Below are 115343 nucleotides of genomic sequence, written 5' to 3'. Positions count from 1 at the left end.
GACGCCATAGCCAAGGGTATGGATGCCAAAAGCGAGCTGGAGACGGCCCTCGTGTCCATCGACCCTCGTACAGGCTACATTAAAGCCATGGTGGGCGGCAAGAATTACCGCACCAATCAGATTAACCATGTACTGGCGACAACGCGCCAGCCAGGTTCGGCGTTTAAACCCATTATGTATCTGGCAGCTCTGGAATCCAAGCAGCTCACCAGTGCATCCATATTTAACAGTGAACCTACCCTGTTTCACTACGACAATGACCGTAAAACCTATAAACCCGGCAACTTTGGAGACAAGTATCTGGGTGAAATTGATCTAAGACAAGCGATCGCCGCTTCAGACAATATCTATGCGGTGAACACCATTATGCAGATCGGTCCTGTGCAAGTTGTGAGTATGGCGAAAAACCTCGGTATTACAAGCAACCTGAGCGCTGTACCTTCTCTTGCACTGGGAACGTCACCTGTTAGCCCGCTGGAGATGGCGTCGGCCTTTTCCGTCATTGCTGCCGGTGGACAACGGACGCCACCTGTTGCCATTCTACAAGTGACCGATGCCGCAGGACGTGTACTCTATGAATCGCCTCAGACAAAGGCTGAGACCGTTGTGGAACCTGCGGCAGCTTATGTACTGACACGTTTAATGGAGAGTGTCTTCGAAAATGGAGGAACGGGCAACCGGGTGTCTAAGGCGATCAAACGTCCGGTAGCGGGAAAAACGGGAACAACCAACACGGATGCCTGGCTCGTTGGATTCACACCGGAGCTGTCCACCGCGGTATGGGTTGGGTACGACCAAGGCAAAGCCATCTCAACTTCGGATGGCCGCCGGGCGGCTCCGATCTTTGCCCAGTTCACAGAGCAGGCACTTGCGAGTGTACCACCCAAAATTTTCACCGTGCCTGATCATGTCGTAAGTGTCTATATCGACCCGGAATCCGGCAAGCTGGCAGGCAACGGTTGTGAAGAGAAACGGCTGGAAGTTTTTATTGATGGTACTGAACCGACTGAGGTATGTCATGGCACGACGGATGATTCGGATTCTGGAGAAGATGAGAAGACCCGTCAGGTACAGAATCAGCAAGGCATACAGGAAGAGAAACATTCCTGGTGGGGAGATTTCAAACGTTGGTGGGTAGAATGACGCAAATGCGCGATGACTTAGTTGCGTCACCTTTAACCGCTGGTTATATTGGACATTTGAAATATTCACTTCGGATGAAAACTCATATTTATTCAGATCAATGAATACTGTTGATACACAAGCAAAAGACCCCCAGCCGAACTTTCCGGTCAAGGGGCCTTTTGCTTTTTTTGCTTTTATACTTTGTTGAAAATGATCTGCCTTAGGCGAGTGCTTCCTTCAATACATCTGGAGAAGCATTCCACCAGTCTTCGTTGTGTGAGATCAGCAGTGTCTTAAGTGCAGCTCGAGCTTCAGGTCCAAGCTCATCCAGCATGAAGCGACGCTTCAAGGCATAATCCATGCGATTCACATGTTCCGCCAGCAGTTTCCATCCACGTCTTGCTTCCGTATCAATCCACATCTCACATGCCGTTGCTCCACCATACAGTTGGCCTTCCTCCGTGCGATCGACAGCTACCCACACCAGCCATACCTGGCGTCCGTTGGGCACATCTTCACGATTGGTAGAGAACTTGATATTGCGTTCCACTTTGCTTTTCGCATGCATCGCACCGATATCGATTTTGGCTTCGCCATTATCAATAATGACCGGGGAAAGGTTATTCAGATCAATGGAGCCTGCACCGAAGCCTTTATGCTTGCTTTTTGCACTAACGATATTCAAGGCAATCTGTTTTTTGCCGTTTTGCTCGTTTTGGTCCATGTTTATAGCCTCCAAGGGTTGATACAAATATTTTAACTAATAATTGTCCCATTGCAAACATATACATGCTGTAGATGCTTGTCAACGGGAGGTATTTAACGATGATTCCACGACGCGCCAAGAGCTGGCTCACTGCATCCCTGGCCCTGTGTGTACTTGCCGGAGGGATATGGATCACTCTGGGTTATAATCGCTCAACTCATTCAGAATTGCCAGTACTCGCCCCCGAATCGGGCAAGCCCAAGGCAATAGCTCCAACCCCAGCACCTCCAGAAAGTGTACAGACCCCTACAGCCGAAGTGTACAGCAACCGTGTTGTGGAATATCACATGGATGTGAAGCTGGTCGAAGGAAACGTATTGGAAGGGACTCAGACGATCACCTGGACTCATCCAGGCAAAAAAACCGTCAGCGAGCTTTACTTTCATATGTACCCCAACGCCTTCTCTTCTGCTGACACCACCTTTATGAAGGAATCCGGTGGAAAGCTTCGGGGTGATGTTATGCCTACCAATGGTTATGGCTCCATGAACATTACCGAAATGAAAACGGAGGACGGGCTCTCTCTGCTGCACCGGATGCAGTATGTGCAACCAGATGACGGAAATATCAAGGACACCACCCTCATTAAAGTACGTTTACCCAAACCGGTCAAAGGCGGGGAAAGTATTACACTCCACACCCGATTCGAAGTGAATCTGCCAAAGATTTTTGCCCGGATGGGAACTGCTGATGATTTTGTCATGGCTGGTCAATGGTTTCCCAAATTAAGTGCCTATGAACCTGTGGGCAGGCGTGGACGAACAACGGAAGGCTGGAATCTGCACCAATACCATGGCAATTCAGAGTTTTACGCCGACTTCGGTATATATAGTGTGCGTATTCGGGTGCCTGAAACATACAAAGTTGCTGCTACCGGATTTCCGACGCAACAAGCCGTGGTGAAGAACGGAGAAAAGGTCTATCAATTCTATGCCGATGATGTGCATGATTTCGCCTGGGCAGCTTCACCGGATTTTGTCTACGCCGAGGAACCCTTCTCTGCACCCAATGTGCCTGGTGTACGAATCAAGTTATATTTGGACCCTGCTCATCAGGATCTGAAAGAACGTTATTTCTACGCCGCGAAGGCCGCACTAGCCAATTATAGCAAATGGTTTGGCCCATATCCTTACGCAACCTTATCCATCGTAGTTCCACCCAAAGCGGGGAACGGTGCTGGAGGTATGGAATACCCTACGCTAGTTACGGCCTTTGGAGCCGATGATACTACCCCAGGTTATGACCTGGAACGTACCGTAGTCCACGAGATCGGACACCAGTACTTCTACGGCATGGTTGCCAGCAACGAATTCGAGGAAGCCTGGCTGGATGAGGGGTTCACCTCTTATGCAGAAGACAAACTGATGGAGCAGGAATACGGATTGATTCCGAATCTGCCGGTACAATCGGGACTGGTTACGTCTCCGTCATCCTTAACACAAGAATCTTGGAAGTTTGATTCACAGAATGAGTATGCAGCCAATGTCTATACACGTGGCAAGCTTGTATTGCTTGGGATCGAACATCAAGTCGGGGCGAAAACGATGGAACGCATTCTCTCTACCTATGTGAAGAAGTACCGCTTCAAACATCCCACTTCGGCTGATTTTCAGAACGTTGTGGAACAAGTGACCCGCACTTCCTGGTCTGATTATTTTGATCAATATGTCTATGGTAACGGGATGGCTGACTTTGCTGTAGAGAAGATTCGTGTTACGCCCGTACAGAAAGACGGTCAAACATTGTACGAGTCATCCGTGACGATCGCAAAAAAAGGGAGTGATTACAACGCCGTTCCTGTTCGCATTGCTTTTGAAGACGGACATATCCTCACCAAGCAATGGAATGGCAAAGAAGATCGCATCACCTATAAATTAACTCACACATCCCCCGTATCCTGGGCCATGACCGATCCCCTGTACTCGATCGTGCTGGAGAACCGCCATATGAACAATTTCCTGAAATCCGGACTGGATGAGCGGACGAAGTCCCGCTGGAACATGAGTGTAACCAAACTAATAGAAGCCATATTCGGAGGTCTGTCATGGTGAGGTGGAAACGGTGAAAGCAAAAATACGTGAAGGCTGGTTTCTCGTCCGTCAGCATATGTTCATTGCCGCACTCTTATTTCTCTATCAGCTCATTTGGGGATATTTCTTCTATCGAATGGTACAATCGGCGGTCATCCCCCTACTCCTGCGCTATCCAGATTCTGATGCCGGGGAGCTGAGTACACTTTTGTTTAAAATGGAAAGTCAACTTAACCTGTCTACTCATCCGGAGGTTCATCGTTATCTGTGGATTCTAGGGGGCATGCTGCTGGTTCGCATGTTGATCAGCCCCCTCATTCAGGCAGGACTGCTCTACTCACTTCAGCACTTTAATTCTACAGAAGAGCGCATCCCCTTTGTCCGCGGAATCAAAAATCTGTGGAAACCGATGCTACTGCTCCACACCATACGTACTTTATTGATACTTCTGCCCGCCTACTGGCTCTTACCGAAGCTCTACTCGATTCTCATGGACGGATTTCATTCCCTTCAATTACTTTTGCCTGGTATACCTTATGTTGCTGCCTGGATTGTATATGGTTGGATCATCCACCATGCCATACTCTACATGCAGTTCGGTGTGTCGGCACCAGAAGGAGAAGGCGGGGCTCACGGTATTCTCAAAGCACTCTGGATTGCACTGCGTCATCTCATCGCTGTAATCGGCATTGCACTCCTGCTGGGCGGAGTACACCTGCTCGTCTTTGGGTCATTCACTTCAGCCTCATGGTTATTAACGGGACTTACCGGACTTATACTACAACAGACGTATCCACTTGCTAGATGTCTATTAAGTCTGTGGAAAATATGCAGCCATTTCCGATTATGGCAGTCCAAAATATCCAAAGGTGAGAGCAGATAGTTTAAAAATTGTTACCATCGTATGTTAAACTCACGGCCTAATATGTACTTATAAATAGGCAAACCTCAACCTTTCCCCGTCAAAGGTCGAGGTTTTTTTTGCTAAATTTGTTGCTAAACGTTGCCAAAGCCGTACTCCTCTGTTACAATAATCGCAGTGAGTTTTTAGTAACAACTTTGTAATCTTTACATTCATATTTGTAACTACTTAAAATTAAATCGTCATTTCTTGATTTCGCAGGTGCATAACTAGCATAGCCAAATTCCTGGCACCTGGGAAGCGGGGGAACCAGTTATGGGTGAATTGATCTTGCTACAGAGGGATCATAGGGGACCTTCAACCGAATCCTTAAGCTAACCTCGCAGGCGTTGGAAGGGGAATATCTCTTGTTCAAGAAGAAATTAACCGCAGCTGTACTTAGCATCACATTCGCTTTATCGCTTGGTGCAGGTAGCGCATTCGCAGATTCAAAGATGGACACAGTAATTGATTCAGCAATGGGAACTACATACAAAAGTGGGGGAACAACGCTTAACGGCTTTGACTGCTCCGGATTTACACGGTATGTATTCGACAAGTTGGGTATTGATTTGGCACGCCAATCCAGTTCCCAATTCGACATGGGCGATTCCGTATCACGCATGGAAATGAGAGCTGGCGATCTGGTGTTCTTTAATACAACAGGTAAAGGCGTATCACATGTAGGAATCTTTGTAGGGGATGGAAAGTTCGCACACTCCTCTTCTTCCAAAGGCGTTACGATCAGTGCATTGAGTGAAAGCTATTGGGCCAATCGTTATGTTGGCGCGAAACGGATTATGAGCACGGACGCATATGAATCACTGGCCCTTGACTAGGGACAAGCTGAGCAACATGATGCTGTAACCATTAACCATACTGGAACGAAGCAAGAAGCATAACAGAACCGCCGGATACATTCTCCGCAGGAATGTATCCGGCGGTTTTTTTGTGCTTCAATCCTTATGCATGTTGCAAGTTATACTCAGGGCATATCCTGCGACATCAACAGGTTCATTTTGCGTTCGTTCGTCCGTGCCCTTATGATGTTTTTACCCATCCCGTTATAATATAAACGGAATTACCGGAACTTTTGTTTCATTTTTTTTCTTGAGAAGGAAGACTTGCTAAATGAACATCTCTTTTGTAGAGTGGACAAAGAGTTCTGTTTCAAGGAAAGGAGCATGCAGGTGTATGAAGGAAACCCCTGTGACGTTTCACGTTGTACCCATGCGAGAAGAACATGCGGAGCTTATCTGCAGTTGGCAGTATGACCCGCCTTACAATATCTACAGCTGGCTCCCCTGGGACCAGATGAAAGCTCTGGAAGTGGAATTCGGAGATGCACAGCTGCGGCAGGAGCAATATGCGATCGTCCTGGATCAGAACGATCGTATATGTGGGTTTGCTCAATACTTCCCACTTGAAGGGGTAACCCGGATTGGCCTTGGCATGCATCCAGAGCTGTGTGGTCAGGGTCAAGGGACAGCTTTTGTCACTGCCATTGTACAGGAAGCCATTCGCCGAAATCCCACGAACGAGATTGATCTGGAAGTACTCACTTGGAATGCTCGTGCCATTCAAGTCTATCTGAAGAGTGGATTTGTCACCCAAGATACATACGAACGACAGACCCCAAGCGGCTTGAAGCCCTTTCACTGTATGGTTTATGAAGGGCCTCGCGGTTAGAATCCATTGCAAAACAACTAAATTTGCCCCTTGTTATGTGATTAGTTCAAAAAATTCCCACAAAATGCTATGATGTCAGTACAGGTTCCGTTATAATGATATGGATAGTTTCAGGTTAGATGATCTTTCATTCTGGAGGGGACATAAGGGATGCACAAATGGATCATGAGCGGAGTATTTTTTGCAGCATGCGCTTTAGCTATTGTTTTAATGTTTACGCTTCCAGGGAAAGAAGAAGTGGCTGAAGAAGCCAAGCCAACCATGCCGGAAGTAACATTGGATGCCGGACAGGCTGAAGCACTGGTCAAAGCCAATTGTATCTCCTGTCACGGGGATCAGCTTCAAGGTGGCGTAGGACCTGCTCTGGCCAATATCGGCAGCCAGGATGATCTGGAGAAGATCTATTCTACGATTGTCAAAGGTAAAGGTGGTATGCCTTCCTTCAAGGGCAAACTGCAGGATGAAGAGATTGCAAATATCGCCATGTGGCTGTCGGAGAAGAAATAATCTCTGCACGCACTACATAATGAAGAGGCCCTTAATCCCCTTTTGGGAGAATAAGAGCCTCTTTGTTATACCAATTATTAGGCATCTGCGGCATGCTCAGCCAGAAAGGCCTCAACTTCACGTGCGTACGGCATCCCGGACTGGGCGCCGAGCTTTGTCACGGATAACGCGGCCGCACCCATGGCAAAGCCTACGGCCGCGTCCAAAGTCTCACCGCGCGCGAGGGCTACTGCCAGCGCGCCGTTGAAGCAATCGCCAGCGCCGGTCGTATCGACGGCGCTTACGGCGTAGCCGGGCGCACGGCAAGCGCCGGCACGCCCTGCTTGTACGCGGCCGCCAGGCGCCGCCGCGTACACAGCCCCCTCGGGGCCGAGCGTCGTGACGACAGCGGCCCCGAGGGATGCGGCGAGCTCTGCGACCGCCGCATCCAGGTCTTCCGGCCGGAGATGATCCCGGCCGGTAAGCACGGCAAGCTCACTGCGGTTCGGCGTGACAACGTCGACGCACCGCAGGAGCTCCTGCGGCAGACCCGGCACCGCGGGAGCCGGGTTGAGCACCACCAGTGCGCTGCCTTCAGCCGCCAGTTGGGCGGCGCGGGTAACCGCTGGCAGCGGGATCTCCAGCTGAAGCAGCACCGCTGCGGCTGCAGTCAGGCTTTTTACCGTATCCGCCTCTTCCAGCATCTCAGGCACCACTTGCCCATTCGCACCAGGAATAACAATAATCCGGTTGTCTCCCCGAGAGAGCCAGATGGAAGCCGTCCCTGTAACCGTGTCTTCCAATATGCGAACCTGCGAGGCATCTGCACCACTTTTCGTCAGACTGTGCAGCAGACGTTCGCCAAAACCGTCCGATCCCACCGCACCAATCATCGTAGTCTGTCCACCCAGACGCGCAGCGGCAACAGCCTGGTTCGCCCCCTTGCCACCAGCGAGATAATGCAGCTCCTCACCGCTCACCGTCTCTCCCTCTTCCGGAATCGTGTCTGTCTTCACCACGAGATCCATATTGAGACTGCCTACGACAGCAATAAGAGGTTGTTTCTGATTATAGTCTGACATGTATGGTTCACTCACTTCTGGCCGCGCGATAATAACTGACCCGTTATTCCGACCTCATTTTGTCATAAGCTTCGTTATATTGCCCTGCTTCCTTGATATCTACAGATGTGATACCACCCGCATCCCATGACGTGAGACGCAGCGTAACCGTTGTATAATCAATCGTAATAAAAGGATGATGATTGAATGCTTCCGAGATCGCAGCGACCTCATCCACAAATGCAATCCCTTTCATGTAGTTGGAAAACACGAATTTACGTACAATCCACCGTCCCTCTTCCAGTTCCCAGCCTTCCAGCCTTCCCAGATGAGCTTCGACTTCCTCTTGCGAAAAAACCATGCGTTATCTTCCTCCCCATAGGATGGTACATTACAGACGTGAGTCCGTATAACCACCGACACCTTCGGCGCTATCAACAGCAACCTCAAAGGCCAGGCTCACCGCCATGCGGTTGGCCCATTTCACGACTAACATCTTACCACGGACAAGCTTCAAAATCCAATCAACTACATGGCATAGAACCCCTAACCATAAGGCTTTGAGGGCAATTCCAGTTCCATTCACACCCCTGAAAATGCATGTAAACACACTAAATTAAAGGTACAAACGTCAACTCTTCTTCCCCGATCAAAATATGAATGCGGTGCTGTTCCTTATCATGGATGACCACGCCACTTCCAACCGGAATAACAGACTCCTCGCCCAGCGCATAGAACAAATCCTCCGCCAACGCCTCATCCACTTCAAGTTGGTCAGATGCAGCCAGTCTCTCCCACTCTTCCGCGTCCATTTCAAAGAAAACATACCGATCCGGTATGCGTCCGATTGCCGTTGTCAGATCTGTCAAAATTCCTTCATAATCCCGTCCATGCTTTACGCCCATTGGCTTTTCACTCCTATTCGGCCCCTAAGGAGCGGATTTGATCTTATTATACCTGAAAATAGCCCTTAAAAAAAAAGGCCTTCTGGTCGATAAATACATATATGACCGTTTTAACTGTTTTAGCAACCGTAAGGAATGCCTAACATTGAACGGATTGCGGCCAAAAATTCGTCCGGAAGCCCGAATACAGCCGCTTGAAAGGATTCAATTTTATCTCATGGATGAGGTGTATGATGAACATTTCAACGATTATTGGACTAGTTTTTGGACTGGTCTCCCTTGTACTCGGTATGTTCCTGAAGGGTGCGCCCTTAATCAACCTGGTTAACAATCCGGCAGCTTACGTTATTATCTTTGTTGGTACAGCAGGAACTATCTTTATCGCATTTCCAATGTCTGAAGTTAAGAAAATCCCTAAGCTTTTCGGAATTATTTTCAAAAATCAAGTACTTATTGATCGAGTGTCTCTGATCGGCACGTTTATGGATTGGGCTTCCACTACCCGTCGTGAAGGTTTGCTTGCACTGGAATCAAAAGTAGAAGAGATTGACGATCAGTTCCTTCGTGGCGGTATGCGTATGATTATCGACGGCAACGATCAGGAATTTGTAAGTGATGTACTAATGGAAGATATTCATGCTACAGAGGAGCGCCACCGCGGCGGTGCCTTGATCTTCGCCCAGGCGGGGATGTACGCACCAACGCTCGGGGTTCTCGGGGCCGTTGTAGGTCTCATCGCAGCACTTGCCGATCTCAGTGACATGGAGAAACTCTCCCATGCGATTGCGGCAGCATTTATCGCAACACTCCTTGGTATATTTAGTGGTTACGTGTTATGGCACCCGATGTCTAACAAGCTGAAGCGGATGTCCAAGCAAGAAATGGAGATCAAGCTGATGATGGTTGAAGGATTGTTATCCATACAGTCTGGTGTATCCACCATTGCCATCAACCAAAAGTTATCCGTATTCCTGACACCTTCCGAACGTAAACAACTGGAAGAGAAGGAGGGATCATCAGGTGAAAAAGGCTAAAAAGCACGAACCACATGAAGAACATATAGACGAGAGCTGGTTGCTTCCATATTCTGACTTGATGACCTTGTTGCTTGCCCTGTTTATCACGTTGTTCTCCATGAGTTCACTCGATGCAGCCAAGTTCGAGCAGATGGCTTCCGCACTAAGCAGTGCATTGAATGGAGGCTCCGGTGTTCTGGATCATACGTCCATGAATCCGGATACGCCAGGTGCCGATCTGGGTAAGAACAAACAGGAACCTACAGAAATCACCAAGAAAACACCAGCTCAGATAACGGATGCACAGATGGCTCAAAAAGAGCAGGAAGATCTGGAGAAGCTCAAGAAACGACTTGACCAGTATATCTCGAAGAACGGACTTTCGGACCAACTGAACACCAAGCTGAATCAGTCTGAATTGAAGATCACCATCAGTGATAACGCCCTGTTCTCCTCAGGCCGAGCAGATGTAAAGCCTGAATCACGATCCTTGGCCAAAGCAATCTCAAGCATGCTGCAGGAGTTCCCTGAATATGAAGTGGTTGTATCCGGTCATACCGATAATATTCCCATTTCGAACAACCAATATAAGGATAACTGGGATTTGAGTGCAGATCGTGCGCTCAACTTCCTGAAAATCCTGTTGCTGAACTCGCAATTGGACCCTTCCAAATTCACACCAAGTGGTTATGGAGAGTATCACCCGATTGCCAGTAATGACACCAATACCGGACGGGCACAGAATCGCCGTGTAGAGGTATCTATCATTCGGAAGTATCAAAGTAACAATACAAATGTAAAAGCCGTTGGCGGAGGAAACTAGAGGCCTGCAGCGATTCATTAACCAAAGACCGTTCTCCAGGTACAAGGAGAACGGTCTTTTTGGTTTATATAAAGCTTATGCTTGGTTTATCTCTACATTTTTTCACACTATTTGCGAAGATTCACCTGTCGTCATTGACCTTATACCAAAAAGCCCTGCTCTCCTTTTCGGAAAGGAGGGCTTCAATCAGTTAATTAGTCAAAGTCGAATCAACTATTCCAGTGAATAGTCCAACAGACCGCCCAGCTCCGCTTTTTCAGCAGCAGTAAGCTCTCTCCAAGAACCTGTCGCCATTTCTCCAAGATGAATGTTCATGATCCGAATACGCTTCAACTTACGAACCTCGTAGCCAAAAGCACTACACATCCGCCGAATCTGACGGTTCTTTCCTTCAGTCAGGATGATACGGAATACTCGATCCGTCATCCGGGTCACGGTACAAGGCAGGGTCATTTCACCCAATATCTTCACCCCAGTGCTCATACCTCTAAGGAAACTCGGGGTTACAGATCGATCAACAGTAACGATATACTCTTTCTCATGCCGTCCTTCTGCTCTAAGAATCCGGTTAACGATATCACCATCATTGGTCATCAGGATCAAACCTTCCGAGTCCTTATCCAGACGTCCAATAGGGAAAATACGTTCATCGTGCCCGACAAAATCAACGATATTGCCCTGAATATGCTGCTCGGTTGTGCTTGTGATCCCGATTGGTTTATTCAGCGCGATATATACGTGTTTTCTCTTTTCCTTGATCGGTTTGCCATTAATTCGTACATCGTCGCCTTCTTCTGCCTGACTGCCCAGCTCAGCCTTAACTCCATTAATGGTTACCTGACCACTATCCACCAACTTGTCGGCTTCACGCCGGGAGCAATAACCTGTTTCACTAATAAATTTATTAATACGCAAAAGGTAATCTCACCTCATCTAGTTCTCTTCATCTGTAATTGGTTCATCCGTTACCTGATCTGCCTCAATAACCTCCGGTTGTTGCTCGGATGCAGGCAGTTCAATGATAACCGTTGTTCCCTTGTTCATGACGCTTTTAATATCCATCATGCCCTTATGTGATTGAATAATTCGCTGACTGACCATCAGACCAAGCCCTGTCCCAGACTCTTTATTCGTAAAGAAAGGCTCCCCAAGCTTGGGCATCATCTCTTCCGGGATACCAATGCCTTCATCCCTGATCTCAATTCTGACGCGTTTCGACTGCTCGTCATGCTTGAGCTTGATATGAATGCTTCCTCCATTTGGCATGGCCTCCATACCATTTTTCAGCAAATTGATGAATACCTGCTTCAACTGGTTCTCTTCACAGTGTACCATAGCCGAATCGGATGAGGCACGCAGTACAAATTCTACACCATGCAGATGTGCCTGACTATCCAGTAACGAGATGACATCGCCGAGAATAAAACGAATATCCCGATTCTGAAAATGAACCGCCTGCGGTTTGGCCAAAATCAGAAATTCACCAACAATAAGGTTGATGCGATCCAGCTCCGATAACATCAGATCCAGATGACGATGATTCAGCTTGTTGCTCTCTTGCTGTAACTGTAGGAACCCGCGCAACGTAGTCAGTGGATTACGAATCTCATGTGCCACACCTGCTGCAAGCTGGCCTACAGTTGTTAGCTTCTCAGAACGTCTGAGCAGCTCTTCCATCCGATTACGGCTTGTAATGTCCCTGGAGACACTAATGAGCGCGGTAATCTCTCCAGCCTCGTCTCGTACCGGAGCCGTACTGACACTGACCTCTACTCGGGTCCCGTCTTTCTTCATCCAGGTGGTTTCGTTGGACGTAATGGACATCCCCTCAACGAGTTGGGCATGCTGACGTTTCATTTCTTCTTCTGCCTCTGGCGGGATGATCTTCAGATTACGACCTTCCACCTCACGACTTCGAAAGCCATATAATTGTTCAAATGCGCGATTAACCCGCAGCACTTTTCCTTCAAGATCCGTAATGTGAATGGCATCCGCTGTCTGATTGATAATGGACTCCAGATGTTCTTTCACCGCCCGATTCTCTTCATACATTTGTTTCAGACGGCTCGTATAATGTCCCAAATTACGAATCATGGCATTAATACGATTGGCCAGTTGGCCTAGTTCATCCTTCCTCCGGACCTTCAGACGGAAATCAAAGTGTCCATCCGCTACATCATTCACTTTTCCCAATATGGATTGGATCGGACGTGTAATATACCCTGCGAGCAGATAACTGCCAAAGATTACGATCTCCAACAAAACCAACGATATGGAGGCATGGCTCACCAACTGCTCAGATACCATGGAGGATATTTGCTTATAGTCCATGACAATACTGATCACATAGGAAGACTGGTTAGGTGTGAAAATGGGAATAAAACTCTTCAGTACCTTCTGTTCGTGGGTTTCACTGACAAAAGATACATTTTGCCCTGTTCGAATGGCGCGCACCACAGCACGATGATCCTCATCCGTAGAACCATACTGGTATGTACCAAAACGAATCGGTCTGTTATTCAATTTGCTAAAGTTCGAATCTCTTCCGTCATCACCCATGTTCGGGCTGCCAAAAGTCAACGGATTGATGCCTGTAATCTCCAGAATGGAGGGATTGACCTCACGAATTTTATTTAAAATCTCATCCGGACTAGAGATTTTCACATAGTCATCAACTTCCGTATTATTATAGAAAGGATTGATTATGTAGTTTCTCTTTCCATCATGGTAGTAACCCCAGATATCAATATCCGAAGGACTGGATGTAGAATATTCGAATCCATCTGACCAGAAATGTTCCAACTTCTGCCCTTGGGGAATCGTCACCTGTTGTTTTTCAAACAACTGCTTAAAGGCCTGATACCAATAGGTCATGGATTTGGTGGACAGCCCAATTTCTCTCGGATCCGAAGAGCGGCTAACAACGATGTCATCATCCGTCTGCTCCATTAACGAAATATGCGAAACGCCGACCTTTTGGCTCAAGCGTACAAGTTCTTCATTTGTGATATTATTAATATCCGGGTCCAATTCTTCCGCTGCCATGACAGCAGCAAGCCACAGATTGTTTCCAATCTGCCGTTTTACATAATCCGAACTGTATTGATTCTGTTCGACAGCAATTGCAATCTGCTTTGCAGTGAGCACCATCTTGGTTTCACTGTCCTGCCTCAGATTCTCTTCTGTAGTATAATAACTCAGTGCGATATTCAACACTAAAATAACGAGCACTGAGCACGACATAATCATGGATAATTTCGTTTTAATAGACAAGTTTTTTTGTTCACCTCTCGGCTTGTACCCTCTGGCGATATATGGCAAAACCTATCTCCATCATAACGCTTGTATGTCTTTTTGAAAAGGATAATTGACCTGTGTCCAAAAGTTACCGAATGACTGAAAAGCTCGAAATTCGTTGTTTTTTGCATTTTCGAACTCTACAATGAAATTAATCACTATATTTATCCACATACCCACAGGCTTGTGGATAGTTTGTTTATAACTATGTGAGCAACTACACGGTTATCCACAATTCTATACACAACATGTTAACAACCCGAATACTTGTTCGCTGAATAAACGATTTTGGAAGGAGTTATATAGTAATGACTGAACATTTTCTCCAGACCGATCTTGCGCATTTATCTGAGGAAGCTCAGCATGAGCACTGGATGCGAGAGGCCATTGCTGAGGCTTACAAAGCCGAAGCTCTTGGGGAAGTTCCGATTGGAGCTGTAATCGTACAAAATAACCAAATCATTGGTCGAGGATACAATCTGCGTGAAACTACGCTGGATTCTACCGCCCATGCAGAGATGGTAGCTATTCGTCAGGCCAGCGAGACCATTGGAGCTTGGCGTTTGTTGGATTGTTCTCTGTACGTCACACTGGAACCTTGTCCGATGTGTGCAGGTGCAATTGTACAATCCAGGGTCCCCCGCGTTATCTATGGTACGGCTGATCCCAAGGCAGGCTGTGCAGGTACACTGATGAACCTGCTACAGGAGCCTCGTTTTAACCATCGCACCGAGGTGATTCCGGATATCCTTCAGCCTGAATGCTCCACCATGCTAACTCAATTTTTCAGAAGTCTGCGCCAAAAGTTAAAGTAGTCACCGACTACAAACATCCCAATTAGAAAGGAAGTGTGCTGTAATGGCACTAACACTCTATGATACAGCCAATGGCATAAGCCTTCGGTTGCTCACACCCCAGGATACACAGTCCTATCTGGACCTGATTCAGGTCACACGCGTCCCCTACCAGTCTGTAGAACCCGTGCGAGACGATGAATTCTATACACTGGATGCTCAGACTCGGCGGATTGAGGATCGGGTCAAGGCAGCAGAAGAAGGTACAGGATATCAATTTGGAATCTATACCATTAAAGACAGCCTGTTGATTGGACAAGTAAGTATCAACAATGTCGTATTAGGCGTTGCCAATTATGCAGATATGGGTTACTTTATCCATCCAGATTATCAGGGCGGCGGACGAATGACAGCAGCGGTTAAACTGGCCGTAGCTTATGGCTTCCGTGCGCTGAAGTTAAATCGGGTTCAGGCTGCAGTATTGCCCTCCAACAAAGGTTCACAGCGCGTACTGGAGAAGAACGGATTCCAGTTTGAAGGTACTGCTCGCAGATACCTCAAGATCAACGGCAAATATCAGGATCATCAGATCTATGCTGTACTTGCTGAAGACTTGGACGAACTTGCGAATTAATTGATTTAGAATTTCCACCACAAAGCTGTCTGTATTTCCAATTCAACAATATACAAATTTAATATTCCAAACCGCACTACCCTAGTTATGTAGGAGAGAGTGCGGTTTTATTTGTATGTATCACCAGCCACGATTTAAAATCAAAGATCAATTATTTTGCGAATCCCCCTCATACGCTGTGTAACAAAAAAACCGCCTGTATCCAAGCGGAAGGAAATTATCCCTCACTTGAATAACAAACGGTTTGATTTGAACTCGACGAGCTTAGTATCCGTACGAAGCGTTCATCAGTTCTTCGAACTCTTGCATAGTAATTACGTCATCGCCAGTAGGGATGTTGATTTTGAATGCTGCTTTTTCGTTAATCTTGGTGTACGTATTGGAACCGGTAAATGCCAATTTCACTTCGTCTTTTGTACCTTCTGGCTTGATCAGCACATCAGCGACCATCTTTTGATATACAGGGAAGTCGTTTTTGTCCAATGCGAAATCAATGTTGAATTGGTTGATTGTCAGAACATCTTTCAATTTATCCAAGTCTTTAGCCATTTCAGCCTGATCTGCTTCAGTGATCTTCAGATCTTCTTTAGCTTTGTCGATATCAGCCTGATCCATTTGCAGCATTTCACGATATTCCTCTTTGGACAGAATATCCAGTACTTTAGGCATAGCTTTTGTTACCAGTACAGTAACTGCTTCTTTAACATTGTCATTATTCACCGAGAATTGTACAACCTGCTTCGCATCTACGCCTTCAGGAAGTTGTGCATCTTTGGTGTCTAGATTTTTGAAGAATTTAGCTTGATCGTACTCGCTCAGCACTGCGTCCATGACTTCGTTGCTCAGCTTTTGCGTTTTGGCTGCGTCCATAGCATCCGGGTTCCATTCCGTACCCTCTTGCTCAGCCAGTTCTTTCAGATCAAGTTCCAGGAATTTGCCAACAACGTTCTCCGGAATTGGGAAGAACGGAATATTCGGCACTTTCACATAGAGTTTCTCAGCTGTCATCACCATTGGAATGGTAAAGGTCATACCCATATCGCCTTTAAGCTCGATGCCAAGAGTCATCTCTGTCTGCATTGGCTCACTTTGGTATACACCTGTTACATTCAACTGAGCATCCTTCAGCATGCTCATAAACTGAGTCATAGTAGGATCAGTTTGTGAAGCATCCCCAGGTTTATAGCTCAATTCATTAATTGTAAAGTTGGAACTCATTTCATACGAAGTCAATTTGGAAGCATTGGCCGCAGCCGTCTTCAATGCCTCTTTTGGCTCCTGCTTGCTGCTACATGCTGTCAATGCCATAGATACGGTCAACAGCAACGTAAGAAGAAGCGCCCCCATACGTTTAGTCATTTGTTTCTCTCCTCTCGTGATAACCCAAAAAAAAGTAATTCAATATCAATGATATACCATATCACCAGATACCGAAACCTAATTTGGGAAAAATGTGATCTTTCCTCTTTAAAATGGCTACAAAGACCTATGTCAGCTTTGGGAATATGCGTGTGCCTGTCTTTATATATGTATGAATACGCAAAAGCCCCCTGTTAGGTAACAAGGGACTTTTGCGTGAATCTGTTTCTTCTATTAACCTTGGGGGTTCAAATGATCCACATGATTTTGATTTTTTACTTTTTTGGAACCGGATAATGGCTCCTGCATGGAAGAGCGTTTGGATGAATGACGATGCTGTTCGGATGCTTGCGCTTCCGGTACGGGAATTGTTTTTGGTTTGCTCATATTATTGCCCCCTCATCATTGTTAGGAATGGGATGGGTCCCTGTCTTCCGTTTTGTCATGATTCAGTGCATCCTGATGACGGCGATCATTAATATCTTGCTGAATTTGCTGGGCATGATGACTGTTTACGGCAGGCTGCTCCAGATCATCGACTACATTTTGCAGGTTTTTGTCTACTCCCGCTTTGGCTTTAGTCAATTGAGTTCACTCCTTCAGAATCAGGCTATTGTCTCGTTTGGGATTGTAACGACTGGGCGCATTCATGAATGTGCCGTGTATAATCGTGAGCCAGTTCCTGAATCGGTTCTGTACGCTCATCTGTCGTTCGTCCATCCCGTTCCACATCAATCAGCTGTACGCTGACTTCACGCGAATCGACATATGCACATTTGAAATCAAAAGAGTACATCTCGTGCCCTGCTGTAGCAATGTGTATCCGAATCGCCTGATGATCGGCTTCATCGGCCATTACCTGAGCCTGGTCTCCAACATTCAGGACTTGAGGCAAACGTTCTTGCCAAGCCCCTACAAGCTCTGTCTGATCGATGTTTAACTCGCGGTTCATCTTACCACCTCCACTCCTATATAAAGTGCGGCGATGAAGATGTTTTTATACATATTAACCTTAATCAAAATATAACGTTGTACTGTGCAACGTATACATCGGTCACCAACCTGTATGCTCATTACGTTTAACAAACTCACAATGCAAAAAAGGACCGGAGCGAGATCGCTCGAGTCCTTGTTATAAGTGTAGTATGGCGGAGAGGGTGGGATTCGAACCCACGTGGAGTTGCCCCCTAACGGTTTTCAAGACCGCCCCGTTATGACCGCTTCGGTACCTCTCCAAGGGAATTAAGTTTTATAAACTTGCCACGAAAAGTATCATACCACATCTCGACATTATAATGCAACCTTTTTTATATCAAAATTGATAATCCCGTGTCAGACAACTGCCTCGGCTTTACACAACACTCCAATCCGCCATTCCAAAATGACGGATTGAATTTGTATTCCTCTTGATGAGGATGGTTAACTAACTCTTAAGAACGATGTGCAATCACACTGGCGCCGCCCATATAAGGACGCAATGCTTCAGGAATAACAACCGTACCATCTTCCTGTTGATAGTTCTCCAGGATAGCGGCTACCGTCCGTCCAACGGCCAATCCTGACCCGTTCAATGTGTGCACAAATTCCGGTTTAGCTTTTGGCTCTCTGCGGAAACGGATATTGGCACGACGTGCCTGGAAGTCCTCACAGTTGGAGCAAGAAGAAATCTCACGATAGGTATTACTCTCAGGCAACCATACTTCAATATCATACGTTTTAGCTGAAGTGAAGCCCATATCTGCCGTGCACAATGTCAGAACGCGATACGGTAAGCCCAACAATTGAAGCACACGCTCCGCATTTTGAGTCATTTGCTCCAACTCTTCATACGAAGTCTCTGGAGTAGAGAGCTTGAGCAGCTCTACTTTGTTGAATTGATGCTGACGAATCAAGCCGCGTGTATCCCGTCCAGCCGAACCGGCTTCAGAGCGGAAACAAGAGCTGTATGCCACAAAGTGCTTAGGCAATTGATCTACATTCAGAATCTCTTCGCGATGGTAGTTCGTTACCGGAACTTCAGCAGTAGGGATTAGATAATATTCAGTATCTTTCAACTTAAACAGATCTTCTTCGAACTTAGGCAGTTGACCTGTTCCAAACAAGCTGTCCCGATTCACGATGTATGGAGGCAGAATCTCTTCATATCCATGTTGATCGCTGTGCAGATCCATCATGAAGTTGATCAATGCACGTTCCAGACGCGCACCCAGACCTTTATAAAAGGTAAAACGGGAACCTGTTACTTTGGCAGCCGCTTCAAAATCAAGAATATCGAGATCCTGCGCAATTTCCCAGTGTGCTTTTGGTGCAAAAGTAAATGACTTCGGCTCTTCCCAACGACGAATCTCAACATTGTCGTCTTCAGAAGCTCCAATCGGTACACTTTCGTTAGGAATGTTCGGAATCGCCATTGTGAGATCATTGATCTTCACTTCCAGTTCCCGAACTTCTTCGTCCATGGCTTTGATTCGATCAGAGACTTCGCGCATCTCCACAATCAGATCATCAGCATTCTCACGATTCTTCTTCAGTCTAGCAACTTCCGCAGAGACCGTATTCCGACGGCTCTTCAGTGTTTCACTCTCTTGAAGCAATTCCCGACGCTTGGCATCCATCTCGGTAAATCCAGCGATAAGATCCAGCGATTTGCCACGTTTATTCAATGCTTCTTCTACACGCGCATACTCATTCCGCAATATTTTCACATCAAGCACGATATACCCCTCCTAAATAACCTCACAACGTGAAGCCTTATGTTAAAATCCATTCTCAAAACTCTACTGTATATACCTTACTATATACTTATCGGAACCTGTAACCCAAAAAACAACCTATATCCCCGGTGTTACCCTCCGCTGCGATTCCCGCTATGAAGCAGATACAGGCAACATCAGGCATCCGTTCAGATGCAACTGCCATCCAGCGGCCTTACACGGCTTCTGGGGAAGTGATCCGATGACCGGGAGATCATAGGTTGTACATCATGCATTATTTAGAGTCTACCGTGTGTTTGTAGGATCTGGCCATGTCTACAAAATAAGTATGCAGACGATAGTCATCCGTCAACTCCGGATGGTAGGAGCAAGCCAGCAAATGCCCCTGACGAGCGGTAACAATCTCATCCTTGTATGTGGAGAGAACTTCGACCTGGTCTCCGACACTCTCGATCAAGGGCGCCCGTATAAACACAGCCCTTACCGTTTCCTCAATGCCTTTGACTGGCAAATCCGTCTCAAAACTTTCTCTCTGCCGTCCAAATGCATTTCGGGATACAGTCATATCCATTAGCTCCAAATGAGCTTCCTCTTGCCCTGCAATGTGTTTAGCCATAACGATCAAGCCAGCACAGGTACCAAACACAGGTTTGCCTTCAGCAGCAAACGCGCGAATGGCATCCATAAACCCATACTTGCGCATCAGTTTACCGATCGTTGTGCTTTCCCCGCCAGGAAGGATAAGACCATCCAAGTCCTCCAATTGCTGAACCTGTTTGATAGCCACACCTTCTGCTCCAGCACGTTCAATACTTCGAATATGCTCTGTGACAGCTCCTTGAAGTGCTAAAACGCCGATCTTCATACGCTCATTCCCCTTCTCTTACCAGCCACGATCTTGCATATTGGTAAACGAACATTGTACTTTTTTACTTCATCATACGTGAATTCTAACTTGATATTTTACCGGAAAAATTGTAAATATACAATCCATCCGGTCGGAATAACTTGTATTTTGTCAATGATATGATCACATATACATCAAAATCATGATCATACTCTTTTCATGAAGTTTGCTAAGGGTTAGAACAGGTTTTTGATCCCGTCAAAGAGATCCACGAAGAAATCCTTCACGGCACGGAAGAACAAACGGAACCATCCGCCTTTTTCCGCCTCTTCCGCAGTGATCAAGTTCACTGTTTTTTCCTGTGGCTCAATTCCATCTGCTTTATACGTGTACGTTACTGTACCAACCTTTGTACCTGCCTTGATTGGTGCTACCAGCTTGTCAGCCTCAGTTACGTTGGCTTTGAACGTCACATCCAGGTTCTGAGTACCTTTAGGAACAACAAAACTTACGGCATTATCTGTTACGACAGGAACAGTTGTTTCTTTACCTTTTTTCAAAGGTACCGCTTCCCAGCCCGTCACTTTGGTCTTGCCTGCGACAGCCTGTTTTACTTCAAAGTTGTTAAATCCAAAGTCCAGTACCTTTTTGGTTTCTCTGAAACGTGCAGATTCCGAATCTGTGCCCATAACAACACTGATGAGACGCATACCGTTACGTTCAGCTGTACCTGTAAAGTTATTACCTGCGTTCGTGGTATGGCCTGTTTTCATTCCGTCCAGACCTTCATAGGCATAGCTTTTGAAGTTGGTTATATTTTTATTCGCTTCCAGCATCCAGTTGTAGTTGATAATTGGAGCTTTATCATTTGGACGGAACTTATAGGATTGAATGGTTGTGAAATCTTTGTAGTCTGGGTGATCCATGATGATATATCTGCAAAGAATCGCAGCATCCATTGCGGACATCACTGTTTCCTTGTCTTCAGCTGGACGGAAGTCGGCAGGCATATCTGCTCGGTCTAGACCGGAAGAGTTGATGAAGAACGTATCCTTCATGCCCATACGCTTCGCTTCATCATTCATCATTTTCACGAAAGCTTCTTCCGAACCGGCAACATGTTCAGCCAAAGCAACCGTAGCATCATTGGCAGATCCAACAGCCATAGCAATATAGAGATCCTTAACTGTGTGCTGGTCACCTTCTGCGAGGAAAATACGCGACCCGATACTTTGTGCAGCATTCTTTTTAACAGTTACAATATCGTCCCAGCCGAATTTACCTTGTTTGACTTGTTCGGCGACAATGTACTCTGTCATCATTTTGGTCATACTTGCAGGTGGCATCGCTTTATCCGCATCAACATTTAGTAGAATCTGTCCCGTTGAGGCTTCCATAAGCACTGCAGATCTAACTTCAAGCCCAAGTGAGTCTACCCCAGGCACCTGCACGGCTTTCTCCGTCTTTGTTGTTGTTGCTGCAGCAGTCAGAACCTGACCGGAGTTATCCGCAGCAGCCATGACCGGCATTACTGCAGACATGCAAAGCATGTTAATTAGCATTACCGAGGCTACGCTCTTTTTGAGCATTTGGCGTTTCTTTTTATTCATGTGTTTGGCTTTCAATGATGAATACTCCCTTCGATCCAAAGCATTGTGAATTGCTTCAGTGCAGCTTATGCTGCGATTTTCTTGTTCCCTAACCTGTGTGTTTGATGTATGAGATGTGTGCTATATGCGCTGTATCGAACGAGCAATATTATTGCCCCTAAAGTTCGTTATCGATTGTCACTTAGTCCGCATTTTGCAAATGCTTATGTAAAAGGACGTCCGCGCTTCTGTTTACCTGGCAGTCTTTTCTGGCACTGCATTTGCTTTTCAAAACCATATTCATAGATTCACGTCAAAAAACCGCCGCAACGCCTTAATCCACCCATGGATCGTCACCGCTTGTTCTATTCTATCACAGGGGTATCTGCAAAAAAAGACAGACCCGGTGAAAATCACCGAGCCTGTCCTGGAAATGATTAACTCTCTTCAGATTACAACGAGTAGTTAGGTGCTTCTTTGGTAATCTGTACATCATGGGGATGACTTTCGCGCAGTCCCGCACCTGTAATTCGGATAAAGCCTGTATCGTTACGAAGTTGCTCCAAGTTACTTGTACCACAGTATCCCATACCCGAACGCAGACCACCAATCAGTTGGTGGATCGTATCAGACAATGGTCCTTTGTAAGCGACACGACCTTCGATTCCTTCCGGAACCAGTTTCTTGTCATCATCTTGGAAGTAACGATCTTTACTACCTTGTTTCATTGCAGCCATTGAACCCATACCGCGGTATACTTTGTAGCTACGTCCTTGGAAGATTTCAGTTTCTCCCGGGCTCTCTGCTGTGCCGGCAAACAAACTTCCCAGCATCACCGCGTGTGCGCCTGCAGCCAGTGCCTTCGTAATTTCACCAGAATATTTGATTCCGCCATCCGCGATAATCGGAACTCCATATTCGCGTGCCACCGTTGCACAATCGTACACTGCAGTTACTTGAGGTACACCAATACCAGCGATAACACGTGTTGTACAAATCGAACCTGGACCAATACCCACTTTAACTACCGAAGCCCCTGCTTCGATCAGGTCACGAGTGGCTGCGCCAGTAGCGACGTTACCTGCAACGATGGTCAGGCTAGGGAAACGTTCACGAAGCTGACGTACAGCTTCAATGATATTGATATGGTGTCCGTGAGCCGAGTCTACCGTAATCAGGTCAACACCAGCTTGTACCAAAGCATCAGCACGTTCAAATGTATCTTTGGAAATACCAATCGCTGCACCAACCAACAGACGTCCTTGAGCGTCTTTGGCTGCATGAGGGAATTGAATGGCTTTCTCAATATCTTTAATCGTGATAAGACCTTTCAATGTGTTTGTCTCATCAACTAATGGAAGTTTTTCAATCTTGTGCTTCTGAAGGATACCCTCAGCTTCTTGCAGTGTAGTGCCTACAGGAGCGGTAACCAGATTCTCACGAGTCATGACCTCGCTAATTTTGATGCCGTAATCATGGATAAAACGCAAATCGCGGTTAGTCAAAATACCAACCAGCTTCTGATCTCCTTCAATAATAGGTACACCGGAGATCCGATATTTCGCCATTACTGCTTCCGCATCAGATACCAGATGATCTGCCGTCAGTGAGAATGGATTCGTAATTACGCCACTCTCCGAACGCTTAACACGATCTACTTCTTCTGCCTGTTGTTCAACCGACATATTTTTATGGATAATACCGATACCGCCTTCACGTGCAATGGCAATAGCCAATGTCGCTTCAGTTACCGTATCCATACCCGCACTAATCAAAGGAATATTTAGCTTTACATTATCGCTCAAACGAATAGATACATCTACTTCTTTAGGCAGTGTCTCGGATTTCCGTGGCACTAGCAATACATCATCAAAGGTGAGGCCTTCCTTACCAAATTTATCTTCCCACACGCAAGTGTTCCTCCTTATGTTTGCTCAGCTTTACGGTCCAAAACCCGAAGATTCCAGGCTGTATTTTACGCCGAAAATACGTTTTCTGAAAAATTTATTATTGCCATCTTAGCAAAGCGATATTTAGACTGTCAAGGAAAAGTACTTGGTTATATCAGGTGTATTGCCTGATGAACACAACTGTTTTTCCAGAGCGGACAAGTCTAGTTATTACACAAAAAAACGTCAATTCGTATCGAATAACGTTACATTTATACAACCTATTGTGCTGATAAATCAATACATCCAATCTGTATTTTAATCCCATACTGCATAATAAAACTATATAATAAAAACCACCACCGAATAACATCGGCAGTGGTTCTTTGCTTGGCGGCGTCCTACTCTCCCAGGACCCTGCGGTCCAAGTACCATCGGCGCTAGAGGGCTTAACGGTCGTGTTCGGGATGGGTACGTGTGGAACCCCTCCGCCATCGCCACCAAACGCGTAGCTTACATTTCAGAGTGTTGTTCTCTGAAAACTAGATTCGAAACGAAACACGCGAATTACAACTTGCTATTGGATAAGCCCTCGACCGATTAGTACTGGTCAGCTCCATGCATTGCTGCACTTCCACCCCCAGCCTATCTACCTCGTCGTCTTCAAGGGGTCTTACATACTGGGAAATCTCATCTTGAGGGGGGCTTCACGCTTAGATGCTTTCAGCGTTTATCCCGTCCGTACATAGCTACCCAGCGGTGCTCCTGGCGGAACAACTGGTACACCAGCGGTACGTCCATCCCGGTCCTCTCGTACTAAGGACAGCTCCTCTCAAATTTCCTACGCCCACGACAGATAGGGACCGAACTGTCTCACGACGTTCTGAACCCAGCTCGCGTACCGCTTTAATGGGCGAACAGCCCAACCCTTGGGACCTACTTCAGCCCCAGGATGCGATGAGCCGACATCGAGGTGCCAAACCTCCCCGTCGATGTGGACTCTTGGGGGAGATAAGCCTGTTATCCCCAGGGTAGCTTTTATCCGTTGAGCGATGGCCCTTCCATGCGGTACCACCGGATCACTAAGCCCGACTTTCGTCCCTGCTCGACTTGTAGGTCTCGCAGTCAAGCTCCCTTATGCCTTTGCACTCTTCGAATGATTTCCAACCATTCTGAGGGAACCTTTGGGCGCCTCCGTTACTCTTTAGGAGGCGACCGCCCCAGTCAAACTGCCCACCTGACACTGTCCCCGCACCGGATTACGGTACCAGGTTAGAACCTAGATACGATCAGGGTGGTATCCCAACGTTGCCTCCACGCAAGCTGGCGCTCACGTTTCAAAGGCTCCCACCTATCCTGTACAGATCGTACCCAAATTCAATATCAAGCTGCAGTAAAGCTCCATGGGGTCTTTCCGTCTTGTCGCGGGTAACCTGCATCTTCACAGGTATTAAAATTTCACCGGATCTCTCGTTGAGACAGCGCCCAAGTCGTTACGCCATTCGTGCGGGTCAGAATTTACCTGACAAGGAATTTCGCTACCTTAGGACCGTTATAGTTACGGCCGCCGTTTACTGGGGCTTCGGTTCACAGCTTCGGGATTACTCCCTAACCACTCCCCTTAACCTTCCAGCACCGGGCAGGCGTCAGCCCGTATACTTCGCCTTACGGCTTCGCACAGACCTGTGTTTTTGCTAAACAGTCGCTTGGGCCTTTTCACTGCGGCCCCCTCGTGCTATTCACACTACCGGGGCACCCCTTCTCCCGAAGTTACGGGGTCATTTTGCCGAGTTCCTTAACGAGAGTTCTTCCGCGCGCCTTAGAATACTCTTCTCGCCTACCTGTGTCGGTTTGCGGTACGGGCACCTTCACCTGGCTAGAGGCTTTTCTTGGCAGTGTGAGATCATGACCTTCGCTACTATAATTTTCGCTCCCCATCACAGCTCAGCCTTACAATGTGCGGATTTGCCTACACATCAGCCTTACTGCTTAGACGGACATCCATCAGTCCGCGTCACTACCCTACTGCGTCCCCCCATTGCTCATAACGGCTTACGGTGGTACAGGAATTTCGACCTGTTGTCCTTCGACTACGCCTTTCGGCCTCGCCTTAGGTCCCGACTTACCCTGAGCGGACGAGCCTTCCTCAGGAACCCTTAGGCTTTCGGCGGATCAGATTCTCACTGATCTTTTCGTTACTCATACCGGCATTCTCACTTGTATAATGTCCAGCGCTCCTTACGGTACACCTTCAACCCTTATACAACGCTCCCCTACCCCTGATGCAAAGCATCAAGCCATAGCTTCGGTGGTGTGTTTAGCCCCGTTACATTTTCGGCGCAGAGTCACTCGACCAGTGAGCTATTACGCACTCTTTCAATGGTGGCTGCTTCTAAGCCAACATCCTGGTTGTCTGTGCAACTCCACATCCTTTCCCACTTAACACACACTTGGGGACCTTAGCTGATGGTCTGGGCTGTTTCCCTTTTGACAATGGATCTTAGCACTCACTGTCTGACTCCCGGAAGTAAGTCTATGGCATTCGGAGTTTGACTGAGCTTGGTAACCCTTGCGGGCCCCGCACCCAATCAGTGCTCTACCTCCACGACTCTGTTTTCCGAGGCTAGCCCTAAAGCTATTTCGGGGAGAACCAGCTATCTCCGAGTTCGATTGGAATTTCTCCGCTACCCCCACCTCATCCCCGCATTTTTCAACATGCGTGGGTTCGGGCCTCCAGTGCGTGTTACCGCACCTTCACCCTGGACAGGGGTAGATCACCCGGTTTCGGGTCTACGTCCACGTACTCATTCGCCCTATTCAGACTCGCTTTCGCTGCGGCTCCGGCTCTTCACCTTAACCTTGCACGGGAACGTAACTCGCCGGTTCATTCTACAAAAGGCACGCCATCACCCCTAAAACGGGCTCTGACTTTTTGTAAGCACACGGTTTCAGGTTCTATTTCACTCCCCTTCCGGGGTGCTTTTCACCTTTCCCTCACGGTACTGCTTCACTATCGGTCGCTAGGAAGTATTTAGCCTTGGCAGATGGTCCTGCCGGATTCATACGGGGTTTCACGTGCCCCGCACTACTCGGGATCCGTCTCGGAGGGAACAGACTTTCAATTACAGGGCTTTTACCTTCTTTGGCGGGCCTTTCCAGACCTCTTCGCTTAACCGGTTCCTTTGTAACTCCATGTGAGACGTCCCACAACCCCAAAGAGCAAGCTCTCTGGTTTGGGCTTCTCCGCGTTCGCTCGCCGCTACTGACGGAATCACTATTGTTTTCTCTTCCTCAGGGTACTTAGATGTTTCAGTTCCCCTGGTATGCCTCTACATAACCTATGTATTCAGTTATGAGTAACTGGAAATTACCCCAGCTGGGTTTCCCCATTCGGACACCCCCGGATCAAAGCTTGCTTACAGCTCCCCGAGGCAGTTTCGTTGTTCGCCACGTCCTTCATCGGCTCCTAGCGCCTAGGCATCCTCCGTGTGCTCTTAGTAGCTTAACCAATTGCTCAATATGAGCAATAGCAATCTACCGTTTTTATTTAAACTTGTTTGCACAAGTTCAGCTAAAAAGGAATGTTCTAATTCGCGTTTGTTTCGTTTCGATATCTAGTTTTCAAAGAACAAGCTCCATGCAAAAGCAAGCTGTTTGAGAGTTTGAGCTCTCAAAACTGAGCAACGAGTGAGTGTTTTGCAGCTGAGCTGCATATTTGAATGTTTCCGTTGCAGGAAACGATTCTCCATAGAAAGGAGGTGATCCAGCCGCACCTTCCGATACGGCTACCTTGTTACGACTTCACCCCAATCATCTATCCCACCTTCGGCGGCTGGCTCCTTGCGGTTACCCCACCGACTTCGGGTGTTATAAACTCTCGTGGTGTGACGGGCGGTGTGTACAAGACCCGGGAACGTATTCACCGCGGCATGCTGATCCGCGATTACTAGCAATTCCGACTTCATGCAGGCGAGTTGCAGCCTGCAATCCGAACTGAGACCGGCTTTGTTGGGATTGGCTCCATCTCGCGATTTCGCAGCCCGTTGTACCGGCCATTGTAGTACGTGTGTAGCCCAGGTCATAAGGGGCATGATGATTTGACGTCATCCCCACCTTCCTCCGGTTTGTCACCGGCAGTCTATCTAGAGTGCCCACCCGAAGTGCTGGCAACTAAATATAAGGGTTGCGCTCGTTGCGGGACTTAACCCAACATCTCACGACACGAGCTGACGACAACCATGCACCACCTGTCTCCTCTGTCCCGAAGGAAAGGTACATCTCTGTACCGGTCAGAGGGATGTCAAGACCTGGTAAGGTTCTTCGCGTTGCTTCGAATTAAACCACATACTCCACTGCTTGTGCGGGTCCCCGTCAATTCCTTTGAGTTTCAGTCTTGCGACCGTACTCCCCAGGCGGAGTGCTTAATGTGTTAACTTCGGCACCAAGGGTATCGAAACCCCTAACACCTAGCACTCATCGTTTACGGCGTGGACTACCAGGGTATCTAATCCTGTTTGCTCCCCACGCTTTCGCGCCTCAGCGTCAGTTACAGCCCAGAGAGTCGCCTTCGCCACTGGTGTTCCTCCACATATCTACGCATTTCACCGCTACACGTGGAATTCCACTCTCCTCTTCTGCACTCAAGTCACCCAGTTTCCAGTGCGATCCGGGGTTGAGCCCCGGGATTAAACACCAGACTTAAATGACCGCCTGCGCGCGCTTTACGCCCAATAATTCCGGACAACGCTTGCCCCCTACGTATTACCGCGGCTGCTGGCACGTAGTTAGCCGGGGCTTTCTTCTCAGGTACCGTCACCTTGAGAGCAGTTACTCTCCCAAGCGTTCTTCCCTGGCAACAGAGCTTTACGATCCGAAAACCTTCATCACTCACGCGGCATTGCTCCGTCAGGCTTTCGCCCATTGCGGAAGATTCCCTACTGCTGCCTCCCGTAGGAGTCTGGGCCGTGTCTCAGTCCCAGTGTGGCCGATCACCCTCTCAGGTCGGCTACGCATCGTCGCCTTGGTGAGCCGTTACCCCACCAACTAGCTAATGCGCCGCAGGCCCATCCCCAAGTGACAGATTGCTCCGTCTTTCCAGTTTCCTTCAGGCGAAGGAAACAACTATTCGGTATTAGCTACCGTTTCCGGTAGTTGTCCCAAACTTGAGGGCAGGTTGCCTACGTGTTACTCACCCGTCCGCCGCTAACCATCAGAGAAGCAAGCTTCTCTTCAAGTCCGCTCGACTTGCATGTATTAGGCATGCCGCCAGCGTTCGTCCTGAGCCAGGATCAAACTCTCCAATAAAGTATTGAAAAGAGCGATAAGCTCATTTTGAATCTGACGAGATTAAAATCTCATTTGTGCTCCAGTCGATTCAAGCCAAGGCTTGTTTCGAACTTTTGCGTTCATTCTGCAAGCAGAATGTTTACTCACTCGTTGTTCAGTTTTCAAAGATCAAACTTGTTTCGCTACCGAATGTCGTTCTCTTCAGCAACTTTTATATCTTATCACATCCGAACCAACTTTGCAAGCTCTTTTTTTAAGTTTCTTTCGAAGCTTATTTCGTTTGCTTGCCGCACCGTGTAAACCGTGTTTTCTTGGCCGGAATTAGAATATACCATGTACAGATTTTGAATGCAAGTCTTTTTTTGAAACTATATTAACAATCGGTTTGATCTAATACAGACGTACATATGGTACTCTCCCAACTTAGCAAGTTCATACGCACGTCCATTTTCACTTTAATGTTTAACATTCCTAGCAGGAACCTTTCTTGGCCATAAACTGTAACTAAAGCTTATCAAAAAATCGATTCCGAGTATCATTCCCCACACTTTGATCAGATTATTGAAGACAGCTGTACGTTCAGCATCTCCAACCCACCATATCATGGCTAATAGAAAAGCACTGCCTATTGCCCAAGCCAATAGATGTCTAAACCATCCACTACGCTCACGACTCGCATGTTCTCTACCATATAACTTGTTGCTGCGAGGGTTCTCCCCACTCTTGAACCAATATAGGAAATATCGATCCGCCCAAGCGATCATCTGGTGACCATAAGCAATGCTTACTCCTATATACACCGCAGCTATACCATGAATTATACTTGCTGTAGCTCCTCGCTGTAGATCCATAACTGTAGCAACAAGCAATAACAGATCGATAATCGGCGTCGCCATTAACAAACCGATGCCTAACCGCTTCATGCCAAGGAGATACCTGACACTCAGACCCGTGAACACAAACACCCAAAAGGCAATCTCACAACCTATAATGATATAACCAATCATTTCAGCCTCTCCTTTTTTTGATACAAATGTATTAAATATAATTTAGCACGTATGTATTATAATAATCAATAGTGATATAATACACCTATGCCTAAAATTGTTGATCATGATAAACAGCGCGTGCTGGTAGCAGAGGCGGCTTGGCGTATTATACGAAAAGATGGCATGGAACAGGCCTCTGTTCGAAATATCGCTGAAGAAGCTGGAGTTTCGGTTGGCTCAATGCGTCACTACTTTTCTACTCAATCGGAACTACTACGATATGCCATGAATCTGGTATCCGAACGGGTATCCCATCGAGTCCAAAAAATGTCCTTTACCGGCTCTCCCATGGACAATATGAAATGCCTATTGCTCGAATTCTTACCAAACACAGAAGAAAAACTGGCCGAAATGGAGGTGTGGTACGCTTTTACTGCCAGATCCAACACCGATCCTACACTCAAAGAACTTGCTAATACCGTATATGATGAACTCAGACAAGCTGTAGGTTCTGTTATCAACTACCTGATAAAGCTCGACCTCTCCAGACCCGATCTGGACAAAGAACTGGAGATCGAGAGATTGTATGCACTGGTGGATGGCTTAGGCATACATACCGTGCTTAGACCGGATCAGATGAATGCCCAGCTCATGGACGATGTTCTCACCTTACATCTTGCTTCTTTGTGTCGTTAAACCAAAAAAACCGCAGCACATTCGTTGTGACTAAGGCCCGTTACGATAACAGGAGTTAGTTCTGAATGTCTGACGGTTTTTCTTTTTATCCGATAATGATCCGGCCTTCCGGATGACGATACAGTTTCTTCTCTTTGCGCGGACGAAGGGCATACGCGATGGTTAATGGCCCAATCCGACCTACAAACATGGTAAAGGTAATAATAATTTTTCCCCAATTGGTCAACTCATCAGTCACTCCCACGGAAAGACCCACGGTACCGATTGCGGATGCAGCTTCAAACATCAGTGAAAGGAATGGCGCATCCTCCGTCGTCAGCAGAAGCATTACCACGATCATGAATATGATCAGAGAAACCATAATAATGGTCAACGCCCTCATCAGCAGTTCCTTTGGAACACGCTGGCGGAAAAACACGATATCCTTATTTCCCCGAATCATGGCATACACTGCACCAATCATGATCAGGAATGTAGTTGTCTTGATCCCGCCCCCGGTCGATCCCGGGGAAGCCCCGATAAACATCAGCAGAATGAAGAAAAACTGGGTAGCCTGCCTCATCTCCGTGATATCGATTGTACTTGTTCCCGACGAACGTGTAGAGACAGATTGGAAGAAGGACGCATAGATCTTCTCGCTCCAGGTGAGTGAAGCCAGTGTATGTCCATTGGTGAATTCGAAAACAAACAACACAATCGCTCCTATACCGATCAGCGCTCCGGATACAGACAGCACCAGTTTGGACTGAAGAGATAGACGGCGGCGTTTGCGATACTCAAACAGATCATTTAATACAACAAAACCTAGTCCACCAGAGATAACGAGCACGGAAGCAGTCAGGTTGAATATCCAGTCTCCGGTGTAGTATTGAAAGCTATTGCCGAACAGATCAAATCCACCATTATTAAATAATGAAACAGAGTGGAATATTCCATAGTATACGGCCTGACCCAATGGCATCTCCGTTGCCCAGCGCAGCGCTAGTATGACAGCAGCCACTCCTTCAATGGTAAAGGAGAAAATCAACACCTTGCGGATAATGCGTACTATCCCTTCCATACTGTCTGCATTAATGGCTTCTTTGAGTAACAATCTGTCCTTGAGTGAGATTCGCTTGCCCAATACAAGCGCAAAGAGGGTAGCCATGGTCATGAAGCCGAGTCCACCAAGCTGCATTAATACCATAATGACGATCTGACCAAACAAATTAAAGGTCGTCCCTACATCCACAACGACAAGTCCAGTCACACATGCGGCAGAGGTTGATGTAAAAAGCGCGTCAATAAACGCCAAATGCTTACCGCTTTGGTTGGAGATTGGCAACATGAGAAGCACCGTTCCAATCGCAATAATAAGCAGAAAACCACCGACCAGAATTAACGGAGGAGATAAGAATTTGGCAAAGTGAAGCCTGAACTTCATGAAGGGCACCTCTTTTAACAAAAATACGAACAGGTTAATCTAACAAATTCAAGACGCGGTATTACCCTAATGGTGTGCTGTGAGCAAGGGCCTTCTGACAAACTTTATTTTTCGCGTCTATGTAAACCTAAAGAGGAACTTGCCCCAGCATCATACTGAACGGCAGGTTCCTCTTCTATTATGAACGTATCCTACGTTCCTTATTTAATCTTGCGTACGAGGACGCATGTGCGGGAAGAGCAGTACGTCACGAATCGACGGGGAATTGGTAAGCAGCATGATCAGACGATCAACCCCGATTCCCAATCCGCCTGTTGGTGGCATACCATATTCGAGCGCACGGATGAAGTCGTCATCCATCTCATGAGCTTCGTCGTTCCCATGTTCTTTCTCCAGCATCTGTGCTTCAAAGCGCTGACGCTGATCGATTGGATCATTCAGCTCTGTGAAGGCATTGGCATGCTCGCGTCCAACGATGAACAATTCGAAGCGATCCGTGAACCGCGGATCTACATCATTTTTCTTCGCCAGTGGTGAGATTTCAAGAGGATGTCCCATAATGAATGTCGGCTGAATCAACGTCTCTTCCACAAACTCTTCAAAGAACGCGTTCAGAATATGACCAAATGTCATATGTTTTTCAACCGGAACCTTATGTTCCTTCGCCAAGTTGTGTGCTTCCTCATCCGTCATGTGTACGGAGAAGTCTACGCCCACAACTTCCTTAACTGCATCCACCATCGTAACACGGCGCCACTGCGGTGTAAGATCTACTTCATAATCTCCATACTGGATCACTTGCGTACCCAGTACTTCCTGTGCAATATGAGCAACCAGGTTCTCTGTCAATTGCATAATATCTTTGTAGTCGGCATATGCCTCATACAATTCAATCATTGTGAACTCCGGATTGTGACGTGTGGACATACCTTCATTCCGATATACACGGCCGATCTCATATACCTTCTCCAGTCCGCCAACAATCAGACGTTTCAGGTGAAGTTCAATCGCGATTCGCATGTACAGTTCCATATCCAGCGCATTGTGATGCGTAATAAACGGACGTGCTGCAGCTCCTCCTGCGATCGTATGCAACGTAGGTGTTTCCACTTCCAGATATCCAAGGGAATCCAGGTAACGGCGCATCGATTGAATGATTTTGGAACGTGCGATAAAGGTTTGTTGTACATCCGGGCTCATAATCAGGTCAACATAACGCTGGCGGTAACGCAGCTCTACGTCGGTGAGACCATGGAATTTATCCGGAAGCGGATAGAGCGATTTGGACAGCACTTCAAGATCTTTCACTTTGACAGAAGTTTCACCTGTTTTGGTCTTAAAGATCACGCCTGTTACCCCAACGATATCGCCAAGGTCCAGCAGGCTAAATGCCGCATACTTGTCTTCAGGCACGCTATCCTGACGAACATAGATCTGGATTCTGCCGCTCAGGTCCTGAATATGTGCGAAGCTTGCTTTACCCATTCCCCGCTTCGCCATAATCCGTCCGGCAATACTGACTTCGATGTGCTTCTCTTCCAGCTCTTCCTTGGTCAGTTCTTCATACTTCTTCAGAATGGAGCCGGCTTCTTCGGTACGTACGTATTTTTGGCCAAAAGGGTCGATTCCCAATTTGCGGAGCTCGTCCAATTTGTCACGGCGAATTTGTAAAAGCTCGCTAAGTTCGGTTTCCTGATTCAAGACTTCATCCGTCATGATCTGTATTCATCTCCTTATTTACATTGCAGGCATCCCGTGAGGACACTCTTCCTCAAATGTTGAAAAAGCTTCCCTAGGGAAGCTTTTGTTTACCGTGCCCAACTGCTTCGTTACTATAGCTTTTTAATATCTACAATTTTATATTGAATTACGCCAGCAGGCACACTTACATCAACAACTGTACCATTTTTCTTGCCCAGGATCGCTTTACCAACAGGGCTTTCGTTTGAAATCTTGTTCTGAAGCGGGTTAGATTCAGCAGAACCTACAATTGTATATTCTGTGATATCACCGAATTCCAAATCTTCCACAGTAACTGTTGCACCTACACTCACGACATCGGTGTCAATCTCATCACTGTTAATAATGCGTGCGTTCCGAAGCATTTTCTCCAAAGTAATAATACGACCTTCAATGAAAGCCTGTTCGTTCTTGGCATCTTCGTATTCAGAGTTCTCACTGATATCTCCATACCCGATGGCTACCTTAATCCGTTCAGCCACTTCGCGGCGCTTCACTGATTTCAATGTTTCCAGTTCTTCTTCCAGCTTCTTAAGTCCCTCTGGTGTAAGGATAACTTCCTTGTCGCTCATCTCAACCGATTCTCCTGTCATGGGAATAATTTGGATTGTACGGCAACGGAATCAGTGCCAATTACATAGCTCCGCCCGCATACATCTTCAAAACTATATGAAGTTCTCCAGAGAAATAGAATATTCCTCCTGATGACTAGCCTTTAATTAACGCACATGGCGAATTTATACTGTGAAAGTATAGGGGAACGATCTCGAAAAGTCAATGTTACGTCCTCTATAGCTGTAAACGTTTTACAGTCTTAATTACGATGCACTTCCGGCGATTACCGGTTCTGACTCCAAATTGCCTTCGCTTTTCAGCTGACTCACAAAGTTCTCCAGAATCTGTACCATCTCATCACGCTTGGTACCTTCCATAATAACGTCCTTGATGCGAGCAGATCCTTTCAAGCCTTTCAGATACCAAGCCAGGTGTTTACGCATCTCGCGTACAGCAACCGTCTCATTCTTCAGTGCGATCAGGCGATCCATGTGCAGGATGGCAACACGGATCTTCTCTTCGCCATTCGGGTCAGGAAGCAATTCCCCCGTGCTTAAGTATTGAATGGTACGATACAGCATCCAGGGGTTACCCAGGGCAGCACGACCGATCATAACTCCGTCACAACCCGTTTCATCCAGCATACGGCGTGCATCCTCTGGTGTATGGACATCGCCATTGCCGATCACTGGAATAGAGACAGCCTCTTTTACATCTTTGATGTGTGACCAGTCAGCCGTGCCTGTATAGAGTTGCTCACGCGTACGGCCGTGTACACTTACCGCCTGTCCACCCGCACGTTCAACCGCGAGCGCATTCTCAACCGCGAAAATATGCTCGTTGTCCCAGCCGATACGCATCTTGACCGTCACCGGCTTCTCAACCGCGTCCACAACAGCGGATACCATCTCATAGATTTTGTTCGGATCAAGCAACCAACGTGCACCTGCATCACATTTCGTTACCTTTGGCACAGGGCATCCCATGTTAATGTCGATAATGTCTGCATTGGTTTCTTGGTCCACGATTTTGGCTGCTTCTACAAGGGAATCACGATCTCCCCCAAAAATCTGAAGGCTCAGCGGTTTCTCACGCTCATCTACAAACAACATCTCACGTGTACGCTGGTTGCCATGGACAATGGCTTTGCCACTCACCATCTCCGCGCATACGAGGCCTGTTCCGAATTCTTTTGCGATCAAACGAAAAGCCGGATTACATACGCCAGCCATCGGCGCAAGTACGACCTGGTTTTTCATTTCAATGCCACCAATGTTAAGCACGGTAGTCGTTCCACTCCTTTTTTATTTCTGTATATATCACGATATAAAGTTCGATCGGTGTCTTGGTTGTTGTAACATGACGAAACCGAAAGGGTTCTAGTTGCCCCGCAACTCCTCGATACTGATTGCCAGCACACCAGCAATTCGATCGAGCTCTTGCTGTGATACCTTACGGTTTCCCCGTTCAATGGTTCCCAGAATGGCCAGCGAGATGCCGGTCTCGGCCGCAAGTTCATGTTGTGTTAAACCTTTCAGCTTCCGGAATGCCCGGATTCGATTGGCCAATTGCATGTTTTCCAAAGCTGTATTCCATCCTTTCCATCCAGTACAGACAACGATGAGTGTACAAAGGTATACAAACCTGAAATCTCGCCCTCCGGTACGATATCCGACAGTGGGACCAGCACAAAAGCCCGTTCTCCCATACGAGGATGAGGCAATTGAAGTAATTCGGTATCTCGCGTCTCACCGTGCATCCAGAGCAGATCCAAATCAACGGTGCGCGGTCCCCAGCGAATATCACGAACACGTCCAAGTCGGTTCTCGATATCCAGTAATTCCGTGAGCAACTGCTCCGGTGTCAGCATCACCTGTACAGCGACTGCCATATTCAGAAACGCAGGCTGATCTACATATCCTACAGGCTCCGTCTCATATAGTGCAGAACAACGCAGAACGGATATATGAGGGTGTTCATCCAGCAAAGACAATGCTTCAAACAGCGTCTGTTCCCGGTCACCCAAATTGGCCCCTAAAGCAATATAAGCCTCTGAAGATTCAGAGGTCGAATGTGCAATCATGATCGGTTCTCACTTTCTTGTGCGGCGAAGCTCTACCGTTACGCCCTCAAAATGAATATCGAATGGCGGATGTGGCTTCGTCACCTTGACTGTCAATGCATTGATAATAGTATAAGTGTCTAGTAAAGAAGATGCAATATGTTCGCCCAAAGCTTCAATTAACTGGAATGATTTATTCTCTACAATCTGTTTTACCAGCTCATGGATATCTGCATAATTAATCGTTTTGGTCAGATCATCGTTACGTCCAGCCTCACCCAGGTCCATATCAATCTCCAGATCAATATAGTACCGCTGCCCCAGCTTCCGTTCTTCTGCAAAAACACCATGATATCCGTAATACTCCATACGATGCAATACCATTCTATCCATACGATCCGCCTGCCCTCTATATATATTGAAATAATTCTCTATTTTGAAGATATCTTTTTGCTTCGCCTTTGAAAAAACGCTGAGCTTTCACTAGTCGGGTCACTCGGACCCGCCAGCATTATTTCCTCCGTAGACCCGGAGAAGCATATAACATGGCATCACACATGTCTGCCGTCCGCCGAATCGGCTTCACATCATGAACCCGAACCATCTGGCAGCCTTGGGCAATGCCAAATGCAACGGTCGCAGCCGTTCCTTCCAGCGCATCATCCGCACCAACATCCAGGGTGTTCTGGATGAATCTTTTACGTGAGGTGGCTAGCAGAACGGGATATCCCATTTCATTGAGCAAACCGAGCGATGACATGAGCCTCAGATTTTCTCCGATATCCTTCACAAAACCAATACCCGGGTCCAGGATAATTTGCTCTGCTTTCACGCCGGCTCCCAGTGTAATTTGTATACTCTCCTGCAAATCGCTCATGACATCACTCAGATAATCAATGTAATTCCGATCCTGCCGATTATGCATCAAAATGATGGGACACCCTAGCTCTGCTACGGTGCGGGCCATATCTGGATCTGCCTTGGCACCCCACACATCATTAATGATATGGGCACCTGCCAGAATAGCCTGACGTGCAACATCGGCCTTATACGTGTCTACCGATATTGGAATATGCGGGGCTTGCTGATGCAATGCTTCAATAACGGGAATGATCCGGCTCAGCTCTTCATCGGCGTCCACGGCATCTGAACCTGGACGTGTGGACTCTCCGCCGATATCAATCAGGTCCGCCCCGTCCTCCATCATCTGTTTGGCATGGGCAACTGCCCGCTCCACGTTGGTGTAACGTCCGCCGTCCGAGAATGAGTCAGGCGTGACGTTAAGAATGCCCATAATCTGTGTTCTTGTACCCAGCTTCAATTCAGCTGGCCCCCATGCATAGTTCCGTTCATAGATGACAGGTGTAAGTGTCATGAAGTATACCCCGCTTTCTGCCGGTACATACCCAGAAGGACTGCTGTAACCGGGCCTATATGTCCGTTGCTGATTATTGTTTCGGCTCCCTCCTGATCGCGCAGAGTTGTAACCGGAACCAGTTCGGCAACCGAGCCTGTTAGAAATATTTCATCGGCTTGCAGGAGATCCTCCCAAGCCGCTAACGTTTCTATGCAGGGAATTCCTTGCTGCGTGGCGATCTCAAGTACCACAGCTCTCGTGATACCCGGCAGAATGCCGGTTGAGAGTGCTGGTGTGTAGAGTACATTTTCCCGTACCCAAAATATATTGCTGACGATCCCTTCCGCTATATGACCATCACGGGTTAATTGTAGCCCTTCTGCACCCTGCACATACTGCCCGTACCCGTTCAGCTCACGTTTCGCCAGAATGCTGTTCATGTAATGCAGTGACTTGAACCGCACTTCTCCTTCGGGTGTGTTGCGTGGCGTAGACAACCGTTGAAGCATTTTGCCGCACTCATATAAAGAGGGAGAAGGTTCAGGTAATGCTTTTGCCAGTATAATATGATTTGGCTTCGAATAGTCACCAGAAGGTAAGCCTAGCGGTGCTTCACCGGCTGATACCGTATAACGTACATACGCATCCTGAAGTCCGTTCGCATGCATCAGACGTTCAATCCAATCTGTCACCTCTGCCACGGTCGTTGTAAAAGGAATGCCAAGTTCCTTACACCCCGAAGACATTCGCTCCAAATGCCGTTCCAAAAGATATGGGACACCTTGATACGTCCGGAACGTCTCAAACAGTCCCAGTCCGTACAAAAAGCCGTGATCCGTTACAGGAACCACGGCCGCCGCCATATTGACCAACTCTCCGTTTATCGCGGCATATTGCATGTTAAACCTTCACTTGTTGGGACAAAAAGTTACGAAGCATCTGATGTCCGTGGTCTGTAATAATGGATTCCGGGTGGAACTGAACGCCTTCAATCGCATATTCTTTGTGGCGCAGACCCATAATCTCACCTTCAGCTGTCTCCGCTGTAATCTCAAGACAGTCAGGCAAGCTGCTGCGCTCGACAATCAGGGAGTGATAACGGGTAGCTGTAAATGGGGATGGCAATCCGGCAAATACCGATGTCCCATTGTGGTGCATCTCGGATGTTTTGCCGTGCATCATGCGCTCTGCACGAATGACATTGCCACCAAACGCTTGTCCAATGGACTGATGCCCCAGACAAACACCAAAGATCGGAATGCTTCCCTTGAAATGATCGATGACTGCCAGGCTAATGCCCGCTTCATTTGGTGTACAAGGACCCGGAGAGATCAGAATATGATCAGGTGCCAGTGCCTCTATGCCTGCCAGATCAATCTCATCGTTGCGGCGAACTTCCACCGTCTCACCCAGTTCACCCAGATATTGAACCAGGTTATACGTGAAGGAATCGTAATTATCGATAACCAGTATCATATGCCTGCTCCTCCTCATCTTCCGTCAATGCAAGTGACGGTTGCTTCGTTTTATTTTAGTTTAGTTTAATTTAATAGCTTCAGTTCGCTCCGCTTGTTCTTGTTCAACAGCTCTGCTTGCTTCCGCCTCTTCGCTGTAATTCACAGCTCTCATCATCGCTCTTGCTTTGTTGCGACATTCCTTATATTCCCGATATGGATCGGAATCAATGACAATCCCTGCCCCGGCCTGTACATAACCAATACCGTCCTTAATGGCAAGTGTACGAATGACGATGTTCAATTCCATATTTCCACTGTAATCCATCCACCCGATGGAACCCGTATAAGGCCCACGCCGCACAGGCTCAAGTTCCTCGATAATCTCCATGGTGCGGACTTTCGGCGCTCCGGTAATCGTTCCACCCGGGAATGTCGCAGCGATCACATCAAATACGGATAACCCTTCTGCCAGCCTGCCTTCCACTTGGGAAACGAGATGCATAACATGGGAATACTTCTCGATGGTCATCAATTCAGGCACATGAACCGAACCGTAGGCTGCAATCCGTCCGATATCATTACGTTCCAGATCAACGAGCATAATATGCTCTGCCCGTTCCTTCTCACTGCTGAGCAGTTCATCCGCCATAGCTTTATCTTCTGCTGCATCACGGCCCCTTCTTCGGGTCCCTGCAATGGGACGTGCACTGACTTTGCCATTCTCCACTTTGACCAGAAGCTCGGGAGATCCGCTTACCAATTGGAACTCCGGACTACGCAGCATACCCATATATGGTGATGGATTCACAAGCCGCAGCCATTCATAAATATGCTCAGCACTCGAATGAAGCCGCTTCTCCTGTCTCAAGGACAGATTCACCTGGAACACATCGCCCTGCCTGATATATTCCTGTACCGTACGCACAGCTTGTTCAAAGTCCTTCTGGGGAAAGGAGGTCTCCCATCCTTCCGATTCCCTTTCCGCATCTTCAGGCTGCGGTGTACGATTCACCTGCTTGTTGCGGCGTTCCAGTACCTGTTGTTGTTCCTCGGCCTGTGCAGCCCCCATAATATGAAGCCATCTTTGCTGCATCGCTGTCGCTCGTGCTTCGGCAGCTGAATATAGGCTACGGATATCAGTTTCGTTCCGGTCAGGCTCAATAGCCAGATGAACCATGCAGAAAAGCGCCTGCTGCTCATGGTCATACGCCCATATTTCTTCAAAGCGCATCCACCAATAATCCGGTAGAGCCGGGTTATCTTCTGCCAAGACTGGAAGCTTCTCCAATGATCTTGCTACATCATAGCTGAGATAACCTGCATATCCACCACCAAAGTCTGGAGCCCCATTAACCTTGGGTGCACTATATGGGGCAGTCCATCTCTTCAATACATCAAGCGGCTTGCCGCTGTCCGTCGAGGTGGTTCCTTGCGTCACATTATGAATAACCGCTTCTTGACCCTTACCGGAAATAACGGATACGGGGTCTAGTCCCAGAAATGTATATCTCCCGCCTTTGCCATTCTCCAGCACAATTGCGTATGGTGACGCCTGCTCCCAAGCTGCCTCCCACGATAACGGTAACCCGCCATGATACGGTCCCTCATCCGACTTCGTGATATAGGGCATCATGGTCCAGCCTTGTTCAGCCCACTCCATCCAGTCGGCGTATGTTGTCATCAGGTGTGTCATTGCGGTGTGCCGCCCTCCATCTGTCGCTAGTTCTATTGTCTGATAGTATACTAAAGCGCCGCCCCTTTTAAAAGCATTACGCCAAAAATCCTCCATACCCGTCATACGGGCAAGGAGGATTGGTTTGGTTATTTGTAGACTTAGCCTTCGAAGTTGTAAAGAGGTGTGCTGAGGTAACGTTCGCCGTTACTTGGCACGATTACGACAACGCGCTTGCCTTCACCCAACTGTTTCGCAACCTGAAGACCTGCACGGATCGCCGCACCGGAAGAAATACCGGACAGAATGCCCTCTTCCTTCGCTACCTGACGAGCCGTCTCGAATGCATCATCATTCTCAATGTGAATGATCTCATCATAGATTTCCTGATCCAGAATCTCAGGGATAAAGTTGGCACCAATCCCCTGGATCTTATGTGGTCCTGGTTTGCCGCCCGCCAGAATTGGCGAAGCTGCTGGCTCAACCGCAACAATTTTAATACCAGCGAAAGCTTCTTTCAGCACTTCGCCTGTACCTGTAATTGTTCCGCCTGTACCAATTCCCGCAACGAAAGCATCCAACGTACCACCCACAGATTGAATTGCTTCAACAATCTCAGGGCCAGTCGTTTCACGGTGGATCTTCACGTTGGCTTTATTTTTAAATTGCTCAGCCATGAAATAAGATGGATTTTCCTTGAGCAGTTCTTCGGCTTTTTTAACAGCACCATTCATACCTTCAGCTCCAGGTGTAAGCACAAGCTCGGCACCATACGCACGAAGCAAGTTACGACGCTCCAAGCTCATCGTCTCAGGCATTACAATAACGGACTTGTAGCCTTTGGCTGCAGCCACCATCGCGAGTCCAATTCCCGTGTTACCACTTGTTGCTTCGATAATGGTATCACCCGGTTTCAGCTTGCCTTCTTTTTCCGCTTCTTCCACAATGCTAATTGCGATACGGTCTTTCACGCTTGAACCTGGATTCTGGTACTCCAGCTTCACGAATACTTCAGCACTGCCTTCTGGTACGATACGGTTCAGACGAACAAGCGGAGTACCTCCGATGAGTTCTGTTACGTTATTAACTACTTTAGCCATATGAATGCCCTCCTTAGTGGATGAATAAAACTTGAGTCCTGTTAACCTATACTGTGCGGCCGGTAGCCTCTAGCTGTTATAGAAGAACTGCGGAAATCCTGTTGATCCTATCCCTTACTGCTAAGATTTCTAGACAGGGCGGAGGTTTCCGAAAGTTTCTTTGTTCATAAGTTAATCATTTATATCCGAGTAAACGAGTAGGTATTTATTATTTTCATCTTATCAACGTTAACCCTTATTGTCAATATGAGTACTCAAAAAAAATACTCTGCCTTTGGCCCTAAGACCGCAGACAGAGTATTTTTATCAAGATGCAGCAGTACGAGACAATCTTCTCCATTGAATTCAGGAGGCAGGAATCTCGGACAGGATTACGGCTTCATACTTGTTACGCAGCATTTGCTCTACCTGCGGCAACGGATCAGCCTGACTCAGAGCCAGTTGCATTCGAATCTCCTCACGGACCTCTTCGGCCGACTGCACCTGGCGTTCTTCTTTATCATTAAGTCTGATAATAACATAACCTTCTTCCACTCGAACCGGTCCGGCAATATCGCCTACATCCAGCCCGGCAGCAAGTTGAAGGATTTCTTCTGACTGGAATGGATCATTACGCTCAATCCATCCCAGCCTCCCACCAGCATCACGAGAGAAGCTGTCTGTCGATTGCTTGCGAGCAGCTTCTTCAAAGTCTTCCCCCTTCTCCAACGCATCCAGTAAGGAATCGGCTTCCTCTTCTTCCTTCACTACGATGATGGACAGGTCATATTTCTCGGGGGAAACGTAATCCTCACGGTGTTCAGTCCAGTAATGCTCAATATCTGCATCCTTGATCTGTATGCCAATCGTTGCGATTTTCTCAAGCAGCAGCCTGTAGCCGGCTTCCAATTCAAGTTCCTGTTTGGACAGACCCAACTGGGACTTCATTTCGTCATAATATGATTTCTCTGAATCGTACCCATCCATCGCGGCCGCTAGTTCTCTTGCAATCTCTTGGGGGGTGACGATCAGCTTGCGTTCAATAGCTTCGGCATATACTGCTTTGCGGTTTAACATCTGGAGTAATAACTCACTGCCGTAACGTCGTTTCAGCGCATCGGTCCACTCTTTGTCCGTGATAACTTCTCCGTTGATCGTGGCTACGGTGCTTCCTTCTTCCGTATTGGCATCATGGGATGCATCTGCCTCGTCTTTGCCCTGTCTGAGACCATGCATAGCCATCACTGTACCCATGACCAGCATGCCTAGCGTCAAGACAATTACAGCCGTCCACAACCCTTTTTCCTGTCTTGTCATTCCGCATCCCGTCCCCGCATAGATCAGTTCTTGGCTTGCTCTAGGATGGTCTCAAGTTGTTCTTTGTTAAAGTCATAGGCTTCATTACAGAATTGGCAGACCACTTCAGCTCGGCCCTCTTCTTCAATTAATTGCTCCATCTCCGTTTGGCCCAGGCTGATTAGTGTCTTCTCTACCCGCTCACGTGAACACTCACAGCTAAAATGAATATCCAATCCTTCCATCACTTGTACATCTGGCAACAATCGGCGAAGCAACTCTTCCAATTCAAGCCCCTGCTCCAGCAACGTGGTCACTGGCGGCAACGTACTAATGGCGTTTTCGATCGCCGTGATCTCTGGATCTGTCAATCCCGGCAACAGCTGCATAATGAATCCGCCTGCGACAATAACGGAATTATCCGTATCAACGAGCACACCAACGCCTACAGCAGAAGGTGTTTGCTCCGATTGAGCAAAGTAGTACGTAAAGTCTTCGCCCAGTTCTCCTGAAATAATAGGCACACTGCCACGATATGGTTCTTTCAGTCCCAGATCCTTCGTTATATTGATGAAGCCTTCCGTTCCAACCGCGCCTGCAACGTCCAGTTTTCCCACACTATTGCTTGGCAAATGTACATGCGGATTAGAAACATATCCTCGTACTTCGCCTTTGGCATTGGCATCAGCTACAATCTGTCCAATAGGGCCATCACCGTTGACTTGTACCGTTAACTTCTCTTCACCTTTGAGCATTGCACCCATAATGGCTGCTGTTGTAACCGTACGCCCCATGGCAGCTGTAGCCGTGGGAAACGTATCGTGTCTTCTGCGTAGTTCCTCAACCAGTTCCGTAGTCTGGATAGCAAAGGCTCTTACCTTTCCATTCATTGCTGTACCACGAATTAACCGGTCATGCTTGTTGTTGTTTTCCAAGTCATTCAGCCTCCTTTGGCGTATCGCCATAATAGTAGTAACACAGAAAAAACGGCACAACACTTAAGCTGTAATCTCAGCCCGCTGTATGCCGTCTCTATGCTCACCTTTCCCGGTTCCGCTCATATATAATACGCAGCCCTTCAAGCGTAAGCAGCGGATCAACTTCCTCTATACTACGGGTTTCTTCTGCGATAAGTGTAGCGAGACCACCCGTCGCGATAACTCGGGGCTTCGCTCCCATCTCCTCGCGAATACGTTCTACAATACCATCAACCTGGCCTGCATAGCCAAATATAATACCCGCTTGCATGGCATGAATAGTATTACGGCCAATGACCTTTTTAGGTTTCTCCAGCTCTATACGAGGCAACTTGGATGCCCGCTCATAGAGCGCTTCAGTGGCGATCTGAATGCCAGGTACAATAGCGCCCCCCAGGTAGTGGCCTTTCTCGTCAATACAGTCAAAGGTCGTTGCGGTACCAAAATCGACCACGACGAGAGGGCCGCCATACTTCTCAACGGCTGCCACTGCATTAACAATACGATCTGCACCCACTTCACGAGGGTTCTCATATCGCAGGTTCAAGCCAGTTTTGATACCAGGCCCGACAAGCAAAGCTTTTTTGCCTACATACTTCTCACACATCGCTTCGATTACATTCACCAGTGGCGGAACCACAGATGAGATGATGACACCTTCGATGTCACTTGCCCTGATGCCGGACATATGAAATAAATTATAAATCAATACGCCGTATTCATCCACTGTTGACTGACGTGATGTACTCAGACGAAAGTGGTGCAGCAATTCCCGGCCTTGATATACGCCGAGCACCATATTGCTGTTCCCCACGTCTACAACTAGAATCAAAGAGGTTCACCCCTCTTTCTTTTCATTTAAATCCAGACTAATATCCAGGCTCTCAAAGGAATAGGTTAACCTGCCAACCGAAATTACATCCACACCACTCTCTGCAATACCACGAATGGTCTGGAGGGACACGTTACCGGATGCTTCAACCTTCACATGAGGAGCCTGTTCACGAATAAGCTCAACTGCTTCACGCATCCGCTCTGGATGCATGTTATCCAGCATAATGATATCTGCCCCGGCTTGCAAGGCTTCTCTCACCTGCTCCAGATTTTCAGTCTCCACTTCAATCGTCATCGTATGTGGGATAACGGTTCGCGCACGCTGTACCGCCTCGGTGATTCCGCCTGCACCCTTGATGTGGTTATCCTTAATCATAACGGCATCGTACAGTCCAAATCGATGATTCGCTCCGCCACCCACGCGCACTGCATATTTCTCAAGTAATCGGTGGCCAGGCGTTGTCTTACGTGTATCCACAAGCCTGGTCTCAAGACCATCCAGCACATCCACGTAGGCACGCGTACGCGTAGCTATTCCGGACATACGTTGCAGCAAGTTAAGTGCCAGTCGTTCCCCCGTAAGCAGAGAATGTGTACTTCCCTCTACCTCGGCCAAAATCGTGCCATGGGTAACCTTGTCTCCGTCTGTTACCTTCGGTGTAAATACAAGATCAGGATCAACGACCTGAAATACAAGTTCAGCTACGGTCATGCCTGCAATAACACCATTGTCTTTGGCATGTATAATGGCCTTAGATTGGTTGCCTGCTGGGATCGTCACACTTGTTGTAACGTCACCTGCACCAACATCTTCACGAAGCCAGTTTTTGATTGATTCGATAAGCCCTTCATTATATCCATTCAGTATCATGACATCAATTCCTCCACAATCGCTTGTTCTCGCTGCTGCAGACTATGCTTCTGCCACACGATATCATCACGCGCCGGGAAATCCTCACGATAGTGAGCCCCCCGACTCTCCTCGCGGTGTAATGCTCCGCTGGTAACTAACCAGGCACAGGTCAGAAGGTTGGCATACTCCAGCTCTTCCTTATGGGTGAGAGTCTGATCAAAAAATTGCAATTCCTGTTGCAGCTTGTCCATGGCCTTCTGCAGATCCTCACCATTCCGGCGCAAGCCTACCTGACGAACCATCATTTTCTGTAGTCGTAAACGTCTTTCGGATACCGGCTTTTGCTCTTCCGTGATCTTATTGATCTTGTTATTCATCTCTACAGATGAAGGCGCAGCCCCTCTTACTTGTAATAAACCAAGCGGAGGAAGAGATTGAATACGATCAACAATTCTCCGCCCAAATACAATCGCTTCTGATAAAGAGTTACTTGCCAGGCGATTAGCTCCGTGCACTCCTGTAGAAGACACCTCACCACAAGCAAATAACCGGGAGATGCTGCTCTCTCCACTAAGATCCGTTTTCACTCCACCCATCATGTAATGGGCAGCAGGTGCAACGGGAATCCAGTCCGTTGTCATGTCCAATCCATAACGCATACAAGTCTCATATATGGTAGGGAACCGATGCTTGATCATCTCTGGTTGTTCATGCGTAATGTCCAAGTACACAAAGGTACTGTTGGTGGACTCCATCTCACTAACAATCGCTCGTGCCACGATATCGCGTGGGGCCAGTTCAAGCTGGGCATGATAACGATCCATAAAGCGCTCGCCCTTCACATTGCGCAAATATGCCCCTTCGCCGCGTACGGCTTCTGACACAAGGAAACGCGGGGCCCCCGGGTAACAAAGAGAGGTGGGGTGGAATTGGATAAATTCCATGTCACGAACAATAGCCCCAGCCCGATAGGCCATGGCTACACCATCGGCAGTAGCTACATCCGGATTCGTCGTGTATCGGTACAGTTGTCCTGCCCCACCAGAGCAGAGCACAGTGGCCTGTGCCTTCACGAACACTTGCGATCCGTCATCCTTCTGAACCAGAGCGCCAATGCATTCCCCTCGATCTGTAATCAGGTCAATAACAAAATGCTCATCCCATACTTCAATTCCGGGATGTTCATTCACTTCGACCGCAAGCGCACGTACAATCTCATATCCTGTTGCATCTCCGTTGGCATGCAAAATACGGCGGTGGCTATGCGCACCTTCCTGCGTCAACGCCAACTCGCCGTTCTCCAGATCAAATAAAGTACCCAAACGAATCAGTTCCTTCACTCCGTCCGGACCCTCATTCACCAATGCCTCTACCGCTTCGGAGCGGCATAAGCCCGCTCCTGCTACAAGTGTATCCTGCAAGTGGTAAGCAGGTGAATCATCCTCAGCAATAACCGCAGCGATGCCCCCCTGCGCATATCTGGTGTTACTTTCAAGTAATGACTTCTTCGTGATCATTAACACACGTTGTTGTTCACTTGCCTTAATGGCAGTAAACAAACCAGCAATCCCTGAGCCTATAACCAGTACATCCGTCTCTACCATGGGTAGCGCAGACAGATCAAAATCAACTAAATATTGCGGTATCATGTTATTCACCTGTCTTGGAGCAAGAGTAGCGCATCCTACTTTACCAACAACATGCGCTCTAGTGATTCTCTGGCTTTGTCGGCAACGGCCGGTGGCACGTAGATTTGCGGCTTCATCGTTTCCAGGCATTTCACCAGTTTCTTCAAGTTGTTCACCTTCATGTTGGGACATACGAGGAACTTGGTAGCAAAGTGGAACTGTTTATCCGGACTATCCAGACGAAGCTGATATCCTGTACCATCTTCGGTACCTACGATAAATTCCTTCGCTGCTGAATTTTTGCAATACTCCAGAATAGCTGTTGTGCTGCCTACAAAATCACCCATTTCTACAACCTCAGGGCGACACTCTGGATGGACAACAAACTCTGCATTTGGATGCTTGGCTCTCATCTCCACCACATCTTTGACTGTAAGCATATCGTGAGTGTTGCAATAACCTTCCCAGATAATCATTTTCTTGTCTGTATGCTGCTGCACATAATGTCCCAGGTTTTTATCCGGTACCCAGATAATTTCGTCGGAATCCACCGATTGAATAACCCGGACTGCGTTCGCCGATGTACAACAGATGTCAGTCTCTGCTTTGATCTCAGCCGAGGAATTGATATACGTAACCACCTTGGCATTAGGATGTTGTGCTTTCAATTTGCGTAGTCCATCCACATTCACCATATCTGCCATTGGGCAGCCCGCACGTTCGTCCGGGATAATAACTGTTTTATTTGGCGCAAGAATTTTAGCGCTTTCACCCATAAAATGAACACCACAGAAAACGATCACATCCGCATCTGTTTGTGCTGCCTTCTGGGCTAACAGAAACGAATCTCCACGGAAGTCGGCAACCTCCTGTACTTCGTCACGTTGATAATAATGGGCAAGAATAATGGCATTACGTTCCTTCTTCAACTCCATAAGCCGCGCACGCAGCTCGCGGTTCATCTCAGCCTTGCGCTCTAAAGCCAGAGCTTCCACCTGTGATCCTCTCCTTTATCGGGACAGCGTCATGCGCTGTTTCGTGGGCTAACCTAAGTCGTTATCTTCGCTTGAGAAACGAATCACAAGCGGTTTAACAACTAATTTACACAACGTTCACGACTCTGTCAATAAATGAAAAAGGCCCGGAACAGCGCTGTAACCACCTGTTTGCTAACTGGTTCGCCATCTAACTCCCGTTTATCTTTATCTATCCTCTTTTAAAATAATGGATAAAAAAAGAGAGCCCCAGGGGCTCTCTTGATTTCACCTGCTATCCTAGCCAGATGTATTATACATTAAGACGTTGGCTTTGTTCCGCCATCATCCGGGTTATTGTTATTACCCTTTTCCAGATTCGGAGCTTCGTTTGGAATATCTCCGGCTGGTGGCTCAGGCGTTTCATCTTTACCTTGAATACGGACACGCACATCACCGATGTTGTCGATGATTGGCTCTCCGCCTTCAGTTGGTGTGCCTTCACCATCATTGTCATTCTCTGCTTTTGGAGTCAAAGAACCTGTTTCGATCAATTGCTTGATCTGATCCATTTCCAAAGTCTCTACCTCAAGCAAAGTTTGAGCGATCAGGTGCATCTCTTTTGAATGTTTAACAAGCAAGTCTTTACACTTCTCATAACAGTCATTGATAAAGCGTTGCATTTCCTGATCAATCTCATAAGCAATGGAATCCGAGTAATTCTGTTCATGACCGATATCCCGACCAAGGAATACCTGTCCTTGTGAACTTCCGAATTGCATAGGTCCCAATTTCTCACTCATACCGTATTCCATAACCATGCTGCGAACAATACCTGTCGCTTGCTGGAAGTCACTGTATGCACCAGTACCAATTTCTCCGATGAACAATTCTTCAGCTACACGACCCCCGAGAAGTCCGGTTACTTTATCCAACAGTTCCTGCTTGGTAACCAGCATACGGTCTTCTTTTGGCAACATGATTACATATCCACCCGCACGTCCGCGCGGAATAATGGTCACTTTATGTACCATATCAGCATGTTCGAGGAAATATCCTACAATGGTATGACCTGCTTCGTGATAAGCAACGATTCGTTTCTCGCGATCACTGATGACACGGCTTTTCTTCTCCGTACCAACGATGACACGGTCAATCGCTTCGTCAACTTCCTTCATGGAAATATCTTTACGGTTACGACGCGCTGCAAGCAATGCCGCTTCGTTCAAGAGATTCTCCAAATCCGCACCAGAGAAACCTGTTGTACGCTTCGCGATAATATCCATTTTCACATCTTTGGTCAGTGGTTTATTACGGGAATGTACTTTCAGGACAGCTTCACGACCTCTTACATCAGGGCGGTCAACCGTAATTTGACGGTCAAAACGTCCTGGACGCAGCAAGGCAGGGTCCAAAATATCTGCACGGTTCGTTGCAGCTACGATGATAATACCTTCGTTAGCTCCGAAACCGTCCATTTCAACGAGCAACTGGTTGAGTGTTTGCTCACGCTCATCGTGACCACCACCAAGACCAGCACCACGCTGACGTCCTACAGCATCAATCTCATCGATAAAGATGATACATGGCGCATTTTTCTTCGCATTTTCAAACAAATCACGTACACGTGATGCACCGACACCGACAAACATCTCAACGAAGTCGGAACCTGAAATACTGAAGAATGGTACACCCGCTTCACCGGCTACGGCACGAGCGAGCAACGTTTTACCGGTACCTGGAGGACCTACGAGCAATACGCCCTTAGGAATCCGTGCACCTACTGCTGCGAATTTACGAGGGTCCTTGAGGAAGTCTACAACCTCAACAAGTTCCTGTTTCTCTTCGTCAGCACCCGCAACATCTTCAAATGTAACCCGCTTCTTCTCTTCATTGTAGAGACGAGCACGGCTTTTACCAAAGTTCATTACTTTACCGCCGCCGCCTTGAGCCTGATTAAACAGGAAGAAGAACAGCAGGAACATAATGATCAAAGGAATAAAGGAAGTCAGCAACGTCAACCAGATGCTGTCACCTTTCATTGGCTCCTGATGATATTGGAAATTGTTAGTTTCACTTGCAGCTACAAGCTCACTAATTGCCTCATCCGTAGGAGGAATATACGTTGAGAAATTTTCTGATTTGGCGCCATCAGGTGCCTTCTTGTATTGACCGGTCACGAGATACGTTTGACCGTTGAATTGAACCGTCAATTCAGAGACATTGTTGGCTTTGATCGCTGCACGCAACTGATCATATCTAGGATTATCGGTGGCTTCGCCGCCATTGCTGACGAACTGGACTATCCCCACCACAACTAAAAAAAGAATCAAATAAAAACCAGAATTCCGGATGAACCGATTCATCCCCTACCTCCTCTCGAGACACTTTAATTATTTTAACATAGCCCGACATGGCTTCTCAACAGAAGCCAAGAACAGCTCAAGGCTTGGGTCGGGCAGGATATTAGCTACTATAGACTTCCGGCTTCAAAATCCCGATATAGGGCAGGTTCCGGTACTTCTCCGCAAAATCCAAACCGTAACCAACGATGAACGCGTCAGGAATGTCAAAGCCTGTGTAATGAGCTTCCAACTCAACTTTACGACCTGAAGGCTTGTCGAACAGCGTAACCACACGCACCGACTCGGCACCGCGGTTTTCTAGCAGTTCAATCAGATAGCTGAGTGTAAGTCCGCTGTCGATAATATCTTCGACAATCAGAACTTCCCGTCCTTCAACGGATACATCCAGATCCTTAATGATTTTGACAACACCTGATGACTTGGTGGAAGCGCCGTAACTGGATACCGCCATAAAATCCATTTCAACAGGTACCGTTATGTTTTTAACCAAATCAGCCATAAATATAAACGCACCCTTGAGCACACAAATGACCAAAGGATTGCGATTTGCATATTCGGCACTTAGTGTTGCGCCTAATTCCTTGACTTTACTCTGAATTTCTTCTTCACTGATCAATACTTCCTGAATGTCGTTCTGCAACTGTGCGAACCTCCTAAGTTATACTATGAAAGCCTTACCTGAACCATAACCACTACCCCTGAATCGCTGAATCGCCTACAGTCATGTACAGGATTGCGGAAGTGCCCTCCCTGACAGGAGCCACATTGGACCGTCGAACACCCGGTAACCAGATGATATGACCTGCTCCATCACATACCACAGGAATACGTGGACGGACAGATGGGGGGATTTTCTCATCGATGAAAATATTTTTCACCTTTTTGCTTCCGTTTAATCCCATCACTTTCATGGTATCTCCAGGTAACCGTGAACGCACAACCAGCGGCATAAGCAGTTGATCCGCATCAAACGCGGCTTGATCCGCCGATTCCGGTACATGATAGTCCTCGGGACTCACCGTCATCAACCGAATATGCCGGTTAATTGGGGTGAGTGAAAGCTCATAAGTTCCACTCCATTGCGCAAGACGATACTCGTAAGATTGATCCTGTACGTCCGTCCGTATGCCAAAAGAAATCAGATTATACTCCCGAGTGCAGGCGAGTGTCTGTCCTATATCCAGGCTCCAGGTCGTCACATGGGTCTCCATGACCTTGCGTCGAATGGTTTCTATACGGGTAAAGTCGACAAAATCACTGTCCAAAGGCAGATAATTCAATATTAGTTTAATCAACCTTCGTTGTAAAGCGACATGTAACTTCAAGAAGGAAGGCACCTCAAAGGTTTGCCTTCCGCCGTTCACCTGCACTAGACACCTGTATGTGTCATATGCACTCTGCTCCATGAAATCGTCTTCATCACCCACAATTTCGGCAAGCCGATTCAATGACGGCGTGAGTTGTCCATTATACTGCCCCAAAAAAGGAAGCACATCCAAGCGAATGGCATTACGCCGATATTTACGCAGGGCGTTGCTCTCATCATTGAAATACATAAAACCCTGGGTATTACAAGCTTCTACAAGGTCTGTCTTGTTTATACGAAGGCATGGACGAATAAGTTCCACATTTTTTTCTCGTCTTTTAAACTTCATCCCTGAGAGTCCCGACAAGCCGGTTCCACGAAGCAAATGAAGCATGACCGTCTCCGCCTGATCATCCGCATGATGTGCCAAAGCGATGCTTGCCGCATTATATTTGGAAGCCACTTCGTGCAAAAAGGCATATCGCTTGTTGCGAGCTGCTTCCTGCGGTCCTTGACCCGTCAGCTCCATATATGAAGGTACATCGGCCTTGGTCCATTCAAATGTAATACCAAGCTGCTGTGCCAGTTCCATCATTTTCTCCGCTTCGTCATCAGATTCGGTCCGGAAACCATGATGTACATGGGCACAGATTAATTCAAGCGGGACATGCCGCATGCTGATCTCGTGCATGATATGCAAAAAAGCTACCGAGTCCGGCCCGCCCGATACTGCGACGACAATCCGATCCCCGGGAACCCATAACTGATGCTCTTCCGCTGCATCCAGCACGTTCTTCACCAGCATGTTCCAGCGTAAAGCCTCCATACCTGTTCCTCATTCCTTGCGTTATGTATATGCACTCTCACAGATCAAAAAAGTAGTGCATAGATGAGCACTCCAATAAGTAATATCACAGATACAGCAAATGCGTTCTTGAGCCAGCGCGGTGTTGTACTTTTGGAACGACGGCGGAGAGGCGTGGGGCGTGCCATCATTTCCTTCCACCCTTGTGCCGCATGACCTGCATCACGAAACTGACCTCGTAAAGCCTGATTCGTCCAATTGCGAAAAGGACCCAGTCGTTCACTGCGCTCCACCAGCGCTACGAGCTGATTCACACTTCGCAGTTGCGGTAATCCTTCGGCTGCCAGTGCCTTGAGCGCGTCTGCTTCAAGTACATGAATCAACAATAATGCAAATGCAAATACATCATAGGTACCATCTGCCGTACGGCTGCCTGCATTCCAGAAGCCCCGATCATACCATTCAGTGAACTGTTTGACGCTTCGACCAATAGACGTAACTCCGCCGTAGTCGATCAATTCCACCTGCCCATAGTCGGATACCAACACATTCTGAGGTTTGAGATCACCAAACACCCATCCCGCCTGATGCAATTGTGCCAGCTTCTGCAAGAGTCTAAGTCCCACCAGAAGTGTCCAGTCTGTCCCCTGACGCCGAATGAAGTGATGAAGTGCCTCACCTCTAACGTAACGCATCACATAAAAGGGAATATCCCGGCCACGAACGGCATAATCATCCACATCTTTAAGATAGGAAGGAATGCCGCTCTGCCGAAGGGCCTCATGATTACGCTGTAGTTGAAAAGATTTGAGCACATTGACTTCCGATTGCAGATCAACCGGATCAAATCCCATTTTTAGCGCGTAGTGTTTGCCATTTTCACCCCGTTGGACAAGAAAAACGATGCCATTAGCTCCTTTGCCCAGTAGCTTCCGAATCGTGTAACGACTGCGATTCCATTTCCCTGTAACCACTGTTCCTGGCGGGAAAGAGGCGTCAGACAACGTTGTCACCGAGCATCCCTTCTCTTTCAATGCGATAGTTCCCTTCTATTTCCTGCTGTTTCTCCAGTGTACCATAACGGTAAAAATCAATCACCTTCTGAATTGCAGGACCTGTCGGCGTTGCACCCTTCATCTGCAACCTTCCAAACAAGGACCGGACACGGCCCAGATCCGTTGTCCAGTCAATATCCATTACCGCATCTTCTCCACTGTGTCGTCCCGGAAAATGAAATACGGAAAGCTTGCTCTGACCTATACGCGCCTGCAAACTCAACATTAAATCACGAATGCCTTCTTCTACCGCAGCCAGTTTGGGCTTCATGCTGGCACTGACGTCTATTAGCAATATAACCTGTAAGGCTGTAGTTTCAGCCATATCATCCATCACTTCCACGACCCGGGCGCGTTGTGCAGGCTCCAGATCGGTTACCGTTTTGGGCTCCTTCTCTCCCAAAATTTGTGTTAACTCTCTATTAACCGCCTGCTGAATAGTCTGAACCACCGTTTTCCTTGTCATCATCTGCATGGTATGGGCAAGCTGCCGTGTACCTACAATTTGGCTGATTCCACCTCCGGCTCTGGCAATATCCTCAATCTCCCGACTACCCAACTCACCAATGGTTCCATAATCAATCACGCCAACCACATTTACCGTAATCCCCTCTTCCTGTGCTTCGGCCGCTGCCAGCACCGGACTTGGTCCTACATTGGAACAACCGTCGGTGATCAATAAGATTTGCTTCATCCGATATCCCTCCGTTATTCGTTACTCTCCAACTCTATGACTAGCATTGCCAGAATGAAGAGACTTCAAACAGAAGAATATGCAATTAGCTGACGGTCCGTGGACGCTCCATCCGGTTGATGCCAGGCACACGCAGTGTGGCCCATTCAGGGCGGAAATGCTCTACTTTTCCAACAACGACGGTCATATCATCCAAAATTTCATGCTGCTGATATCTTATGACACTTTCAAGCAGGCAATCGGCCAAATCTTGCGGGTCATCTGTATCAATCTCTTGAATGAGCCGTTTCATCCATAACTCTTTGTTCACAGCATACCCCGGTGCATCATAGATGCCATCTGTCATCATAATGAGGATATCACCCGGCTGAAGCTGTACCGTCACCAGATCCACTTCAATATCCTTAATAATACCGATTGGCAAATTGCTGGCTGAAACCTGAATAACCTCCTGTCCTCTTTTGATAAAACTTGGCGTTGAGCCAATTTTCATAAACGTTGTCTCTGCCGTATATTCATCAATCAGCGCCATATCTACTGTGGCATACATCTCTTCAGGGGAGCGCAGCATCAGAACGGAGTTCACAGATTTGATCGCCAGTTTCTCGTCCATGCCGGACTGTAGCAACTGTTCCAATATGTTCAGCGCCGCGCTGCTCTCCATCCGTGCCCGTTCTCCATTGCCCATTCCATCACTGAGCGCCACCGCGAATGTGCCGTTGCCTAACTCAACCGTACTGAAGCTGTCGCCTGACATCACATCTCCCCCTTTTGCGGCGGCAGCAACACCCGTGGTCACCTCGAAAGTTTTGGCCGAACCAAACGTGACGGTTGCCAGTCCCTGACGAGGATCGGTCATGGTCTCATGCAAGACGGCAATATGCTCGTCCAGTACATCCGAGATCAGCGGAGCTATCATTTTCCGGCACTCATCGAATCCACGTGTATATGCATGTACAATCTCAATCTCTACGTTGCCCGCTTCCAGATTGATGATCTCAATGGAGTGAATGGACAAGCCCAGTGACTCCAATGCGTCCCGAATCTGCTCCTCCTGCTGTACCATCTCCTCACTTTCCCGCTGAATTTCTTTGGCCAGGTCCTCCATGACCTGAGATACACCGGACAATTGCTCTGCAACCAGCTGCCGGCTATCGATAATTTGGCGCTTCCATTGCATGTTATGTTGATGCAGTCCATACTGGGCACGCATGACTTCAAGGACCTCTTCCGGTTTCGCACACACCCTGTTCCAGTCCACTGGAATCTGCTTGCCTGAGATCTCCGGGTTTCCCTCAATCGTACTCATCACGTCCGTCATATATTTGTAGGTTTGAATAAACTTCGCATCCCAGCATTGTGTACGCTTGAAGCAGCTGGCACATGTGCCCTCGGCAACCGCATTCATGAAATGGTCCATTCCACCTTCTTTCTGTACCTGCTCCCCTGCACCGGACATCTGATCAAAGCTGCGTGACAATTGACGGAATACCTGCGAGAACCGGGTTACCCGTTCTGCCGTGATATCCCGTATTCGTTTGGCATACTCATGCTGGGATTTCGTATGATCCTGCGTACCCGGTACATATTTGGATATGGCCGTCATCAGGCTTTTAGGTGTCAACATGAACAGTACGATAGCTGCACACGTCTCCCATAATGAGTTCATAACATCGCCCGGTCCGCCCAGATATATGGATAGAATGGACGAACCCAGCAGCATGCCCAGTGCAACCGCCGCACGTTTGCCCTCTCGAAGCATACCCGCCAGCATCCCGGCAAAAGCAAGCAGGCTCATCTGATACACCGCTGACATGTCAGCCAGACTCAGAATCAAGCCGGTAATGACCCCAACTGAGGCTCCGAGGGGGGCTCCGCCCACCAGCGCAAAGATTAATATGAGATAACGGGAGAGCATATGCTCGACGGATAAGGACTGAATGGTCCACCCTACGGCTCCCGTCATAACGGAAGCGAGCAATATGATCAGGCAGAGGATCTCCTCGTTCTTTAGGCTGAACTTTTTTTTGCGGTAAGTGAAGATTGGTATGGCTTGTATAAAAACAAGGGTGAGCACGAAACTTAATACCGAATCCATCGTGAGCATCAGCATGGCGTACCAGCTGAAGGATGGTCCGATCACAACCGCGAATAATTTCACCATAAATGTAGTCGTAAACACCATCGTTGGCGCATAAGATAATTCAGCACGATCATATGACTCCAGTCCACGGAAGAGCAGATAAAAGATGGCGATCTCCGATGCAACAATGAGGGGTACCGGAAACGGTGCAAATAGACTCCCTGCGAGTAGAGCGGCGCCTACCGGAATGATGTAATCCCTGCGCATGAAAGCAATTACGGCGAAGTATGCAATGGCAAAGGGAGATAACTCATTCAGGATCATTGCCTTTCCGAGCAAAAACCCCATAAACGTGAGCAGCAGTACCCATTTGCGGGAAGCAACCATTTGGACAGCCTTGCGGGAGCCAAGCCATTGTTTCAGACGTACCGACAGCTCCTCCCGAGCTTCCGTACCTCCTTTACCTGCTTTCATTCCCGGAAATTGAATGACATTCCACTTTTCCATCATCCTCAAGGCACCCCATTCGATTAATTTGAATTTTCGTGTTTCGTTCTCGATGGTTCTGATTATAGATAGATTAGAAGACGTAGTTTGTCAGAATAGGTGGGCAGGGTCCAAAAAGTTTACGACAAAAGAAACAAGCCTGGCGCGGTGGAGCGAAACCCCCGGCCTTATTGTGGTTTCATTCATTCTCCTACTTGATTCCGACAATCGGAATGTCTGATTTTGAACCGGAGATGGTTTGGTCTCGCCATCATTTGAGCAGGATAACTGTGGAATGCCACGGAAACCTGTCGGTAAAAAATGGTAGACGACAAATGTTCTTATGGTTCCATTTTGCCGTGCAGAAAAACTGGGGATATGGAGCTTCACCTTACAAAAAAAGCTATTCAACTACTTATCTGTGAAAGAAACGCAAAAAAACCGTTAGCCCATAGGCTAACGGTTTTACTTATATGTTTAGATCAGGTTGTGACAGATTACACACGCTTGGCTCCACGGCCTCCGCGTTTGCCTTCTGTGTTCTTCTTAAGCGAAGAGATCCGCTCTTCACTATCTTTCAGGAAGCGTGACATTTTATCCTCAAATGAAGGTTTGCCTGCTGCGGGCTTGAAAGAACGGCCTCCGCGGTCACCACGGTTAAATCCACCGCCGCCACCACCACGACCTTGGCCACCACTTGGGCCTCCGCCGCTGAATCGTTCGCGATCTCCTCCACTGCGTTCCGGTCTAGGAGCTCTCGGGGGTCTAGATTGGGTTTGTTGCTCAACCGGTTTGTCAACAGCTTGCTTAATGGAAAGTCCGATCTTGCCATCCTTGTCAACGTTGATAACCTTCACTGTAACGAGGTCATTCAGCTTCAGGTGGTCGTTGACATCTTTGACGTAATTGTCGGCGATTTCCGAGATGTGAACGAGACCCGTGACACCTCCTGACAGATCCACAAATGCTCCAAAATGCGTGATTCCTGTCACCTTGCCCTCTAACTTGGTGCCCACTTCAATTGCCATAGAATAAAATGATCCTCCCTTAAAAATATACAACCCGATTTTTTGAATGCCAAAATCAATGCTGCGCTAATGTAATTATACCTTATGCCGTAAACCAAGGTCAACTGAACACTACCCCATCAGAGAGCCTATTTTTTCCGGTTTAACGGCTTCAGACACACGGATAACAAACCTAGCTCGGTAATAGACCAAATTCCATCAGTTCCCTGACTCTTCAACCTGGATCGGCGTTTCCTCAGGAAGATAATATCCTTTTTTCCGTGCCAGCTGTCCTATGTATTCAGGGTCATTCAACCGGCTGACTTCGTACTTCAACTGTTCCAGCTTCTTCAACGTATCTTCCTTTGAAGCTTGCTGAGTGGCCAGATGAGAACTCTTGTCCGAAATTTGTGCAGTCTGCACAAGGAATGTATATCCTGCCCATATTACAAATACAATCATAAACGTCATCCAAAGCATGAGGCGCCTTTTTGCACCGGCAGATTTTCCTTGGTTAGTTGGAGCCTTTGATCTGCCCACAGGTGTTTTACCCATTACGGACCTCCTTAAAACCAGCGTTTCCACATCGCTGCAATTCTTGTACCCACACGGATCATGAAGCGTGGCGTTACCCAATGTTTCAGGAGCGGCCTAAACATCCAGCGGAACAACTTGCCGAAAGGTACCAAACACTGCAGCACCAGCCTGCCCAGGAATAATAGTATCGCAATTACAAAACCGAATAATACGCGAATTAACTTAAAAATTCCTTTAACCGGCATAACGATCAGGATGTTAAGGATATGTCCACACCAATGAATCAGCGTTCTTGCGAGTTTAATTAACATTACCACAAAACGCTGGGTTGTAACACTTAAAAGCCAAAAATAGAAGCAAACCCCTATAATCAGCCCCAAAAAGACATAAAACCGCAACTGTCCGTGGTTTCCGGCGTATAGCATCCGAAAAACGAACAGCGCGGAAGCAACCCAGTACAACAGATCGAGCGTGTGTATACTCCATCTCGGAAACCGCAGCTGTCCGGACAGTACCCGGTAACTGTCGTAGGCCATTCCCATCACGACCCCCGAGGTAAGCATCCACATCAATGTGATCCATTGAGTATCCGGACTCATCGGAACATCTTGCCAAACAGGCCTTTACCATTTTTGGACTGGGAACCGGGGTCCAGATATTGGAGCGAACTGACTGTGCCTTCAATGGATAACAGACCTTCCTCCAGGCTCAGGTTTTTGATATGTAAATTGTGCCCCCGGATGGTCAGATGCCCAAGTTCAGTCTGCAGCAAAAATTCCTCACTGTCGAAGCTCTCCACGTTGGAGACACCCGTCAGATCCAGCAGTTTCCGATTCTGCATGCTCAGATGATGCTGTTTGGCCTTACCGTGCTCAACCATGGCATGTACCCCTCCTTCTTACACCTAGCTTATGGGTGTGGAGGTTGGAATAGAACCAGCGTTGTTGAACAAATAACCCGGCATCCAGTAAAAAACAAAAACGCCCTTCCCTGTTACAGGAGGACGTTTCGATTCAACTTGCATTGAATGAATATTTAATACCAGATGTACTGTTACCAGTTCATCCCGTTATCCTTGGCGATCGGCTCTTCCTTCACCAAGGTGTAGAGGCTGCTCGCCTCATCCTTCTTGGTACTCTCAGCAATTCGTTCCACCCTCACGGTGACCAGTTTCTGACCGAACTGAACCGTCAGCTCATCGCCCACTTTGACAGCGGCGCTGGGCTTTGCTTCACGTCCGTTCACCAGAACACGTCCCTGTTCAGAGACGTCCTTGGCCACAGTACGGCGTTTGATTAGCCGGGAGACCTTCAGGAATTTATCAAGACGCATTATTTTACGGCTTCTTTAAGTTTGTTGCCTGCTTTGAATGCAGGAACAGTGGACTCAGGAATCACGATTTCATTCCCTGTTTGTGGGTTACGTCCGGTACGACCGGAACGTTTGCGGGTCTCAAAAGTGCCAAAGCCGATCAATTGTACTTTGTCTCCGCTGGCAAGTGCATCTGTAATTTCTCCCAAAAAGCCGTTCAATACGGACTCAACGTCTTTTTTAGTCAAACCACTTTTGGTTGAAATGTTGTTAATCAGATCTGTTTTGTTCATTTTTAAAAGCCTCCCAAATTGAAAAAAAAGTATCTGCGATTCCTGACAATACATCGATTGCCGCTGATTCGCGTTAGGTCACTACACATGTATTCTGGCTTGGTATCTGAAATCCTGCCTTGGTCCGCGACTTTTTTTAGCTTTTTGTCGATGGTCCGCAGGCAACAGTCTAAGACCAGTACCCGAAACCATTCGTCGCTAAACACCAACTCCAGTTTACACAGATGAACACATGTTCGTATTATCATAACACACTGCATAGCATGAATGGAATAAAGTTATCTGGCTTTTCCCAGAAAATTGAACCCTTTATAATCCTGCCTTCTTCGCATCCTGCCAGAATTGCTCCATCTCTTCTACATTGCTATCTGCTGGTGTTCTTCCCAGTTCACGCAAACGCTCCTCGATATACTGGAACCGCCCAACGAACTTCCGGTTGGTCGCAGCGAGTGCCTCTTCCGGGTCCGTATCGATGAATCTTGCAACGTTCGCGGCTGCGAATAATAAATCCCCCAGTTCAAGCTTCCGTTCTTCCGCAGACTGGCCTTGTTGCACCGCTTCTTTCAACTCCGCCAATTCTTCCTCGATCTTGGCAAACACACCTTCAACATCATCCCAGTCAAAGCCCACCTTGGCTGCTTTCTTCTGTAGCTTGTATCCCTTCATCAATGCAGGCAAGTCACGCGGTATACCATCCAGCACGGAAACTTTCTCCTGATCCTGGCCTTTGCGCTTCTTCTCCTCTGCTTTCATCTGTTCCCAGTTCTGAAGAGCTTCATTCGCATCTTCTGCTTGATTATCGCCAAACACATGTGGATGGCGGAAGATCAGCTTATCATTCAAACCTTCGATGACATCATACACATTAAATGTGCCCACTTCTTCTTCCATCTGGGAGTGCAATAAAATCTGCAGCAGCAGATCACCCAGCTCTTCTTTCATATGGTCGGGGTCATCCTCATCGATTGTCTCAATGACCTCATAGGTCTCTTCAATCAGGTTTTTGCGAATGGATTGATGCGTCTGCTCCTGATCCCACGGACAGCCACCCGGACTGCGAAGAATATTGACGATCTCATGCAAACGCGCAAAGGATCGACGACGCAAGGCATCATCGGTGTTCTTCGGTACATAGATTAGTGACAGATTGCCATACCCTTCGATCCGGTCCAGTTCGTGCAATGGAATCTTGTGAATGACCTCCTGGCCCTGTACACCCAACGCGTGACCAACAAATACCGGATAATCATCCGGGTAAACCTCCATCAGGCATAGCTTCACATCCGAAGCAGTGAACACATCGTAGACTTGTCCGATCAACGTATGTAACTGTGGTTGTACCAGTTCCGTGTTCAGGCTGCTGGCATCCAGAAGTTGAAACCCTTCGATTGGATCGAATCCAAGTCGTATAAAAGCTTCATCCAGGAAGCTCTCCCCGCCCATGACACGCAATGAGATACCCATCTGCGGACAACGCTCTTTGAGCAGGCGTACACTTGCTTCTGCCACCATGGGATGACCGGGTACGGCATACACAATCTCCGTTCCGGCCTCACCCTTGCGAGCGGCTTCTATCAGTTGATTCGCGATCTCATCATACACCTCGGGGAAGGAGGACTTCGCCTCATAGATGCCATCAAATGATGTCATCTCTAGTCCCTCTTGCTTCAGATCATTCAATACGGGATGATCCAGGGTGCGTACATACAGCGTAGCTGCATGTTTCATTTTTTTGATAATACCTACGGTCAGTTGGTCTGCATCTCCAGATCCAAGACCCACTACGGTTAAAGCTGCACTCATTACGTAAACCTCCATCCGGACTATCCTGTTGCAAGCTCACTGATTCATCGTGCCTGAACAGGACTAATTACACGTATTATACCAGAATCATTCGATATCCTATAATTGCATATTAGCTGTGCTGGGTATAGAAGCACCGTAAGCATGGAGCTAGCGCAGCACACGCAGTCTGCGCAGCAGCTTGGCAAGGCGAGGCCCCACCTTGGGCACAGCCGCCAGCTCCGCGGCGGTCAGTAGCCCTGTCCGGGCCGCCGCCAGCAAGAACACGGCCGAGCCTGCGGCAATGCCCAGCAGGCTCACGCCCATCGCGGCCAGCCGGCGGTCGGCCGCGATACCCATGCCGCCGAGTACCGCTTCGGCGGCACAGGCCGTGCCTACCGCCGCCAGACTCATGGCGGCAATCACCAGCGCCGGCTTCGCCAGGACGGCGCCAGGGGCAGGGCGCAGGGCGACAAGTCGCGCCAGCAGCGCCACATTCAGGCCAGCCGCCAGCATGTAGGCGACTGCGCCTGCCAGGGCCGCGCCGCTGATGCCCAGCGCCGGCACAAGCATAACGTTCAGCAGCGCCTTGACGCCTGCGGCGGCCAGCATGCTGAACGCGGGTGCGCGCACGGCGCCGAGGCCTTGCAGCAGCGCCGCCGCAATAATGCTGACGGTGCTGCCCGCAGCCGTCAGCGCCATGTACCGCAGTGCTTCGGTGCCTGCGGCATCTCCGTACAACATGCGGTTAATCGGCTCCGCCAGCACCGCGAGACCCGCGGATGCCGCCAGGCCGATCAACCAGAACCAGCGCAGCGCGAGGCCTGCTTGCTGCCGGACGGCTTCTGGCCCGCCCTTTAACCGGGCTTCCGCCATCGCCGGAATAAACAGCACAGATAGTGACGTGGCCAGCATCGTCACCAGTTGAACCAGCGGCAATCCACGGTTGTAGATGCCGAAGGAAACCATTGACTGGAGCTCATCCAGTCCTTCTCCCCGTAGAAGCCGTGGCACGGTGAAGGTATCCACCAGATTCATCAACGGCACGGCGAGTGACCCAAAACAGACGGGAATGGCATATATGAGCAGCGTCTTGATCCACTCACCATTGGATCGTGATTGTTCTGCCAGAGCGGGGTTAACAGCACTCACCGTTTTCTTCTGTGGCGTAACCGGCCTATGATCCTGATACTCTTGACGCTCCTGACGTTCTGATCCAACCTCTCCACCTTTACTGCTCCATTCCGAATCCAATTGCCCGGTTCGCCCTTCCTTGCCTTTCCGCCGATGACGGACCATGTACCCTAACATGGTAAGCAGCCCAACCATTCCGCCGGCAACGGAGCCCATCATGGCACCAGCGGCAATCGTCTCAAGCGAAGCGTCCCGTCTCATCAACCACAGAAGCAGAACAATCATGACGGTGACACGTATCGTCTGCTCCACCACTTGTGATACCGCTGTTGGAACCATCTGCTGTAATCCCTGAAAATATCCACGCAGCCCTGTCATCACCGGAACGAACAACAAAGCCCATGAAGCTGCACGAATCGATGGAACCACATGGTGATTGCCAATCATGTCAGCGATCAGCGGCGCACCTGCATACATCAAGAGCGCCATTATCATTCCAATTCCCCCGAGCAGTAGGGAAGATAGTCGAATAATTCTTCTGCTCTCGTCTGGTCTTCCGAGTGCGTTCTGTTCTGCTACGAATTTGGATACGGCCAGAGGCAGTCCTGCAGCAGCAAGCGTGATAATGAGCATATATAACGGATACACCGTATTGTAAATGCCAAATACACCGTCTCCCCCCAGATTCTGCAGCGGAATCTTCTGAAAAGCACCAATAATTTTAGAGATAATGGCAGCAAGCCCAAGTACAAATGCACCCTGTAGCAGCCTTGAGCCTGTAGACGGCTGTTTCATAAGTCCCTCCCGCGTAATCCTTTTAAGCATACCTTGCTATTATAACTGCCTGAAGGCACACAGACTAACCCTCCCCCATCACAATCTTCCGGATTAACTCGTTGTCCTTTAAAATGCAAAAACTCCCGTATGCCCAAGACAGGGCACCAGGAGTTGATCTGCGGTCTATTGTTCCATTTGCTTGCCAAGGAAACCAGCAGCCGTCTCAGACATCTTCACTTCCATCTGAGACATCTTAACTGATTCATCCTTATTGAACAGAATAACCGTTCCGATGGGGTCACCACCTGAAATAATCGGCGCAATAACAAAAGAGGATAACGTCTCGTCATGATCTTTGCTAAGCTCATAAGAACCATTGTTTGTTTCCAAAATGGTCTTTCTGTTTTCCATACATCCCTCTAACAGTTGACCAACCTGCTTGTCCAAATACTCTTTTTTCGAACCACCTGCCACCGTGATAATGGTATCCCGGTCAGAAATCATCGTTACATGTCCTGTACTCTCATACAGGGATTCTGCATATTCTTTGGCAAAATCACCAAGTTCGCCAATTGGCGAATATTTTTTAAGGATAACTTCTCCATCACGATCCACGAAAATTTCCAGTGGATCACCTTCACGAATACGTAACGTACGGCGGATTTCTTTTGGAATGACCACACGACCAAGGTCATCTATACGGCGGACAATACCAGTAGCTTTCATTTCACATGTTGCCCCACTTTCTCGAGAAGATTTTTCAACTACTGTTCCTTAATGGGTAGAGGAAAGTCCCAGAACGTTTAGTGTGATATCTTGACCATAGTATTCATCTGTTCCCATTTCCTTATACATGCTTCGGAGAATATAGTTGTGTAACTTTCGAAGAAGGCGACCATGTACCCATACGACTTGAATATATAAAAGAAGAAGCAAGAAGGAGGTCCTAAGTCCTCCCCTTGCTTCTCTGTATGGTTGTCCATATTTACGTAGTACAAGGCATTCATTCGGGCGAATTTAACCCTAAACGTATGCTAACACAGCAATTTTACCAACTTACTTGCTGCTTGTACCTTCATCTGTAGTTGCATCTTTGTCTGTTCCAGTCGTACCTTGGTCAGTCTTGGTATCCGTACCTGTGGAGTCATCCGTTTTTGGTTCGGTTGTTTTCTCTCCTTCAGTTCCTGTACCTGTTGTTCCTTCAGTCGTACCTTCAGTTGTGCCTTCTTCAGCTTTTTCTGTTTTTGGCAACTTCACTTCTTTTACGATTTTGTCCAACTCATTTTGCATGAACGTATCGATTTCAGCTGCAGCCAATTGGCTCTTCAGACTTTCTTTTTGTTCAGCCGTCAATTTGGCAAAGTCAGCTTCTGTACGAGCTTCCACTTTCATGACGTGGTAACCGTACTCTGTCTCTACTGGATCACTGATTTTGTTCAGTGGCAACGTTTTTGCAGCTTCCTTAAATGCCTCTACCCAGCTACCTACAGGTGTATTTTCATACAGTCCACCCTTTTCAGCAGAACCTGGATCTTCGGAATATTTTTTTGCAATTTCAGCAAAATCAGCTCCGCCATCCAACTTGGTTTTTACTTCTTTTGCAATTTTAAGTGCATCTTCTTTTTTACGCTCTTTTTGCGTTTTTGGATCTGTGAAGTTAATCAGCACGTGACGAACGGAAGCCGTTGTGAACTGATCTTTGTTTTTCTCAAACTCAGCCTTGATTGCATCGTCCGTAACGCCTGTTTCTTTATCTTTGATTACTGTCATGATCCGAGTCATGTAGTTTTTAATGTTATCGTCTGTCAGGTTCTGAGCTTTGAGCATTTCTGTCCATTGATCTGCCTGAACAGAAGCTTTCATTTTATCGAATTGCTCAGTTGCCGCTTTTGTACCGGCTGTTTTGGCATCTTCGCTTGCTTTGCCACTCAGATATTCATAAGCAACTTCCTGTTTCACCAGATACTCTTTGAAATCGTCCATATCCATCATTTGTGCATACTCCGGATAGAGGAATTTCATGACACGTTGCTCCATGTCGAATTCATTGGCTGTAATAGTACCACCATCATACGTAGCGACTACAGCACTTGTATCCGTCGATTCCGGTGTTTTTGCTTCTTCCTTCTTGCCACATGCAGCAAGCAGTGATAAGGATAGTACTGCGACCATGCTCACAGACAGTACTTTTCCTACTTTTTTATACTTTGGTAACATCCTTTAGTTCCCCCTTTGATTTAAAAGCAGTTTTCATGGACTCCAGAATTTTCTCTACCAGCTCCATCAGTTGCTTATCCCCAAGCCCCTTGCCTTTAGCGTGAATCAGCATATGGGGTCCTTGTTCAAATTGTACACGTCTTTCGAACTGATTTCCAATGTGCGCGATTTTCGAGAGTTCGAAGGCATGTTCACGCCCTTCATAGAACTTCACGGTAATGTCTTCACCACGTTGGGAAATGGACTCAATACCGTAGATTTTGCCGTATACTTTCATCCGCGCAACAGCCAGCAAGTTAATGACGGCTTCCGGAAGATCACCGAACCGGTCAACCAATTCGTCTTCCAACTCCATCGCATCGTCGAAGGATGCAATGACCGCCACTTTTTTGTAGATCTCAATCTTCTGAATACTGTCATAGATATAATCGGACGGCAAGTAGGCATCGATACTGAGATCCAGCGTTGTGTTCCACTGGTCGGTAGGTACCGGCTCCTCGCCAAGCATCGTAACTTTGCGTTTGTTGATCTCCTCCGCGAGCATCTGGGAATACAGATCAAACCCGACGGAAGCGATGAAACCATGCTGCTCCGCTCCTAGCAGATTTCCCGCACCACGAATCGACAAGTCACGCATGGCGATTTTGAATCCCGAACCCAGTTCGGTGAATTCTTTGATTGATTGCAGACGTTTCTCAGCAACTTCAGTAAGCACTTTATCCCGTTGGTACGTAAAATAGGCATACGCAATACGGTTGGAACGACCCACACGTCCGCGCAGCTGATACAGCTGGGAGAGTCCCATTTTATCCGCATCATGTACGATCAGTGTATTTACGTTCGGAATATCTACCCCGGTCTCGATGATACTTGTGCTCACAAGCACGTCATATTCACCATCCAGGAAGTCCAGAATCGTTTTCTCCAGCTCTGTTTCCGACATCTGACCATGTCCCACACCAACTTTGGCTTCAGGCACAAGCTCAGAAATTTCGGCAGCCATCTCCTGAATTCCCTGAACACGGTTGTAGAGGTAATACACTTGCCCACCACGGGCAAGCTCACGCTCAATCGCTTCACGAACAAGCGCTTGGCTGTGTTCAACCACATAGGTCTGCACCGGGAAACGATTCTCTGGTGGAGTCTCGATAACGGACAGATCACGCACACCCAGCATGGACATATGAAGCGTACGTGGAATCGGCGTTGCCGTCAGTGTCAGCACGTCCACATTGGTTTTCAGCTTCTTCAGTTTTTCCTTATGGGTTACACCGAAGCGCTGTTCTTCATCAACAATGAGCAGTCCCAGGTCCTTGAACACCAGATCCTGCGACAGCAATCGATGCGTCCCGATGACAATATCCACTGTGCCTGCCTTGATGCCTTTGGCTGTTTCATTCTGCTCTTTACGGGAGCGGAACCGGCTAAGCACATGAATGTTGAACGGATAACCGGAGAAGCGCTCACGGAACGTCTCAAAATGCTGCTGTGCCAAAATGGTTGTTGGCACGAGGACAGCCACCTGTTTGCCTTCAATAGCTGCTTTAAATGCAGCCCGAATAGCCACCTCGGTTTTGCCGTAACCAACATCCCCACACAATAAACGATCCATTGGACGGTTTTGTTCCATGTCCTTCTTGATTTCTTCGATCGCACGCACCTGATCACGTGTCTCATCATAAGGGAACATGTCCTCAAACTCTTGCTGCTCCGCAGAATCCTTGTCGAATCCAAACCCTTTGGAGGTCTGACGCTCTGCATACAGCTTAATCAGATCATCAGCAATATCCTGTACGGATGTGCGGACTTTATTTTTAACCCGTGTCCACTCATTGCCGCCCAGCTTGTATATTTTCGGTTCTTTTTCTTCGGAACCAACATATTTCTGAATCAGATCGATCTGCTCAATAGGTACAGACAGTTTGTCTCCACCCGCATAGAGAATATGCATGTAGTCCTTATGAATACCGCCAACCTCGAGGGTGCCAATTCCCAGGTACTTACCAATCCCGTGGTTCTGGTGAACGACATAATCGCCCACTTTTAGCTCGCTATAGGATTTGATCCGTTCAGCATTGTCTACATTCCGAATCGGTTTGCGTACTTTACGCTGTTTTTGCGAGAACATCTCGCCCTCGGTCACGACAGCCAAATGAATGGACGGCATTTCAAATCCCGTTTGCAAGTTACCAATCATCATCTCTGGCTCTGGAATATCATAGTCCATCAGTACCCGGCGCATCCGCTCGAGTCGCTCCTCACCGTTCGCCAGCATGAGCACTTGAACTCCGGCCTTCTGCCAGCGCTCCATCTCTGCCTTCAGAACATTCATCTGTCCATGGAAATCCTGCATGCCACGACTGATGAAGTTCAGAATGTTCTGTGGTTGGGTATGTGGAACCTGACGCAAAAAGATCGACATAAACAGCGTCTGGAATGAACGCTCATACAACAGTTCATCACCGTCGGCGGATAATGGAAGATCCGGAAGTGTTTTTCCGTTTTGCATCAGATGCAGATTCCACTCCGATTCATCACGGTCCAGCTGTTTGGATGTCTCCGATAGTCTGGCAGGTTCATCAAGGACCAGCAGGGTATCTTCTGGCATATAGTCGTAAATCGTTTTATTCTCCGGATAGAGCGGAGAGATATATTTATACATTTCGGAGAAATACACGTGCTCCCGCAAAAGCTCAATCTCCCGGTGAATTTCTTCACGAAGACGCAGCTTCGCCTGCCGGTCCGTCATTTTCTCCAGCTGTTGTTCGAGCAAAAGAGCAGCCGCATCGGCAGCCTTTTCCATCCGCTCACGATCTGCAATTAATTCCTTGCATGGCAAAACCGTAATCTCTTCAATCCGTTCAATTGAACGCTGATCGGCCGGGTCAAATGTCCGAATGGAATCGATTTCGTCATCAAATAACTCCACTCGATATGCGATCGATGAAGTAACCGGATAGAAATCGATGATACCTCCGCGTACACTCATCTCACCACGAGATTCTACGCGCTCCACACGCTCATATCCGAGCTTTACCATCTCCAGCAGGAAGGAGTCCAGTTGAAGTGTGTTGCCCTGTTTAATCAAAATTCGAGCATTGGCCATCACTTCCGGAAGCGGAACATAACGTCTTACCCCGGAAAAAGGAATAACAACAACGCCCCTGAATCCCTGGGCGCAGCGGACCAACACATCAATACGCTGACCCAATGTTTCCGGGCTGGAAACAGCAGCTTCCGCAGCGACAAGTTCGTTGGCAGGATAGATTAACACCTGATCAGGTGAAAGCGCTTCCTGTAAATCTTCTGCAATTTTTTGAGCTGAAAACATATTATGTGTTACTACGAGCAATGGTCGGTTCATTTCCTGATGCAGAGCAGCCAGCATAATCTGACGCGCCGAGCCGGATAGACCCGAAACCAATTGTTCCTTCATGCCGGACTTGATTCCGGCTGTAATGGACCCGAAGTCCGGATCTTTGGAAAAAGCCTGTATAAGTGCTTGTAACAAAAGGGGCACCTCTCTTATAACTTACTTGATTATCTCACGCATACGCGTAGCATCACTATTAAAATGGATACAAATTCCTTTTTGTCCTGTTTCATCATATCGGATTACTCGCAACATTGCCACATCTGTTGATGCGGCTGAGCCTAATTTCGAGATAGCCATGGCTTTCATGCAAACTGAAAAGAAGCCTCAGCAGGCTGCCAAGGCTATAAAAGGTGGAGCGTTATTACGCAACCGCCCTCAACTGTCATTCGATCCTGTACGGGCGATGTCTACTGAAGCGGACTCGCGAGCAGGCTAAGCTCCGGATTGTGCTCCAGGGCTTCCTTACAGTAATCACATGTAATCCGAACGGTAATGTCACCACCGGAATTATACGCTATTATATCCCTCCGCTCGTCGGGGGTCAAGAAATGAAAGCCAAGCTCCACTTCCGTTATCCGGGCAGAATCGATTCGTCCAATAAAGGTACGGCAATGCCTACATACGTAATTCACTGACATGTTTATGCCTCCTGAACATGGTTTATACATCCAGTATGTCCAGTATGGCTGAATCGAACCCGTCTTGTATGATCATTTTACCAGTATGTCTTACAAAATTAACCGTTAAACTTCGCCATTGTTTGTTCAAACGTATGAGTCAAGCTATGCTCCAGGGCATCACACGTTTGCTCAATGGTCTGATCAAGGGCTTCCTTTTCTTTCTTCATGAATGTCGACAGTACATAATCAACAATGGCATGTCCTGGTTCAGGCCGGGATATTCCCATGCGCACCCGGTTAAACTGCTGTGTACCGGTATGCTGAATAATGGACTTGATTCCATTATGTCCGCCTGCACTACCTTGGTAACGCAATCTGACTTTGCCAATCTCTGTATCCATGTCGTCGTACACAACAATCAGATCTTCAAGACTAACTTTATAAAAATCCATATATGCTCGAACCGATTCACCAGACAAGTTCATATAGGTCATTGGTTTGATCAGTACGGTTTTCACACCGCCAATATTACCTTCTCCAATCAGCGCCTTACATTTACTCTGTGTGATAGAGATATTATGACGATCAGCCAACCGATCCAGTGCCATAAAACCGATATTATGACGGGTTTTGGCATAGTTCGAGCCTGGATTTCCAAGTCCGACAATCCACTTCATCTTGTTCCCTCCTTCGGATTAGCCTGAGGTGAGGCATAGACTTCGAATCTTATATTTCATATAATATCAGGAAAGTAAAGATCGATTTACTGTAGTATTTACAGTTCATATTTTATCGACCCAGGAAGGTGAGCGGGTTTTGCGCGAAGACAATGGACAACTGACTCAACATAGCGATTTTATCTATCATCTCGAATATCACGTACCTGTACAGGTATACGACCGCGACACCCATATTGAGATTGGTCTAATCACACGTTTCGATAATCAATTCGTCGAAATTGCCGACACGCTTTTTCATCGGCGTCGTTTCCGATTTATCTCCCGCCCCGGGTATTAACCATATAAGATGAACGAACCATTTTACACTGGATCACTGCGCGTGCAGAAACATCTTCCGATCGCTGTTATCCCCAGATTTTTTTGATTCACTTTTCAAAGGGAAAATCCGGTGATAAAGGCGAACGCTTCACTTCTTCAGATCTTTTCTGCCCTCTCCGTTATTGTGTAAAGTAGTAGTTCAAATTATATGGACTGACCAGCGTCTGTTTCACTATTAATAAAAACGGCACGCCGACAGGGGTTACATTTTCCATTGAACCGGAAAACGTAACCCCTCTACTACTTTATGCAGACATCCTTATTCAATTTCAAACAGCTTGCTGATTGACAATTCCTCATGAACCCGGATAATCGCTTCTCCGAGCAAAGGCGCTACAGACAACACTTTGAGTTTGCTTGTCGGATTAGCATGCGTAATTGGAATGGTATCCGTTACGATAACTTCCTTCAATGGTGCATTCTCCAAACGTTCCATCGCAGGTCCGGACAATACCGGGTGAGTACAGCACGCGTATACTTCTTTTACGCCGCCTTCCATCAGAGCATTCGCTCCCAGTACAATCGTTCCCGCCGTGTCAATAATGTCATCGATCAGGATGGCTGTTTTACCCTCGATGTTACCGATAATGTTCATCACTTCGCTCACATTTGGCTCAGGACGACGTTTATCGATAATCGCCAGGGGTGCATTCAGGAAATCAGCCAATTTACGTGCACGCACTACGCCACCGTGGTCAGGCGACACGACAACTGGATTTTCGATCTGTTTCGACCGGAAATATTGAGCCAGAATTGGCACGCCGAGCAAATGGTCAACCGGAATGTCGAAGAATCCCTGAATTTGCATTGCATGCAAGTCCATCGCGATGACACGGGTTGCACCCGCTTTTTCAATAAGGTTAGCAACCAGTTTCGCTGTAATCGGGTCACGTGAACGTGCCTTGCGATCCTGTCTTGCATAGCCATAGTAAGGAATAACGACGTTAATCGTCTTGGCAGATGCCCGTTTGAGTGCATCAATCATAACGAGCATTTCCATCAGGTTATCATTAACCGGCAAGCAAGTGGACTGCACGATATAAACGTGACAACCCCGAACACTCTCGGAGAGTTTCACTTGAATCTCGCCATCACTAAAGCTGGTTGTATGAGATTCACCCATAGGGATCCCGATATAATCAGCAATTTGATGGGCAAGCTTGGGGTTAGAATTGCAAGTAAATATTTTTAATTTCGAATCAAAATAAGTCATAAAATAAAAACCCTCCGTGCTGGTTCATTGGAATCAATAAGCGTCTGCGACATGTCGGCACCTCCCCGATCTTCGGGAGGCAATCTTGTTATCAAAACCCCTTATTGGGGTTTGGCATTTTGTTTCTTGGCTTTGGCACGTCCGCGAATCTTCTCCGCATAACCAGGTTTATTCTCCTGACGTGGACGAGCAATAGCCAGATCATTCTCGGGAACGGAATGGGTAACGGTGGAGCCAGCAACCACATAAGCGCCTTTTCCTACCGTAATCGGTGCAATCAGATTGACGTTGCTGCCTACAAAAGCATCATCTTCAATCGTTGTCACAGCTTTATTATAACCATCATAATTGACAGTTATTGCCCCGCATCCAACATTTACGTTTTTCCCTACTTTGGCATCTCCGATATAGCTGAGATGAGATACTTTGGAACCTTCATCAATTGTAGCATTTTTCACTTCAACAAAGTCACCAATTTTTACGTTGCGACCCAGTTTAGTCCCTGGACGCAAATTAGCAAATGGACCTACCGTTGCATCAGAACCAACCTCGGCATTGGATACTACCGAATGTTTAATCGTAACTCCGTCCTGAATAATGCTGTCTTCCACATCTGCCTGAGGACCAATATGACATGCTTCACCGATGGAAGTTGTGCCTTTGAGAATCGTCCCCGGATACAAAACTGTATCTGATCCAATCGTAACATCCGCTCCGATATATGTCGATGACGGATCAATGATTGTAACACCGTTCAACATATGGCGTACGGCAAGACGTTCACGCATGAAGGCTTCGGCTTGCGAAAGTGCAAGTCGGTCATTAACCCCGATGGATTCTGCGATGTCATCCGACATGTAAGCTTCAACCACTTCTCCATCATTGCGGAAAATGCCAACTACGTCTGTGAGATAATACTCTCCCTGAGCGTTCTGGTTTGTCACTTTTTCCAAGGCAGCGAACAATTTTGCATTATCAAAACAGTATGTGCCTGTGTTAATCTCATTCACAGCATCTTCCTGCTCTGTGCAATCCTTTTGTTCCACAATCCGTTGTACAGATCCATCTTCTCCGCGAATGACGCGGCCATAACCTTTGGGATTGTCCAACTGAGCCGTAAGAACTGTGGCTGCTGCTCCGCTGCTCTCATGCAGCTTCATCAGACCTTCCAACGTCTCACTGGTCACAAGCGGTGTATCTCCACAGACCACAATTGTAGAACCTGTCTCGCCGCCAAGCAAAGATTTAACCTGCTTCACTGCATGACCTGTACCCAGTTGTTCTGCCTGGAGTGCATACTCTGCTCTGGAACCCAAAAATGACTGCACCGCTTCGGCACCATGACCGACTACAACTACACTGCGTTCAACGCCTGCGCTGAGTGCTGCATCCAGCACATGTCCAACCATAGGTTTACCGCATACGGGATGCAGTACTTTGTACAATTTTGATTTCATTCGTTTTCCTTGCCCTGCGGCAAGAACGATTGCCATTCGTTTCAAAATTAACGACCTCCTGTTCTGAAAATCCCATTGAAATGCATTGCTGATCTATATCCAATGAGTATCGTTCAGCCGGCTTCAAGCCGGTCCTGTTCATCGCCTGCTGTCTCTGTAATCACACGTAACAACGCGGACACCAACGAATCGTGACCTATATGTATACGCCGTGTACCTGCGAGCTTAACCGAATCCCGATGATTCCTAAGATGCCGCCCTGCCACCAAGCGCACGATGCGCTTTTTGTTCTCTGCTAATAAACTCAATACTGAATATATCTTATTCCGGTCAAAAAGAAAAGAGAGCCATAAGACATGGCTCTCTTTTCCTTCGAACCCCAATAATGTTCTCAGGCACCTTCTTCAATGACTTCTTCCTCAGTTGCCGCACGATCGTATTCAGTCAAAACTGCTGCCTGAATCTTCTCACGCGTACCGGAAGAGATCGGGTGGGCGATATCACGGAACTCTCCATCAGGAGTACGTTTGCTCGGCATAGCAACAAACATTCCGTTGTTACCATCAATGACACGAATGTCATGAACGACGAATTCGTTATCGATGGTAATGGATGCGATAGCCTTCATTCTCCCCTCCGAGTTAACACGGCGGAGTCTGACATCCGTAATTTGCATGTGTGTGTTCACCACCTTTTTCCATCAGAACTTGGTGTATAATTCCACACAGCATATACGAACTCCTTCTTTTTATAACCACAAAAATTTCCTAATTTCAGGAATTTTTTTATTTAATACACAATTCGACAACGTTAGTGCCAGGTCGATGGAAAAGACCTTTTAACGACATAACATTCGTCATCTTTCTACAGGTCAAAATAGTTACCAGGCTTGACGGAAATCTGTCTGCTCTTAGCATCAACCGCTGTCAGTTTCGCCAGAGATACGTAATCAGTTAACAGACGTTCTTCTGAATCTACAGAACCAGATTCCACCAGTACCCCTACCCCGGCAACAGTAGCATTAAACTCGGCCAAAAGATCGATCATTCCTTGCACCGTTCCCCCAGCCTTCATGAAGTCATCCACAATAAGTACTCTGGAATGCTCACGCATCGCCCGACGAGAGAGGGACATGGTATGCAGACTTTTATGGGACCCGGATACATAATTGATACTTACGGCCGATCCTTCTGTAGCCTGATGGTCCCTGCGTACGAGCACGACAGGCAGGTTGAGCTGGGCTCCAGTCGCATAAGCCAGTGGAATTCCTTTGGTTTCTACCGTCATAACCACATCAATATTCATATTGCCAAAGGCCGTTGCAAAGATCTTGCCGGCTTCATTCATCAATGCGGGCTGACCAAGCAAGTCTGACATGTACAGGTATTCTCCAGGCAAGATCCGATCAGGTTGCGCGAGCTGGGTCGAGAGCCGCTCCGCAAATGCCAGTGCCAGTTCTCGGGATACCTTCGGAATCCATCTTACTCCCCCGGCTGCTCCAGCCAGTGTATGCAGTTCTCCTGACCCACCTTCTTCGAACACTTCCTTGATAATCGCCAAATCTTCACTAATTGAAGACTTTGCGGCACCATAACGTTCGGCAAATGTGGTCAACGGAATAACCGTATGCGGTCTGGACAATAAGTATTGCGTCATTTCAACCAGCCTTGCGCTTCGTTTTAACTTCTTCACAGAGATCCATCCTCACGATCACGGAAACATCCAAATCCGAATAATTATTTAAAAATATACCACCTTTATACGTGTTTGTACATTATAAAAGCGAATTTTACGTCAACATACGTACAGCGTACACTTCTTTACAGAAACCACGCAGACCATTGTATACCCGGGCAACCTTCGATTCTTTGGAGACCAGCCCAAATACCGTTGGACCGCTACCGGACATTAACACGCCGTCTGCACCCAATCGAATCATGGCATCCTTCAGATGCTGAACTTCCGGATACAGTTTCAACGTTACATCTTCAAGTACATTGCCCATCTGGTTACATACTTCCGTAAATGATTGGCTGCGAATAGCCTGCTCCATTTTAGCCGCACTCGGATGACGAACAATCTTGTCACTGCGGAACCGTCCGTAGACATCGGCTGTAGACACATTGATCGGAGGCTTGGCCAGAATCACCCAGCATTGCGGCGGATTAGGAATGGGAGTTAACTTCTCACCACGGCCTGTAGCAAGTGCAGTCCCTCCTGTGATACAGAATGGAACATCCGACCCGAGTTCAGCTCCAAGCTCCTGCAGTTCGTGATCCGGTATATTCAACCGCCACAGACGGTTCAATCCACGCAGCGCTGCTGCTGCATCACTGCTGCCCCCGGCAAGTCCGGCTGCAACTGGAATCTTTTTATCCAGATGAATATGGACGCCCGTACGCACGTTATAGCGCTCCTTAATGAGTCTGGCTGCCTGGAAAGCCAGATTCTTCTCGTCCAGCGGAATATAACCCGCCTGACTGGAGATGAAAATAGTATCTCGCGGCAGCTCCGACATTTCCAGTCGATCAGCCAGATCGACCATGGTCATGATCATTTCAACTTCATGGAATCCATCGCTTCTTTTATGTAAAACGTCCAGCATCAAATTAATTTTAGCAGGCGCTTTTTCGTAAATTTTCAAGGCGTTCACCCGTCCTCACCTTTTCCCTAAGACAACTTAACATATTATATCAAAATGGGGCTGTCAAGTCATTTCTATTCCGCATCTAAGGGGAAAAAGCGGGGTTGTTCCTGACGGATTTCCCCGCTTTTCAGTCTGCTTGAACCGGATTAAGATTTGCGGGCAGCCTGCTCAGCAAGTTGAATGGCTCTTTTCACCATGTTTCCTGCATCCTTGGCTTTGATTCCACCCCAGCCTTCCTGTTGGACCGTATCATAGAAGCCAAGGTCTTTCGCAAGCTCATTCTTCAGATCCTCTGACATGACACTTCTTCTTCTGCGACTCATGAACCATCCTCCTCCAAAGTATCCTTCATAATGTGATGAGTTCGTTCACGTTTTGGACATCTTGCCATCAGGCCAAATTCAGTTTCCTGCATTGCTTAAGAAACTGTCCCTTCACCTGTCCATATAGTATGCCGCGACCGTTCCTCGCTCATTCCTGAGTATGTATGGGTTACGTTAAGGGCGAATTGGTGTTTAAAAAAACAAAAAAGCGATCCGCCTTGTGGGGCGAATCGCCTGTAAATCGATACTTACGTCTCCATATAGGAGCTATGCGTCTGGCTGCCCGGGTCATAAACCATGACTTCCACCGACTCCGTAAGTATATCCGCATAACTATAAGATACTCGCTTGAAGGTTTCTTGCTCCTCATCAAGCTTAACAATAAAAACAGAAGGGTACGTTTCTTCCAATACACCCGTACGCTCAATGGTCTTACGGCGGCCACCATTAGCCCGCAACATAATTTTCTGACCAATATGTGCATCGAGATTGCGTTTGATATCCAACAGCGTGTTTTTAGCCATTGTCGACGACCACCTCTTTTCTTGTCCATTATACCGGATTTTACAGTCATTGTCAAATCAAAACTAATTATTATATCAGCATCAAAAAGTTGTTGTCAATGAATTTTTTTGCAAACAAAAAAAGCCCCAAATTGGGACTTTAAATGGCCTACATCAGACTGCCGACGGGTTCACTTTTAGCGTAGATAAATCATTCAGCCCAGGCAGACCTACCCGGTAACTCCCCCGTGTCTCGACACCACCCACACCCTGGCTACCACTGATGGTATTGTGCAGAACATCACTCATATTGACCGTATCCCGCACAGAGGTGAAGGAGGCCTTGGCTGCCACATAGACCGGGTCAAGTGCATGAATGAGAATTCTGCCTGGAGAACTGGCAAAGTTCGCTCCAGCGCGCAGCAGTGCCTCAAAATGGGACTGACAGGCCCCTGCCACAATAGTGAGGGCGTCCAGATGGCGTTCATATTGTCTGGCCACCTGAATGGCCGACACAAAATTTTGCGAGTTCTTATAGCTACCAAGACTATATAAGTCATAGGGCTGACGTGTCTTTAGCACCCCATCATGACCCGTAATGACCACGATATCCGGACGTACTTTGGGTAATAAACGGTATAAGGTATCTGCCATTGCCGATTCATGGACATATTGTCCCTCTGCGGGCACACGAAGTTGCTCATAGAGATCCATACTTTTTTTCAAATAGTTCGGATCTCCATCCAGATGAAGCACCTTTCCAGGCATTTCAAAATAAGCCGGTTCCTGCTGAGCAGACCAATCTTGTACCAGACCTTCCCGATTCCGCTCAGCCTGTTCCATACGATTCTGCTGCAGACGGGACAGGGTCTGATGTGCTTTAATATGCGCCTGTCTGGTCTTGGCGCTTTGTGGTTCGTAGGGAACCTTTATCAAATCGTCCACCGGGGAATCGGCAATCAGCCGGAACTCAGTCCCTTTAATGACCGCAGCATCCAACTGGAGGCCTTCCACCCGAAAAGTCACATCGCCGCCGTATGACTTCCGAACGACCAAGTCTCCGATATTCATCAACGTAATCACCTCTACCCCATCGTATGGGCAGAGACCCGGTTTGGTTCATTCAAATTTTACAGCGCTGCACGTACCCCTGCTTCCCACATTACGGTGCTGAGTGTGGCATACTCTTGCAGACTCAACGTCTCTCCACGTCGGGACGGTTGAATGCCTGCCTGCTCCAGCAGAACGTCTGCCTGTTCCCGGTTCTCTTTTGTGAAGAAGCGTGCCTTCAGGTTGTTTGAGATTGTTTTTCTCCGCTGGGCAAAAGAAGCCTGTACCACTTCGAAGTAGTGTGCTTCATCCGGAATCTCCACTGGTGGTTGCTCACGCACTTTTAGCTTAATGACAGCTGATTCCACATTAGGTTGCGGAATGAAGACCGTAGGAGGCACAATGCACACAAGCTCCGGCATACTGTAGTACTGAACTGCGATGCTCAGACTGCCGTAGTCTTTTGATCCCGGTGCAGCAGCCATCCGTTCAGCCACTTCTTTTTGGATCATGACAACAATGCTGTCTACCGGCAGCTTCTCTTCCAGCAGTTTCATCATGATTGGAGTCGTTACATAATAAGGCAGGTTAGCCACAACACTGACTTTGTCCACGGATGCAAAATCCGTATTAAACAACTCAGCCAGATCAAGCTTCAACACATCCCCATGATGAACACGTACATTCGAATAAGGCTGCATCACTTCTCCCAAGATTGGGATCAAGCGCTGATCAATCTCTACGGCTGTGACAGGGCCGGCTACCCGAGCCAGTCGCTCCGTAAGGGCCCCAATACCCGGTCCGATCTCTAACGCCCCCTTGGACTCGTCCAAATCGGCTGCATTAACAATTTTGTTCAGTATATTTTGATCGATCAGAAAGTTCTGACCCAGACTTTTCTTAAATGAGAATCCGTGTCTTTGAATAATCTCTTTGGTTCGCTTGGGCGTTGCAATTTCTATCGTCTCTTCCATATCCTTCATATGCTCACAATCCTTCACGTTCAATTTGCGCTAATGCTGTAGAGAACTCTTCCCGTGTAATCTGAAATACACTGAGACGTTTGTGGAACTGCTTCCCGTTACAATAACCGATGCCCAGCAGATTGCCCATCTCCATGCGACGTGCAGCAGCCTGCGGATGCACAATAAGTCCTGCCGCAATCAGGTCCTCCCAATCGATCAGGCTCGGAGCACCTTCGTATGAAGTATGTACACGCGCCAGAGCATGACGGATCGCCTCAGGTGAGGCATTCTCCACCCCAATGTCACCTTTGCGTGTTGCATCGGCCTCCGGAATGAAGGCATGTTTACAGCCAGGGACCTTATTCGCAATAATTTTACGAATGCGTTCGCCAGCATGATCCGGATCTGTCAGTACAATGACTCCCCGTCTCTCCTGAGCAAGCGCAATCCGCTTCAGAATGCGTTGGTTGATGGCTGATCCACCTGTTTCTATTGTATCGGCTTCAACGGCCCGACGGATGGCTACCGTATCGTCACGGCCTTCCACCACAATGACTTCTTTTATCATGTTCCATTTCTTCCTTTCTAACGCAAAAAGAAGAGGAATATCCTCTTCTCTGCCAAACGGCGGGGGAGACTGAATTCAGACTCCTCCGCCGCATATTCCGCATGAATCATTCATGCAACTATTTTATAGCATTCCCATTTCAAAGTAAAACGATTTTAGTTCGCTTCCGGCTTCACCGGACCGATCACGTAGACCGTCTTGCCTTTCTTACGTCCAAAATTCAGGGCATGCTTCACACTGTCATAATATACATCAATTTTGTTGCCTTTAATGGCACCGCCTGTATCTTCCGCACGACGGAATCCCAGACCTTCGATATATACCCACCAGCCAATTGGAATGACTTTGGGATCAACCGCAATGGTGCGCCCTTCCGTTACACGAGTACCGGAAGCTGTTTTAGTACCAATGCCCGGCTCTTCGGAAGAGTAGGCAGTCATGGATACATTTTTAAGTACTTTGGAGTATTTAAAAGAAGTCCCGGATACGGTAATCACTTTGCTGCCCGAGGCAGATGTTTTCTTCGAGTTCGTTGTTGTAGCCTTTTTGGTTGTTGACGTTTGAGCCGATACGGTCTGAATCTCAGGTTCTTTCACGACCGGTTTTGCTTTGGTGCCGACAGCGATCACTTTATCTACACGATTATTCGCGACAGATTTGCCGACCATTTTTTTGGAGACCAATTCTCCATCCTGAAATACCTTTTCGATATGCTGCACAATTGTGCCTTCTTTGCCGTTCACAACGACACGGTTATCCCCTTTGTACAAGCTAGGGTCAGCCGTTTTAATGACTTTGTAAGCGATCGGTTGCTCTACATCCACTGTACGCTTTGTTACGCGCACTACACGGATCTTCATCTCCGCTTTGATCGCAGTGCCAAGCGCCGGATACACTTTATCATTACTCTCAACTTGAATACCTGATTTTTGAATTGCATCTTCTACCGATGAATCGGTTGTATACAGAGTCTTGGTGTCTCCGTCTGCCGTAATGTTAACTGGAACGGCCCGCTCAATAACGATTCGGTCTCCATCTGTAATCGCCCCATTCATGGACATGGATACCTTATCGTGAGGGCTGACTGTGATCGACTGCTCCTCCAGCATTTCCTGAAGCATTCCTGTACGAGTCTCTACCACCTGAGCCTTGCCATCAATAACCAGTGAAATTTGTTTCCCGGCCTGACCGTAAACGACTAACAAGATCATGATTGTAAGCGCAATTGAGAAAATCGCGATCAATGCCATTTGACGCATGTTCTCATGCTTCCACCGCAACGCGAAAGACTTACTGGATGATCGTGACTCATGGGTCTCTTCTGGTTGGAATGTGCCCACTTCTCCGTCCTCCTTCATAGCCTCGCCGTCTAAAGTAATGCATGATGTCTTTGACGTGACTATACCAAATTTTCTACAGAACACAGATCGGACCAACATAATCCGGTTCTGCACCATGAATCAATCTTCGCAACATGATGTCATCCTCCTGAATACCTACCGTATGATGACAATATTTCTTTTATTCAAAAACAAAAAAGCCAAAGAAAGAGTGTAAGAGGAACTCTTTCGTGGCTTCCGAATGATTTTGAATATCGGAAATTCATGCACGAGGTTGCCTCTCTTTTTCCGCTTGCGAGGTTAGCTGTCGGGTTCGGGCGAAAGAGAGCCGCCCTATCTTGGGTCACCCGCTCATGGCGGACGCCCTTGAATTCACCCCGAGACCCAAAGAAGAAATCAAATACGGCTTCGCAGTTCCCTTCGCTGCTTTTGGGTCAGCGAACGTTGCGCATCGGCCAAATACACCGATGTTTAAGCCCTATTGGTTCCCCCGCTCTCCGTTAACGGAGACTCAGCGAGACTGATTCATGAAAGTAATGTTGTTTCATCGGAAAGTGTCCCTTTGTTCATCCCCCGAACATCTGTCCAATTTTCCGCACAACAATTCACTGAAAAGATGATATCCTGTTTTGATGCATGTTGTAAAGCGTTGATCAAGTACGTTTTTCTGAATATTTGGTTAAAATATTGTAATATTCTTGATTTATTTGAATCAAAGGGCAAATTAACTCCGCTTACCTGCCTTTTTCACCTCATTTGCTCGTTTTTTTAACGAATTCCAAATCGTTCCATGGCATTTTTGGTTGTTATTGCAGCAATTTCCTCCACCGAAATGCCTTTAATTTCCGCAGCTGCCTCTGCAACCAGACGTACATGCGCTGTCTCATTTCGTTTCCCACGATAAGGGTGAGGTGTCAAATATGGAGCATCTGTTTCAATGAAAAACCGGTCCATAGGAACCTTCTCCAGTACCTCTTTGGGCTGCTTTGCATTTTTGAATGTGATCGGTCCTCCGAAGGAGAGATGGAAGCCCATATCGAGACAACTTTTCGCTGTTTCCCAGCTGCCCGAGAACGAGTGCATCACACCACCAACTTCACTCGCTTTCTCTTCACGCAAAATTCTTATGATATCCTCATGTGCATCCCGATTATGAATGACAATTGGCATGTTCACTTCACGAGCCAAAGCAATTTGTTGTCGTAATACGCGATGCTGTATTTCCTTCGGTGAAGTATCCCAGTGATAATCCAATCCAATCTCACCGATCGCAACCACTTTTTCATGCTTGCATAAAGATGCAATCCACTCCAAATCACCCTCCTGCATAGTGATCGCATCTACTGGATGCCACCCTACAGCTGCATAGATAAAGTCATATGTTTCAGCGAGTTTCATCGTAGTTGGAATCGTCTCCCGGTTAAAGCCAATGTTGATCATGCGACCAACTCCTGCATCCACAGCACGCTGAATCATGTCCTCGCGGTCCTCGTCGAATTGTGGTGCATCCAGATGTGTATGTGTGTCGAACAGCATCATGTTTGTATCTCCCTTCATGTCGAAATAACGACTATCTTCTTTTTCAAAATTCAATTTGTAAAATTCAATAATTCAATGACTCATACATAAAACATTTTGGGTATCTGTGTATTACATCATTACGTTTGTTTCTTCACAACTACAATATATAGAAGATATACGGATATTCTGATCTATATATTGCTGATTGTACCCATTCTACCTGCTTGCATTTACAAAATTATGTCGATCTACATATACTCCCCATTAAAGCAGATTACTGTATCATGAAAAATAGCTCTTTTAGAAAGTGTTTTGATATCGAAATTCTTCATCGGATTATACCCACACGATTACAAGAAATAGGGGCGTATATGTGACGGTAATTCGTGAATAATCGCATCCACCTTGTTTTGCGGGTAATACAAATGATGTTTCCCTCGGTGAAGCCCACTGATGGAACGGACAATGTCAGATACTTCTGACAACTCACGTAAATTGTCCTGTCGATCCAGAAGAAGAATCTGCTTATCTGTGGATTCATCCGGACGAAACACATCATACGGATTATCCGAAGGAAAATCAATTTCAAGATCATATTCGGGATCGAGACCAGCCTGTACAAAAGCTTCCCGAATCTCTTCCATCATTGTCAAGTCGACCTGTTCAAGCTCTACATACTTATATAACTTGCGATCCATAAAACGTTCGCATAACTCACTCAGAACAGTATCGTCCTCCTTGCGCCACTGCGTAAATGCCGTCTGAATTAATGCTTCATCCAACTGCAAATATTCATCTACGGATAATTCTCCTTCAAATAGTTGAGGGAGTGGATCAATCATGAAGCGGAATTGAAAACCATGCTGTATGAGTGTTTTCGCTCGCTTGAATATTTGCCGCAATATAATTTCAGAACTACGAGTCACCGGATGGAAGTAAATCTGCCAATACATCTGATACCGAGACATTAGGTAATCCTCCACAGCATGCATGCCTGACTCCTTGACTACAATCCGCCCATGATAAGGACGCAGCATCCGAAGGATACGATCAAGGTCAATCGTGCCGTAATTTACACCTGTAAAATAGGCATCCCTGAGCAAATAATCCATTCGGTCTGCATCAAGCGGACTGGTCACCAAGTTCACCACAATCGGCTTTTCATACGTTTTTTGAATGACAGACGCTACTTTGTCAGGAAAATCAGGAGCATACCGTCTTAAGATCGCCCCTACTTCGGTATCACCTGTAATAATGCGACAAGTCCAATCTTCGTGATTCATGTCAAAAGCTTCCTCAATGGAATGAGAGAATGGCCCATGCCCGAGATCATGAAGTAGAGCTGCACAAAGAGCTACAATCTTTTCTTCCTTCGGCCAATCCGAATAATGACTTCTTTCAAATTGAGAGATGATCTTGCGTGTGATCTCATAAACACCTAGTGAATGTGAGAACCGACTATGCTCTGCTCCGTGAAATGTAAGGTAAGAAGTACCCAGTTGACGAATCCGGCGTAAACGCTGAAATTCCGGGGTGTTAATTAACTGCCATATAACCGGATCTTGCACGTGGATATAATTATGTACCGGATCTTTGAATACTTTCTCTTCCGTTAAACGTTGTTCCATGTCGACTCACTCCTTTAATTTCTTTTATATTAACGCTTTGAACTCTACGATTCACCTAAGATTCGACACGTTATGACGAACTTTGTCGAATGAAGTAGTTTTGTCGTTTTCCAAATCGACAAAGCTGACATTGAGGTTTAAATGCGAAAAACAGCTTCCAATCCCTTACCACCAGTAACCTTGTGAAAAACAGCCTTAATTTTAAGCTAATTTTAAGGTTGACTGATTTGGGAATCGTTGGTATGATGAGTATCATAAAACATAAAATAATGTCGAATAATGACAATGATAGTTAGCTGAGAGGAGCACTGATTATAATGATGAAATCAACAGGTATTGTAAGAAAAGTGGACGAACTGGGACGGGTAGTTATTCCAATTGAATTGCGCCGTACGCTCGGTATTGGTGAAAAAGATGCTCTGGAAATCTATGTTGACGGCGAGCGCATCATGTTGAAAAAATATGAGCCTGCTTGTATCTTCTGTGGTAATGCAGAGAACGTTACTTACTTCAAAGGTAAAATTGTTTGTAACGAATGTATTTCCGAAATCCCTGCACCTGTGACAAAATAAGAAAAACCAGGTATACTGGACTTATCTAAATTGTTATTTCTAACCTTTTTAATATTCCTTAATGACCTTCCCGGTGTGAACCCCACCGCGGAAGGTATTTTTTTGCCTTGTTATGGGTTCCATTACCCAAAATAATTCTGTCACACGCGAACCGCGGAAGAGAACGATGAAATTTGTTTGGAATTTTTTTGAGCCACTCTGCTCTTTTTAATATTCCACTAAGGTTGGATATAAGCTTCTTTTCAAGTTATGTTCCCCACAACAGAAGATATTGGGTTAGATTACTGCTCGATTAATGCATTATATACATCACGCTTCGTCAGGCCGCGATCGGTAGCCGTTTTTTTCATTGCATCTTTGCGGTTATGTCCTTCACCCTCATAATGGCTGACATGATCGGCGAGTGACATGAGCTGCCACCATGCTTCGCGCTCAGCCTTACGCTCCTCTTCCTTAATGCCTTCTACCAGCAAACAGTACTCGCCAAGAGGCGGATGTTCTTCAAGCCAATCTATACATTCCTTCACAGTGCCCCTTGCGAATTCCTCATGACGCTTGGTTAGTTCACGAGCCAGGACAATCGAGCGATCACCCAGAATTTCTTCGAGGTGGACTAATGTTTTCCGAATACGGTGAGGCGATTCATAAAATAACAAAGTCCCGTTGGATTCGTCAAAAGCCTCCAGCACTTTTCGCATGTCCTTTTTCTCCCGCGGCAAAAAACCGCCGAATGTAAAACGCTCCGTCGGTAATCCGGACACGATCAGAGCAGACAACGCAGCGTTTGGTCCAGGGATGGGAATGACCGTTATTCCTGCCTCCAGTGCAAGCTGTACAAGGTCAGAACCAGGGTCCGAAATGGCTGGCAAACCAGCATCGCTGACAAGTGCCAAATTTTTTCCTTCTATTATATAGCGTATCAGTTCAGGTCCACTCGCCCCCTTATTATGCTCATGATAACTAAACAGCATCGAAGGTGTAATTTCAAAATGGGTCAGCAGTTTTCGGGTCTGGCGTGTATCTTCTGCTGCAATGATGTCACAACTCTGCAATGTCTTGATGGCTCGGAAGGTCATATCCTCCAGATTACCAATGGGTGTTCCAACCAGATATAGCTTGCCTGACCCTTCAGGTTGCTCCGCATAGCTTTTCTGAATATGCAAAGTCATCTAAAGCCCTCCTTTCGTAGTACGTTCAGCATGTTGCTGACCATAGTAAATATCCATAATCTCTTCGCAGTATTTCCCCTCTTCATTGTAGACAATGAGTGGAGGAAGCATCCTTACTTCTGGTTTACCATCTTTCATTCCTTCAATTAATACCATGTTGGCTTCCAGATGAGCACGGGGATGTACCATCCGAATCCGCTTTGGCTCCAGCTTATACTCGCGCATGAGCGAGATAATCTCTGCAAGTCGCTGCGGACGATGAACCATCGATACTTTTCCGCCATTACGTACAAGTCGACTGCAAGCCTGTATCACTTCTTCCAGGGTACATCCGATCTCATGACGTGCCATTGCCTGATGTGTGTTCATCTTGAGATCACTGCCGTTCAGGGGCATGTATGGAGGATTAACCGTTATTGCATCGTATACAGCATGTCCTGTTTCTTTTACCAGTTCTCGCAAATCACCTTCACGAACCATAATCGACTCATTCAATGCATTTAATTGCACACTGCGACGTGCCATATCAGCCAAACGTGGCTGAATCTCGATCCCTTCCAGACTAGCCTGCGTACGCGTTGTAAGCAGAATGGGAACCACCCCGTTACCCGTACACAAATCAAGTACACGACCCCGTTTAGGTACGGAAGCAAACCGGGCTAATAATACGGCATCCATCGAAAAACTAAACACTTCATCACTTTGAATGATTCTCAGATCATGAGAGAGCAGATCATCAATCCGCTCTGACTCATGTAACACAACTTCATTTGCTTTCATATGTTACGCTCATCCTCCGGTACTCTATATCTCATGTTTGTTTAGTTTAGGTTTATAACCTTGAAAAAAAACCGTAGGGGATCCCTACGGTCACTTCATTTATTCAAAAAAGACAGGCAGAACAGACAATCGCCTTCCGTCCGCAGATGTCCATAATAGACGTTGCAGATATGGAAGCCTTCGTGATACAACCGGGCCAGATTATCATACCCTTCACCCACAACATCTTCACCTGTAGCCGGACCTGCTGGTCTTGCTACGGGAGCGAGTGCTGAGGAGATCGGCAGATCTGCCGGAGCCTCACGTTTGAGCAGTTTGCGTAACTGCTCGTTCTCGATGGTAAGCCGCTGATTATCCTCAAGCAGCTCCTTCACAATCATTTTTAACTCTCCTAAATCACCGTGCAACTGACCCAGTTGGGTTTCCATTTCATGAATGTGCGTAAACAGATTTTTCTTTTCCAAGTTTCCACCCCGAAGCAACCTTTATGGTTTACTTGATAACGACGTCATCCAGCGGAAGTTCTTTGACTTTACTGATGTCGAACAGTTGAACATGGACTGTGCGGCTACCGGCATTAATTCCGACAACTTTTCCTTCACCCAATGAGGTGACGACCAATTTGCCTACAGCTGGCAGTTCTTCTCTCACACTTTCATAGTTATCATGCTCAAATTTCAGACAGCACATGAGTCTTCCGCACAACCCTGAAATTTTCGTCGGATTCAGTGACAGGCTCTGATCTTTAGCCATCTTGATTGATACCGGCTCAAAGTCTCCCAGCCAGGAAGAACAACACAACACACGGCCGCAAGGTCCGATTCCGCCAAGCATCTTCGCTTCATCACGTACACCAATCTGTCTCAGCTCGATTCGTGTCCGGAATATGCTTGCCAGATCCTTGACCAGCTCCCGGAAATCAACTCTTCCTTCAGCTGTAAAATAAAATATAATTTTATTGCGATCAAACGTAAATTCCACATCGACCAGCTTCATTTTGAGGCCATGGTCTTTGATTTTATTTAAACAAGTACCGAATGCTTCTTTGGCTGCACGCTTGTTCTCATCAACCACACGGGCATCTGTCTCGCCCGCAACGCGGATGACTTTCTTCAGCGGCAACACCACATCGGACTCGCCCACTTCCTTCTTACCTACAACAACCTTACCGTACTCAACCCCCCGCGCTGTCTCCACGATAACGCAGTTTTCTTTCTCAATGGGAAGGTCCAGGGGATCGAAGTAATAAATTTTGCCCGCTTTTTTGAAACGGACACCCACTACACTGTACAAAAAATTAACCCCCTTGTAAGCCAACCCCACTTCGTCTGAAGCCCCGTCTTCTTAGGGAACCGGCCGAAGTTATAACCGTTTGCATATGATTGGAGCTAACTCTGCCCTCTCCCAGTCTTATGCCAAACCGATCAAAAATTGCTCCAGACAAAGCTGGCCATTGACGTTGAAACGCAATTTTTTTCTGCATGCTGCGGCCATATCCATATAGGAGACCCACTGCTCTGTGCTGCGGGTATGTGCCAACTGAGATAACATGTCTAACTGATCTATAAAAACGATATGTTCATGCCTATCGTACTGAACATAAAGCATGTCCCTAAACCATAGATGGAACAAACTAAGCAACATGTCCAGATGTTCAGAGAGTCCGGTTTTAAAAAGCTTCTGCTGTGCAGAGATCAATGATGTACTTCCTCTACCCAGGGACTCCTTCCCTAATTGTAACATTACGTTTCTAATTTCTGCAAACCAATTCTGCTGGAGAATTTCTCTACATGCTTCCAATCCTGACGCTAAATGGACGGCAGAGCGAGCCAGATTGGCAGGGTGCCCTTCCTCGATCAGAGATTGCAGCATCTCTTCCGGATTCAGTGCGCTGAACGGCACCAATTGGGAGCGTGAGCGGATCGTTGGCAACATGGCCTGTCCATTATCTGTAATCAGGATGCCGACTGCTGGTACCTGCGGTTCCTCCAGAAATTTGAGCAAACTATTTGCTGCCTGAACCGTCATTTTCTCGGCTTGTTCTATAATATATACTTTGGGATGACCTGCCTCTGATCGATATGAAAAGATACGCTGCAGATCCCGGATTTGATCTATTTTAATGTTGTTTCCATCTGGTGCAAGCATGGTTAGATCCGGATGGTTACCATGATCCACCTTACGGCATTCAAGACACTGCCCACAAGCGTCATCTTCAAGCTCTGTACAGAATATTGCCTTGGCAAAGGTAATTGCCGTCTTCCGTTGCCCACTACCAGCTGGACCGCTAAACAAATACGCATGGCTTATTGCATGACGTCTCAAACTGCTTTGTAACATTTGCTTGGCCGCTTGTTGACCCATAATCTGTTGAAAGGACATACTTCCTCCTCAGAAGCTTAAATTAATAAGCATCCCCCGAATTTCGCCTACTTGTTGTAATAGAGAGATTTTTCCTTCTTCTGTATCCAGCAGTTCATCAGCCATGGATAACAGAGCGGAGTCGATTTCATCAATCAGCTTATAACGCTTGCCTCTGCCACGACGATCCCAACCCCTTGTCTCTTTCATGGATACACCGCGACGAACGGTCTCTTCCAGGAACCTTTTAACAAGTTGCTTATACGCCTTCAGTTCACGAATCGTCATGGAACGTGCCAGGCGATCGCCCTGAAGCTGGATTTCACTAAACCGGCGATTCAGTTCAGCTTGTGAGGCCCGTTCCCCCTGGTGATTCATCATATCAGAGAAATTTTTGGATTGGACCGGTTTGGAACCTGAATCAGTAGAACTGATCCCGCTCTGAATCGGTCTGAATCCAGGATTGATTTTCATGGATACGCCCGCTTTCTATCATAGATAGCCAATCGCCCATCAGCACAGTGCGCGTTGCGCCTGTGCGTGAGAATGAGGCTTTTATATATGCTGATCACACTATATATAATGGTAGATACACATCACCATCAAGGATTTTTTCTTTGTAGTCAACCTCTTTCCGAAATGAACCATTCCCCAGCTGGGAAATGCTCATCCGGAAAGAGTATGCTGATTCTTCTCGTCAAGAAAGGCGTTCCGTAAGTGGCACGCACGAACTCTGTTAACTCTTCTTGCATCCATCGTTTCCAACATGCTATCGATCATGAAGGACCCTCATGGGATCCATGCAATAGGTTTAATTAGAAATGTTCGAAGCGATCTACCGGTAGAACAAATACAGTAGCTCCACCTACTTGAACTTCAACAGGTAGCGGCAGGTAAGAGTCGGTTGTTCCACTCATCGGTGTGACCGGAGTCACGAGCTGTTCACGAACCTTACAGCTGCTGCGAATGACGTTCATTACGGATTCGACTTGACCATCATCGACACCGATCATAAACGTCGTGTTGCCTGCCTTCAAAAATCCGCCCGTACTGGCAAGCTTCGTTGCCCGAAAGTTTGCTTTGACCAATGCGCTGGATAATCGGTTGCTGTCTTTATCCTGTATAATCGCAACAATCAGTTTCATCCTGCATAACCTCCTTTAGAATAAGCACCTTTATCAAATGCCCTGTCTATATATTAGACAATTACTCGTCAAAATCCTTCAAAATCCCTGTCTCCAGCGACAAAATCATTGCTGCCAAGACATCCTCCTGCTTCATGGAAGCATCGATAACTCTGATCCGTTCCGTGAACTGCTCTTTTAATAGGAAGTAACCCTCTCGCACTTTACGGTGAAACTCCATATTTTCCAGATCCAGACGGTTCACTTCCCGGCCATCATGAGCATCAATCCGGGCAAGCCCCACTTCAGGCTCAATGTCCAGATATAAGGTCACATCCGGCATGAGATCACCAATCGCAAAACGATTAATGGCCCATACATTCTCTATCCCGAGTCCACGGGCGTATCCTTGATAGACCAGACTGCTATCAACAAATCGGTCACAGATGACTGCTTTTCCAGCTCTCAGAGCAGGCTCTACCTTCTCCGCCAGATGCTGGCTGCGTGCAGCTGCATACAATAGCGCTTCGGTTCGAGCATCCATTGCCGTATGAAGAGGGTCCAGAATAATTGAACGTATTTTCTCCGCAATCTCAATTCCGCCAGGCTCTCGCGTAACTACGTAAGGTATACCCCGTTCTTCAAAATAAGAACCTATTCTACCGATCATCGTTGTTTTACCGGAACCCTCTCCCCCTTCCAGCGTAATGAATTTACCTCTGCCCTGCATATGCTTCCCTGCTTTCTATGTCGATAATTGCATCTATTGCTGCTGTAATGAATATGCTTAGACCCTCTTGCTACAGGATATGATATCCCCCGCCCAGAGGTGTATAGCTACAGCTATATCGGTACGTAATAATAAAACCAAGATCATACAAGCTTGTTTCTTTCTATAATACTATAGGTCAGCGGTTACTCCAACATGAACAACAAAGTAAAGCGTTCAACCGTAGATGATCCATACCCATAATGGAAGCATAATTGATCCGGCAATGGCACTGACAATCATGGATACTGAACTAAGGGCTACTGCATTCTCTCCATATTCAAAAGACCTTGCCATGCCGAGGGCATGAGATGCTGAACCCAGTCCAATTCCATAGGCATGTTTACTGCGGACTTTGGCCCATTTCAAGAGCATCGGCCCCAATAATATCCCTGAGAATCCTGCAATCATCACAAACAGCGATGTGAATGAGGCATTCCCTCCAACCTGATTAGCAAGTTGGATAGCGACAGGAGTGGTCACGGATTTTGGCAATAAAGCGATGACCATCTCTTGAGGATAGCCAAGCAGAATGGCGATTAAAGCACCTGTGGAGACACCTGTAATACTGCCTCCGATTGTTCCACCCACAATTGGAATGATATTTTGCTTCAGCACATGCAGATGTCTGGACAAGGGAAAAGCGAGAGATACAACTGCTGGACCCAAGAGCTCCTGTATCCATTTGCCACCCAGCATGTACGTATCCAGCTTTATACCGGAAATCACCAAAATCAGGATCAGTATGGCAGTCGTTGTGAGTACAGGCATAAGTATCGGCCATTTCAGCCTTTTATATAGACGAGTGGCTGGAATATATACAGCGATGGTTAGCGCGATCATTCCAATTCCGAGGATGAATGCTGACAAGTGATCGCCTCCTTTTTGCCTGAATGAGACGATCTCCATGTCATAAGCCACTCACTTAATTTGGCAGATATCAGACATGTGATTAATGTGCTAATGATCAAACCAAGAACCAATAATAATGTGTTGGCTCTAAAAAAATCAAAATGATTAATAATGCCCACAGTTGGGGGGATAAACAACAATTGAAGATGAGATTGAAGCCACGTCGACCCTTCTTCTCCCCAACTCATTTTGATCCATCCCAGTTGAATGGTGATAAACAATACCAGCATGCCCACAATACTGCCTGTTAACGGCAGATGTAATATAGCTTGAATCAAGTTTCCAATCCAATAAAAACCGTACATCAACAAAACTTGCAGGACTATTCCTGTATATTTTTTTAGCGGAATACCCAAAGTGTTCCCTTCTTTCTTATGTCTATCTTTGTAAGTTGAACTAGAGCGCGTCTTCGAACATGCCGAAAGCCGGAACGTAACTGAACCGTGTCTGGATCAGAGCACGGAGCGGGAGCGCTAACGACCCTGTGACGTCTTATTCAGCGATTTGAAGCGCCCGCAGCAATCTAAGGAATCTGAAACACGCTATATTGGAATAACCAGCCGTTTACAGCGTGTTTGTTGGGTGATTTTGGTTAATAACGTGTCTCAGATTCCTTACAAAATAAAAGGAGGACTCGAAGGCTAAATAAGACGTCCTCGGTTCCTTAGAAAATCGTCTGGACAATTCGCCAGGATCAGCAATCCTTGACTTCCAGATGTTGGACCCTGACATCCTTCAACGTATTGCATGCCTGAGTTTGAAGACACACCCTAGCAACTAAATTAATGACCAAGAGACCCTCACATATGTAGGGTCCAGTATCGCTATCCGTATTGGTCATATAGACTACCTATTGGTGAATGCAATTCAGTTTTTCATGTGTATCGTCAATTCTTCATGACCTTCAATACCTGTAGAGATGCATCGGATACCCCGTGAAACTTTGCTCCTTCATCCCGCAGGAGTTGTATACGTGTCACCATCGATGGACTTAGGCGTTCACCCGGATACACAAGCGGAATCCCTGGAGGATACGGGACTACCATCTCAGCTGATCGACAACCCACGCTTTCTTCTATCGGAACATTGACCGTATCCGTATCCACAATCGGTTGCAGCGTGAAGGAGATCGGTTCCGAGTAGCGAGTGTTTTCTTGTAAATTGTTCCACGTGGAAATATAATGCGCCGAACCTTTCGCAAGCTGATGAGATGACTCTGTATTAGATTGGACCTGCTCATGCCCATCGGCAGAGCTGATATGGTGTAAAGCCTGCAACAGGTGCTGAGCATCTTGCACCGTTGAGCCCAGGCTGAAGAGCAAGACGACGTACCGTTCGTCGCTCATCTCGGGCACACAGCCGCATGCTTCCAGCTGCTGCTGTAGCCCATAACCGCTCAGCACCCCTGCGCCGTCATAGATGACGGCCTTGAATGGGTCCTGAGCGGTATACCCCGCGGCAGATGGCATCGCCGCCGCGGTCAGGCCCTCCCGTGTCTGCTGCGCAGCGGACACGGACATGCCAGCCGGCTTCGCGATTCCGGCTGGCGGTTCTTGCTGCAGCGGCTGTGCAGGCTGCAGCAACTGGAAGCGCGGCAGCTCCGCGAGGCCGCGCTTAAAGGTATTCACGGCGGCGAGTCCCGCCGTGAATGTGTTCGCGCCCTGCACGTGCAGCAGGCGGCGCGCCAGATCAAGCGAAGCCATCACCGGGTATGATGGGCTTGAGCTTTGCACCATAGCCAGGCGCTGCCTTAACAGGGACCGGTTTAAACGTGGTCCCTGAATGTGCAGCATGGCACCCATGGTTAAAGCCGTCAGCATCTTATGCGTTGACTGCACGACACCGTCTGCTCCGCATGACAGTGCAGAGACAGGCAGCTCCGGATGCTGCCCATAATGCGCGCCATGCGCTTCATCCACGAGCAGTGGCATGCCAGCGGCGTGGCATACCTCGGCTATGGGCGTCAGATCAGCGCCCATGCCGTAATAATTGGGCAAAGTGACAAGTACGCCCTTTGCCTCAGGATAGGACTGGACAGCAGCCTGCACCGTCTCCACCGACGGCATGACCGCAAGTCCAGACGCAGGATCGACCCATGGCTCCAGAAATACAGCTCTTGCGCCCGCCAGCATTAAACCGTGAATAACAGATTTGTGCACATTCCGTTGCACCAGCACAATACTGTTTGGCTCATCACACACGGTCAGCAATAAGGACAGATTACCTGCCGTACTGCCTCCCACAAGGAAGAAACTCTCCTCTGCCCCAAAACAATCTGCCGCAAGCTCCTGTGCTTCCTGGATCACACCTTCCGGATGATGCAAATCGTCGGTGCCCGTAATCTCCGTAACATCCATCTCCATCATCTCCAGAAATGAACGATCCGGTACCAATCCTATTTCCGAACCAGTTCCTTCAGCGCTAAGACGTTCCCCACTCCTCATGTCCGCCCCATGTTTCTCCACTGAACTGAATCGCTCTATCCCTCGGTTAACATTCCCTCCTGCATCGGTCTGAATCTCACCGTTGTGCTGGTGTTCCTCATTGACGATATCCTTAACTGGAGGTTGCCCTGCTTCTGCTTGTTCCATCAAATGTCGATAAGCTTGTCCATTCTTATGCCCAGGCACATGAAAAGAACGCTGCTTCGAATCACGATACGCAAGCAACGCTTCATATAGAGGGGCACTACTTGATTTATTTTTATGATCCATGAAATAACCATCCTGTACATATATAATGTGCGCCCTATGCGCTTCAAAATGCTTCCTAATCCAAGGAACGCACTTCTTCCCCATCTCCACACGCTCTACTGCAAATGATCTATACCATTATATCAGCATACGCCTTCCCAAGATGGCAAACAAGACAATCTCTCCTCTTAAAAACAGAAAAAGGCCCATTGGGCCTCTATGCACATCAGCATCGTTACAATGTGATGTTTCGCTTCTACTTCTATGAGCAACATTCATTATGCGTTTTTTTGTACCCAAATTTGCTTCATTTGATGAATAAAATAATTGTACTTGGCATCCTGCGCGTCGGTATGAACCATTTCTGCTTCACAAGTGTCACATATGAATTCAGATACAATAAAAATGCCTTCTCTTTTTCTTTGCTCGCAGATAATACATGTGTGTTCGGCATGTTCTTCCATGAACCATCCCACCTTGTTTTACGTTTACTATCAGTATTGCACAGTTTCTATTATTTTAAACATTTTCATAGTGCTTTCTTTCTATAAAATATATATATTCGCCCCCCCCCTCTTGGGTGTCTGTACCGAAAAATACATTCATTCTCCCTACAAGAACATTCACTTGCTTATGTAATACAGTTATCCTACATTCCACCGCATTTACCTCTACATCACGCATCCCTTGGCCTGACTCAAACTTATATTCAATTTCCTTAAAAAAACTTGGAATCTCAGCCGATATATAATACATGATAACGATATCAAAGCCTGACAGTCCGTGTATTCGGGAGTATACTGAGATAAGCTCCGTCGAATCTCAATATCTTGTACAATCGTCATGGCGTGAGATACAAGGTTCATATATACATACATGCATGGTTCATTCCCTTTTACTCGTGTAAGAAAAATGAATACCCACTCCCACACAAACGTGAATCCGAAGGAGGATATATAATCGTATGATCGCCGAACCGGAGAATAAAGCAACATTTTATCAATACCGGCTTCTGAAAAAAAAGGCTATCGCCCGCAGTGTCATTTACAGCTATCTGTGTCTGCCGGTCATCATGCTCTTATTCAATCTACTTGCATTCTCCTGGACTGGCCTCTTCTTTTTTGTACTGGCAGGTCCAATCACCATTTGGATTCATTATGTCATCGCCAGAACGATATTACTGCTGGTCCGTACCTCTTACGCCAAACGCTGGCGCTGGAATATGCGTATGCCCTGGTTAGGTTATATCCCTGATCAGCATTTCAGCTTCCGTATGTTTGTCCGGGTACACCTTAACATGAGCTGGATTGGATTATGTATCATTACAGTATGTTTGATATGGTCGCCGTTATCCTTCACCCTCTCGATGATCTTCTGGCATTTGTGGTTGCTGGGTCCTCGCTTGTATGTTGTAATGGTACTCTCCCGTGAGCGCAAAGATGGACTCATCAAATTGAATGAACAAGATGTTTCATACTATCTGCAATAACACTCCCTTCGTTTATGCAATACTGAATGTACCTCACTTACCTGTAATACATAATCGCTGAGCCCTTCGAATAATCTGGTGCAAAATCATGATCGTGTATCGTTCAGTTGACTCAGCCTCACATGCTCAAATAAAGGTTATCCACAGTGGATAACCTTTATTTGTCGTCCCCTTCTTATCCCTTATCCACAGTATGGGTATAGTAAAATAAGTTATCCCCACTCGAGACTCCGTTCTTCTCCTCTTTGCCTGCGGCTGCTCGATATCCTCATAGCCCCAGATATCTCGTAGATCGTACATCTTTGAGCAATCTCTTGCTCAGTCTCAGCTCTATCTGCCTTCTAGCTGATTTCCATCAGCCGTTCATTACTTCAATACCTTTATACAACTTATATCACTCTCCTTCTATTTTTAACGCTCTACACTCCCCTATGCTTCAAGCACACACACCACCTATACATGTACGAAAGAAACTATTCCATTCCTTATGACCTCTGACCCACCATACGTCATAGGTTCTCCCATCTTACTAAACTACTTTGCTAAATAACAAAAAGCCCCCGATCAAGTACACGGGAGCTTTACTATATTATAAGGAACATCACAACGTTAATTAATCATATACAACCTTACCCGCAACAGCTCAATCGTCTTCAGCCAATGATTTAACTGTCGTTTGAGTAGCATCATTTCTAGGAACCATTAGTGTAAAGGAACCATCATGTACTGCTAAATGCACAGTATGTCCTTCCTTTGCAAATACACGCAAGGTACTGGATTCATTGGATGTACCCTTGGCTTGCCTCTCTGTCCAACCCCAGCTTTTAATCTCGTCTAGATATACCTCAGGCAAGCTAGTACTCTCACTAATACCAGACAGCGTATATCGAACATAATCCATATCCGAATTATTTTCAGACTGGTCAGATTTATTCGCTACTTTAGGCACCGGAAAACTCTTCTCGTTCACCGCACCTTCATATGAAGTCCATACAGATCCTGATGCTTCACCGCATCCTGCCAGAATAACGGTCAAACAAAGCAACAGAAATGATTGTAGTCCAAGTCTCCGCCAACTTAACACACACACCCTCCTTTTCACAGCTGCACATTCCAGCTCTGTGGTCAGGTACTTTTAGCATATTTAACATAGTCCTATTATACTGGTTTTGCCGCTGTTATCCGTAACAAAAATGTTACCTTCCAGTATCGATCATGTCAGAGCTTCCGCTCATCGTATCTAATCCTTATAAACAAATAAAAACCACCACCGAATAACATCGGCAGTGGTTCTTTGCTTGGCGGCGTCCTACTCTCCCAGGACCCTGCGGTCCAAGTACCATCGGCGCTAGAGGGCTTAACGGTCGTGTTCGGGATGGGTACGTGTGGAACCCCTCCGCCATCGCCACCAAACGCGTAGCTTACATTTCAGAGTGTTGTTCTCTGAAAACTAGATTCGAAACGAAACATGCGAATTACAACTTGCTATTGGATAAGCCCTCGACCGATTAGTACTGGTCAGCTCCATGCATTGCTGCACTTCCACCCCCAGCCTATCTACCTCGTCGTCTTCAAGGGGTCTTACATACTGGGAAATCTCATCTTGAGGGGGGCTTCACGCTTAGATGCTTTCAGCGTTTATCCCGTCCGTACATAGCTACCCAGCGGTGCTCCTGGCGGAACAACTGGTACACCAGCGGTACGTCCATCCCGGTCCTCTCGTACTAAGGACAGCTCCTCTCAAATTTCCTACGCCCACGACAGATAGGGACCGAACTGTCTCACGACGTTCTGAACCCAGCTCGCGTACCGCTTTAATGGGCGAACAGCCCAACCCTTGGGACCTACTTCAGCCCCAGGATGCGATGAGCCGACATCGAGGTGCCAAACCTCCCCGTCGATGTGGACTCTTGGGGGAGATAAGCCTGTTATCCCCAGGGTAGCTTTTATCCGTTGAGCGATGGCCCTTCCATGCGGTACCACCGGATCACTAAGCCCGACTTTCGTCCCTGCTCGACTTGTAGGTCTCGCAGTCAAGCTCCCTTATGCCTTTGCACTCTTCGAATGATTTCCAACCATTCTGAGGGAACCTTTGGGCGCCTCCGTTACTCTTTAGGAGGCGACCGCCCCAGTCAAACTGCCCACCTGACACTGTCCCCGCACCGGATTACGGTACCAGGTTAGAACCTAGATACGATCAGGGTGGTATCCCAACGTTGCCTCCACACAAGCTGGCGCTCATGTCTCTTAGGCTCCCACCTATCCTGTACAGATCGTACCCAAATTCAATATCAAGCTGCAGTAAAGCTCCATGGGGTCTTTCCGTCTTGTCGCGGGTAACCTGCATCTTCACAGGTATTAAAATTTCACCGGATCTCTCGTTGAGACAGCGCCCAAGTCGTTACGCCATTCGTGCGGGTCAGAATTTACCTGACAAGGAATTTCGCTACCTTAGGACCGTTATAGTTACGGCCGCCGTTTACTGGGGCTTCGGTTCACAGCTTCGGGATTACTCCCTAACCACTCCCCTTAACCTTCCAGCACCGGGCAGGCGTCAGCCCGTATACTTCGCCTTACGGCTTCGCACAGACCTGTGTTTTTGCTAAACAGTCGCTTGGGCCTTTTCACTGCGGCCCCCTCGTGCTATTCACACTACCGGGGCACCCCTTCTCCCGAAGTTACGGGGTCATTTTGCCGAGTTCCTTAACGAGAGTTCTTCCGCGCGCCTTAGAATACTCTTCTCGCCTACCTGTGTCGGTTTGCGGTACGGGCACCTTCACCTGGCTAGAGGCTTTTCTTGGCAGTGTGAGATCATGACCTTCGCTACTATAATTTTCGCTCCCCATCACAGCTCAGCCTTACAATGTGCGGATTTGCCTACACATTAGCCTTACTGCTTAGACGGACATCCATCAGTCCGCGTCACTACCCTACTGCGTCCCCCCATTGCTCATAACGGCTTACGGTGGTACAGGAATTTCGACCTGTTGTCCTTCGACTACGCCTTTCGGCCTCGCCTTAGGTCCCGACTTACCCTGAGCGGACGAGCCTTCCTCAGGAACCCTTAGGCTTTCGGCGGATCAGATTCTCACTGATCTTTTCGTTACTCATACCGGCATTCTCACTTGTATAATGTCCAGCGCTCCTTACGGTACACCTTCAACCCTTATACAACGCTCCCCTACCCCTGATGCAAAGCATCAAGCCATAGCTTCGGTGGTGTGTTTAGCCCCGTTACATTTTCGGCGCAGAGTCACTCGACCAGTGAGCTATTACGCACTCTTTCAATGGTGGCTGCTTCTAAGCCAACATCCTGGTTGTCTGTGCAACTCCACATCCTTTCCCACTTAACACACACTTGGGGACCTTAGCTGATGGTCTGGGCTGTTTCCCTTTTGACAATGGATCTTAGCACTCACTGTCTGACTCCCGGAAGTAAGTCTATGGCATTCGGAGTTTGACTGAGCTTGGTAACCCTTGCGGGCCCCGCACCCAATCAGTGCTCTACCTCCACGACTCTGTTTTCCGAGGCTAGCCCTAAAGCTATTTCGGGGAGAACCAGCTATCTCCGAGTTCGATTGGAATTTCTCCGCTACCCCCACCTCATCCCCGCATTTTTCAACATGCGTGGGTTCGGGCCTCCAGTGCGTGTTACCGCACCTTCACCCTGGACAGGGGTAGATCACCCGGTTTCGGGTCTACGTCCACGTACTCATTCGCCCTATTCAGACTCGCTTTCGCTGCGGCTCCGGCTCTTCACCTTAACCTTGCACGGGAACGTAACTCGCCGGTTCATTCTACAAAAGGCACGCCATCACCCCTAAAACGGGCTCTGACTTTTTGTAAGCACACGGTTTCAGGTTCTATTTCACTCCCCTTCCGGGGTGCTTTTCACCTTTCCCTCACGGTACTGCTTCACTATCGGTCGCTAGGAAGTATTTAGCCTTGGCAGATGGTCCTGCCGGATTCATACGGGGTTTCACGTGCCCCGCACTACTCGGGATCCGTCTCGGAGGGAACAGACTTTCAACTACAGGGCTTTTACCTTCTTTGGCGGGCCTTTCCAGACCTCTTCGCTTAACCGGTTCCTTTGTAACTCCATGTGAGACGTCCCACAACCCCAAAGAGCAAGCTCTCTGGTTTGGGCTTCTCCGCGTTCGCTCGCCGCTACTGACGGAATCACTATTGTTTTCTCTTCCTCAGGGTACTTAGATGTTTCAGTTCCCCTGGTATGCCTCTACACAACCTATGTATTCAGTTGTGAGTAACTGGAAATTACCCCAGCTGGGTTTCCCCATTCGGACACCCCCGGATCAAAGCTTGCTTACAGCTCCCCGAGGCAGTTTCGTTGTTCGCCACGTCCTTCATCGGCTCCTAGCGCCTAGGCATCCTCCGTGTGCTCTTAGTAGCTTAACCATATCGCTCGTGTTCGAGCTGTCACTCCGCTTGGTTTGCTTGCGCAAATCCAAAAGTCGTTCCATTTCGATCACTCGCTCATGCAATCTACCTTATAAACACTTCACTTGTTTACACAAGATCAGCTTAAAGGAATGTTCTAATTCGCGTTTGTTTCGTTTCGATATCTAGTTTTCAAAGAACAAGCTCCATGCAAAAGCAAGCTGTTTTGAGAGTTTGAGCTCTCAAAACCGAACAACGAGTGAGTAGTTTGTGCAGATCTAGTCTGCTATTTGAATGTTTCCGTTGCAGGAAACGATTCTCCATAGAAAGGAGGTGATCCAGCCGCACCTTCCGATACGGCTACCTTGTTACGACTTCACCCCAATCATCTATCCCACCTTCGGCGGCTGGCTCCTTGCGGTTACCCCACCGACTTCGGGTGTTATAAACTCTCGTGGTGTGACGGGCGGTGTGTACAAGACCCGGGAACGTATTCACCGCGGCATGCTGATCCGCGATTACTAGCAATTCCGACTTCATGCAGGCGAGTTGCAGCCTGCAATCCGAACTGAGACCGGCTTTGTTGGGATTGGCTCCATCTCGCGATTTCGCAGCCCGTTGTACCGGCCATTGTAGTACGTGTGTAGCCCAGGTCATAAGGGGCATGATGATTTGACGTCATCCCCACCTTCCTCCGGTTTGTCACCGGCAGTCTATCTAGAGTGCCCACCCGAAGTGCTGGCAACTAAATATAAGGGTTGCGCTCGTTGCGGGACTTAACCCAACATCTCACGACACGAGCTGACGACAACCATGCACCACCTGTCTTGAATGTTCCGAAGAAAAGGTACATCTCTGCACCGGTCATTCAGATGTCAAGACCTGGTAAGGTTCTTCGCGTTGCTTCGAATTAAACCACATACTCCACTGCTTGTGCGGGTCCCCGTCAATTCCTTTGAGTTTCAGTCTTGCGACCGTACTCCCCAGGCGGAGTGCTTAATGTGTTAACTTCGGCACCAAGGGTATCGAAACCCCTAACACCTAGCACTCATCGTTTACGGCGTGGACTACCAGGGTATCTAATCCTGTTTGCTCCCCACGCTTTCGCGCCTCAGCGTCAGTTACAGCCCAGAGAGTCGCCTTCGCCACTGGTGTTCCTCCACATATCTACGCATTTCACCGCTACACGTGGAATTCCACTCTCCTCTTCTGCACTCAAGTCACCCAGTTTCCAGTGCGATCCGGGGTTGAGCCCCGGGATTAAACACCAGACTTAAATGACCGCCTGCGCGCGCTTTACGCCCAATAATTCCGGACAACGCTTGCCCCCTACGTATTACCGCGGCTGCTGGCACGTAGTTAGCCGGGGCTTTCTTCTCAGGTACCGTCACCTTGAGAGCAGTTACTCTCCCAAGCGTTCTTCCCTGGCAACAGAGCTTTACGATCCGAAAACCTTCATCACTCACGCGGCATTGCTCCGTCAGGCTTTCGCCCATTGCGGAAGATTCCCTACTGCTGCCTCCCGTAGGAGTCTGGGCCGTGTCTCAGTCCCAGTGTGGCCGATCACCCTCTCAGGTCGGCTACGCATCGTCGCCTTGGTGAGCCGTTACCCCACCAACTAGCTAATGCGCCGCAGGCCCATCCCCAAGTGACAGATTGCTCCGTCTTTCCAGTTTCCTTCAGGCGAAGAAAACAATTATTCGGTATTAGCTACCGTTTCCGGTAGTTGTCCCAAACTTGAGGGCAGGTTGCCTACGTGTTACTCACCCGTCCGCCGCTAACCATCAGAGAAGCAAGCTTCTCATCAAGTCCGCTCGACTTGCATGTATTAGGCATGCCGCCAGCGTTCGTCCTGAGCCAGGATCAAACTCTCCAATAAAGTATTGAAAAGAGCGATAAGCTCATTTTGAATCTGACGAGATTAAAAATCTCATTTGTGCTCCAGCCGATCCAAGCCAAGGCTTGTTTCAAACTTTCGCGTTCATTCTGCAAGCAGAATGTTTACTCACTCGTTGTTCAGTTTTCAAAGATCAAACTTGTTTTGCTACCGAATGTCGTTCTCTTCAGCAACTTTTATATCTTATCACATCCGAACCAACTTTGCAAGCTCTTTTTTTAAAGTTTCTTTCGAAGCTTATTTCGTTTGCTTGCCGCACCGTGTAAACCGTGTTTTCTTGGCCGGAATTAGAATATACCATGTACAGATTTACATTGCAAGTCTTTTTTTGAGTAATGATATATATATCTATATTATTTCTGTTTTTCTACATTCCCACACTTATCTCACTTAAAAGGCCCCTCTATAAAAGAAAGGCCCTCTCTTCAATTTACTTTAATATCTATTGTTATCCGATAACCTCTTGGATGTGAAGCTGCCGTTGCTGCATCAGGTTAATGATGGTTCCTTCTACTGACACCATAGGCCGTGTAGGATGATCTCGATCAGAGAATACGATCTCTCCAATTTGGTTATTGCTGAGTTTTACTCGGATGCCATTATGGATCTGGGTCGAACGTTGGACAAATACTCTTACAATTGCAGGATCCAATTTCCCAAATGCCTCACTTTGGATCTGTTCTAGGACTAGGTATGGTGATTGTGCCTTGCGGTAGATCTTCTCCAGCGTCATGGCGTGGAAAATATCAGCGATAGCTACAATCTTGGCATAAATATGAATCTGCGTACCACTAAGCTGCAACGGGTAGCCTGATCCATCCACTTTTTCATGATGCTGCAAAGCTGCAAGTCTGGCTCCCTCATTAATGGCCTTTGCCTGTTTAAGGATCTGATAACCATATTTCGTATGCTGGCGAATCTCTTCCTGCTCTGCAGCCGTCAACGTGGATGGTTTATGGAGAATCTGCGGATCTACCTTGTTGTTACCAATATCATGGAACAAGCCTGCAAAAGCAACTTGCATCCAATCCTTGGAGGGAAGATCGATCCACTGAGCCAGTTGATAGGATGTGATCGCACTCAGTACGGCATGGTGATATACATAATCATGTTCTTGCATTACTCGTGGACTGAAGGTAAGCACATTATATTGTTTGAGATGTGCAAACACAGCCTCCAACTGTGTACGTAACTCATAGACAGGCAATTCAGCCGCCAGAGAGGACAGGAAAGCATTTTTCGTTAGTCCGACCATCTTTTCATACTCATCCTGCAAAGACGTTACTACAGGAGCTGTGGTGACGTTCCCTGTCTTCCCTGCCCGTTCACCACTCTTGTCATTGGCAGAACTTCCTGCGGACACAGAGGCACCTTTGGTTGCTGTACTACTCGACGCCATTCTTTCCTGTTCAATATCTACCTGTTGAATCATAAAGGCTCTGAGCACTTCCATATCCTTGGGTAAAATAACTTTTCCCTTCTGAAGCAGAACGTTGCCGCGAAGTGTTTGCACATCACTCCCAAGTTTGAGTCCTGGTTTGACTTCTGACAGGGTGATTAATCCCATGTGTATTCCCCTCACTCATCGTTCTTCTATGTTAATAACAAACAAGACCATAGTCCCGGTTTTTCATGATATTTCCCATTATATTACTCAGGAATCAGGCTGTACATCCCAGATTCGGAAGAATAAAAGAAGAGATTCCTTTATACAAACAAAAGGGCTCCCTGTGGGAGCCCTCGCAATCTTCTTCCAATCTCCAAGAGATCAGTCTTTATAGAATTCTATTTTATGCTTCCGAACCGGAATCGTCGTCGCCCTCAACTTCATTAACGTCAGCATCAGAAACGGTGCCTTCTTCCAAGCTTACTACCGGAGCTTGGGACTCCTCGCCTTCCAAGCCTTCAAGCGACTCATCGTCTGGTTCCTCTTCATTTTTGTCAATTCGGCTGACTGTAGCTACTGAATCCTCGTCACGAATATGAATCAGCTTCACACCCTGCGTGTATCGACCCATAGTGGATATGCCTTCCATGCTCATCCGGATCAACGTACCGCTAGACGTGATAATCATCAGATCCTCTTCGGTTTTAACCATTTTGAGGCTGACTACTGCGCCGTTCTTCTCTGTGACATTAATAGTCTTGATCCCTTTACCGCCACGAGTCTGCATCCGATAATCACTGACAGGTGTACGTTTACCGTAACCTTTTGCTGTAACGATCAGAACATCAAGCTCTTTATCAACTACATCCATGCCGATAACAGCATCCTGTTCATCCAATGTAATCCCTTTGACCCCGGTTGCGCTACGTCCCATGGAACGTACGTTACCTTCGGAGAAGCGAATAGACATTCCGTGAGCTGTACCCATGATGATCTCTTGCTGTCCATCGGTCAGCTTAACATCGATCAGAACGTCATCATCACGTAAGGAAATACCGATCAAGCCGCCTTTGCGAATATTGGTGTAATCCTCAAGTGGCGTCTTCTTCACAACCCCTTGGCGGGTAGCAAAGAACAAGTATCTGTCACTTTCGAATTCCTGAACCGGAATTACGGCATTGACCGATTCGCCCTGCTCGATCTGGATCAGGTTGATAATCGGCGTTCCCCGTGCGGTACGTCCAAGCTCTGGAATCTCGTAAGCTTTGAGACGGTACACTTTACCTTTGTCAGTGAAGAACATGAGGTAATTGTGAGAGTTGGTCACGAACAGATGCTCAACAAAGTCGGTATCTTTCGTATCCATACCCACGACCCCACGTCCGCCACGTTTCTGGCTGCGGTATGTGGATACCGGCAGACGTTTCACGTATCCTGTATGGGTAATCGTAATGATAACCTCTTCACGTGGAATCAGGTCCTCATCCAGAATACTCTCTTCACCTACAGTGATCTCTGTACGACGATCATCGCTGAAGCGGTCACGGATCTCTTGCAACTCCGTACTGATAATCTCAAGCACCAGATGCTCATTGGCCAGAATCTCGCGATACTCTCTGATTTTGACCATCAGTTCGTTATATTCATTTTCAATACGTTCGCGTTCCAGACCTGTGAGGCGTTGCAAACGCATATCGAGAATAGCTTGAGCCTGATCATGACTGAGTGAGAAACGCTCAATCAAACCTTCTCTTGCTGCATCCGCATTACTGGATGAACGAATCAACGTAATAATCTCGTCGATATGATCCAGCGCAATACGCAAGCCCTCTAAAATGTGTGCACGAGCTTCAGCCTTTTTCAGTTCAAACTGCGTACGTCTGCGAATAACCTCAATCTGATGCTGCAGGTAGTGATACAACACTTCACGCAAGTTCAGAATTTTAGGTTCTTTATTAACAATCGCGAGCATGTTAATCCCAAAAGTGGATTGCATCGATGTATGTTTGTAAAGGTTGTTCAGGACAACCCCCGGATTCACGTCTCTGCGAAGCTCAATTACAACCCGCATACCATTACGGTCAGACTCATCACGAAGGTCAGTAATACCATCAATCTTTTTATCACGTACCAACTCGGCGATTTTCTCAACGAGTCTCGCCTTGTTCACCTGATAAGGCAGCTCTGTAACGATAATACGCGCCTTGTTGTTGTTCTCTTCGATGTTGGTTTTGGCCCGCATCGTTACTGAACCACGTCCGGTCTGATACGCCTGGCGAATGCCTGAGCGGCCCAAAATGTAGCCGGACGTAGGGAAGTCTGGTCCTTGAATGTAATCCATGAGTTCCATGGATGTAATGTCCGGATTTTGAATCATGGCCTGTACACCATCAATGACCTCGCCCAGATTATGAGGAGGAATATTGGTGGCCATACCTACCGCGATCCCGCCGACCCCATTGACAAGCAAGTTAGGAAAACGAGCAGGTAGAACGATTGGCTCATGTTCCTCGCCGTCATAGTTCGGTTGGAAATCAATCGTATCCTTGTTGATATCTCTAAGCATTTCCATAGCAATCTTGGACAAACGTGCTTCGGTGTAACGCATGGCTGCTGCCATATCGCCATCGACCGATCCAAAGTTACCATGTCCATCTACATGCATATAACGCAGGGAGAAATCCTGTGCCATCCGGACCATCGTCTCGTAAACAGCAGAGTCACCGTGTGGGTGATACTTACCGATAACTTCACCGACGATTCTGGCTGATTTTTTATGTGGTTTATCAGGTGTCATGCCGAGCTCTGACATCGCGTACAGAATACGCCGGTGAACCGGCTTCAATCCATCACGCACGTCAGGTAAGGCACGGCTAACGATGATGCTCATCGCATAATCCATAAACGATTCACGCATCTCGACGCCTATATCCCGATCTGTAATCTGAGAGTTCATTTCTTCCGCCATGCTGGACCTCCTTCTTGTCCTTCAACAAACGTTCCATTCCGTCATACAAAAAAATTGATTATATGTGAAAAGCCTAACAAGGCTAAAACCGCGCAAGAACGCTACTCTTTATTATATTACTTTCACAAAAGTTACACAATTAAACGTCCGCTGGGCAATAGCCTTTCTTCCGGGAACTTCTGCGTGTCTGGGGATACGCCCTGCCTTCCTCCCCAATTGCACATACAATGCTAGAAAAACGGCATATGTACTGTGCCTACCGAGGCTAAAGCCATTCCCGTCCTACGATCAAACTGCAAATTGTACAGCTCATCGCACAAAACGCCATATTTCTCTATTATACCACTGAAATCGTCTCTTGTCCTTTGATTTCTCCGTGTCTGTCCCTCTTTAGAACTGAGCAAAACATGAAAGGACTGATGAATATTGGGTATCCAACGCGTCTCCAGCAAATGGGCCAAAACAGCTGTGTTACAACGCAGTCGCATTGTGAATGAATATATCCCAGTGACCCGAAAATATAGCCGTCAAACTCTCGAACGAATGACTGAATTATTTGAGTCAAACTATATCAAACCAGACCGTGGTACTTACGGTAATGGCGTTATGCGAGTAAAAACAACCCGTTTATACGAACCTGTCGTTAATTCCGAAGATTCCACCACAGATGCGGAGGTTCCGGAAGAAACCAATGAGCGGAACGTACCTGATGATGAACCCGAAGCAAGTGCTGTTATCTTCAGAGATACCTATCTCACTACAACATATCAACTCCAATACGGTACAGAGGAGAGATTATTTCATTCCCTGGACGAACTCGAACGAGCACTGAATGATCGCATTCAGGAACGTGATTATATCATTCAACAAGGAATTTCGCTGATGAAGCATGAAGATTTGCCTTTTGACTTGCGTGTGTTAACTCAGAAAAATCTGCAACACAACTGGGAAACAACAGGTATTTTGGGACGTGTTGCTGCCCCGGGCAAAATCATCACCAACATTCATGGTGGCGGACGATTGGCCACGTTTGAAGAACTCGTACTCCCCCATCTTCACCAGGATGGCTTCAAAAAACTTCGCACTGAACTGTACCGCTTAGGTATTCATACCGCTGTGCAATTGCAAACATCATTTCCAAGGCTCAAAGAGATTGGTATTGATATTGCGCTAGACGAAGCAGGGCGTCCCTGGATTCTTGAAGTCAACACACTGCCAGGCATTTATGCCTTTGGCTTATTACCGGACAAGGAGGCATACCGGAAGATCAAACGTTATGCGATTGCATACGGTCGTTTGCCCTCCAAAAAGGGTAAAAGCTCTCGTACATCCCCTAAAGCACAAGCCTCGTCTGCCAAAAAACGTATACGCAGATAACAAAGGGATAAGGAAGTCTAAGTATTCGCCTTCCCTGTTCATACTTTCCCTAATATAAAAAAGGCGCCCTCTCAGGCGCCTCTTCGAATGTGTTAAATGTCGAGGTTTTTCACGTATTTTGCATTTTCCTGGATAAAGTCACGACGCGGTTCAACGTTATCCCCCATCAGGGTGTCAAACATGGCATCAGCAAGGATGGCATCATTAATCGATACTTGCATCATGGTCCGACTCTCCGGATCCATCGTTGTTTCCCACAATTGTCCGGCATTCATCTCGCCAAGACCTTTGTAACGCTGAACGTTGAATTTTGCATTTTCGCCGAGCGTTGCAATAATTTCATCACGCTCTTTCTCGGAACCGGCATAACGAATCACTTTGTTACGCTCAATCTTGAACAATGGCGGTTGTGCAATATATACATAACCTGCCTCAATGATTTTGCGCATGTACCGATACAGGAATGTCAGCAATAGTGTTCGGATATGAGCACCATCGACGTCGGCATCGGTCATCAAAATGATTTTGTGATAGCGGGCTTTAGCAATATCGAAGTCATCACCAATACCTGTACCCATTGCCGTAATAATTGCTCTAATCTCCGCATTACCCAAGATCCGGTCGAGACGAGCTTTTTCCACGTTCAGAATCTTACCACGCAACGGCAAAATTGCTTGGAAATGACGATCCCGGCCTTGCTTCGCTGAACCGCCTGCAGAGTCACCTTCAACGATGTACAATTCACTGATTGAAGCATCCTTGGATGAACAGTCTGCCAGTTTACCTGGAAGTGAGCTTACTTCGAGTGCACCTTTACGACGTGTCAGTTCACGGGCTTTACGGGCAGCTTCACGCGCACGTGCTGCTTGCAGACCTTTTTCCAAAATGCGACGGGATACGGAAGGATTCTCTTCCAGGAACTCCTGCAGCTTCTCGGCAAACAAGGATTCGACAATCCCACGCACTTCGCTGTTGCCCAGCTTGGTCTTTGTCTGTCCTTCAAATTGCGGCTCCGGAATCTTGACCGAAATAATAGCTGTCAAGCCTTCACGCACGTCATCCCCGGAAAGGTTACCCGTGCTGTCCTTGATTACCCCCGCCTTACGGGCGTAGTCATTGATAATCCGCGTAAGGGCACTCTTGAAACCTGATTCATGCGTTCCGCCCTCATGCGTGTTGATATTGTTCGCGAAGGAATAGATATTCTCGGTGTAGTTGTCATTGTATTGCAGGGCAACTTCCACCTGGATGTTATCTCTGGAACCTTCAACGTAAATTGGATTCTCATGTAGTACTTCGCGCTTCTGGTTTAGGAAGGAGACGTATTCGATAATGCCGCCTTCATACAGGAATGAGTTGGTTGCACCTGTACGCTCATCCGTCAGTGTAAGACCAATACCCTTGTTCAAGAACGCCAGCTCACGAATACGGGCCAGCAAGATGTCATATTCATAAACTCTTGTTTCCGTGAAAATTTCAGGGTCCGGATGGAATCTAACCGTTGTTCCTGTTTCGTCGGTTGTACCGATTACTTTCAGGTCATACTGTGGAGCTCCACGGCGATATTCCTGTTGATAGATATGTCCCTCACGTTTAACCGTTACAACCACTTTTTCAGAGAGTGCATTCACAACGGACACACCAACACCATGCAAACCACCGGATACTTTATATCCGCCGCCACCAAATTTTCCCCCTGCATGGAGGACAGTCATAACTACCTCAAGTGCAGGACGTTTCATTTTGGTATGTTCGCCGACGGGAATCCCCCGTCCGTTATCGACTACAGTCACGCTATTGTCTTCATGGATACTGACCTCAATGTGGTCGCAGTAACCTGCAAGCGCTTCGTCAATACTGTTGTCCACTACTTCCCAGACCAGATGATGCAGGCCCTTGGAACTGGTGGAACCGATATACATCCCCGGACGCTTCCGTACGGCTTCCAATCCTTCAAGGACCTGAATTTCATTCGCATCATATGACGGTTGATTCATAGACATGCCTTTCACCTACTTCTATAGATTCAATATCGTAAATATGCGTTAACTAATAATGTTTGCTGAAATAGACAACGTCCTTCATTTCAGCCAGCTATCCAAATTTAAAGACAAGCAGCAAAAGATACATCTTTTATGCCACACAACGCTAGAGATCCGGAAAAATGTGAGCCCGCTTCTTCAGCGTGGCTGAGGAAATAGGCGAGTAGTACACAATGTTTTTGGTCACCACAATGGACTTGGCTTCCTCTTCGCCGATGTGTTCCACTGTTTTTTCCTGCTCGGCATGCGTGACATACTGCTTGGAGATCTTTGAGGATTTTTCAATCGATATATCAAAAATAGCGACCAATTCGGAAGAACGGATGATCTTCTCACCGCCCAGATGAATGTACATAAGCCCTCACTCCTTAGCGTTCAACCTGTCCGGCATGAACGTGATAAATACTGGCATCTTTGAGCTTGTCAACGTTCAGGCTCTCAATCCCCGTAGCCGTAATAAAGGTTTGCACCTTGCTCTGGAACGTTTCGATCAGCTGCGTCTGGCGAAAAGGGTCCAGCTCGGACAGAACATCATCCAGCAACAGAACTGGATATTCTCCGATTTCTTCATGAATCAGTTCAATTTCCGCAAGTTTAAGGGACAACGCCGTTGTGCGCTGCTGCCCCTGCGAGCCATATGTTTGTACTTCCCGATCGTTAATGAAAAAGGACAGGTCATCCCGATGCGGCCCACTAAGGGTTGTGCCTCGGCGAATCTCCTGCTCTTTCATTTGTGATAATTTTATCATAAATTGGTCCATTAAGACAGCTTCATCTTCCTCAGCGGCTTCGCTGAAGGAAGGAAGGTAGGCCAGCCGCAAGACTTCTCCGCCTCCGGTGATCCCCTGATGAATCGTTTCTGCCCACTTTTGCAGTTTCTTTATGAATTGTTTCCTTTTTTTGACGATTTTAACACCATGCTCAACCAGTTGTTCGTTCCACACCTCAAGCATGGTCTGGGCTGATGCCCCTTGTCCCCATAACTGCTTAAGCAAATTGTTTCGTTGGACGAGCACTTTCTGGTATTGCTGCAGGTGATACAGGTAACCTGGTGCAACCTGTCCGATCTCCATGTCAAGAAACCGGCGGCGGACCCCCGGTGTGCCTTTTACAATCTCCAGATCCTCCGGTGCAAACATCACAACATTGAGCGCTCCGACAAAATCACTTAACTTGCGCTGCTCCAGGCCGTTAATCTTTGCTTTTTTGCCTTGTTGCGACAAAGATAGTTCAAGCTTGACAGCCCCGTACTTTTTGTCGACCTCTGCTGCAAGTCTGGCACGTTCCTCACCGAAACGGATTAACTCCTTGTCACGGGATGTACGGTGGCTCTTGGTGAGTGCAAGTACAAAAATCGCTTCTGCAAGATTTGTCTTGCCTTGGGCATTTTGCCCGATCAACAAGTTTACGGGACCAAAAGAGTCCAGTCTGAGATGTTCATAATTGCGGAAATTCTGCAGATCAATGCTGTTCACAAACACGCGGTAACCTCCCTTTTATCCCGTCCGTCAGGAGGCAGCAGGATCGAACTGGTCTTCTTATTCTGCAGCAACTTCGAATGTGCCTTCTCCGTCCACTTCAACGATATCCCCAGGGTATAACTTACGTCCCCGGCGTTCCTCAGGCTCTTTATTCACACGTACAAGCCCTTCCTGAAGCAAAGCTTTGGCCATACCTCCGGTTGGGATGCAATCCGCCAGTTTCAAAAATTGATCAAGCTTGATATATTCCGTTCGAATCGTAACTTGGTTCACGGTGATCTTCCTTTCGTTAGTTGGTCGTCCGGTATGGCAATATGACGTAAAGGCTGTGACTGTCATCCAGCGGTTTCAAGATGATTGGACTCATGACTCCTGTAAAAGCGATCATCAGCTGTTCACTTTCAACAACTTTCAGCACATCCAGCATGTATTTGGAGTTGAACGAGATTTTTAACGGATCTCCTGTAAACTCGGCAGGTTCGATTTCTTCTCTTACTTTACCTAGCTCGGAAGAGCTTGAAGAAATTTCAACGGATCCCGAATCCATCGTTTGCATACGCACGATGTTTGTTTTCTCTTCACGCGACAGCAAATAAGCCCGGTCAATGGATTCACTTAATTTTTTTGTATCTAAAACAAGTTCTGTTTTGTATGACGTTGGAATAATTCTAGAAGTATCCGGATATGTTCCGTCCAAAATACGGGAGTAGAACAATACACGGTCGATTTTGAATAGGACTTGGTTATCTGCAACAACGATATCCACAAGGGTATTTTGATCCGGAACAATTTTGCTGAGCTCGTTCAGCGTTTTACCGGAAATAACTACGTTGTTGAAGCGGATACCTTCTGCATTATCCAGCATTGCTGATCGAGTAGCAAGACGGTGACGGTCTGTTGCCACAAATTTCAATTCGTTGTCACCCAAACTCCAGAGCACACCTGTCAGGATTGGAGTAGTCTCATGTGTGGAAATGGAGAAGACAGTTTGTTTGATCATATTTTTCAGCAAATCTCCTGGAATGGAGACGGTTTGGTTTTCTTCGATGCTTGGCAGTACCGGGAATTCTTCCGGATCAAGACCTACCAGTTGAATTTCGGTAGCACCTGCGGAGATAAAGGTGTTGAAATTCTCTTTGACTTCCATGTGCACTTCCTGTGAAGGCAGCTTCTTGATGATCTCCACAAAAAACTTGGCTGGCAAAACTACACTGCCGGGTTGATCTACCTGAACTACGCTTTTATCTCCATCTTCAAGCGGGATGAAGGATTGAATGGATATATCGGTGTCACTTGCTGTCAATGTTACACCTTGATGATTCACGTCGAATTTGATACCGCTCAGAATCGGAATTGTTGTACGGCTCGAGATCGCTTTGGATACTTGCTGTATGGAATCGTTTAAGTAGTTTTTCATTATGCTGATTTTCATGGTTTCACTCCTAGCTGATTTTTTGGGTGTTGGGGTGTTAAAAGGTGTTTTTCAAAGGCCGAAGGCTAAGCTCCGAAATGGCTATTTTGGAGATGATATCTTTAAGATCTTTTTAGTAATAATAGTAATAGGGGCACTGAATATGTGGATAAGTGGGTATAAACCCGTACACCCAAGCCTATCCACATGTGTATACGTTGTGCATAGGCTTGGGACTTGTTCAGGTTGGATTCTTAATTTTTTCGGTTAAGTTGTTGATAACTTTATAGAGATCCTGATCGTTTTTAATCGCTTGGGAGATTTTTTCGTGAGCATGTATGACAGTGGTGTGATCTCGTCCTCCGAATGCTTCCCCGATTTTGGGCAGAGAAAAGTCTGTCAGTTCACGAGAGAGATACATGGCAATCTGTCTTGGGAAAGCAACTGCCTTGGTCCGTTTCCGTGCTTTGAAATCTTCAAGCTTAAGGCTATAATACTCGCCGACCTTTTGTTGGATGTCATGAATAGTGATCATTTTGGGACGACTGGAAGGAATAATATCCTTGAGTGCTTCAGCTGCCAGATGAGTGGTTACATCTTGATTAGTCAGTGAAGAATAAGCAACGACCCGAATCAGGGCGCCTTCCAGTTCACGGATGTTGGTGTCAATCTGGTTGGCAATGTACATCATCGCTTCATTCGGAATATCCAAGTTTTCCGCACGTGCCTTTTTCCGCAAAATTGCGATCCTTGTCTCCAAATCTGGAGGCTGGATATCCGTGATTAACCCCCATTCAAAGCGAGAACGAAGTCGTTCTTCCAGTGTCGGAATTTCCTTCGGTGGTCTGTCGCTGGAGATGATGATCTGCTTCCGTTCCTCATGCAGCGCATTAAACGTATGGAAAAATTCCTCTTGTGTCGATTCTTTTCCCGCCAAGAACTGAATATCATCAATGAGCAAAATGTCGACGCTCCGGTATTTGTTACGGAAGCTCTCCCCGCGGTTGTCACGGATCGAGTTAATGAATTCGTTCGTGAATTTCTCAGACGACAAATAAACGACTTTGCTGCCCGGATCATGCTCCAGAACATAATGTCCGATCGCATGCATCAAGTGAGTTTTACCGAGACCTACCCCTCCATACAGAAAGAGCGGGTTGTAAGCTTTGGCGGGCGCTTCAGCGACCGCCAGCGATGCGGCATGGGCAAAACGGTTGCCCGGCCCGATGACAAATGTATCGAACGTATATTTCGGATTCAGCATGCTGAGTACTGCTTCTTCCTGTACAACTGTAGGCGTTGGTGCCGGCAATTGCGGGTCCGGTTCAGCAGGCTTGTTCTCTTCAATGACAAATTTCACATCGACTTGCTTGCCAAGCAGCTCGTATACCGTCGAGCCAACCAATTTGGTGTAACGGCTCTCCAGCCATTCGACGGCAAACGTGGTTGGTGCGGAAATGACGATTGAACGGTCATTTAGCTTGGTGGCTTTGGTTGCTTTGAACCAGGTGTCAAAGCTGGGTTTGCTGAGTTTGTTTTGTATGATTGATAAAATTTGCTGCCATAAATCAGAAGTATGGCTGTCCAC

The 115343-nt window shown here is 47.3% G+C and carries 102 protein-coding genes, 1 tRNA gene, 6 rRNA genes and 2 riboswitches (1 of these 111 running past the window's edge); of the genes, 15 read left to right on the top strand and 94 right to left on the bottom strand.

Translation table 11 applies throughout. The features are described from left to right. Window positions 1–1143, top strand: the 3' portion of a protein-coding gene (locus QNO02_RS00545) for a transglycosylase domain-containing protein (protein ID WP_289390818.1). 936 nt of this gene lie to the left of the window's left edge; the window shows 1143 of its 2079 coding nt (coding positions 937–2079); its start codon lies beyond the left edge, outside the window; the stop codon is at window positions 1141–1143. A 202-nt stretch (window positions 1144–1345) separates the two neighbouring features. Here QNO02_RS00545 and QNO02_RS00540 read toward each other — a convergent pair whose 3' ends face one another. After that, entirely contained in the window at window positions 1346–1849 is a 504-nt protein-coding gene (locus tag QNO02_RS00540; protein WP_091039209.1) for a YwhD family protein, read from the bottom strand. Window positions 1850–1950: 101 nt separating this feature from the next. Here QNO02_RS00540 and QNO02_RS00535 point away from each other — a divergent pair, with 101 nt between their 5' ends. The 5 genes from QNO02_RS00535 (at window position 1951) to QNO02_RS00515 (ending at window position 7018) form a co-directional block, all read left to right on the top strand. Beyond that, the gene (locus QNO02_RS00535) at window positions 1951–3942 is read left to right on the top strand and encodes a M1 family metallopeptidase (protein ID WP_133387531.1); all 1992 of its coding nucleotides are present in this window, start codon (window positions 1951–1953) and stop codon (window positions 3940–3942) included. Between the two features lie 10 nt (window positions 3943–3952). Further along, window positions 3953–4804: a hypothetical protein gene (locus QNO02_RS00530; protein ID WP_249913820.1), complete on the top strand. Its 852-nt coding sequence runs from the start codon at window positions 3953–3955 to the stop codon at window positions 4802–4804. Between the two features lie 245 nt (window positions 4805–5049). After that, window positions 5050–5187, top strand: a riboswitch (cyclic di-AMP (ydaO/yuaA leader). A 3-nt stretch (window positions 5188–5190) separates the two neighbouring features. Beyond that, the gene (locus tag QNO02_RS00525; protein WP_091039214.1) at window positions 5191–5661 is read left to right on the top strand and encodes a C40 family peptidase; all 471 of its coding nucleotides are present in this window, start codon (window positions 5191–5193) and stop codon (window positions 5659–5661) included. A 355-nt stretch (window positions 5662–6016) separates the two neighbouring features. Continuing rightward, window positions 6017–6511 carry a GNAT family N-acetyltransferase gene (locus tag QNO02_RS00520; protein ID WP_091039216.1) on the top strand — a complete coding sequence of 165 codons (495 nt, stop codon included), beginning with the start codon at window positions 6017–6019 and terminating at the stop codon, window positions 6509–6511. A gap of 150 nt (window positions 6512–6661) precedes the next feature. Beyond that, entirely contained in the window at window positions 6662–7018 is a 357-nt protein-coding gene (locus QNO02_RS00515; protein ID WP_036607288.1) for a c-type cytochrome, read from the top strand. A 77-nt stretch (window positions 7019–7095) separates the two neighbouring features. Here the strand turns inward: QNO02_RS00515 and rbsK are convergent, their stop codons facing one another. The 3 genes from rbsK to QNO02_RS00500 all read right to left on the bottom strand — a co-directional run bounded on the left by rbsK (window position 7096) and on the right by QNO02_RS00500 (window position 8963). Further along, window positions 7096–8079: a ribokinase gene (gene rbsK, locus QNO02_RS00510; protein ID WP_249913819.1), complete on the bottom strand. Its 984-nt coding sequence runs from the start codon at window positions 8077–8079 to the stop codon at window positions 7096–7098. Between the two features lie 43 nt (window positions 8080–8122). Next, window positions 8123–8419 (bottom strand): 4a-hydroxytetrahydrobiopterin dehydratase, encoded by a 297-nt coding sequence (locus QNO02_RS00505; protein WP_062838136.1) that lies wholly within the window; start codon window positions 8417–8419, stop codon window positions 8123–8125. A gap of 250 nt (window positions 8420–8669) precedes the next feature. Next, window positions 8670–8963 carry a hypothetical protein gene (locus QNO02_RS00500; RefSeq protein WP_074092938.1) on the bottom strand — a complete coding sequence of 98 codons (294 nt, stop codon included), beginning with the start codon at window positions 8961–8963 and terminating at the stop codon, window positions 8670–8672. Window positions 8964–9196: 233 nt separating this feature from the next. Between QNO02_RS00500 and motA the strand changes: the two genes are divergently transcribed. Then, window positions 9197–9997 (top strand): flagellar motor stator protein MotA, encoded by an 801-nt coding sequence (motA, locus tag QNO02_RS00495; RefSeq protein WP_017691317.1) that lies wholly within the window; start codon window positions 9197–9199, stop codon window positions 9995–9997. Further along, window positions 9984–10802, top strand: a complete 819-nt coding sequence (gene motB / locus QNO02_RS00490) for a flagellar motor protein MotB (RefSeq protein ID WP_249913818.1) — start codon at window positions 9984–9986, stop codon at window positions 10800–10802. The genes motA and motB overlap by 14 nt, the downstream gene beginning before the upstream one ends. Window positions 10803–11015: 213 nt before the next feature. On the opposite strand, the gene rluF is transcribed toward motB, so the two are convergent. Next, window positions 11016–11717 carry a 23S rRNA pseudouridine(2604) synthase RluF gene (gene rluF, locus QNO02_RS00485; RefSeq protein WP_091039225.1) on the bottom strand — a complete coding sequence of 234 codons (702 nt, stop codon included), beginning with the start codon at window positions 11715–11717 and terminating at the stop codon, window positions 11016–11018. A gap of 18 nt (window positions 11718–11735) precedes the next feature. Next, complete coding sequence (locus QNO02_RS00480; RefSeq protein ID WP_091039255.1) at window positions 11736–14075, bottom strand: ATP-binding protein; 2340 nt, start codon at window positions 14073–14075, stop codon at window positions 11736–11738. A 332-nt stretch (window positions 14076–14407) separates the two neighbouring features. Here QNO02_RS00480 and tadA point away from each other — a divergent pair, with 332 nt between their 5' ends. Then, window positions 14408–14914, top strand: a complete 507-nt coding sequence (gene tadA, locus QNO02_RS00475; protein ID WP_091039227.1) for a tRNA adenosine(34) deaminase TadA — start codon at window positions 14408–14410, stop codon at window positions 14912–14914. A 43-nt stretch (window positions 14915–14957) separates the two neighbouring features. Further along, complete coding sequence (locus tag QNO02_RS00470; protein ID WP_091039229.1) at window positions 14958–15527, top strand: GNAT family N-acetyltransferase; 570 nt, start codon at window positions 14958–14960, stop codon at window positions 15525–15527. 264 nt (window positions 15528–15791) lie between these two features. On the opposite strand, the gene QNO02_RS00465 is transcribed toward QNO02_RS00470, so the two are convergent. The 13 genes from QNO02_RS00465 to QNO02_RS00405 all read right to left on the bottom strand — a co-directional run bounded on the left by QNO02_RS00465 (window position 15792) and on the right by QNO02_RS00405 (window position 30218). Next, a complete protein-coding gene (locus QNO02_RS00465) occupies window positions 15792–16886 on the bottom strand; it encodes a hypothetical protein (RefSeq protein ID WP_133387537.1) in 1095 nt (364 codons plus the stop codon). A gap of 234 nt (window positions 16887–17120) precedes the next feature. Next, window positions 17121–17273 (bottom strand): small acid-soluble spore protein P, encoded by a 153-nt coding sequence (locus tag QNO02_RS00460; protein ID WP_036607296.1) that lies wholly within the window; start codon window positions 17271–17273, stop codon window positions 17121–17123. Window positions 17274–17294: 21 nt separating this feature from the next. Next, window positions 17295–17471, bottom strand: coding sequence for a hypothetical protein (locus QNO02_RS00455; RefSeq protein WP_017691325.1), 177 nt, complete (start codon window positions 17469–17471; stop codon window positions 17295–17297). Between the two features lie 25 nt (window positions 17472–17496). Further along, window positions 17497–17838 (bottom strand): hypothetical protein, encoded by a 342-nt coding sequence (locus QNO02_RS00450; protein ID WP_289390817.1) that lies wholly within the window; start codon window positions 17836–17838, stop codon window positions 17497–17499. Window positions 17839–18032: 194 nt separating this feature from the next. Then, window positions 18033–18121, bottom strand: a tRNA-Ser gene (locus QNO02_RS00445). Window positions 18122–18316: 195 nt separating this feature from the next. After that, entirely contained in the window at window positions 18317–19600 is a 1284-nt protein-coding gene (gene serS, locus QNO02_RS00440; RefSeq protein WP_091039248.1) for a serine--tRNA ligase, read from the bottom strand. Window positions 19601–19874: 274 nt separating this feature from the next. Beyond that, a complete protein-coding gene (pdxT, locus tag QNO02_RS00435) occupies window positions 19875–20465 on the bottom strand; it encodes a pyridoxal 5'-phosphate synthase glutaminase subunit PdxT (protein ID WP_091039250.1) in 591 nt (196 codons plus the stop codon). Window positions 20466–20683: 218 nt separating this feature from the next. Beyond that, window positions 20684–22072 (bottom strand): D-alanyl-D-alanine carboxypeptidase family protein, encoded by a 1389-nt coding sequence (locus tag QNO02_RS00430; protein WP_133387540.1) that lies wholly within the window; start codon window positions 22070–22072, stop codon window positions 20684–20686. A 416-nt stretch (window positions 22073–22488) separates the two neighbouring features. Then, window positions 22489–23946: an IMP dehydrogenase gene (gene guaB / locus QNO02_RS00425; RefSeq protein ID WP_289390816.1), complete on the bottom strand. Its 1458-nt coding sequence runs from the start codon at window positions 23944–23946 to the stop codon at window positions 22489–22491. 367 nt (window positions 23947–24313) lie between these two features. After that, window positions 24314–24430: ribosomal RNA gene (gene rrf, locus QNO02_RS00420) — 5S ribosomal RNA — on the bottom strand. A gap of 75 nt (window positions 24431–24505) precedes the next feature. Continuing rightward, window positions 24506–27433, bottom strand: a 23S ribosomal RNA gene (locus QNO02_RS00415). 243 nt (window positions 27434–27676) lie between these two features. Then, a 16S ribosomal RNA gene (locus tag QNO02_RS00410) occupies window positions 27677–29229 on the bottom strand. Together the 16S, 23S and 5S rRNA genes form the textbook arrangement of a ribosomal RNA operon. A gap of 437 nt (window positions 29230–29666) precedes the next feature. Then, window positions 29667–30218 (bottom strand): hypothetical protein, encoded by a 552-nt coding sequence (locus QNO02_RS00405; RefSeq protein WP_289390815.1) that lies wholly within the window; start codon window positions 30216–30218, stop codon window positions 29667–29669. 87 nt (window positions 30219–30305) lie between these two features. Here QNO02_RS00405 and QNO02_RS00400 point away from each other — a divergent pair, with 87 nt between their 5' ends. Then, on the top strand, window positions 30306–30896 hold the full coding sequence (locus tag QNO02_RS00400; protein ID WP_249913797.1) for a TetR/AcrR family transcriptional regulator: 591 nt from the start codon (window positions 30306–30308) through the stop codon (window positions 30894–30896). Window positions 30897–30981: 85 nt separating this feature from the next. Here QNO02_RS00400 and QNO02_RS00395 read toward each other — a convergent pair whose 3' ends face one another. From QNO02_RS00395 to pth, 37 genes are all read right to left on the bottom strand, one after another. After that, window positions 30982–32319, bottom strand: a complete 1338-nt coding sequence (locus tag QNO02_RS00395) for a TrkH family potassium uptake protein (protein WP_091039139.1) — start codon at window positions 32317–32319, stop codon at window positions 30982–30984. 204 nt (window positions 32320–32523) lie between these two features. After that, complete coding sequence (lysS, locus tag QNO02_RS00390) at window positions 32524–34035, bottom strand: lysine--tRNA ligase (RefSeq protein ID WP_047844500.1); 1512 nt, start codon at window positions 34033–34035, stop codon at window positions 32524–32526. A gap of 116 nt (window positions 34036–34151) precedes the next feature. Further along, entirely contained in the window at window positions 34152–34631 is a 480-nt protein-coding gene (gene greA / locus QNO02_RS00385; protein WP_076216743.1) for a transcription elongation factor GreA, read from the bottom strand. A 246-nt stretch (window positions 34632–34877) separates the two neighbouring features. Next, window positions 34878–35897, bottom strand: coding sequence for a tRNA dihydrouridine synthase DusB (dusB, locus tag QNO02_RS00380; protein ID WP_091039137.1), 1020 nt, complete (start codon window positions 35895–35897; stop codon window positions 34878–34880). A 96-nt stretch (window positions 35898–35993) separates the two neighbouring features. Beyond that, window positions 35994–36188, bottom strand: coding sequence for a helix-turn-helix domain-containing protein (locus QNO02_RS00375; RefSeq protein ID WP_036668438.1), 195 nt, complete (start codon window positions 36186–36188; stop codon window positions 35994–35996). Further along, entirely contained in the window at window positions 36149–36697 is a 549-nt protein-coding gene (gene folK / locus QNO02_RS00370) for a 2-amino-4-hydroxy-6-hydroxymethyldihydropteridine diphosphokinase (RefSeq protein ID WP_091039135.1), read from the bottom strand. Before folK ends, QNO02_RS00375 begins: the two co-directional genes overlap by 40 nt. A gap of 9 nt (window positions 36698–36706) precedes the next feature. Continuing rightward, a complete protein-coding gene (folB, locus tag QNO02_RS00365; protein ID WP_289390814.1) occupies window positions 36707–37069 on the bottom strand; it encodes a dihydroneopterin aldolase in 363 nt (120 codons plus the stop codon). 118 nt (window positions 37070–37187) lie between these two features. After that, complete coding sequence (gene folP, locus QNO02_RS00360) at window positions 37188–38051, bottom strand: dihydropteroate synthase (RefSeq protein WP_289390813.1); 864 nt, start codon at window positions 38049–38051, stop codon at window positions 37188–37190. After that, window positions 38048–38932 carry an aminotransferase class IV gene (locus tag QNO02_RS00355; RefSeq protein WP_133387502.1) on the bottom strand — a complete coding sequence of 295 codons (885 nt, stop codon included), beginning with the start codon at window positions 38930–38932 and terminating at the stop codon, window positions 38048–38050. The genes folP and QNO02_RS00355 overlap by 4 nt, the downstream gene beginning before the upstream one ends. 1 nt (window position 38933) lies before the next feature. Further along, the gene (gene pabA / locus QNO02_RS00350; protein ID WP_036606106.1) at window positions 38934–39509 is read right to left on the bottom strand and encodes an aminodeoxychorismate/anthranilate synthase component II; all 576 of its coding nucleotides are present in this window, start codon (window positions 39507–39509) and stop codon (window positions 38934–38936) included. Window positions 39510–39569: 60 nt separating this feature from the next. Continuing rightward, window positions 39570–41183, bottom strand: a complete 1614-nt coding sequence (locus tag QNO02_RS00345; protein WP_289390812.1) for an anthranilate synthase component I family protein — start codon at window positions 41181–41183, stop codon at window positions 39570–39572. A gap of 140 nt (window positions 41184–41323) precedes the next feature. Next, complete coding sequence (gene cysK / locus QNO02_RS00340; RefSeq protein WP_036668448.1) at window positions 41324–42262, bottom strand: cysteine synthase A; 939 nt, start codon at window positions 42260–42262, stop codon at window positions 41324–41326. 345 nt (window positions 42263–42607) lie between these two features. Then, complete coding sequence (locus QNO02_RS00335; protein ID WP_133387505.1) at window positions 42608–43558, bottom strand: peptidyl-prolyl cis-trans isomerase; 951 nt, start codon at window positions 43556–43558, stop codon at window positions 42608–42610. A gap of 23 nt (window positions 43559–43581) precedes the next feature. Next, window positions 43582–44502: an Hsp33 family molecular chaperone HslO gene (gene hslO / locus QNO02_RS00330; protein WP_091039125.1), complete on the bottom strand. Its 921-nt coding sequence runs from the start codon at window positions 44500–44502 to the stop codon at window positions 43582–43584. A gap of 73 nt (window positions 44503–44575) precedes the next feature. Further along, window positions 44576–45346: a type III pantothenate kinase gene (locus tag QNO02_RS00325; protein ID WP_026081372.1), complete on the bottom strand. Its 771-nt coding sequence runs from the start codon at window positions 45344–45346 to the stop codon at window positions 44576–44578. 6 nt (window positions 45347–45352) lie between these two features. After that, a complete protein-coding gene (nadC, locus tag QNO02_RS00320; protein WP_091039124.1) occupies window positions 45353–46219 on the bottom strand; it encodes a carboxylating nicotinate-nucleotide diphosphorylase in 867 nt (288 codons plus the stop codon). After that, window positions 46216–47850 carry an L-aspartate oxidase gene (gene nadB, locus QNO02_RS00315; RefSeq protein WP_091039122.1) on the bottom strand — a complete coding sequence of 545 codons (1635 nt, stop codon included), beginning with the start codon at window positions 47848–47850 and terminating at the stop codon, window positions 46216–46218. The genes nadC and nadB overlap by 4 nt, the downstream gene beginning before the upstream one ends. A 35-nt stretch (window positions 47851–47885) precedes the next feature. Then, window positions 47886–48824, bottom strand: coding sequence for a quinolinate synthase NadA (nadA, locus tag QNO02_RS00310; RefSeq protein ID WP_289390811.1), 939 nt, complete (start codon window positions 48822–48824; stop codon window positions 47886–47888). Window positions 48825–49123: 299 nt separating this feature from the next. Then, window positions 49124–51169 (bottom strand): ATP-dependent zinc metalloprotease FtsH, encoded by a 2046-nt coding sequence (gene ftsH, locus QNO02_RS00305; RefSeq protein WP_091039119.1) that lies wholly within the window; start codon window positions 51167–51169, stop codon window positions 49124–49126. Window positions 51170–51269: 100 nt separating this feature from the next. Beyond that, window positions 51270–51809, bottom strand: coding sequence for a hypoxanthine phosphoribosyltransferase (hpt, locus tag QNO02_RS00300; RefSeq protein WP_017691352.1), 540 nt, complete (start codon window positions 51807–51809; stop codon window positions 51270–51272). A 52-nt stretch (window positions 51810–51861) separates the two neighbouring features. After that, window positions 51862–53301: a tRNA lysidine(34) synthetase TilS gene (gene tilS / locus QNO02_RS00295; RefSeq protein ID WP_091039118.1), complete on the bottom strand. Its 1440-nt coding sequence runs from the start codon at window positions 53299–53301 to the stop codon at window positions 51862–51864. Between the two features lie 44 nt (window positions 53302–53345). Then, on the bottom strand, window positions 53346–54293 hold the full coding sequence (locus QNO02_RS00290; protein ID WP_091018319.1) for a serine/threonine protein kinase: 948 nt from the start codon (window positions 54291–54293) through the stop codon (window positions 53346–53348). After that, entirely contained in the window at window positions 54277–55029 is a 753-nt protein-coding gene (locus QNO02_RS00285) for a VWA domain-containing protein (protein ID WP_091039116.1), read from the bottom strand. Before QNO02_RS00285 ends, QNO02_RS00290 begins: the two co-directional genes overlap by 17 nt. An 85-nt stretch (window positions 55030–55114) precedes the next feature. Beyond that, a complete protein-coding gene (gene spoIIE, locus QNO02_RS00280; RefSeq protein WP_289390810.1) occupies window positions 55115–57622 on the bottom strand; it encodes a stage II sporulation protein E in 2508 nt (835 codons plus the stop codon). A gap of 473 nt (window positions 57623–58095) precedes the next feature. Next, window positions 58096–58626 carry a S1 domain-containing RNA-binding protein gene (locus tag QNO02_RS00275; RefSeq protein WP_017691357.1) on the bottom strand — a complete coding sequence of 177 codons (531 nt, stop codon included), beginning with the start codon at window positions 58624–58626 and terminating at the stop codon, window positions 58096–58098. Window positions 58627–58824: 198 nt separating this feature from the next. After that, on the bottom strand, window positions 58825–59160 hold the full coding sequence (locus tag QNO02_RS00270; RefSeq protein ID WP_017691358.1) for an FtsB family cell division protein: 336 nt from the start codon (window positions 59158–59160) through the stop codon (window positions 58825–58827). An 11-nt stretch (window positions 59161–59171) separates the two neighbouring features. Beyond that, window positions 59172–59741 (bottom strand): spore cortex biosynthesis protein YabQ, encoded by a 570-nt coding sequence (gene yabQ / locus QNO02_RS00265; RefSeq protein WP_289390809.1) that lies wholly within the window; start codon window positions 59739–59741, stop codon window positions 59172–59174. Beyond that, a complete protein-coding gene (gene yabP / locus QNO02_RS00260) occupies window positions 59738–60022 on the bottom strand; it encodes a sporulation protein YabP (protein ID WP_036606119.1) in 285 nt (94 codons plus the stop codon). The genes yabQ and yabP overlap by 4 nt, the downstream gene beginning before the upstream one ends. A gap of 173 nt (window positions 60023–60195) precedes the next feature. After that, window positions 60196–60474 (bottom strand): RNA-binding S4 domain-containing protein, encoded by a 279-nt coding sequence (locus QNO02_RS00255; RefSeq protein WP_017691361.1) that lies wholly within the window; start codon window positions 60472–60474, stop codon window positions 60196–60198. Next, a complete protein-coding gene (locus QNO02_RS00250) occupies window positions 60474–60746 on the bottom strand; it encodes an HU family DNA-binding protein (RefSeq protein ID WP_017691362.1) in 273 nt (90 codons plus the stop codon). The genes QNO02_RS00255 and QNO02_RS00250 overlap by 1 nt, the downstream gene beginning before the upstream one ends. Before the next feature lie 309 nt (window positions 60747–61055). Beyond that, window positions 61056–62549: a bifunctional methyltransferase/pyrophosphohydrolase YabN gene (yabN, locus tag QNO02_RS00245; RefSeq protein WP_091039112.1), complete on the bottom strand. Its 1494-nt coding sequence runs from the start codon at window positions 62547–62549 to the stop codon at window positions 61056–61058. 150 nt (window positions 62550–62699) lie between these two features. Then, window positions 62700–64457 (bottom strand): putative polysaccharide biosynthesis protein, encoded by a 1758-nt coding sequence (locus tag QNO02_RS00240; protein ID WP_289390808.1) that lies wholly within the window; start codon window positions 64455–64457, stop codon window positions 62700–62702. A 165-nt stretch (window positions 64458–64622) separates the two neighbouring features. Beyond that, window positions 64623–65165, bottom strand: coding sequence for a stage V sporulation protein T (gene spoVT / locus QNO02_RS00235; protein WP_036606123.1), 543 nt, complete (start codon window positions 65163–65165; stop codon window positions 64623–64625). Window positions 65166–65495: 330 nt separating this feature from the next. Beyond that, window positions 65496–66656 (bottom strand): peptidylprolyl isomerase, encoded by a 1161-nt coding sequence (locus QNO02_RS00230; RefSeq protein WP_289390807.1) that lies wholly within the window; start codon window positions 66654–66656, stop codon window positions 65496–65498. Next, window positions 66640–70167, bottom strand: a complete 3528-nt coding sequence (gene mfd, locus QNO02_RS00225; RefSeq protein ID WP_289390806.1) for a transcription-repair coupling factor — start codon at window positions 70165–70167, stop codon at window positions 66640–66642. The genes QNO02_RS00230 and mfd overlap by 17 nt, the downstream gene beginning before the upstream one ends. A 272-nt stretch (window positions 70168–70439) precedes the next feature. Further along, entirely contained in the window at window positions 70440–70670 is a 231-nt protein-coding gene (fin, locus tag QNO02_RS00220; RefSeq protein WP_017691368.1) for an anti-sigma-F factor Fin, read from the bottom strand. Between the two features lie 98 nt (window positions 70671–70768). Then, window positions 70769–71329 (bottom strand): aminoacyl-tRNA hydrolase, encoded by a 561-nt coding sequence (pth, locus tag QNO02_RS00215; RefSeq protein WP_091039104.1) that lies wholly within the window; start codon window positions 71327–71329, stop codon window positions 70769–70771. 139 nt (window positions 71330–71468) lie between these two features. Here pth and QNO02_RS00210 point away from each other — a divergent pair, with 139 nt between their 5' ends. After that, a complete protein-coding gene (locus QNO02_RS00210) occupies window positions 71469–71669 on the top strand; it encodes a hypothetical protein (protein ID WP_024633712.1) in 201 nt (66 codons plus the stop codon). A 300-nt stretch (window positions 71670–71969) separates the two neighbouring features. On the opposite strand, the gene QNO02_RS00205 is transcribed toward QNO02_RS00210, so the two are convergent. From QNO02_RS00205 to QNO02_RS00140, 14 genes are all read right to left on the bottom strand, one after another. Beyond that, window positions 71970–72923, bottom strand: a complete 954-nt coding sequence (locus QNO02_RS00205) for a ribose-phosphate diphosphokinase (protein ID WP_017691370.1) — start codon at window positions 72921–72923, stop codon at window positions 71970–71972. A gap of 101 nt (window positions 72924–73024) precedes the next feature. Continuing rightward, entirely contained in the window at window positions 73025–74416 is a 1392-nt protein-coding gene (gene glmU / locus QNO02_RS00200; protein WP_371129110.1) for a bifunctional UDP-N-acetylglucosamine diphosphorylase/glucosamine-1-phosphate N-acetyltransferase GlmU, read from the bottom strand. A gap of 77 nt (window positions 74417–74493) precedes the next feature. Continuing rightward, window positions 74494–74688 (bottom strand): hypothetical protein, encoded by a 195-nt coding sequence (locus QNO02_RS00195; RefSeq protein WP_133387509.1) that lies wholly within the window; start codon window positions 74686–74688, stop codon window positions 74494–74496. Window positions 74689–74771: 83 nt separating this feature from the next. Next, on the bottom strand, window positions 74772–75056 hold the full coding sequence (spoVG, locus tag QNO02_RS00190; RefSeq protein ID WP_017691372.1) for a septation regulator SpoVG: 285 nt from the start codon (window positions 75054–75056) through the stop codon (window positions 74772–74774). Window positions 75057–75244: 188 nt separating this feature from the next. Then, window positions 75245–76072 carry a pur operon repressor gene (gene purR, locus QNO02_RS00185; RefSeq protein ID WP_017691373.1) on the bottom strand — a complete coding sequence of 276 codons (828 nt, stop codon included), beginning with the start codon at window positions 76070–76072 and terminating at the stop codon, window positions 75245–75247. A gap of 97 nt (window positions 76073–76169) precedes the next feature. Beyond that, a complete protein-coding gene (gene ispE, locus QNO02_RS00180) occupies window positions 76170–77024 on the bottom strand; it encodes a 4-(cytidine 5'-diphospho)-2-C-methyl-D-erythritol kinase (RefSeq protein ID WP_133387510.1) in 855 nt (284 codons plus the stop codon). Between the two features lie 149 nt (window positions 77025–77173). Beyond that, window positions 77174–77350, bottom strand: coding sequence for a small, acid-soluble spore protein, alpha/beta type (locus QNO02_RS00175; protein WP_017691375.1), 177 nt, complete (start codon window positions 77348–77350; stop codon window positions 77174–77176). A 248-nt stretch (window positions 77351–77598) separates the two neighbouring features. Beyond that, window positions 77599–77874, bottom strand: a complete 276-nt coding sequence (gene veg, locus QNO02_RS00170) for a biofilm formation stimulator Veg (RefSeq protein ID WP_017691376.1) — start codon at window positions 77872–77874, stop codon at window positions 77599–77601. A gap of 153 nt (window positions 77875–78027) precedes the next feature. Continuing rightward, window positions 78028–78924, bottom strand: a complete 897-nt coding sequence (gene yabG, locus QNO02_RS00165; RefSeq protein ID WP_289390805.1) for a sporulation peptidase YabG — start codon at window positions 78922–78924, stop codon at window positions 78028–78030. 59 nt (window positions 78925–78983) lie between these two features. Then, window positions 78984–79886 carry a 16S rRNA (adenine(1518)-N(6)/adenine(1519)-N(6))-dimethyltransferase RsmA gene (gene rsmA, locus QNO02_RS00160; RefSeq protein WP_289390804.1) on the bottom strand — a complete coding sequence of 301 codons (903 nt, stop codon included), beginning with the start codon at window positions 79884–79886 and terminating at the stop codon, window positions 78984–78986. A gap of 4 nt (window positions 79887–79890) precedes the next feature. Continuing rightward, the gene (gene rnmV, locus QNO02_RS00155) at window positions 79891–80436 is read right to left on the bottom strand and encodes a ribonuclease M5 (protein ID WP_017691379.1); all 546 of its coding nucleotides are present in this window, start codon (window positions 80434–80436) and stop codon (window positions 79891–79893) included. Between the two features lie 155 nt (window positions 80437–80591). Further along, window positions 80592–81776, bottom strand: coding sequence for a resuscitation-promoting factor (locus QNO02_RS00150; protein WP_091039099.1), 1185 nt, complete (start codon window positions 81774–81776; stop codon window positions 80592–80594). Window positions 81777–82049: 273 nt separating this feature from the next. Further along, window positions 82050–82303, bottom strand: a riboswitch (cyclic di-AMP (ydaO/yuaA leader). Between the two features lie 241 nt (window positions 82304–82544). Then, window positions 82545–83315 (bottom strand): TatD family hydrolase, encoded by a 771-nt coding sequence (locus QNO02_RS00145; protein WP_174806491.1) that lies wholly within the window; start codon window positions 83313–83315, stop codon window positions 82545–82547. Between the two features lie 332 nt (window positions 83316–83647). After that, window positions 83648–84925, bottom strand: coding sequence for an HD domain-containing protein (locus QNO02_RS00140; protein ID WP_091039097.1), 1278 nt, complete (start codon window positions 84923–84925; stop codon window positions 83648–83650). Between the two features lie 317 nt (window positions 84926–85242). Between QNO02_RS00140 and QNO02_RS00135 the strand changes: the two genes are divergently transcribed. After that, window positions 85243–85497, top strand: a complete 255-nt coding sequence (locus QNO02_RS00135) for an AbrB/MazE/SpoVT family DNA-binding domain-containing protein (protein WP_024633700.1) — start codon at window positions 85243–85245, stop codon at window positions 85495–85497. A gap of 281 nt (window positions 85498–85778) precedes the next feature. On the opposite strand, the gene rsmI is transcribed toward QNO02_RS00135, so the two are convergent. The 12 genes from rsmI to QNO02_RS00075 all read right to left on the bottom strand — a co-directional run bounded on the left by rsmI (window position 85779) and on the right by QNO02_RS00075 (window position 95769). Then, window positions 85779–86666, bottom strand: coding sequence for a 16S rRNA (cytidine(1402)-2'-O)-methyltransferase (gene rsmI, locus QNO02_RS00130; protein WP_091039095.1), 888 nt, complete (start codon window positions 86664–86666; stop codon window positions 85779–85781). Continuing rightward, complete coding sequence (locus QNO02_RS00125) at window positions 86667–87446, bottom strand: tRNA1(Val) (adenine(37)-N6)-methyltransferase (protein WP_091039093.1); 780 nt, start codon at window positions 87444–87446, stop codon at window positions 86667–86669. Window positions 87447–87541: 95 nt separating this feature from the next. Next, on the bottom strand, window positions 87542–87910 hold the full coding sequence (yabA, locus tag QNO02_RS00120) for a DNA replication initiation control protein YabA (protein WP_017691386.1): 369 nt from the start codon (window positions 87908–87910) through the stop codon (window positions 87542–87544). A gap of 28 nt (window positions 87911–87938) precedes the next feature. Further along, a complete protein-coding gene (locus QNO02_RS00115; RefSeq protein WP_053778939.1) occupies window positions 87939–88739 on the bottom strand; it encodes a PSP1 domain-containing protein in 801 nt (266 codons plus the stop codon). A 117-nt stretch (window positions 88740–88856) separates the two neighbouring features. After that, a complete protein-coding gene (holB, locus tag QNO02_RS00110) occupies window positions 88857–89828 on the bottom strand; it encodes a DNA polymerase III subunit delta' (protein ID WP_076216771.1) in 972 nt (323 codons plus the stop codon). A gap of 9 nt (window positions 89829–89837) precedes the next feature. After that, window positions 89838–90281, bottom strand: a complete 444-nt coding sequence (locus tag QNO02_RS00105; protein WP_017691389.1) for a YaaR family protein — start codon at window positions 90279–90281, stop codon at window positions 89838–89840. A gap of 341 nt (window positions 90282–90622) precedes the next feature. Continuing rightward, window positions 90623–90952, bottom strand: a complete 330-nt coding sequence (gene darA / locus QNO02_RS00100) for a cyclic di-AMP receptor DarA (RefSeq protein ID WP_017691391.1) — start codon at window positions 90950–90952, stop codon at window positions 90623–90625. A 61-nt stretch (window positions 90953–91013) separates the two neighbouring features. After that, entirely contained in the window at window positions 91014–91661 is a 648-nt protein-coding gene (gene tmk, locus QNO02_RS00095) for a dTMP kinase (protein ID WP_289390803.1), read from the bottom strand. A 216-nt stretch (window positions 91662–91877) separates the two neighbouring features. Beyond that, complete coding sequence (locus QNO02_RS00090) at window positions 91878–92570, bottom strand: LrgB family protein (protein ID WP_051449580.1); 693 nt, start codon at window positions 92568–92570, stop codon at window positions 91878–91880. After that, window positions 92540–92890 carry a CidA/LrgA family protein gene (locus QNO02_RS00085; protein ID WP_249913807.1) on the bottom strand — a complete coding sequence of 117 codons (351 nt, stop codon included), beginning with the start codon at window positions 92888–92890 and terminating at the stop codon, window positions 92540–92542. Before QNO02_RS00085 ends, QNO02_RS00090 begins: the two co-directional genes overlap by 31 nt. 609 nt (window positions 92891–93499) lie before the next feature. Further along, complete coding sequence (locus QNO02_RS00080; RefSeq protein ID WP_289390802.1) at window positions 93500–95326, bottom strand: aminotransferase class I/II-fold pyridoxal phosphate-dependent enzyme; 1827 nt, start codon at window positions 95324–95326, stop codon at window positions 93500–93502. A gap of 257 nt (window positions 95327–95583) precedes the next feature. Further along, window positions 95584–95769 carry a sigma factor G inhibitor Gin gene (locus tag QNO02_RS00075; protein ID WP_017691396.1) on the bottom strand — a complete coding sequence of 62 codons (186 nt, stop codon included), beginning with the start codon at window positions 95767–95769 and terminating at the stop codon, window positions 95584–95586. Between the two features lie 500 nt (window positions 95770–96269). On the opposite strand from QNO02_RS00075, the gene QNO02_RS00070 reads away from it, so the two are divergent. Next, the gene (locus QNO02_RS00070; RefSeq protein WP_289390801.1) at window positions 96270–96794 is read left to right on the top strand and encodes a hypothetical protein; all 525 of its coding nucleotides are present in this window, start codon (window positions 96270–96272) and stop codon (window positions 96792–96794) included. 643 nt (window positions 96795–97437) lie between these two features. Here QNO02_RS00070 and QNO02_RS00065 read toward each other — a convergent pair. The 6 genes from QNO02_RS00065 to gyrA form a co-directional block, all read right to left on the bottom strand. Then, window positions 97438–97878 (bottom strand): hypothetical protein, encoded by a 441-nt coding sequence (locus QNO02_RS00065; protein ID WP_289390800.1) that lies wholly within the window; start codon window positions 97876–97878, stop codon window positions 97438–97440. A gap of 212 nt (window positions 97879–98090) precedes the next feature. Then, window positions 98091–98207, bottom strand: a 5S ribosomal RNA gene (gene rrf / locus QNO02_RS00060). Between the two features lie 75 nt (window positions 98208–98282). Then, window positions 98283–101210 (bottom strand): 23S ribosomal RNA (locus QNO02_RS00055). Window positions 101211–101518: 308 nt separating this feature from the next. Then, a 16S ribosomal RNA gene (locus QNO02_RS00050) occupies window positions 101519–103071 on the bottom strand. A 466-nt stretch (window positions 103072–103537) separates the two neighbouring features. Continuing rightward, entirely contained in the window at window positions 103538–104656 is a 1119-nt protein-coding gene (locus QNO02_RS00045; RefSeq protein WP_289390799.1) for an HD-GYP domain-containing protein, read from the bottom strand. A gap of 223 nt (window positions 104657–104879) precedes the next feature. Continuing rightward, entirely contained in the window at window positions 104880–107444 is a 2565-nt protein-coding gene (gene gyrA, locus QNO02_RS00040; protein ID WP_091035207.1) for a DNA gyrase subunit A, read from the bottom strand. Window positions 107445–107870: 426 nt separating this feature from the next. Here gyrA and QNO02_RS00035 point away from each other — a divergent pair, with 426 nt between their 5' ends. After that, window positions 107871–108821 carry a YheC/YheD family protein gene (locus QNO02_RS00035; RefSeq protein ID WP_289390798.1) on the top strand — a complete coding sequence of 317 codons (951 nt, stop codon included), beginning with the start codon at window positions 107871–107873 and terminating at the stop codon, window positions 108819–108821. Between the two features lie 92 nt (window positions 108822–108913). Here QNO02_RS00035 and gyrB read toward each other — a convergent pair whose 3' ends face one another. The 6 genes from gyrB to dnaA form a co-directional block, all read right to left on the bottom strand. Then, the gene (gyrB, locus tag QNO02_RS00030; RefSeq protein ID WP_091035212.1) at window positions 108914–110824 is read right to left on the bottom strand and encodes a DNA topoisomerase (ATP-hydrolyzing) subunit B; all 1911 of its coding nucleotides are present in this window, start codon (window positions 110822–110824) and stop codon (window positions 108914–108916) included. Between the two features lie 145 nt (window positions 110825–110969). Further along, on the bottom strand, window positions 110970–111218 hold the full coding sequence (gene remB / locus QNO02_RS00025; RefSeq protein WP_017691405.1) for an extracellular matrix regulator RemB: 249 nt from the start codon (window positions 111216–111218) through the stop codon (window positions 110970–110972). A 13-nt stretch (window positions 111219–111231) separates the two neighbouring features. Then, complete coding sequence (gene recF, locus QNO02_RS00020; RefSeq protein ID WP_062836513.1) at window positions 111232–112344, bottom strand: DNA replication/repair protein RecF; 1113 nt, start codon at window positions 112342–112344, stop codon at window positions 111232–111234. 57 nt (window positions 112345–112401) lie between these two features. Then, entirely contained in the window at window positions 112402–112617 is a 216-nt protein-coding gene (gene yaaA / locus QNO02_RS00015) for a S4 domain-containing protein YaaA (protein ID WP_036611994.1), read from the bottom strand. 16 nt (window positions 112618–112633) lie between these two features. Beyond that, window positions 112634–113776, bottom strand: a complete 1143-nt coding sequence (dnaN, locus tag QNO02_RS00010) for a DNA polymerase III subunit beta (protein WP_017691408.1) — start codon at window positions 113774–113776, stop codon at window positions 112634–112636. A gap of 220 nt (window positions 113777–113996) precedes the next feature. Beyond that, window positions 113997–115343, bottom strand: a complete 1347-nt coding sequence (gene dnaA, locus QNO02_RS00005; RefSeq protein WP_036611990.1) for a chromosomal replication initiator protein DnaA — start codon at window positions 115341–115343, stop codon at window positions 113997–113999.

Origin of the sequence: Paenibacillus sp. PK1-4R (genome assembly GCF_030369595.1) — a bacterium.
In the GTDB taxonomy this organism is placed as follows: domain Bacteria; phylum Bacillota; class Bacilli; order Paenibacillales; family Paenibacillaceae; genus Paenibacillus.
This window is presented reverse-complemented; position numbering and strand designations above follow the sequence as displayed.

Excerpts from the sequence above, each read along its gene's own strand:
- QNO02_RS00045 (WP_289390799.1), bottom strand. The coding sequence starts at position 104,656 with ATGGGATTAATCACCCTGTCAGAAGTCAAACCAGGACTCAAACTTGGG.
- QNO02_RS00075 (WP_017691396.1), bottom strand. The coding sequence starts at position 95,769 with ATGGAAGAACATGCCGAACACACATGTATTATCTGCGAGCAAAGAAAA.
- QNO02_RS00470 (WP_091039229.1), top strand. The coding sequence starts at position 14,958 with ATGGCACTAACACTCTATGATACAGCCAATGGCATAAGCCTTCGGTTG.
- nadB (WP_091039122.1), bottom strand. The coding sequence starts at position 47,850 with ATGATACCGCAATATTTAGTTGATTTTGATCTGTCTGCGCTACCCATG.
- QNO02_RS00175 (WP_017691375.1), bottom strand. The coding sequence starts at position 77,350 with ATGAGTCGCAGAAGAAGAAGTGTCATGTCAGAGGATCTGAAGAATGAG.
- QNO02_RS00540 (WP_091039209.1), bottom strand. The coding sequence starts at position 1,849 with ATGGACCAAAACGAGCAAAACGGCAAAAAACAGATTGCCTTGAATATC.
- QNO02_RS00515 (WP_036607288.1), top strand. The coding sequence starts at position 6,662 with ATGCACAAATGGATCATGAGCGGAGTATTTTTTGCAGCATGCGCTTTA.
- QNO02_RS00105 (WP_017691389.1), bottom strand. The coding sequence starts at position 90,281 with ATGAAAATCAATCCTGGATTCAGACCGATTCAGAGCGGGATCAGTTCT.
- QNO02_RS00460 (WP_036607296.1), bottom strand. The coding sequence starts at position 17,273 with ATGAGCAAACCAAAAACAATTCCCGTACCGGAAGCGCAAGCATCCGAA.
- yabG (WP_289390805.1), bottom strand. The coding sequence starts at position 78,924 with ATGAATATCGGAGACTTGGTCGTTCGGAAGTCATACGGCGGCGATGTG.
- QNO02_RS00080 (WP_289390802.1), bottom strand. The coding sequence starts at position 95,326 with ATGGATCATAAAAATAAATCAAGTAGTGCCCCTCTATATGAAGCGTTG.
- QNO02_RS00355 (WP_133387502.1), bottom strand. The coding sequence starts at position 38,932 with ATGCAATATGCCGCGATAAACGGAGAGTTGGTCAATATGGCGGCGGCC.
- QNO02_RS00070 (WP_289390801.1), top strand. The coding sequence starts at position 96,270 with ATGATCGCCGAACCGGAGAATAAAGCAACATTTTATCAATACCGGCTT.
- QNO02_RS00395 (WP_091039139.1), bottom strand. The coding sequence starts at position 32,319 with ATGAAGTTCAGGCTTCACTTTGCCAAATTCTTATCTCCTCCGTTAATT.
- rsmA (WP_289390804.1), bottom strand. The coding sequence starts at position 79,886 with ATGAAGGATATGGAAGAGACGATAGAAATTGCAACGCCCAAGCGAACC.
- folP (WP_289390813.1), bottom strand. The coding sequence starts at position 38,051 with ATGACACTTACACCTGTCATCTATGAACGGAACTATGCATGGGGGCCA.
- hslO (WP_091039125.1), bottom strand. The coding sequence starts at position 44,502 with ATGGCGATACGCCAAAGGAGGCTGAATGACTTGGAAAACAACAACAAG.
- gyrB (WP_091035212.1), bottom strand. The coding sequence starts at position 110,824 with ATGTCTATGAATCAACCGTCATATGATGCGAATGAAATTCAGGTCCTT.
- yabQ (WP_289390809.1), bottom strand. The coding sequence starts at position 59,741 with ATGAGTCCGGATACTCAATGGATCACATTGATGTGGATGCTTACCTCG.
- QNO02_RS00275 (WP_017691357.1), bottom strand. The coding sequence starts at position 58,626 with ATGGCAATTGAAGTGGGCACCAAGTTAGAGGGCAAGGTGACAGGAATC.
- motA (WP_017691317.1), top strand. The coding sequence starts at position 9,197 with ATGAACATTTCAACGATTATTGGACTAGTTTTTGGACTGGTCTCCCTT.
- rbsK (WP_249913819.1), bottom strand. The coding sequence starts at position 8,079 with ATGTCAGACTATAATCAGAAACAACCTCTTATTGCTGTCGTAGGCAGT.
- QNO02_RS00135 (WP_024633700.1), top strand. The coding sequence starts at position 85,243 with ATGATGAAATCAACAGGTATTGTAAGAAAAGTGGACGAACTGGGACGG.
- QNO02_RS00240 (WP_289390808.1), bottom strand. The coding sequence starts at position 64,457 with ATGAAACAGCCGTCTACAGGCTCAAGGCTGCTACAGGGTGCATTTGTA.
- QNO02_RS00140 (WP_091039097.1), bottom strand. The coding sequence starts at position 84,925 with ATGGAACAACGTTTAACGGAAGAGAAAGTATTCAAAGATCCGGTACAT.
- QNO02_RS00205 (WP_017691370.1), bottom strand. The coding sequence starts at position 72,923 with ATGACTTATTTTGATTCGAAATTAAAAATATTTACTTGCAATTCTAAC.
- pdxT (WP_091039250.1), bottom strand. The coding sequence starts at position 20,465 with ATGAAGATCGGCGTTTTAGCACTTCAAGGAGCTGTCACAGAGCATATT.
- glmU (WP_371129110.1), bottom strand. The coding sequence starts at position 74,416 with ATGGCAATCGTTCTTGCCGCAGGGCAAGGAAAACGAATGAAATCAAAA.
- remB (WP_017691405.1), bottom strand. The coding sequence starts at position 111,218 with ATGTACATTCATCTGGGCGGTGAGAAGATCATCCGTTCTTCCGAATTG.
- QNO02_RS00535 (WP_133387531.1), top strand. The coding sequence starts at position 1,951 with ATGATTCCACGACGCGCCAAGAGCTGGCTCACTGCATCCCTGGCCCTG.
- QNO02_RS00145 (WP_174806491.1), bottom strand. The coding sequence starts at position 83,315 with ATGATGCTGTTCGACACACATACACATCTGGATGCACCACAATTCGAC.
- veg (WP_017691376.1), bottom strand. The coding sequence starts at position 77,874 with ATGGCTAAAAACACGCTGTTGGATATCAAACGCAATCTCGATGCACAT.
- QNO02_RS00285 (WP_091039116.1), bottom strand. The coding sequence starts at position 55,029 with ATGAAGCAAATCTTATTGATCACCGACGGTTGTTCCAATGTAGGACCA.
- rsmI (WP_091039095.1), bottom strand. The coding sequence starts at position 86,666 with ATGACTTTGCATATTCAGAAAAGCTATGCGGAGCAACCTGAAGGGTCA.
- greA (WP_076216743.1), bottom strand. The coding sequence starts at position 34,631 with ATGAGCGACAAGGAAGTTATCCTTACACCAGAGGGACTTAAGAAGCTG.
- QNO02_RS00230 (WP_289390807.1), bottom strand. The coding sequence starts at position 66,656 with ATGTTACCAAAGTATAAAAAAGTAGGAAAAGTACTGTCTGTGAGCATG.
- QNO02_RS00520 (WP_091039216.1), top strand. The coding sequence starts at position 6,017 with ATGAAGGAAACCCCTGTGACGTTTCACGTTGTACCCATGCGAGAAGAA.
- dnaN (WP_017691408.1), bottom strand. The coding sequence starts at position 113,776 with ATGAAAATCAGCATAATGAAAAACTACTTAAACGATTCCATACAGCAA.
- fin (WP_017691368.1), bottom strand. The coding sequence starts at position 70,670 with ATGTCAGTGAATTACGTATGTAGGCATTGCCGTACCTTTATTGGACGA.
- spoIIE (WP_289390810.1), bottom strand. The coding sequence starts at position 57,622 with ATGATGGAAAAGTGGAATGTCATTCAATTTCCGGGAATGAAAGCAGGT.
- QNO02_RS00270 (WP_017691358.1), bottom strand. The coding sequence starts at position 59,160 with ATGGGTAAAACACCTGTGGGCAGATCAAAGGCTCCAACTAACCAAGGA.
- holB (WP_076216771.1), bottom strand. The coding sequence starts at position 89,828 with ATGTCCTTTCAACAGATTATGGGTCAACAAGCGGCCAAGCAAATGTTA.
- QNO02_RS00465 (WP_133387537.1), bottom strand. The coding sequence starts at position 16,886 with ATGACTAAACGTATGGGGGCGCTTCTTCTTACGTTGCTGTTGACCGTA.
- darA (WP_017691391.1), bottom strand. The coding sequence starts at position 90,952 with ATGAAACTGATTGTTGCGATTATACAGGATAAAGACAGCAACCGATTA.
- lysS (WP_047844500.1), bottom strand. The coding sequence starts at position 34,035 with ATGACGGATGAAGTCTTGAATCAGGAAACCGAACTTAGCGAGCTTTTA.
- tmk (WP_289390803.1), bottom strand. The coding sequence starts at position 91,661 with ATGCAGGGCAGAGGTAAATTCATTACGCTGGAAGGGGGAGAGGGTTCC.
- QNO02_RS00255 (WP_017691361.1), bottom strand. The coding sequence starts at position 60,474 with ATGCGTCTTGATAAATTCCTGAAGGTCTCCCGGCTAATCAAACGCCGT.
- yabP (WP_036606119.1), bottom strand. The coding sequence starts at position 60,022 with ATGGTTGAGCACGGTAAGGCCAAACAGCATCATCTGAGCATGCAGAAT.
- gyrA (WP_091035207.1), bottom strand. The coding sequence starts at position 107,444 with ATGGCGGAAGAAATGAACTCTCAGATTACAGATCGGGATATAGGCGTC.
- QNO02_RS00250 (WP_017691362.1), bottom strand. The coding sequence starts at position 60,746 with ATGAACAAAACAGATCTGATTAACAACATTTCAACCAAAAGTGGTTTG.
- QNO02_RS00400 (WP_249913797.1), top strand. The coding sequence starts at position 30,306 with ATGCCTAAAATTGTTGATCATGATAAACAGCGCGTGCTGGTAGCAGAG.
- QNO02_RS00335 (WP_133387505.1), bottom strand. The coding sequence starts at position 43,558 with ATGACAAGACAGGAAAAAGGGTTGTGGACGGCTGTAATTGTCTTGACG.
- pth (WP_091039104.1), bottom strand. The coding sequence starts at position 71,329 with ATGAAGTGGATTGTCGGACTTGGAAATCCAGGCTCGAACTATGCCAAA.
- spoVT (WP_036606123.1), bottom strand. The coding sequence starts at position 65,165 with ATGAAAGCTACTGGTATTGTCCGCCGTATAGATGACCTTGGTCGTGTG.
- folK (WP_091039135.1), bottom strand. The coding sequence starts at position 36,697 with ATGATTGCACATTCGACCTCTGAATCTTCAGAGGCTTATATTGCTTTA.
- yabN (WP_091039112.1), bottom strand. The coding sequence starts at position 62,549 with ATGAGTGCAGCTTTAACCGTAGTGGGTCTTGGATCTGGAGATGCAGAC.
- ftsH (WP_091039119.1), bottom strand. The coding sequence starts at position 51,169 with ATGAATCGGTTCATCCGGAATTCTGGTTTTTATTTGATTCTTTTTTTA.
- tilS (WP_091039118.1), bottom strand. The coding sequence starts at position 53,301 with ATGGAGGCTTTACGCTGGAACATGCTGGTGAAGAACGTGCTGGATGCA.
- spoVG (WP_017691372.1), bottom strand. The coding sequence starts at position 75,056 with ATGCAAATTACGGATGTCAGACTCCGCCGTGTTAACTCGGAGGGGAGA.
- QNO02_RS00450 (WP_289390817.1), bottom strand. The coding sequence starts at position 17,838 with ATGAACCGCGAGTTAAACATCGATCAGACAGAGCTTGTAGGGGCTTGG.
- QNO02_RS00345 (WP_289390812.1), bottom strand. The coding sequence starts at position 41,183 with ATGACACACCTGATGACAACATACGCCGACTGGATGGAGTGGGCTGAA.
- folB (WP_289390814.1), bottom strand. The coding sequence starts at position 37,069 with ATGGATAGAATGGTATTGCATCGTATGGAGTATTACGGATATCATGGT.
- QNO02_RS00125 (WP_091039093.1), bottom strand. The coding sequence starts at position 87,446 with ATGAAAGCAAATGAAGTTGTGTTACATGAGTCAGAGCGGATTGATGAT.
- QNO02_RS00500 (WP_074092938.1), bottom strand. The coding sequence starts at position 8,963 with ATGGGCGTAAAGCATGGACGGGATTATGAAGGAATTTTGACAGATCTG.
- tadA (WP_091039227.1), top strand. The coding sequence starts at position 14,408 with ATGACTGAACATTTTCTCCAGACCGATCTTGCGCATTTATCTGAGGAA.
- QNO02_RS00375 (WP_036668438.1), bottom strand. The coding sequence starts at position 36,188 with ATGCAATTGGCCAATCGAATCCGGGCATTCCGGAAGCTGAAAGGTTTA.
- QNO02_RS00505 (WP_062838136.1), bottom strand. The coding sequence starts at position 8,419 with ATGGTTTTTTCGCAAGAGGAAGTCGAAGCTCATCTGGGAAGGCTGGAA.
- pabA (WP_036606106.1), bottom strand. The coding sequence starts at position 39,509 with ATGATACTGGTTATCGATAATTACGATTCCTTCACGTATAACCTGGTT.
- QNO02_RS00405 (WP_289390815.1), bottom strand. The coding sequence starts at position 30,218 with ATGATTGGTTATATCATTATAGGTTGTGAGATTGCCTTTTGGGTGTTT.
- rnmV (WP_017691379.1), bottom strand. The coding sequence starts at position 80,436 with ATGATAAAAGAAGTCATTGTGGTGGAAGGCCGTGACGATACGGTAGCC.
- cysK (WP_036668448.1), bottom strand. The coding sequence starts at position 42,262 with ATGGCTAAAGTAGTTAATAACGTAACAGAACTCATCGGAGGTACTCCG.
- nadC (WP_091039124.1), bottom strand. The coding sequence starts at position 46,219 with ATGATACTGAATGGATATAATGAAGGGCTTATCGAATCAATCAAAAAC.